The following is a 115,343-nucleotide window of genomic DNA, read 5'->3' on the forward strand; positions in this document are numbered from 1 at the left end:
GTGGCTCTATGAGAAGCCTCACAAGAGTAAGTATGTGAATCAGGCTGAGCTCAACTATATCGAGCAGGATAATGATATTGCCGAGGTGCAGAATAAGCATGAGGCAAAAGAGGAGAAGACAATCTCGTTCTGGAAGTGTTTCACCTTCAAGCAGACATGGTCATTTATCGTTGGTAAGCTGATGACAGATGGTGTGTGGTGGTTCTTCCTGTTCTGGGCTCCCGCCTATTTCTCTGACCAGTATGGCTATACCTCAGACTCATTGATGGGTATCCTGCTTATCCTGACACTTTACGCTATCGTGACGGTGGTATCTATCGGTGGTGGTTATCTGCCTACCTATTTCGTTGAGAAGCGTGGTATGAATCCTTATCTGGGCCGTATGCGTGCCATGTTGATTTTCGCCTGCTTCCCCGTGTTGGGACTGCTTGCACAGCCTCTCGGTGCTTATAGCGCCTGGTGGCCTGCTATCCTGATTGGTATCCTTGGCGCTGGTCACCAGGCTTGGTCGGCCAACCTCTTCTCTACCATCGGTGATATGTTCCCCAAGTCAACTATCGGTACTATCACAGGTATCGGTTCAATGGCTGGTGGTCTTGGCTCTTTCGCTATCAATAAGGGTTCTGGTGAATTCTTCGACTGGGCTTCAAGTCAGGGTAGTGCGTTCACCGTGATGGGCTTTGAGGGCAAACCTGCTGCCTATATGGTGGTGTTCAGCATCTGTGCTGTGGCTTACCTCATCGGCTGGTTCATCATGAAGAGCCTTGTACCTAAGTACAAGCCTATCGTAGTTGAGGATTAAGAATCGATTCATATAAAAAATTAGGGCGCTTCAATTAGAAGTGCCCTAATTTTATGGAGGGAGGAAGGAATCCCTGACGGATAAGGGCGTCAACGAGTCCTCTCGACATCGCTTCATTATCTTTGCGGGTATAACGGATGTCAGTAAAGATCTGTGCGAGTGTTTCTTTGTGGTTTATCTCCACGAAATGCTGGTTTTCAGGCAAAGCCTCCTTCGCAGCATAGTATCTGTCAATATCCATAGCCAGATAATCGTTGTAGGTCTCCTGGTGAATGAAACTCTCTAGTGGCAGACGGTCGGAGAGGGGAGGCTCTTCGGCTGGCCAGCCAACAGTGATGGTGGCTACTGGCATGACGAGTTGGGGAAGACGCAGAACGTCGATAATCTGTTGCGGCTGATAGACGGTGGTGCCCAGGTAGCAATAGCCCAGTCCCTCTTCATCAAAGAGGTTGCAGAGTGTCTGCGTGTAGAGCAGTGCATCAGTGGCAGCATTGATAAACGACAGGAAGTTGTCGTAGCCAGGATTGGCATTACGACAGCGTGCCCAGGTGGAAGTGCGGTTGAAATCAGCACAAATGGTGAGTACGACAGGTGCCTCGGTCACCATAGGCTGGTTGAAATGGGCTGGCGCCAACTTCGCCTTCATCTCGTTGGAGCGGGTGATGACTACACTGTAGAGCTGCAGGTTGCCCATGGTCTGTGTGCGTGCAGCCTCATTCATTAATCGGTTCAGCAGTTCCTCGCTGACCTCTTTCTCGCTGTATTTGCGGATACTGCGTCGTGTGAGTAAGTTTTTCATATCGATATCTTTTATTTATGATTCCCAGCAATCAAGTTCTTTTTCCAGTTCAGGTAGTAATTCCCTGTGGAATACAGGCTCTTTAATACCCTGGCGCTTCTGGTTGCGATAGTCGTCGAGCAGGCGGAAGGCATAGCGTCCCAGGAGCACGATGGCTATGAGGTTGCAGGCCGTGAGGAAGGCCATGAAGAAGTCAACGATATTCCATACCAGTTCAAAACTGGCCAAAGCACCGAATATGACCATCACGCCTGCAGAGAAAATACGGTATGTTGTCATCACTTTCGTGTTAGGGGTGATGAAACGGATATTGGCCTCACCGTAATAGTAGTTGCCAATGATACTTGAAAAGGCAAACAGGAAGATGGCAATGGCTACAAAGACGGGACCGGCGCTTCCCACCTCTGATTGTAGGGCCGACTGGGTGAGCGCTATGCCGTTAAGTTCTGGTACATGATATAGTCCGCTGATCAGGATGATAAATGCCGTGCATGAGCATACCAATAGTGTATCCGTGAAGACGCCCAATGCCTGGATGAGGCCTTGTTTGACGGGATGTGATACCGTTGCGGTAGCAGCCACGTTGGGAGCACTGCCCTCACCAGCCTCGTTGGAGAAAAGACCGCGCTTGACTCCATTCATGATGGTTGCGCCAATACCACCGCCAGCAATCTGTTCAATGCCAAAGGCATCAAGTACGATAACCTTGAAGACGTGGGGAATCAGGTTGATATTCATGGCGATGACAACAATCGCCAATACCACATAGCCAATAGCCATCACGGGTACCAGTACCGCACTGACATGTGCAATACGCTGGATACCGCCAAAGACAATGAATAGGCCGAGTCCAGCTAGTATGACTCCTACCCATGCTGGCGTCCAGCCGAAAGCTTCTTGCATGGCGCCGCAGATGGTGTTGGCCTGTATGGAGTTGTTGGATAGTCCGAACTGCAGTGTGATGAGTATGGCAAACAGCACAGCCATCCATCGCTGGTGCAGGCCCCGCTGGATATAGTATGCCGGTCCGCCAATGAACGAGTCTTTGTGTTTCTGCTTGAACAGCTGGGCCAAGGTTGATTCTACGAAGGCGGTGGCAGAACCTACCAAGGCAATAATCCACATCCAGAAGACGGCGCCTGGTCCTCCAATGGCGATGGCTGTAGCTACGCCTGCCAGGTTGCCAGTGCCTACACGGGTGGCTACAGAAACGGCAAAGGCCTGGAATGAGGAGATATGCTTCCGCTTGCCTGACTCTCCGTCTTTCTTTCCTCGTGTCTGATCCTCGACGGTATCTACTGCCGAGTCTGCCAGCAGGCGTATCATCTCGCCCACCATGCGGAATTGTACAAAGCGCGTGCGCCATGTAAACCATATTCCACATCCTACAAGTGCGAAGATTAATACATAGCCCCATACGGCATCATTTATGGAGGTAATCAGTTCGTTTAGTTCCATCGTTGTCTGTTCCAAGTCTTTTTGGTGCTTAATTTGGATGCAAAAGTACGAAAAAACGGACGCAAAACAAAAATTAGGTTTATTTTTCTTTGTTTTGTGTCCACTAAATAGTAACTTTGCAGCAATAAAAATGTCAAGATATAGATAAAGCAACAAAATGGATACACAGAAAAATACGTCGAGCGACGCAATACTTCAGGCGTTGGTAGCTGCCTATGGTGGCGAGGAACGTCTGGTTAGTGAACTGCTGAAACGTGAACAAGGCTGTAAGAAACCCGTTACGGAGGAACAGATGAAACGCTTGGGAGAGCATTTCCGTGATATACAACCTGTTGGAAATCTGAGTGCTTGCCTGGGCCCTCAGGTTACTGAGGTTCGTCCTATGGCACTGGAATGTGACGTGGTGCGTTTCCAGAACAACAAGGAGAAATGGGTGGCTCTGGTTGGTCTGCTCGACGGATACCCATACGAAATCTTCACAGGATTGCAGGATGATGACGAAGGTATCGTGCTGCCTAAGTCTGTGACTAAGGGTAAGATTGTCAAGCAGACAAATCCTGATGGCACTAAACGTTATGACTTCCAGTTTGAGAATACACGTGGCTATAAGATTACGGTAGAGGGTTTGTCGGAGAAATTCAATCCTGAATACTGGAATTATGCCAAACTGATCAGTGGCGTGCTGCGTTACAGGATGCCTATAGAGCATGTGATTAAGCTGGTTGGCTCGCTGCAGTTGCAGTCAGAGAGTATCAATACCTGGAAAAACGGCGTGGAGCGTGCCTTGAAGAAGTATGCACCGGGCAGTAGCGATGTTGATGATACGCAAGACGAATGAAACTGTCGGCGAGTAGTATATTCCTGAATGATGTACGCCTCTATGCCTATCATGGCGTATTGGAACAGGAGCGTAGGGTGGGAGGCGAGTATTCCGTCTCCTTGCGCGTACATTATAATATATATAAGGCGATGGAGTCTGATGACGTTTCAGACACGTTGAACTATGCCCTGCTGCTTGAACTCGTGAAACGGGAGATGGCTTGTTCTTCAAGCTTATTGGAACATGTGGTGGGCCGTATAGGAAAGGCTGTCTTCAAGGAATTTCCCCTGGCTGAGTCTGTAGACTTGACATTAACGAAACTGAATCCACCCATGGGGGCTGACTCTGCAGGAGCTGGAGTCAGTGTACATTTAATAAATGATAAAACTCTGTAATGATTGTCGGGTTTTTCGCAAAAAAGCCGTAATTTTGCAGTTGATTCTATAAAGTATGAGTAGAAAATTTTATGTTTTTCTATTGTTGATATGCTGTTTCGCCGTGACTTCATTTGCGGCGAAACGTCCATTTACGCTGGTGATTGATGCCGGCCACGGAGGTAAGGATGCAGGTGCTCCTGGAAAATACTCGTATGAGAAGAACATCAACCTGAAGGTGGCATTGGCTTTTGGACGTTATGTGGAGAAGAACTGTCCTGACGTGAAGGTCATCTATACACGTAAGACGGATGTGTTTATCCCTTTGCATGAGCGTGCCGCTATTGCCAACAGGAATAAGGCTGACGTGTTTATCAGTATACATACCAACTCTGTAGCCAGCAAGAAACCTATCTCGGGTCTGGAGACCTATACCATGGGTATGCGTCGCTCAGGCGAGAAACTCAGTGCTGCTATGCGTGAGAATGATGTGATCCTGATTGAGGATAATTATCAGCAGCATTATTCCGGTTTCGATCCCCGTTCACCTGAAAGCTATATCATGTTTGAGGTGCTCAACGATAAGAACATGCTGGAGAGTGTTGAACTGGCAAAGGGAATCCAGAAGAATGTCTGCCGCACGGCTAATCGTCCCAATAAGGGCGTGAAGCAGGATGCCTTCCTTGTGTTACGTGAGACATCAATGCCTGCCTGCCTGATAGAATTGGGTTATATTACGACACCATCGGAAGAGGCTTATCTGAATGCTCCAAGTAATCAGGAGGCCATGGGACGCGGTATCTATCAGGCTTTCGTGGAATACAAGGCCAGGGCTACCCATCAGCCTATGCCGGTAAAGGTGGAGGAGCCTGAAGTTCCTGAACAAAGCGTGAAGGAAGAAGCACCCGTCAAGCAGGAGGTCCAGGAAGCACCTGTTGTGCCAGCAGAAACACCGGAGGTTGCTGTGAAACAGGATGCACCAGCCAAGCAGGAGGCTCCAGTCAAACAGGAACAGCCTGTACAAAAAAAGACGTCTGTAAAGCCGGCACAGCCTGCAAAAGCTGATACCGTCAAGACGGTAGCCGTTGCTGCGCCTGTCTTCAAGGTTCAGTTCCTGGCAAGCAATACCAGGATTAAGGCGGGAGATGCCCGTTTCAAGGGATTGGATGGCGTAGACAGTTACCAGGAGGGTGGACTCTGGAAATATACTGTGGGCTCTACGGAGAGTTATGCGGAAGTCAGACAGCTCCGTGCACAAGTGGTAAAGGTGTTCCCTCAGGCATTTATAGTGGCTTTCAAGAATGGTGAGAAGATGGATACCCAGAAGGCCATCAGAGAGTCACAACAAAAGAAGTAAGAAATCTAATAAAATATTCGGCTATGAAATTTTTGACAAATGAGGTAAAAATAGCATTGGCTGCTATCGTAGGTATTGTCATTCTGTTTGCTGGCATGCAGTTTTTGAAGGGACTCAATATATTCTCTTCTGCAGATAAGTATTATGTACGTTTCACTGATATCAGTGGCTTGTCGGCCTCAAGTCCTGTTTATGCCAACGGATATAAGGTGGGCGTCGTAGAGAAAGTTCTGTACGACTATTCTCAGCCTAACAATATCGTTGCCGTGATGGGACTTGATAAGAATCTGATGTTGCCGAAAGGTACCAGAGCTGAGATATCAAGCGATCTGCTTGGAAATGTGAAATTGGAACTGAAGTTCGGCCCCAATCCTATTGACTTGGTGCAAAAAGGTGATACCATTGATGGTGGTATGGCCAGTGGATTGATGGATAAGGCTGCAGATATGATACCTCAGGTAGAAGTCATGTTGCCCAAGTTGGATTCTATTCTAGCCGCACTGAATACTTTGTTGCATGATTCTGCAATCACGCGTTCTGTCCATAACGTGGATCAGATTACGACAAATCTTGGTTCTACTACCAATGAACTGAACCAGTTGTCTTCACAGTTGAACCATCAGATGCCCCAGATGCTGGCAAAGGTGGATGGTGTGCTTACAAATACAGAGGGCGTGACCCGTCAGTTGAATGAGATGGATTTTGGAGCCACGATGCAGAAGGTAGACCGTGCTGTGGGTAACCTGGAGCAGACCACGGCTAAGTTGAACAGTAATGAAGGTACACTTGGATTGCTGATGCGTGATCCGGGTCTCTATAACAACATGAATGCTACGATGCGTAGTGCTGATTCATTGCTGATGGATATGAGACTGCATCCAAAACGCTATGTACACTTCTCTATTTTTGGCAGAAAAGACAGGTAAATTTAATTTTGTCTAAATAGTAAAATGGGCGGAAACGCCCATTTGCTATTTTGTAACTAGTTGAAAAATAGGTACTTTATATCCCACAAGGCCTTTTCTTGACGAAAAAGCGTGAAACACTATAATTACCCTAAATATAGCTAGTTACGTTATTTGTACACACATTATCTGTTTTTTAACTATTTGCAGGTTTCGATTTTTTTTGCGAACTTTGCACTCGCAAGTCATAATCTTGCCATTAAGGAATAGCGAATTTAATAGTAAACAACTAAAAAATAATAACGCCTAGATGCAAAATAGTCATAAGGCGCTTTGGGACAACTGCCTGCATCTCATCAGCCAGAACGTCACGAAGCAGATCTTTAAAACGTGGTTCGAGCCAATCGTCTTCGAGTCTTACGACGAGGAAGAGAAGACCGTATTGGTGCAGGTTCCAAGTCCGTATATCTACGAATACTTGGAGCAGTACTACGTGCGTCTGATGGCGTGGGCACTTCAGAATAGTTTCAAGGCTAATGTGCGTCTGAAGTACCGTTTGGTTACCGACAAGGAGAATAAGAAGAATCAGGAGTGGGAGAGTGATGCACCCAGTGATATCGAGGCACCCCGTCCAACAACACGTGGCAATAAGTCGCCTACGGTTCTTGATGCAGCCGTGCCCCAGAACTTGAATCCTCAGCTGGATCCCAAGAAGACGTTTGATAATTATATTGAGGGAAACTCCAATAAACTGCCACGCACGGTAGGTCTGTCTATCGCAGAGCATCCGGGTAAGTCGACCTTCAACCCATTCTTTATCTATGGTCCTTCCGGTTGCGGTAAGACCCATCTGATCAATGCCATTGGTGTGCAGTGCAAGCGTATGTATCCGCAGAAGCGTGTGCTTTATGTCTCTGCCCGTCTGTTCCAGGTACAGTTCACGGACTCTGTGCGTCAGAATACCACGAATGATTTCATTAACTTCTATCAGACCATTGACGTGCTGATTGTTGATGATATTCAGGAATGGGTTAATTCTCCCAAGACTTTGGATACCTTCTTCCACATCTTCGATCATCTGTTCCGCCTTGGCAAGCAGATTATTCTGGCAAGTGACCGTCCCCCTGTGGACTTGGTTGGCGTGAAGGACCGTCTGCTCACCCGCTTCTCTTGTGGTCTGATTGCAGAGCTTGAGAAACCTAACGTGCAGCTTTGTGTGGATATACTGAATTCAAAGTGCCGTCGTGATGGCTTGAAGATTCCTGTGGATGTGATCCAGTTTGTTGCCCAGACAGCCAACGGTTCTGTACGTGACCTGGAGGGTGTGCTCAATTCCCTGATGGCCTACAGTATTGTCTATAACTCTAATATTGACATGCACCTGGCTGAGCGCGTTATCAAGCGTGCCGTGAAGGTGGACAATCATCCCCTTACCATTGATGATATTCTGGAGAAAGTCTGTCAGCACTTTGGCGTCTCTCAGCAGCATGTGCTCAGTAAGAGTCGGAAGCGCGATTACGTACAGGTGCGTCAGGTATCAATGTATCTGGCTCAGAAATACACGAAGATGCCAGCATCACGTATCGGTCAGCTGATTGGTGGCCGTGATCACTCTACAGTGATTCACAGTTGCTCAGCTATCGAGCAGCGCATGAAGTTGGACAAGGCTTTCGTGGAAGAGTTGAATAGTATTGAACATTCTTTTAAACTGAAATCATAAAAATAGAAAAGGTTGGTTAAACGAAACCAGCCTTTTTTCGTCATACATATAAATGATGCGCACAATGACTAAATTACTACTCTCTATTCTGTTGCTCTCATTGACGGTTGTTAAGTCGTATGCAGGTGGCATTGATGATATCCGTCAGGCATTGGAACAGTCGTCGGCTTCACAGGTACAGGAAAAGGTATTTGTTCATACGGATAACCAGTGCTATTTCGTTGGTGACACACTGTGGTATAAGGCTTATGTCGTGAGGGCAGATAATCTGCAGCCCACCGATATGAGCCGTATTTTGTATGTGGAACTGTTGTCGCCAGACGGATTAGTCGTGGAGCGCCAGAATATTATCATCAACTCCCAGGGCTATACCTGCGGACAGTTCACGTTGCGCGACTCGCTCTATTCCGGCTATTATGAGTTGCGTGCCTATACCCGTTGGATGCTGAACTTCAACGTGCGTCATCACCGTTATCGCAGGGATGAGACATGGTCGTTCTATAATAAGCAGATGGCTGCCGACTATTTCCGTGTGTGGGATGGCCTCTATTCGCGTGTGTTCCCCATTTACAGTAAGCCGGAGGAGGCTGGCGACTACGACGTGCGCAGTATGTACCAGCGTCCGAAGACCCGTATCCCTAAGCAGAAGAAGGAAGACCTGATTGTGACATTCTACCCAGAGGGCGGCCATCTGATACAGGGCGTGGAAAACCGTGTGGCTTTCGAAGCCGTCAATCAGCATGGAGAGGCAGCCAATATCACGGGTACACTTAGTGCCGATGGTATGCCGGATATGGAAATCAAGACGGAGTATATGGGACGTGGCTCCTTTACGGTGACACCGTCGGATAAGCGTATCAAGGCCCGTTTTACTTTCCATGATAAAGAGTATAGCTTCAGTCTGCCAAAGGCTGAAAAGGAGGGCGTTGCCATACAACTGGAGGATAATCAGGTCACGATTCATATGCGCCAGCTGCTTCCTGAGTGTGAGTATGGCCTTTCTGTGCTGTGCAGGGGAAAGCTGAAGTATTTTACAGGTATCACAGGGTTTACTAGTACGACTAGTTCAACTAGTTTAACTAGTACAACCAGAATCACTCTTCCCATCGATTCCTTGTCTACTGGTGTGAATGACCTGACCATCTTTGACAGCAACGGTCAGATTCTGGCAGACCGCCTGTTCTTTGTTAATCGTCATGAGAATGATGGAAATATCGTCACAGCAGAGATCGATCCCACCCATACCTATCAGCCTTACGAGAAGGTTGACATCCCTGTGCAGTTGGCTTCAACGACAGAACCAACGGTATTCTCTCTTTCCATCTTTGATACCAATACGGATGAGCCAACCTATAATGATGGCAATATCATGACCGACCTGCTCCTTTCCAGTGAGCTGAAAGGTTTTATAGCTTACCCTGCCCATTATTTCGAGAGCGATGATGCTCTGCACCGCCGCCATCTGGACCTGCTGATGATGGTACAAGGCTGGCGTAAGTACAACTGGGCGGAACTGAGTGATACGGCTCGTCAGATGCGCTATCAGCCGGAAAAAGGCATGACGATAGAAGGTTATGTCTATAAGATGCTAAGCTTGAATGAAGTTGAACCCGACGAAATACTCAACTGGCAGGATGGCGTAGGTGTGCTGGGACGTAAGGCTGCAGAAGAACAAGACCCCGTTGATCCTTTTGGGGATAATACTGATAGTGAAGATGAACTGTTGTCATCTACGGATGAGATTCCTGACATGGAAGATACTTGGACATCGGCCTCGACTTTTGAATATGGTTCTATTGGTAATGCCAATGATCATCTGGGCGTCAATCATGGCAATCTGCGGCATGAGGTGCTGATAGAGGCTGAACTTTCTGTTGGTGGTGTCTTTGTTGGCGGTGTGCAGAAGACAGAGGGCGGTCATTTCCTTTTTGATGTGCCCCCATTCTATGGTAGCGCTTATCTGAATATGAAGGCCTATAAGGAGAATGACTCTATCAAGAAGAGTATGATGGCCAGGAAGGATTCGAAGGTCTTGGACGAGGATGCCTTCCCTGATTTCTATGTGAAGCGTGAGTTGTTCTTCCCCATGTACACTCATGACTATACCTATTACGAGAAACATCAGCCTGAATATACTGACGAGATGCTGATTGACACCGTGTCGGAATTCTCTATGGAGAATGATGTGCATCAGTTGCAGAATATTAATGTGAAAGGTCGTCGCCGTGGCCGCAGGGCTATTGACTGGAAAAAGCCTGCCTTTGTGATGGATGCCTATGACCTATATAATGAGATTACCGACAGAGGACTCTCGTTCGGTAAGCTTGATATGCGCCAGTTCCCCGTCCAGGTATGTAAGTATCTGTATGGAAATATGAACCGCTATGTGAAGTTCAATGTTGATGGACGTATTGACGGTTCAACTTATTATCGTAACTATTCCCCTGTTACGAATGGCGCTTCAGATGCAGAGAAGGCCGGTATCTTCCGTGCTAATCGCACCTCACAGTCGCTCTACAAGAAGCTGAAGTTGAAGCGCCTGCAGAATATCCGTGTGTTCTCTGACTATGAACCCCGTACAGAAGACTCCACAATGGTAGTCAGCAGCCTGTTGGCTGACGCTACGGTGGAGATGGAAACAATTCCCAATGATGGCGTGCAACCATCGTTCCGTGACCGTCATATCGTATTCCGGGGCTTCAATATGGCTGAGGATTTCTATCAGCCCGACTATAGCAACCGTTCGCTTGATGAGAAGCCAGCAGACTATCGTCGCACCCTCTACTGGAATCCCAATGCCGTGACTGATGAACAGGGACGTTTCACTGCCACATTCTATAATAACGGTAAGGAGACCCGCATACGAATGACCGCCGCCGGGGTTACCAGCGACGGTCGGTTGATGCATTCGAAATAAGTCTGTTCGAATTAAAACGTTTACGGTTTAACGAAAATCTTTTTAGCCCTATTGCCTTGGCGGATAATGTTGATGCCTGGCTTTAGGGCTTTTTGCTGTCGTCCCTGCAGGTCGTAATACAAATCGTTGGATACAGGCTCGTTGTTCACCATCTTTATACCAGTGGTATTTACCGAGTGAATCGTAATCGTATCGGCTACGCTGCCACCGCCCAGTTGCGTTAAGCCTATGGCAATCTCATAGTCGCCAGCCTGGTCTGCGACACCCTTCAGCGTGTATATCTTGCTGTTGGAGTCAAAAGAGCGCGTCATGCCATCGGGCAGAAGGTATGATTTCTTGGTACCATCAGGCAGGGTGCTGGTCTTCAGCGTCACCGACTTGACGTAGCGGGTCTTGATGTTAAATTCAAATTCCTCACCCATGTTGACGGTAAACTCTTTCTCCAGGAACAGTGGCTGCATGGCATCAGGCAGGTAGTAGCCCAGGTGAGGCGGCTGGTTGTAAGCCGTATTCTGCCAGCAGATACCCATACGATAGGTATGGTCATGCATGAGGGTAGGCATGCGATAGTTGCTGGTAGTGACAGTGCTGTAGATGTTCAGCGTGGCATTGTCGGTGGTACTCCAGAGGATAACCTCCTCACGCCAGTCGCCGAAGATATCTGCCGACAGGCACGGTGTCGCCTTTGTGCCGTTGCATGATGACGGACTGCCGATATTGCCAATCGGTGTGGAACCGACGCCCAGTGTAGAACCACCATATTTCGAGATGGTGGTACCGTCAAGCAGTTCGTCCTGCAAGTCGCCATCCCAGTAGATACGGAAGTTCATTGACGGCTTGCTGGTGCCCACCTGTGTTCCTGTGATGGCATTAAATGGGTTCTGGATGCGTGCACTGCTGTCAAATCCGCCATAAGCCGACCAGAATTCCTGTCCTCTCTTATCTGCTACGATGTCAGCAGCGCAGCCGCGTCCATTATCCTGTCCGCTCTGTCCGCCCTTCCATATAATCTCTCCGGTAGCAGCATCGTGCATATCCCAGGCATACGTACCTTTCTCCTCATGTACATCAAACAGTTCCAAACCTGGACGGTCCGGGTCGAGGTCGGCCAGATGGATAGCATCGCCGTGACCGAAGCCTACCGCATAGAGCATCTTTCCGTCGTCATCACATGCTGCCGAACCCCAGATAATCTCATCCTTTCCGTCGCCGTCGACATCAGCAACCGACATGTTGTGGTTGCCGTTGGCGTACATTGTGTAGCGTCCCAGTCCGGAGAAACACGTCTTTCCAGTATACGTCTTTGTGGTGCCACTGGCATCCATCACCTTGTACTGCGTCTTTGTGTCGCTCATGTGGAGCCAGCGTGTCTTCAGCTGAGTACCATCGAAATCCACTGCCCAGACATAGGCGTAGGTATAGTAGCCACGGCAGAAGATGCCGGAAGGATTGCTGTCGGGTCCGTCGAGATAGGCTGTGGCGGCGAGGTAGCGTTCGCCGCGGTTGCCATAGCTGGCCTTATCAGTCTTGCCCGAACGGTCATCCCAGTTGAACGAGCCCGTGGCCTCGCTCAGTTCGGCTTTCGCATTGCGGGTAGGGTAGTAGGCAATGGTGTGGATGGCTTCTCCTGTAAGGCCGTTGAACACGGTCAGATATTCCTGTCCGCCGTCAATGCGGCCATCGCTGTTGCGCCAGTCTTTTGTGTTTGATGCCGCCTTTATCTTCTCGTCGGTAGCCGCCTGATTCACGTAAAGCCCTTTACCGTCTTTTGATCCGGGTGCCGTCTTGCACATCAGCTCCGCCTTGCCGTCGCCGTCGTAGTCATATACCTGGAACTGCGTGTAGTGGGCACCGGCTCGGATATTTACCCCCAAGTCAATGCGCCACAGTTTGGTACCGTCAAGTTTGTAGCAGTCGATATAGACATTATCCGTCTTGCCGCCCTGGGAGTTATCTTTAGAGTTACTTGGGTCCCATTTCACGAATATCTCATATTGTCCGTCGCCATCGACATCACCCACCGAACAGTCGTTGGGCGAGTAAGTACCGCCTAAGGCTCCTGTGGCGGGACGGTCTAACGTCAGTGGCAAGTAATTCTTCGCCCATGGCTTCACGATACCAGACGTATCTATCGCCTCGCCGTTCACTTTCGTCACCACCTGATATTCAGAACTGGCGTTGCCACCCGTTGTCTCATAGCAAGTAGCATAGACATCCTTGGCGATAGCTGTGCCGTTGCGCAGGATGTCGAAACGCGTATCATCCTCATTATCTGTACCCAGCATACGCCACGAGATAAAATGTTTTGTGCTAGTCGATGGGATGACCGTGAGACCGCGATCCAATTTCTCCATCTGGCTCGCAGGCGTGTGTTGTGCCTGGATGCTAAGTGCCGTCAAAGACAATAGGGTCAATGTTTGTAGTTTGATTCTTTTCATATTTATCGTTAGTTTTTAATGTAGTATTCCTGTCTCATATATTTGCAAAGGTACACCTTTTATAATAAAGTTGAGATTGCAGAATGTTAAATCTTTTAAAATTTGAACTGTTTTATAAAAAGCTAATGGAAATTTATGTACCTTTGCAACGCTTCTGTGGTGTACGCACACTGTGGATTCTACCAAACTACGGATATATATCTAACTAAACATAAGTACTAATGAGAAAAATTTCTACGCTTGCCTTTATGGCATTTTTCTGCTGCATGAGCGCTATGGCTCAGGTAGTGCTGGGCGACATTAAGTTTAGTGTCAAGGATGGTGCTAAGCTGAATCCCACAACAGGTAAGATTACTGTGACATTCCCTGAGGTTACAGGTGTTGAGGATCCCACAGCTACGAACTTCGTGCTGGCTGGTGCTTTCAATGACGTTGATTTCGATGAAGTTGAAGGTTCTTTCGCTTCTGGTGTAACATTCGACCTTGGTGAATTTGAGTTGGAGCCAGGCACAGAATATACCCTGAAGATCACTTCAGTGAAGGTTGATGGTGCAGAACTCGCTGCTGAGGGTGGTTATAAACTGAACTTCAAGACTCGTGGTGCTGAGCGTAAGATGTCATGGACGTTTACGATTGATGCAGAGTCTGCTGCTCAGATTGTTACTGAAGGTTCTGCCAATGTTGCAGGTGCAGAGAATGAAGATGCCACCAAGTATATGGACATTCAGAAGAATGGTGCCACCACTCACCGTTTCTATGTGCCCGCTCGCAATTATGAGGAGATCCTGTTGCCTGACGGAACGGCTCTGCCTATGACTGAAGATTTGATGTTCAAGTTTGGTAACAAGGCATTCTATGTGGGTGACACAGAGGGCTCATACAAAGACCTTATTGCTTTCAATGGTAAGAACCAGTATATGATTATCCCCGATTGTAAGGCTGGTGATGTTATTACATTTAACGCAAACCGTGCTACGAAGGGTAGCGCCGATAAGCCAACAAATATTCAGGCTATGGATGGTGCTGCTATTGCTCCTGACGGTTTGGAATCTTCCAATGGCATTAAGGACTCCATCTGGTTGGGCTCATCTTATGCTAACTATAAGTTTGAGGTGCTGACAGATGGAGATGTTAAATTCTTCTTCAACAACTGTCTGATGAAGTCTATCACCATTGAAGAGGGTGTTGAGAAGAAGCCTTGCAAGTACAAGGTTGTGGCTGGTTACACAGAAGATGAAAAAACGACAATCCTGAAGGAACTCGTTGCTGAGACTGAGGGTATCACCAGTTCTACTGTAAAGGCTTACTATTCTTACTGGCTCGCTGACGAACAGGGCAACGTTTATACCTATGGTACAAAGGGTAATCCTTTCGAGGCTTCTTTCGACCTGAAGGGTGACACCACTTTCGTTATCAACTATAAGAAGACCGCTTTCGAGGGTTGTGTATTCCTTTCTGAGGGTGAGGATCTTCCCAATGCAGCTCTCTGCACAAGTAGCAATGCCGCTATCCGTTCTTCTATGGGTAAGGCAGCTTATTTTACAGAGGATTTGAAACTCGTGACCCTGCAGCCTGGTACTTACAAGGTACGCGCTATCACTGCTGACTATACCAGCAAGTCTGGTGGTTATGACTGCGTACTGACCAAGGGCGAGGGTGAAGAGAATGAGATTCACCTCGTTGCTACTGCTGATAACTGGAACGATATTGAGTCTGACCTCCTGACCATTACCGAGGCTACAGACATCACTCTGAAGGCCAGTGGTAATGAGAACCAGGGTATCGACGTTATCATGATCTACGCTTCTACTGATGCTCCTGAGGATCCCGATGGTATCAACGAGGTGAAGGACGCTAAGAAGGTTGTGGCCCGCAAGGTGGCTAAGGATGGTCGCATCCTGATCCAGACTGCAGCTGGTACCTTCAACGCTGTTGGTGTACAGGTAAAGTAATTCAAATATAACAATACGGCCACGAATTTCGTTGGAAGAATACCCCGCGAAATTCGTGGCTTTTTATTAAAACTTATGACCAAACTACTACTATCATTATCTGTTTTTCTTTTTTCGTTGGGTGCTATGGCAGCCGATGGTGATGTGACGATGACAGTCAGCGGCATGACAACCAAGATGTCTGACGGCACTTGGAGTATTACCATTAACAGCAACGGACGTGTCAGTTCCCTGCAGCGCAAGGGAACGGAGTTCCTGTCGAGCAATGGCATCTATTTCGACTATACCACATCCGAAGGCAACAAAGGTCTCAGTCCCTCGAAGGTGACTGTTATCAAGAATACTGCTGAACATTGTGAGGTGCTCTATAGCGCTACCTCCGGCAACACCATTTTTGAACAGGGATTTATCATGCGTAAAGGTGTGCCCGGCCTTTATTCGTATGTCATTGCTACGGGTACTGCAACTTCTGCTAACGAGCCAATCAAGGAGGCACGTGTCTGTGCCCGCCTGAGCGACAATATGCTCAATGGCTACGTGGACTGGCGCATGAACGGACGTATCCCCTCGAATAGCGAGATGGCTACAGCCGAAAAGGAAGAGAATACGATTCAGGATGCTACCTATTATCTGAGCGATGGTAGTGTCTATACAAAATATAACTGGGCTAACTATATTGAGCGCGATACCCTGCACGGCCTGCGTGACAATACCTACTATGGCCTCTATAATATCCCCGTGAGCTACGAATGGATTAATGGCGGATGCGAGCGTCAGGAACTCACCGTCCATGCCACCAGTAAGTCACCCATCACCATCCAGATGTTGCAGGGTGAGCACTTCGGTGGACAGGCAATGGTGCTGAACGAGGGCGAGCAGAAACTCTATGGCCCGTTCCTTATCTGCACGACCTACAGTAAGAATCCTGTGACCAGTGCCCGCAACCAGTGGGCAAAGGAGGTTGAGACCTGGCCCTACCAGTGGTTTGAGAACGACCTCTATCCCCGTGAGCGCGGCACGGTGCGTGGTCATCTGAATGTTACCACGGGCCAGCGCAACGACAGCGTGCGTATTATCCTGGCTCAGGAGAAGGGAAAAGATCCCCTGACAATGATGCACGGCTATCAGTTCTGGACACTGACCGACGAGCATGGCGACTTTGAACTGAAGCATGTACGTCCTGGTGACTATAACCTCTTTGCCTATGCAAAGGCTGGCGAGGTGACCGATATGCTGGAGCAGGATGATATCACCGTCAGCGCAGGCGACAATGACCTGGGCACTATCTCGTGGACACCCAAGAAATATAGTGAGATGCTGTGGATGATTGGTCAGAACGACCGTCGTAGCAGTGAGTTCTGTCTCAGTGATGCTCCTCGTCAGTATGGCCTTTGGGAACAGGTGCCTCAGACGCTGACCTATACCATAGGCGAGAGCAAGGAGAATACCGATTGGTATTATGCCCAGACCAAAGACGGCACATGGACGGTGAAGTTCAATGTGGAAGAGCGTCCCTCCGGGCGTGCTTACCTCACGGCTTCTATCGCAGGATGTGCCAGCGAGAAAGCTACCGTTGCCGTGAAACTCAATGGCACGGTGAAGGCCACTTGGAAGCCTGGCTATAAGGATGCCTCAGTCTATCGCAGTGCCGTGAACAGCGGCCGCCATTATCTCTATACCGTTGACTTCCCCTGCACCGATCTGAAGGTTGGTACTAACCTCATCACCTTCCAGACCAGCAATACTGGTGGCAAGAATGGTATCCTCTATGACTGCATCAAACTGGAGGCTGGCAGTCTTGTTACCTCTGGCGTGGAAGCCATCCGTGAGTCTGTGGCTGGCAGCAGCACCCCCTTTAAGCATATCGTCAACGGGCGTCTTGTGATAGAGCAGGCAGGTCACCGTTATTCACTGACAGGAACAATACTTCAATAGTAAGATGAGACACAGACTACTGATACTCCTTTTTCTTGGTGTATGCCTTTCTTCGATGGCCTCCAATGTGGTGTGGTTCGACGGACAGAATCCTGTCAGTTACCAACTGGCAGGCAGGGTGGACCCTGTTGTGAAGCAAGCCCTACGGATGTTTTGTGATGATATGCAACTGGTGACAGGCATGAAACCTGTTGCGTCTCGTGAGGCCGCCATCCGTATCATTCAGGGCAAGGGCAGTGATGATGGCTTCCGCCTGAGTGTGCAGAAAGGTCAACTCGTTGTCGAGGGACATAATGCCCGTGGCACGGCCTATGGGCTGTTGGAGCTATCGCGTATGGCTGGTGTCTCTCCTTGGGTGTGGTGGGGTGATGTGCGTCCCTATTCCCGATCTACTCCAATCTCTGTGGCCGACACCTTCTGTATAGAGCATACACCTTCTGTGGCTTATCGAGGCATCTTCATTAATGATGAGGACTGGAGCCTGCGTCAGTGGTCCAAGGATAAGATGGGACCGCAGACCTATCGTCGGCTCTTTGAACTGATGTTGCGTCTGCGTGCCAATACCCTTTGGCCTGCTATGCACGAGGGTACGCCAGGCTTCTTTACCGTACCTGGTAATCGTGAGATGGCAGACTCGTTTGGTATTGTTGTAGGTTCTTCCCATTGCGAACCTTTGCTCAGAAACAATGTGGCAGAGTGGAACCGTGATACCCGTGGACCGTATAACTATATCACCAATCGCCAGCAGGTACAACGGTATTGGATAGAACGCCTGAAGGAGGTGAAAGGTTCAGAGAAACTCTTCACCATTGGCATGCGTGGCATCCACGATGGGGCGATGGAAGGTGTGAAGACCAAACAGGAACAGCTTGCAGCACTTCAACAGGTGATAGACGATCAGCGCCAACTTATCCGGCAATACTACAGTAAGAATGTGGAGCAGGTGCCTCAGGTCTTTATTCCTTATAAGGAGGTGCTCGAGATTATGGAGAGCGGACTGCGTGTGCCCGATGATGTCACGCTGATGTGGTGCGACGATAACTATGGTTACTTGACACGCCTGCCCGATGCAGAGCAGCAGAAGCGCAGGGGTGGGGGAGGCGTCTATTATCATCTCTCTTATTGGGGACGTCCCCATGATTACTTGTGGCTGACTACCACCCAGCCCGGACTTATCTATCACGAGATGCGTACGGCCTATGACCATAACTGCCGCAAGCTTTGGATTGCCAATGTGCACGACCCGAAGGTGGCGGCGTATGATTTGGAGCTGTTTCTGGATTTGGCATGGGATATTAATAGCGCTCCACTCGAGCAGCATTTGCAGCGTTGGCTTTGTACGCAGTTTGGAGCACAGATTGGTAATGCTGTCTTTCCTGCCATGAAGGAATACTATCATCTCAATGCTATCCGTAAACCTGAGTTTATGGGCTGGACCCAGGTGGAACTCGATAAGAAGAAGTATCCAGGAGGAAAGTCGGTACCTGGTTATACGGAGTTTTCCTTGCAGGAAGGCTATGAGCGCATGGAAGCCTTTGCCCGTATTGAGGCTATCGTTGATACCTGGCGCCCGTTGGTGGATGTGGGACGTCAGGATGCCTACTTCGCCCATGTGCTCTATCCCGTTCATGCTGCTGCGGCAATGACCCGGAAGATGTTGGCTGATGAGCCCGCCAGTTTGCAAGCTTACGAGGAAATACAACAGTTGACAGAGCGCTATAATGCGATGAATGGTGGGAAGTGGCGTGGCCTGATGTCGGCAGCCCCTCGCGACCTGCCCGTTTTTGGAAAAGTTCATACCAAGTTCCCGCAGCATCCTTCCATAGGACGCCTGATAGCCCGCAATGCCTGCGACTACCAGACAGCCTCAAATGGCGTGTCTGTAGTCTCCATGCTGGGACACTCGATGAATGCCGTAGCTCTACCAAAAGATGCTGCACTTATGTACGATTTCGATAGCCCATCCGAGGGCGAGGCCGTTCTCTATACCGCGATGATACCTACCCAGCCCAGCAATCGTGGCGACCTGCGTTATCAGGTGACGATTGATGACCAGGAGCCTGTCGTCATCTCGCTGAAGACGCCTTATCGCTCGGAGCGCTGGAAACAGAGTGTCTTGCGGGGACAGTCGTTGAATAAGACACCTGTTCATCTGACCAAGGGTCCGCATACGTTGAAGATAAAAGCCCTCGATGAGCACATCATCGTTGACCAGTGGATGATAGACTTCTGTCCCAATCGACAGTTTTATGTAATTCCTGTAAATAAATAATGAATAAGATATGAAACGTTTACTGATTAGTTCTTTATTTGTCATTTGTCAACTGTCATTAGGCTTTGCCCAGCCCAGTACCATCGTGCAGCACCCTTGGCAGGGTAAGCGTGTGGCTTATTTTGGTGATTCTATTACCGACCCCAATAATAAGGCGTCGAAGAAGAAATTCTGGGGCTTGCTCTCTGACTGGCTCGGTATCGAGGCCTACGTCTATGGCGTGAGTGGACGCCAGTGGAACGATATCCCCCGTCAGACGGATAAGCTGCTCCGTGAACATGGGCAGGATGTGGATGCCATCATTGTCTTCATGGGTACCAACGACTATAATAATGGTGTGCCAGTTGGTAAGTGGTGGGACGAGCACGAGGCACAGGTAGAGTACGGACACGGACAGCCTAAGAAGATGGTGACACGCCGTCAGCGCACCCCGTCAATGGATCCCAATACCTATTGCGGACGTATCAATATCGCTATGGACTCCCTGAAGCGTACCTTCCCCACGAAGCAGATAGTGCTCTTGACGCCTATCCATCGTGCCGACTTCCATGCCAACGAGAAAAACTGGCAGTGCGACGAGTCGTATACCAACCAGTGTGGCGAGTATCTGGATGTCTATGTTGAGGCTGTGAAGCAGGCAGGCAATATCTGGGCAGTCCCCGTTATTGACTGGAATGCCCTGGGTGGACTCTTCCCCTTGATGGACCAGTACGCTTCCTATTTCAACAATGCAGACACTGATCGCCTGCATCCCAATGATAAAGGGCACGAGCGCTTGGCCCGTACCCTCTATTACCAGTTGCTTGCCCTGCCTTGCGTATTCTGATAGTCCCAGACTACGCCTGATTGTCGAGCAAATAGACCTTAGAACTCTTACAGCCCTCGCTTCTGATTCCGGAGCGAGGGTTTTCTTATCCCACGTCGTGGAAATAAGAATAATGTTGCAGATAAAACCTTTCTCTTAACGTGTTAGTTCAAAAAGTATAGGTAAAAGGCAAATTTTAGGTAGCGCTTTTCTTGCTTTAAGTCAATAAATGCACTATCTTTGCACCCAACAACTACGTCTATGAAACAACTACTGATACAACTATTCTTTCTTTTGTGCTGTGGCGCAGTTTCTGCCACAGGCGTTTACAACGTGCGTGATTTTGGTGCTAAAGGTGACGGACAGACACTGGATTCACCTGCGATTAATGCAGCCATCGAGGCTGCTGTTCGCGATGGAGGAGGGCAGGTGTTACTGCCTGCGGGCACATATCTTTGTGGTAGTATTCATCTGAAGTCCAATATCGACCTGCATCTTTCGGCTGGCTGCACCATCTTGGCAGCACCTGCAAAGATGAATGCCTACGACGCATCAGAGCCGTTCGATTTCCCAGAGTATCAGGATGGCGGACATACCTATTTCCATAATTCGCTGATCTGGGCTGAAGGCGAGAAAAACGTCAGCATCACTGGTCACGGCATGATTGACGGTAAGGGACTCACGCACAAGGATACAGAGAATAGCGGTAATATCCAGGGTGGCTCTATCGGCACAGGCGACAAAGCTATCGCTCTGAAACTATGTCGCCAGGTGACAATTCGCGACATCACCATCTATCGTGGAGGTCACTTTGGCATTATCATGACAGGATGCGACCTCTCAACCATTGATAATGTAACTATCGACACGAATCGCGACGGCTTCGATATCGACTGTTGTAAATATATGACCATTACTAACTGCCGCATCAACACACCGCGTGACGATGCACTGGTGCTCAAGTCCTCGTATGCCCTGAAGAAACCTGTGCTCTGTGAGCATATCGCTATCAGCAACTGTAATATCACAGGCTATAAATGTGGCACGTTGCTTGACGGCACCTATATCCCTGAACCTGTCAACTGGGTGTGCGGACGCTTTAAGTTGGGCACGGAGAGCAATGGCGGCTATCGCAATATCTCACTTACCAACTGCACCTTTATGTATAGTAGCGGACTGGCTTTCGAGGAGGTGGATCAGGGCAGGATGGAGAATATCGTGGTGTCGAACATCACGATGAGTCACGTACATCATTATCCTATTTATATTACTACGGGCTGTCGTAATCGTGGTCCCAAGGAGGTGACGACACCTTCTACGGCTCGCGATATCCAGATATCCAATGTCATAGCCGATGACTGCGACTCGCTTTGCAGCATCATCGTTACAGGTATGCCTGGCGTACCTGTGAAGAATGTGTGGTTGTCAAACATCCGTCTTTACTTTAAAGGCGGTGGTACAAAGGACTTGGCAGATAAGAACTATCGTGAACAAGGCACGAACTATCCTGAGCCGAAATTCGCTGGATGGACGCCTGCCTATGGACTCTATGCCCGTCATGTAGATGGGTTGTATATGAATGATGTGACTTTCCGCTATGAACGTCCTGACTATCGGCCTGCCGTGCTGCTTGATGACGTGAAGAATGACGTGATACGACATCTGGATGCGCCGACGGAAGAGGGCGTTGAACAGGTGATAAGAAAGTAAACTGAGAAAACAAACAAATCAAAAATAGAAAGATATGAAGAAGGTGTTATTGGGACTTTTTATGGCTGTGGTAGCTGTGAATGCTCATGCACAGCGCATTGCCGATAATCTGTCACGTGGCCTTGTGGCTATTCCTCAGGGTGACAAGACAGGCCAGGATGATCGCTATGGCGTGTCTGGAACTGGTATTTTCGTCAGTTGGCGTATCCTGCCTACTGAATACTACGACACGAAATATAATCTGTATCGTGGCACAGAGAAGATTGCCAGCAACCTGACGGTATCAAACTATCAGGACAATAGTGGTACGAAGACATCCGTCTATAAGGTGGTGCCTGTGATTAGGGGAACGGAACGTACTGACCTGGCTGCTTCATGCACGCCTTGGGATCACCAGTATTGGGAAATTCCTGTGGCGGCGGTGACTAATCGTAATGGCGATGATGTGACTTCTGGCTATACGCTGAACGACTGTTCGGTGGCCGATGTCGATGGCGACGGACAGATGGAGTTCGTGGTGAAGCGTCGTAACGACTCTGGTAATCTGCGTGAGTCAACCAACAAGACCGACTTCAACCGTCATGAGTGCTATAAGATGGACGGCACGTTGCTCTGGTCCATAGATATGGGACCCAACCTGATGGCAGGACCTGATGAGCAGTTTGACCTGATTCTCTATGACTGGGATCAGGACGGCAAGGCCGAGGCCCTGATGCGTGGTGCCGATAATATGATTATCCATACGGCTACGAAGGGTGATATCCAGATTGGCAACATGAACTATTATGCGCCACGTGATGAATATACCAAGGCTGGTGCAGAATACCTATTATATATGGATGGTGCTACGGGTGTGCCCTATGCTTGGGATGGTAATGCCAACTGGACGCCTGAGGCCTATCCACTACCTCGTTTTGAGAGTGGCGAGAGCGACTATGCTGCGGTTTGGGGTGCTAACGATACAGGCCACCGTGCAACCAAGCATTACTTTGGTGCACCTTATCTGGATGGTCGTAATGCCAGTATCTTCTTGGGACGTGGCTGTTATACGCGCCATAAGTTCTGTGCCCTTGATGTGAACAAGGAGACCCACGAGTTGACGCAGCGTTGGCGCTGGAATTGCTACGACGGCAATTCTCCTTGGTTTGGTAATGGTTTCCATAACTTCGCCATTGCTGATGTGGATATGGATGGACGCGATGAGATAGTATTCGGCTCCATGATGATCGACGATACGGGCTATGGACTCTCTACCACGGGCTTTGGTCATGGTGATGCTCAGCATTGCGGTGATTTGGATCCCTATCGTTGGGGATTGGAACAGTTTGTCTGTTTGGAGGGTTCTACGGTGCCAGGCATTGCCTATACCGATGCCACTACGTCAACCTTGCGCTATACCACAGGTGGCGGCAGTGACAATGGTCGTTGTATGGCAGGCAATTTCTATCATAATATTCCTGGTGCTATAGGTGTCTCTGGTGGGGCTGGCATCAGTCTCGTAGCTGATAAGGCTTCTAATCACACAGGCTTCTCTGATGATCACGTCAATATGCGTGTCTATTGGGATGGCGATTTGCTCGACGAGTTCATGGATTCACCAGGTACAGAGAAATCACCATGTGTCTATAAGGCACCTGGTCAGAATGAGGTAGGGACAAACCGCAGTTATGCCAACAGCCGTTGTTGGATGGGACAGGGTAACCTGAACAACTCTTCAAAGAACAATCCCTGTTTCTTGGGCGATATCCTTGGTGACTGGCGTGAGGAGATTGTTACCCGCACCAGCGATAAACTGATCATTCAGACTACGAGTTATCCTTCCCCTTGGGGTATCACCACTTTGTGGGCCGACCATGAATATCGTAATGCCATGGCGTGGCAGTCGGTAGGCTATAACCAGCCGCCTCACCCCAGTTTCTTCCTTGGTGAGATGGAGGGTATCACCAAAGAGCCTCCTGCTGTAGTGATGGAAGGACGTACGGAGGTATCGGGAACCATCCAGACTACGGATGATCATCTGCTGATTTCGGGTTATGAGAACAAGTCTATCGCTGTAGCCGATGGTGCTTCACCTTATATATTAACGGTGAATGCACCCGCTTGGGTGAAGGGTAGTGGCGCACAGCAGGCTGTGGCAAGTACCCCTAAGCAACCTGCCCAGACTGTTGAGACCTATACCACAACGCTTACTGGTGGTGCCTTTAGTGGTGCTACGCGTATTATTAAACAAGGTGAAGGCATTCTCGTGTTGCCTAATGTCACAGAGAAGCATACTGGCGAGACGAATGTATGGCAGGGAACATTAATGTTTGATGGTAAGATGGAGTCAAGTCCTGTGTGGCTGAATCGTCATACCACGCTGATTAGTAATGGCGGACAGTTTATGGGAGGCTTGAAGGCTGACTATAACGCTACCATTTATCCTGGCGGAAAGGATAATGTGGGGGCTATTACTGCCTCTACGTTGGAACTGGGCTTTGGTTCACGCATCGTCATTGACGGTAGCAACGGACAGCTGGATAAAATCAATGCCAATACGCTGACCGTCGAAGCCAAAACGGATGACGTCTGGAAAGAGTTCGGTCCACGCTATAAGACGCCTGTGATTCAGCTTAACTATGCAGGCACACTGGAAGCTGGCACTTACGAGTTGGGTTCTATCGGTAGTGTTAATGGTGATGTGTCTGATCTGCTCATTGAGGGCGTAGACAATAGTCTCAAGGCTTCTCTGGCTTATCAGGATGGTAAACTGCTGCTTGTTGTTGAGGGCATGCGAGAGGCTGGACAGGTAACATGGAATGGAATCAGTGATAACAGCATCTGGCAACAGGCTGTCAGCGAGAACTTCCTTTATGACGGACGGGCCAGTTATATGGCTTCAGGTGATGATGTGGTGTTCGATGATAACGCAGCTTCTACCAATGTCGTTATCAGTGGTGCCGTCAGTCCTAAGTCGGTGACTTTCAACAACGAGACAAAGCACTATACGCTTTCTGGTGATAGTATCGTAGGAATGGGATCCATCATCAAGAATGGTAATGGGAATGTCATTTTCAATAACTGGAATCATATCGGCTCTACAGTTGTCAATGGTGGTAAGCTGACGGTGGCTATGCTGGCTAATAATGCTGGTCAGGATTGGGGTTCACTGGGTAGTGCATCTTCACCAATCACACTGAATGATGGTACCACGTTGGTAACCAATGGTACAATCATCACAGACCAGACGCTGAATGTCAGTGGTGAAACAACGATAGAGGTGCCCAATGGCAAGAGTGTTATCTTCAACAAGGCCATCAAGGGCAGTGGTGCAATAGTCAATAAGACTGGTGCTGGTTCGCTGGAGTTGGGTACGGTGACGAATACCTTTGCCAAATTGGTTGTCAAGGCAGGAACTGTAACCAGCAATTACAATTCGTCATACACTGAGACACTGCCAAAAACTGTAGAGTTCCAGGGTGGCACAATATGGGGTGCAAACAACGAGAGTACCAATGTCAACAACTCCACAAATTTTGTCGTACCACAAGGTAAGACGGGTTCTTTCTACAGCGGATTCCGTTCTACCTATACCGGCACACTCACAGGTGCTGGTACGTTCAATGTCTATACAGGTGGCGTGCGAGCCTACTTCAATGGTAACTGGAGTGCTTTCGAGGGTACTATTAATATAGGTAAGAACAACCGTCAGAACAAGAAAAGCTATGATCCAGAGTTTCTGTTGGGTAATACCAACGGTATGCCAAAGGCTGTGGTTAATGTGAATGCCAATGCTCGCCTGCAGAATCAGGGCAAGAGCATCCGCGTGAAGAAGTTTGGTGGTACGGGTGCCTTGGTTGGTACGGGCACATGGATTGTGGACTGTGATGAGAACTTTACACTGACTACTGAGGTGGGTATCACCTCGGAACGTACTGATGACTATGGCAATACGATAGCTGTGAGCGCATCGCCTCTGACTAAACGTGGTACGGGTAAGATGACGATGACGGAAGGTAAGATGAATGGTGTGCTCACTATTGAGAATGGTACGGTGGCAGCTTATAAGTATAAGCCAGCCTCGTTGCTGAATGGTTCAAACAACACCATCGTGAAAGGCAGTGGACGTCTTGCTGGACAGATGCTGCTCAACAACCTGAGTGTGCAGAGTGGGGGAGAAGTGATTCCTTGCGCTTCGGCAGTCAATGAAACCTCACCTGGTACTATTACTTGTAATAATACCATTACTGTTAACGATGGTGCCGTAGTCAACTTCCTGGTGAATGCGTCGAAAAACTCTACGCTTACCACGAAGAACCTCACCATAAACGGAACAATTAAGGTGACATTTACTGCCAGTCGTGAACTGAATGTGGGTGATGAATTAAAGCTATGGACAGTCAGTGGCACGTTCAGTGGTACGCCTAAGTTCGAATTGCCAGAAACCTATACATGGGATACCAGTCGTATCAGCGAAGGCATCATCAGCGTAACGGCAATTAGTACAGGCATTCGTTCCTCTTTTATCGATGCTGATTCAAAGAATGTTTACGACCTGCAGGGGCGCAAGATAAATGGTCAGCAAACTAAGGCAGGAATCTACATTCGTGGTGGTAAAAAGGTCATTATTAGGTAGTAGAGTACAAAAAGTATAGGAAAAAGTCAAATTTTAGGTAGTGGTTTTCTTGCGGTAAGTCAAGAAAAGCACTATCTTTGCAGCCGAAAACTACGAATATTATTCATATTTTAAATATCAACTAAAAACAAAACTTATGAAAAAACGTTTACTTTTGGCCTTTATGGCAATGAGTGCAGCCGTTTCAGGTTACGCACTTGAGCAGGGTGAGTTCGTCTATACCCCTCAAGGACGTTTCCAGATTACGGGTGCTAATGTGAATGCCAACAACGCATTCCAGGATTTGTCCGGTTGGACTGTAGTTTCAGCTTCTAATGAGAAGACTTTGACCGACAACTTCAATATTAATGCCAATGGCTATGCAGAGGGTATTAATTCTGTGGCAAGTCTCGATGCAACTGCAGGTGAAGGTATGTACTTCAAGTTTGAACCTTCTGACGCTGGTGCAACTTATGTTGTTAGCTATAAGATGAAGGGAGCTGTAGCCGTTTCTATTCGTAAAATTACTACCGAGGTTTCTACAAACTTGGTTAAGGTAGAGGGAAACAGTGACAATACCTTTGGTGGTACCAATGATGTACTTGTAGCCAATACTGCAGAGGAATTGACTGAGGATTGGCAGACTTTCAACTATGCTATCGTGGGTGATGGTACTCCTCGTACCTATTTTATTTCATTCACTGGCATGGCTACCAATATTGAGATTGCCGACGTTCAGATTGCTCCTGCTATGCAGTTTGCTGACCTGCGTAAGCGTGATGCTATGCTCGAAAAACTGAATGCTTATAAGAATTGCTACAACTGGGATTCAGCTCTCCTTGCCGATCTGGGTTATGATGAGGCTATCGCAAATCTTCAGGCTGTAGGTGATGAGACTGGTCAGGCTGAGCTCGATGAGTTGCTGAGCACCTCTCAGGAAATCGTTTCTGATTTTGTCAAGGCCAATATGGATGACTATCTGGCAGGTAATACCGCCAACTATTTTGGTATCAAGGAATCTTCTGGTAACCTGCAGAAACAGAATAATATTGGTGATTGGACTGTCTTCCCCGGAGGCCGTGGCTTCTGGAGCAATGGTGCTTATCCTGATATGGGTCACTACCAGCAGAGCAGTAAGTGGTGTGGCGGTAGCCCCGATAATCCTATGGGTGTTTCTCTGCAAAAGTCTCTGTCTGCTGGTTCTTATGTATTTGCTATTGAAGGCAATGCTGCTACTCGTGAGCCAAAGAAGCAGTGCTGGACACTTGATGAGGGTACAAAAACTGCATACGGTGTGGCTTATATCGTAAAGGTTAATGGTGAAGAAGTAGATACAATTGCGTCTGTGGTGAAAGACTTGCAGCCTATTGAGTATACACCGTTCTTCGTGACAGCAAAGATTACTGAGGATGCTACATACGAATTTGGTTTCAAGGCTTATTGTAAGGAGACTCACAAGAATCTGACAAACGGTTCTGTGGTATATGTAAAGGATGCCTCTATTTGGGGTAAAAACGAGAATATCTACAATCAGGCACAGTTAGGTTATGAGGCTGATGTACGTGAGCAGATTACTACTGGTCGTGATGCTCTGACAAAAGCTGCTGAATATTTGGCAAATGCTGATTATTTCTGGGGTAAGGCTGACCTTCAGGATAGTGTAACTGTAACAGAGCCAAAGATTGCTGCTTTTGAGGCAATGAGCCAGGATGATATTATTGCGACATATGACGCAGATACATATGTAAAAGAAAATCGTACGAAGACTGCCGAGGAAGGCCTGTTGGTTTTCCGCGTTTACGACGAGGCTGTGAAAGGAATTCTTGCAGCAAACAAGAAGTTCTTGGCTATCAACGATACTCTGAACTCTTTGCAGACATCAATCGATGCTGCTGAGGCTGTGCTCGCTCTGCGTCTCTATGACGTAGCTACCGGTAAGGATGCTTTGAGAACTGCTATTGACAATGTGAAGGCTTTGCAGACTCAGATGAAGGCTGCTCAGTACAGCGAGGAGAATGCTGCTGCTATCAAGGCTGCTAATGAGGAGCTGGCTGCTGCCGTTGAACTCTTCAAGACCACTATTCCTGCAAGTGCTATCGCTACTGTTGTTGACATAGACTTCGAGCAGGCTGCTGTTCTGAATGAGGAGACTCAGAACTATAGCATTTCTGGTGCTGCTGGCGCAATGGAATTCACTCACTTCTCAACTGTTGCTCCCGAAGGTGAGGACGCTCCTTACCAGCAGGGTCACTGGGATAACGGTGAGCAAAAGTGGAAGGGCTATCTCCGCATTGGTAATGGTGATGGTACTGTAGCCTTCAACCCTGTTGCTGAGGGTAAGGAGGATATGGGTACAAGCATCCTGAAGGTTTCTTGTGACTTCTATATTCAGGGTCTTAGCGGCAGATCTGTAGGTTTCTTCTTGAAGAATGAGGCTGACTCAACGTTGGCTGCTCTCTATCGTAATTATTACCAACCCTCAGACACTGAGAATACCTTTGGTGCTGATATGAGCAAAGTATGGGCTAAGTCTGGTGGTTCTTACAACGATGCATCTCCTGCTGATGCTGAGGAGCCTACAACTACAGTTATTGAGAAGACCAACTTCGAGGTTATCATGGACTATGGCACACAGACCATGTACTGCAACATCAGCAGTCCTAACGGTTCTACAACTTCTGCACCTGTAGCATTCACAGGTATTCCTGCTAAGTTTGTGCTGTCATGCAACTATGACAACAAGTTCGCTACCCGTCGTTGCTGGTTCGACAACCTGAAGATTCAGCGTGTCCAGGCTGGTGAGGCTACTGGTATCTCAGAGGTAAACGCCGCTGCTAAGGTGAAGGCTCCTACTAAGGTGCTGAAGAACGGTCGCATCATCATCAATGGCAAGTATGCTATCAATGGTATGCTGGTGAAGTAAAAAACTTCCCCTAACATAATTCTCACGGGAATGCTTTGACGGGCATTCCCGTTTTTCTTTTTATTATTCCTTTAGGAATAGTTCCTCCTTGGCTCTGTTTTTTGCGTCTAAAACTTTGAAAAATGCTTAATTCGCAAATTTGAAAGTTAAATTGTTGTAAGTTTCAATTATTTTTTGTTATTTTGCAAACTGGTTATTGTGCCTTGATGGCACTTGAAACCTATGGCGATGTTAATACTAACAGACAAATCAACAAAATCACTATAACAAACAAACTTATTTATGAAAAAACTCTTTTTATACGCATCCCTTATGTGCTTAGGCCTAGGGTCCTGCTCAAAGGACTTCTTGGTACCTGAGGGAGAATTGCCATCATGGCTTGGCGAGAGTATCTACAAAGAGCTTCAGCAGCCCAAGGAACTGCAGGGTACGTTTAAGACGTATTGCAAACTGATTGATGATCTGGGTTATGCCGATGTGCTGAGTAGAACGGGTAGTAAGACTATCTTCCCTGCCAATGATGAGGCTTTCGCCAAATTCTTTGAAGGCGGTAACAACAAGTTTGGTGTCAGCAGCTACGAAGAGCTGACACATGCTCAAAAAGCTGAGTTGCTTTTCTCTACTATGCTCGACAATGCCATTCTGGTGGGTACACTTTCAAACAGCCAGAACAGCGCAGGCAATATGTTGCAGGGCCAGCTGGTGAAGCACGGCACCAACATGCGTCTGACTTATGCTGTGGCACCTTTCAAGGCCGAGCAGATGCCTGCAAACAACAAGTATTTTTCTCGTTTCCAGACGGCCGACCGCAATTCTATGCTTGCTGTATTCGACAATACCGTGGCTCCTATGGTGCACCTCACGGGCGAGTATATGCTGAACAACAATATGACCATCGCAGGCAACGAGAGCGACTTCGAGGTGCTTACTGGTCATGCGTATAACGAGGGTGATGCTTATATCTTCAACCACAAGGTGATCAAGGGCGACGTAGTCTGCCAAAACGGTTATATCCATCAGCTCGACGAGGTACTGGTGAATCCTGGTAACATGGCAGAGGTACTGCGTGCCGGCGATGATACGAAGTACATCTCTCGTATGCTGGACTACTACAGCTTCCCCGATGCCGACATGACGCTGACGGAGCAGTACAACAGCGAATCAAACGCAGCCACACAGGACACCGTGTTTGCTATCCGCTATCTGAGTAAGAACTCTCAGCGTGCCAAGTTGGCCCAGCCCGTACGTGGTATGACGGTAGCCGACAACCAGTTGCTCAACTTCGACCCAGGTTGGAACAACTATAACCCCACGCTGAAAGGCGGCAGCAGCGACGATAATGCAGAGATTGCTGCCTTCCTGGCTCCTGACGACAAGGCTGTAGAGGAGTATTTCCTGAAGGAGGCTGCTTATATTCTGAAAAACTTGGGTGTGCCTTCACTCGAGATTTCGGCAGCCAACCTAAATGCGCACCTCGATGCTGTTTACAATAACGACCCTTCAATCTTTGCCAGCGTGCTGAACAATGTGATGAAGCCTTATCTCACAAAGACCGTGCCCAGCACGTTCTCTACTGTTCAGAACGATGCCTTCGAGTTTCTCGATGTGACAAAGGATGATATCAACAAGAAGAGCAACGGCAACTACGACGTGACGATTGCCAACAATGGTGTCATCTACAAGATGGGTAAGCTCTTCGGACCAAAGTTGTATAACTCTGTGCTCGGTCCTGCTTCTGTATATAAGGATATGCGCACGATGGGCGAGATGCTTAACGACCACCAGACTACTGCTGGTACACCTTCTAAACTGGGTGCCGATATGTACTACTATCTGCTCTCAATGAAGGCCCGCTATGGCCTGTTTGTTCCTACAGATAATGAGACACGGTTCATTGTTATTGACCCCACCTCTGTGAAGGACGACGACGGACTGAAGGGCTTGCGCTTCCGCTTCGACCCCCAGGCCGACGGTTCTTTCCACGTGCTGGTGAAGAAATATATCTATCAGAGCGGTCCCTACAACGAACTCAGTTCGTATGTTGAGACTGCCGGTGCACAGGATATCAATATCGAGAGTGGTATCTTCAACAGTCAGATTAAGGACATGCTGGACTACTGCACCATTGTGCTTGCCGACTCTACAGAGACTGGTAAGGGTAAGGCGCAGTATGGCCTCTATGGTAATAAGTATTATAAGACCAAGCATGGCGGTGCTGTCATCGTCAGCGGCAATAAGGTGGCAGGCGGTTTGCAGCAGAAGGATGCTTCACAGTGGTCAACCATCACTGAGACCTTTGATGCCAATAGTGCTGATGCCAAGATTGAGAACGGTACTGTTTATCGTCTGAACTATCCGCTCCAGCCTACTATCACCAGCGTGATGCAGACCCTGTCGCGTTCCGAGTTCTACGACGAGGATGCCGACTATGACGCGGCTGCTCCTGAATACGACCACTTCCTGAACTTCTGTCTGCAGTTCAATAACGAAGACCTCTACACCTTCGCAGGTATCGTTAGCGACAGCGATAAGGATGCACAGAAAAAGACGAAGATGAAGGCTTACCGCGTCATCGATGACAACGATAATTGGGGTATGCTCAGTGCCTACAACTACACCGTTTATGCACCTACCTACGAGGCTATGGTGAAGGCACAGAAGGATATGGGTCTGCCCAAGTGGAAGGATGTGCTGGCTATCGTCAACGACTGGGAGAGCGTGAAAGACCAGTATGGCTTCGCTTCTCAGGAAGCTGCTGCTGCCTACGTGAAGGCTCAGTTGGATAAGATGTCACGCTTCGTGCGTTATCACACTCAGAATAGCTCGCTCTTTGCTGATCGCTATTTCAAGAATTACGATCCCAATACAGGACTCACCACGCCTGAGCCTTCGTTCTCTACCTTCTGCTCAAACGCTCTCGGTATCGCTCAGACACTGACCGTGACGGGTGGTAATGACAAACTCAACGTGAAGGATGCCTCTGGCAAGGTGGTGACTGTGAATGCCTCTTCAAACCTGGCTAACCTCATAGCACGTGATATCACGACAGTAGAGAAGACTAATGCTACGTATGGTAAGTACAAGGCTATCGAGACCTCTTCTTTTGTCACCGTTCACGGCATTGGTACACCTCTGTGCTATAACAGCAACGGGAAGTATTAATAATTGAAAATTGATAATTGAAAATTGATAATTATGTCAAAGTCAAAATTCCTATTGACAATCCTGTTTACCTTCATCGCTCAGGTGATGATGGCACAGAGTAGAGTCATATCAGGTACTGTGGAAGATGCCATGGGTCCTATTATGATGGCCAATGTGGTGGAACGCGACGGTAACAACCGTATCATCAGTGCCACGCAGACTGATATGATGGGTAATTTCTCAATGGAGATTAAGAACCCGAAGAATAAGCTCGTCGTTTCCTATGTAGGTAGTAAGACGAAGATTCTCCCTATTGGTAACCAGAAGACCTTCAAGATTAAGTTGGAGGACGATAAGACCGTGCTCGGCGAGGTAAAGGTGGTAGGACGCCGTACCAATGCTGGTGGTCTGAATATCGATAAGCGCGAAGTCTCTGTATCACAGCAGACCATGAATATGGCTGAGGTGGAAGGTATGGCCTTTACCTCTGCCGATGAGGCCCTGCAGGGTGAGATCGCCGGTCTGGATATCGTTACCAACTCTGGTAACCTGGGTGCCGGTACTTCTATGCGTCTGCGTGGTGTCTCTACGCTGAGTGGTAGTGCAGAACCTCTGATTGTTGTCGATGACAAGATCTTTGAGTACGATGCTGCTGACTTCGACCCTGAGAATATGGACGAGGAGAAGTTCTCTTCTATGTTGGCTGTCAGCGTGGACGATATTGCCAGCATCACCGTGTTGAAGGATGCTGCTGCTACGGCTATCTGGGGTTCTCAGGGTGCTAATGGTGTTATCCAGATTACCACCAAGCGTGGTGCTCGCGGTAAACCCAAAGTGACACTGGGCTATAAGTTCACTGGCACTTGGATGCCTGCCGGCTACGACCTGCTGAATGGTGACAACTACACCATGATGCTGAAGGAGGAGTTCTATAACCCCACCCAGAGTTCATCGGCTACTTCTACTATCAACGAAATCAACTACGTGCCTGCTGAGTCTTGGGCCGAGGCAAACAACTGGAACAAGAACACCGACTGGGTGAGCGCTATCAAGCAGTTTGGTGAGCAGCACGAGGCTAACTTCAATATCTCTGGTGGTGGTCAGAAAGCTACTTTCCGTATCTCTGCCAGCTACAACCATCAGACGGGTACTGTTATCAAGCAGAAGATGGACCGTCTGACCACCCGTCTGGTGTTGGACTACAACGTGTCTGACCGTATCCGCTTCTCTACCAACTTTGCGTTGACCTATACAGACAACCTGAAGAACTATACTTATGGTAGCAGTAAGAGCAGTGGCTCGCACAACAACCTGCTGGCTATGGCTCTGGCTATGGCTCCTAACGCCAGCATCTATCGCTACGACCGTTATAACAACAACACGGGCGAGTATTTCCTGATGAACCCCACCGTGACAGGTATGACACCTGACGATGGTAACTACACTTCTACACAGTTGGCCGATGTCGTGGCTATCGGTAACCCTGTGGCTTATGCTAACAGCTCTTGGCAGAAGGAACAGACCTATAGCATTGTGCCCGACTTCAACCTGAAGTACGAACTGCTTGGAACAGGCACCGGACAGCACCGTCTGACATTCGATGGTCGCGTGTACTTTGATATCTATGCCTATTCTAAGCCAACCTATATGCCTGGTAGCCTGTCAAACGGCAGTTATACGGATACCAACTATAACTACCTGACCAATACAGAGACTAACCAGTTCAAGATGGGTTCTCGTGTCACCCTGACCTATACGCCTGCATTCAAGAACGAGGATTTCTACCTGACGATGTTTGCACGCTATGAGGCTGGTACACAGAAGAATACCTATCAGTATATTGCGCAGAGCTCTATTCCCAACGGTATGGAGTCTGCTACGATTGATGCACGTCTGAACGACATGAACAACCAGCCCAGCGCTACGAAGTCGGCATGGCAGGACTTTGTCTATAATGCCCACTTCTCTTACAAGTCACGCTATAGCGTAGGCTTCTCACTGCGTGGTGATGGCAACTCTAAGTTCGGTCCAAAGAACCCCTGGTTCTATTCTCCTTCTGTCTCGCTGCGTTACAACCTCAGCGAGGAACCATTCTTCACTCCTCTGAAGAAATATGTGTCTATGTTTGGTATCCGCGGCTCATGGGGTATCACGGGTAGCTCAAGTGTCTCTGTGGACAACTACTTCAACCAGTACACCTCTCGTGCCGGACGCTATGGCACCAGCTACTTCACCACCATGAGTGGCATGAAGCTCGATGACCTGCGTCCTCAGAAGAAGATTGGTACAAACATTGGTCTTAACATCGGTTTCCTGGATGATAAGTTCGAGGTGGACCTGAACTTCTACAAGGAGAAGACCAAGGACCTGATTATGAAGGGTATACCCATTCCTACATCAGCAGCATGGAACACCTCTACAACGCTCTCTTACGGTAACGTGGGTGAGATGGAGAACAGAGGTTGGGAAATGTCTGTTTCTGCCAATAAGATTATCACGTACAAGAAGTTCTCGCTCTCTGCCAGCTTCAACATGGCTCAGAACATCAACAAGTTGCTGGAGATGGATCAGCGCGTGCTGGATAACCTGAACTCTCAGCCCAGCTACAGTAAGCGTGGTTCTGCTTCAATCCTGAACCGTGTTGTGGTGGGCGATCCTCTCTGTTCTATCTATGGATTCAACAGCAAGGGTGTGTTCCAGTATTCTTACGACTACCTGCAGAACTATAACACCAAGCAGCAGCAGTTGCAGACTCAGGCCGCAGCGCGTGGCGAGTCTTACGACTGGAACTACGAGGCATGGATCAACCAGCAGTTGGCTGAAGGCAAGACCTTCCCTGTAGCTACCGACGAAAACGGTAAGGTTATCATGACCAATACTGGTGTGCCCAAGCGTCTTACCTATTATTATGGTGATACGGAATATGAGTTCAAGGGTGGTGATGCCATCTATGAGGATGTGAACCACGATGGTAATATCAACGAACTTGATATCAAGTATCTGGGTAACTCACTGCCTAAGATGCAGGGTGGTTTCAGCCTGACACTGCAGTATGGCAACTGGAAACTTGTGTCACGTTTCAACTACCGTTGGGGCAACAAGATTATCAACACCGCACGTATGGGACTGGAGAGCATGTATGGCACTCAGAACCAGTGCTCTTCTGTGACCTACCGTTGGCGTAAGGATGGTGACGTGACACCTATCCCACGTGCCCTCTATGGTACAGGTTACAACTACCAGGTGAGCTCACGCTTCGTAGAGAGCGGTTCGTTCCTGCGTCTGAACAATTTGCAGTTGTCTTACAGCGTGCCTAAGAGTGCTATCAAGAAATTTGGTTTGAATAATCTCTCGGCCTACGTGACTATGAACAACCTCTTCTGCTGGACAAAGTATAGTGGTATTGATCCGGAAATTGGTGCCGGTACCTATTCACCAGCATCTGACGGTGCTACTACACCAAGGTCTAAGTCTATCACTGCCAGCTTGAACTTTGGTTTCTAAGAGTATTGAACATTGAAAACTGAGAAATGAAAATTATGAAAAAGATATTTTCTGTTATGCTGGCAAGTGTTGCGATGGTCTCTTGTGTTGACACAGTTATCCTGCCCGACAATAAGACTGTCGATGATGACTTCTGGCAGAAGAAGAGCGAGGTGGATGCCGTGGTGTCAACTGCCTATGCACAGTTGCGCGACGAGACTGCTATACGCAATATGATTGTTTGGGGCGACTTCCGCTCTGACGAATTGAATATGACAACCGGACTGCCTACTGGTGCTGCCTATCGTACAGCCCTGCAGCAGATTTATTCTCTCAATATCGAGACTGAGAATGCATTTACCTCTTGGTATCCTTTCTACTCGGCAATTAACTATTGTAACTTGGTGTTGGAAAAGGCTGAGAACGTGATTGCCGTTGACCCTGACTATACTCGTGGTGACTATGAGGCCAACAAGGCCCAGGCATTGGCGTTGAGAGCTTTCTGTTACTTCTATCTGACAAAGGTGTTCCACGATATCCCCGTGACACCGGGTGCTTATATGAACAGCAGTGCCGACCTCAATGCTCCTCAGGCTACGCCCGACTCTGTGCTCACAATGTGTATCCGCGATTTGGAAGAGGCTTCAAAGAATGCTATTCCTGGTAATACCTATGGCGACTGGCGCGATAAGGGCTACCTGAATAAGGATGGTATCAATGCTGTGCTGGCTGATATCTACCTGTGGCGTGCTTCTGTGAACCGCGATGCTGCCGACTATCAGAAGTGTGTGGACTATTGCGATGCCATTATCAAGGCTAAGAAGCAGGCTTACGAGGAGAGTGGACAGCGTCGTCGCTGGGGCGAGGATGATGTAGAGAAGGACTATTACCTGTCTGATTATGATGACATGTATAGCGACCTCTTCGGTCAGAATGGTCAGAATGCTGACGAGAGCATCTTTGAACTGCAGTTCCGCAATTCAAATGCTACCAACAAGGGACTGGACCAGATGTATTACCGTTACAACAATGCCAGCAGCAACAGCTATGGCTACCTGAAGGCAGCACCCCTCTACGGTACGGTGAAGTCCGACGGTTCTGGCATTTGGTTCAATAGTGTGGACCAGCGTCTCTACGAGTATCTTTACGATGCCACCAGCTCAAGTGTTGAGCAGTTTGGCGTACGTAAGTTCGTTGCTACCGTCTCTGCCGGTGTGAACAATGCTGCCGACAGTCATCGCGAGACACGTGCCAACGTGATGCAGAACTGGATTCTGTATCGTCTTACAGACGTGATGCTGATGAAGGCCGAGGCCCTTGTTCAGCTCTATGAGTTTGAGAAGCAGGCAGCACTGGCTGACAGCCGAGCAGCCGATGAGACATACAATCAGGCTGCCTTCGATATCTGTAAGTTTGTGAACGACCGTGCGCTGTCGGATGCCAACAAGTCGTCATACGCTATGAAGTATAGCACTTATAAGGATAAGATGGAGTCGTTGGTACTGGCTGAGCGTGCACGTGAACTGTGCTTTGAGGGTAAGCGTTGGTTCGACCTGATGCGTTATAACTATCGTCACATGACAACCAAGGCTGATCTGACAAAGAAACTGTCTGACAAGGACTATGCGGTGGTGCCAAATAGTTCGGAATTCTTTGAACTGGCCCTGCGCAAGTATGCTGTTCCTTCTGCTATGAAGGCAAAGATGCGTGATGAGCGCTATCTCTATATGCCTATCAATCAGGACGAGGTAGAGTTGAACAAAAACCTCCAGCAGAACCCTGTCTACAAATCAGCTGCGAAATATTAGACCCACCCCCTGCCCCTCCCTGAATGGAGGGGAGTAGGCAGACGTGTAAAATGAAAACAAATAATTAAAGATTATGAAACAAATAATTATAAATAAAACAAAGGAGTTGCTTCGTTTTGTGGTCTATATACTCCTCCCTCTCACAGGGGGAGGCTGGGTGGGGGTCTCCTCTTGTACTGAGGAACCCGATGGCTCAAACCTCTTCTCTACAGACGATAAGACTATTGCAGAGTTGCTGCGCGACAGAAGCGATCTGACTGCTTTCTACCGTATCCTTGAGAAGGGTGGCTTCGACAAGTATATGGCAACCTATGGTGAGTACACCTGTTTTGCTCCGTTGAATGATGGTGTGAATGTTTATCTCGACAGTCTGTATAATGACGAGTCGTACCTCATTTCAAAGGCAAAGGTTAAACATAATGGTATTAAGGAGGATGGCAACTGGGATAACCTGGATGTGATGTCAAAGGTAGATCTGATGTCCGACTCGCTTTGTGAGGACATTGCACGCTTCCACCTCTCTGGTGAAGAGCATCTGCAGGTTGACCTCGACGGTACTACGACGACATGGACCACGATGAAGACCGGTCGTAGCATCCGTGTGGGTGTGTTCTTGGACAACGAGTATAACAATACCCATTTCCCTGATTTCGTGGGACTCACCAGTCTGAACGATATCTCAGCTATCATTGACGGTGATATAGAGGCCATCAATGGTGTGCTTCATGTATGCTCGAATGTGATTCCTCGTTCAGACCGTACAACAGACGACCAGTTGCGTGTAGAGGGTGAGAAGGACCTGAGCATCTTCTATGCTGCTCTTGAGGCTACTGGTTATACGGATACACTGCTGATTGAGAAGAAGTATAATGCCGACGGCACGGTGAAGACCTATGACCTGGGTACCAACCATAATGACCGTGACGGCAACCCACTTTATTATCCTAAGGAGTGTATGATTAAATGGACCGTTTTTGCTGAGACCGACGACGTGTTCCGTGCTGCAGGTATCAATAACTTTGACGACCTGAAGGCAAAGTGCGTGGAGTGGTATGGCAACTGTGGTGCTTGGTATGACTATATCAACGAGAAGAATATCACCATCAGCACGGGCGACGACTATACGAACCCCTTCAACGTGGTGAATATGTTTGTGGCTTACCACATCTTGCGTGCAGGTATGCCTATCGACCGTATTGTCTATGAGAAGAACAAGCAGACGGATGGCTCATGGAACTTCTGCTTCGGCTATGAACCTCAGGAGTATTTTGAGACAATGTTGCCCAATACCTTGTTGAAGGTGTGGGAGACGAATCCTAAGAGCACCAAGAACCTGTGGCTGAACCGCTATTTGTCAAACAATACGCTGACAAAGAAACTGGGACTCTGTGCCCTGGGCGATGGTGACGAAGACCACCAGCTCATCTTCAAGGGCGTGCCCGTGGATCGTGATAACAGCGTGGAGACACTGAATGGTTATATCCACCGTATCAAGGGTATCCTGAAGTACGACCAGAATGCCAAGGACGGCCTCCACGAGCGTCTGCGCCTGGATTCTTCTACCTTCCTCTATGAGTTGATCAATAATGGTCTGCGTGGTGCAACAGCTGCCGAGGTTAGCTCAATGAATGGTGGTGGTGATGGTAACCGTGTGGCTTTCCATAACACCTATTTCGATAATATCGTATGCTATAACCCCGGCACACTGCTCCGTTTCAACGTGATGGGTGCTTGGCGTGCACACAACTCAGACCAGTTCCAGGGATGGGATGTGTATGACTTCGCCATCAAACTGCCTCACGTGCCGACAGGTGACTACGAGTTGCGTATCATCTATCCCCCAATGGCTCGTGGTGGTCTGATGCAGTTCTACCTGGGTAACTCACCCAAGCAGTCGGACATGGTGGCTGTAGGTATTCCTTTCGATGCTTGTGCTAATCCTTACGAGGATGCTACCATCGGTTATGAGGATCTGATTAACCGCGCCGACGACGAGACTTCTGACTGTGGCGTAGAGAGCGACCAGCGTATGCATGTACGTGGCTATATGCGTGCTCCGGCATCTTTCTCTCGTGGTACATACAATTCTGTTACCGATCCTCTGAGTTATTCGCCAGACGATATCTATTCTGCAGCTAGTCAGATTATCGGTTCTACCAGCTGTCGTTCAGAGACTGGTTATGGTACGATGATGCTGCGCCGCATTATCACTGCCCAGCGTTTTGAGCAGGGTAAGGACTACTGGTTGCGCATCAAGAACCTGGTGAACGATACCAACCTGGGTTGGTCGTTCGACTTCGTGGAACTGGTACCTCTGGATATCGTGAACAGTCAGTCTATGTCTGAGGACTGGTATTAAAGACCCACCCCCGACCCCTCCCTGCAGGGAGGGGAGTGGTTAGACATTAAATTGAAAATTAAAAATATAATAATATGAAACATCTAATATGTAATAAAACAAAGGAGTTACTTCGTTTTATGGTCTATATACTCCTCCCCCTCACAGGGGGAGGCTGGGTGGGGGTCTCTTGCTCCGACTATGATGACTACAATACGGTGCCTGGTGTGTTTGGTGGTGACCAGACTGGAGCCAACAACACGTTGTGGGAGAATATCTCCAACGATCAGCAGCTGACCCGTTTTGCTGATCTTGCCCGTAAATGCAGTTTCTCGGAGGTTCTCAACAGTCCTCGTTTCTACACCGTATGGGCACCCGTTAATGATGCTATCAGCGATGCAGAGTATAACCGACTCATGGCCAGCGACAGTGCTACCGTGCTGAAGCAGTTTATGCAGCAGCATATCACGGAGTATAACTATCCTGTTTCTGCTGCGCTCGACAGCACCACTATTGTGTCGCTCAACATGAAGCACCATCCCTTCACTCAGACCTCATTCGACGGCTACAGCTATAACGCTGTCAATATCGCCTCGAATAATGGTGTGATGCACAAACTCAACGGTATGTCTGAGTTCCATAATAACCTCTATGAGAATATTGACAACCTGCAGGGATGCGACTCCATCAAGAAGTATATCCAGAAATATGACGAGTACTACCTCGATGTCAATGCCTCTGTCATTGGTCCGTTGCGCGATGGTAAGCAGACCTATCTGGACTCTGTGATGAAGAAGCGCAATAATGTGATTCGTACCATTATGAAAGCCGACCTGGAAGATGAGGATAGCACATTCTGCATGCTGATTCCCAACGACAAGGCATGGAACGCTGCTTACTCAGCCATCAATCCCTGCTACAACTATATTGCCAAGTTGGACTACATGGATCTTTCAAAGAAGAGCACCGTTGCCTCTTCTATCAAGGCTACCGATGCCAAGGCCGACAAACCATCAGAGGCTACAAGTGCACTGCAGGACTCGCTGACCTGCCGCAATATTGTAGACAACCTGGTGTTCTCTGCCAGCTATCCTCAGAACGGTCCGCTGTTTGGTCAGGGCACACTGACAAGCAAGGACACGGTGGTTACTACGAACGGACGTTATTTGCGTCATGCCGATAGGGTGCTGGACCACACGCTTGCCATCAATGAGATGAGTAATGGTATCACACGTACTATCGACTCGCTGACTTTCGACTCATGGAACAGCTATAATCCGGTGATTAGAACTATGCGTCCTGACGCAACGATGAAGGTGAACAAGTTGACCACGCACAATATCCCTCTGGATAGTCTGGCAGGTCGCGACAGTCTCTTCTCGAAGGTGCCTGCGATGTTCCATCAGTGGCTCTTCCCCAAAACTTCTCGTTTCTTCTCATACGTGGCTGTGGATAGTGCCAATGTCGAGGGTACTACAGGTAAGCCAGAGTTCAACTTCGCCCTCGAAGGCGTTCGCTCTGCTACCTATCATATCTATGTTGTTACCGTTCCTGCTCAGGTGGAGGAACCTGCGGCTGATGTGAAGCCTTACTACCTGCGCTTCTACCTCAGTTGGACGGATGCTGCCAACAAGCAGCAGCTCACTGTATTGCCTCAGGGAGCCGCTAAGGATCTGGAGATGACCACAGACAATGGTACGGATACTAAGAAACTGACTTGCATCGGCGACCCCGGTCGTGTGAATGTCTTCGACCTGGGTGAGTTCACCTTCCCTGTGTGCTACTACGGCCTGGATGCTTATCCCAGTCTGATGATGATGCACACCAAGAGCTATACCTCTTCTGCTAACCGTAAGAAGTACGACCAGCAGATGCGTGTGGCAGGTGTTTATCTCGTACCAAAGGAGTATAACGATTACTGGACTAACGCTTCTAATGAATAATGACAACGATGAAAAGTATGATATATAACTACATACAGCGTCAGAGTCTCAGACTCTCACTCTGTGCCATTGCTTTGACAGCATGTTCGGTGGCTTATGCTCAGGACGACGTCGATGCCGAGGAGGAATCCACGGGTTTCAAAGCTCCTAAGCGCACACAGGTTGTTGACAATAACCCCACCTGCAATGTGCAAGGTATTGTGTTTGACGACGCCACCAAACTGCCCTTGGCAGGTGTACGTATCCAGGCACTTAACGACAAGCGTTATGTAGCCATGACCGATGATGATGGTAGGTTTTTTATCAAGGTGCCAACCTTCACTACTGCCCTCTTCGTGCAGACACCTACCTACCTCTCTCAGCAGGTAAGCATCAAACCTGGTGACGAGCAGCAGCGCGTGAGCATCTACCTGTTGAGTGATGCCTTTGCCACGATGTATGCCGATGGTACTACCATCACCGCTCAGAACAGTTTTGTCTCTAACGGCAACGGCCTGTCTATCGACGAAGAGATGACAGCAAAATTGGGTGGCGACATCCGTATGAACATGCATTCGGGCAACTTGGAACAGGGAGCCGCCATGTTTATTCGTGGTATCGGTTCGCTCAACGGCAATGCCCAGCCCCTCGTGATCCTTGATGGCGTAGAGCTCGACATGCAGCAGAGCCGCAGTTCACTGCATCTGGGCGACGTGTTCAATATGCTGTCGACCATCTCGCCAGAGGATATCGACAAGGTGACGGTACTCAAGAATGCCACTGCCCTCTACGGTGCCCGTGGTGCCAATGGTGTCATCATCATCGATACCAAGCGCGGTCACTCTATGGCCACTCGTATCGATGCCAAACTGGGAGTAGGGTGGACCTTTACCCCAAGTTATCCTAAGATGATGAATGCCGCACAGTACCGTAACTATGCTGTGGAGCAGTTGGGTACTATCGCTGAGGTGCAGAACCGTATTGGTTCTTCAACGAACCCCTTGCAGTTCAATTTCCTCAACGATGCTAAGGACGGCTACTATTATAATACCTATCATAATGATACTGATTGGAGCAAGTATGTCTATCGCACTGCATTGACCCACAACTACAGTATCAATGTGCAGGGTGGTGATGATGTCGGTATGTACAACCTCTCTGTGGCTTACATCCAGACGATGAAGAATATCAAGTCAACCAGTTTTGACCGTATCAACGTACGTTTCAATACTGACATCCGTCTGCTGTGGAACCTCACCACGAAGTTCGACATGTCGTTCTCACGTACAAACACGAACCTCTTCGACGACGGTATCGCTGAAGACCTGAACTCAGGCGTGATCACCTCGCCTGCCTTCCTGTCGCTGATTAAGAGTCCGCTGCTCAATCCCTATCAGTACAACAAGAATATCAATGCCTTCACCTCGCTGCTGGCCGATGCCGATGATTTGTACAGCACTCTGAAGGAAGGCAACTATTCACAGGCCAACCCCTTGGCACTGATGAGAAATGGTAACGGTGAGCGTAAGAACCGCAACGAGAACACGTTCTTCAACGTGGCTATCGCTCCTACCTATGAGATTAACAGTGACTGGTCAGTGACCTCTCATTTCAGCTATTATCTGAATCGCAACTCACAGGCCTACTACCGTCCCAACATCGGTATGCCTTCGTTTGCCATTAAGAACCTGGGTACTGTTTATTCTAAGACCGCCTCAATCTTCTCTAAGGAGATTAATGTGCTGAGTAATACGCATGTGGACTGGAAAAAGAAAATCGGTGCTCACACCATCGCTGCAACGGGTGGTTTCCGCTACACCTATTTCTCTTACGACAACAGCGACCTGTCAACACAGTACTCTACCAAGGGTGAGGATGATAAGAACCCCAAACTGGCTACAGGTAATGATGTCTATGATACTGTAGCTGGTGTTGATGATGTGTGGAAGAACATGCAGTGGTATGCTTCTGGCGACTATAACTACATGAACAAATACTTCGCTACTGTTTCTCTGCTTGCTGAGGCTAACAGCCGTTTTGGCTCTAATGCCAACGGCGGTGTGAAACTGGCTGGCGTGAAATGGGCCATCTTCCCCAGCGTGCAGTTGGGATGGGTGCTCTCTAACGAGGATTGGTTCCCCAAGAATGCTGGTATCAACTACCTGCGCTTGAATGCGGGCTTCGATATGAGTGGTAATGACGACATCAGCAACTATGCTGCACGCACTTCGTTCAATGCTGTTCGCTACAACTATCAGGAGATTGGTACACAGCTCACCAATGTAGGTAATGAGGAGATTAAGTGGGAGACAACGTCTAAGTTCAATATCGGTCTGCAGGCCAACTTCCTGCACAACCGTCTGGGCTTTAATGCCAACTACTTCATCCACAACACCAAGGACCTGCTGACACTGAAGAGTTTTGAGAATCCTATCGGTGGTATCAATAACTACTGGACCAACGATGGCGAACTGCGCAACACTGGTTTCGAGGTTGGTATCAATGGTAAACCCATCTCACTGAAGGACTGGCACCTGGAGATCGGTGCTACCGTGGGCCACTACAAGAATGAGGTGAAGGCACTGGCCAATGGCAACTACACCTCTTCTATCTATGGCACCGACAATATTCTGACCTCTGTAGGCAACCCCGTGGGCGTGTTCTATGGTTACAAGACCAAGGGCGTGTTCTCTACTACTGCCGATGCACAGGCAGCAGCCCTCTATCTGGTTGACGAGACTGGTGCTCAGCAGTATTTCCAGGCTGGTGACGTGATTTTCGATGACCTGAACGATGACCACCAGATTGACGAGCGCGACAAGACCATCATCGGCGATCCCAATCCCGATATCTACGGAAATATCTTCCTTAACCTCAACTGGAAGCGTTTCACGCTGGGCATGACCTTCAACTACAGTCTGGGTAATGATGTGTACAACTATCAGCGCTCTATCCTGAATAGTGGTTCTACGCTCTACAACCAGCAGGTGGCCGAGATTGCCCACTGGCGTTACGAGGGTCAGCAGACCTCTCTGCCTCGTCTGAACTATGGCGACCCCATGGGCAACAACCGCTTCTCTGACCGTTGGATTGAGGATGGCTCTTATCTGCGTATGAAGAGTGTGATGCTGACCTATCAGGTGCCTATGCCCGATTCATGGCAGTCATGGCTCCAGGGTATCTCTGTATGGGCCGAGGGACGTAACCTCTTCACTTTGACGAAGTATACGGGTAGCGATCCTGAGTTTGCCGCTGGCAACAACCAGCTCTACCAAGGCATCGACTGCGGCACCATCGCCCAGGGACGCATCTTCTCTATGGGTGTGAAGATTAACTTATAATGGACAATTGATAATTGAAAATTGATAATTATGATTACCAAAGCAAAATATTTCATCGGCGGCATCTGCATGATTTGTGGCTTGGCCTCTTGCTCAGATATGCTTGAGTCAGACAGCTCACGCCAGTTGTTCGACCCTGCCCTCGACCAGAAGACAGACTCTGTATTCTATGCCTATGGCATCATGCAGGCCATGCAGGAACTGGCCGATCAGTATTACTATCAGAACGAGATGCGTGGTGATTTGGTGAGCCCCACTTCCAAGGCTACCACTCACCTGCGCAACCTGGCATCGTTTACGGCCGATGCCACGAATAAGTACGACAGTGTGTACCTTTATTATAAGGTAATCAACAACTGTAACTATTATCTGGCTCATCGTGATACCACATTGGCCACAGGTGCCCGTAATGTGGTGTGCAACGAGTATGCCGCTGTGGCATCTTTCCGCGCTTGGACCTACCTGCAACTGACTCGTCAGTATGGTCAGGTGCCTTATGTCACCGACCCTGTCACCACCATCGGTCAGATCAATGCTAATACGCAGATGACCGACTATCGCACTATCCTGACAGAAGAAGCTAAGATGATGGAGACCTTGAAAGCCCGCTATACCGACGAACAGTTGGCTGTGCCTACCTTCAACCAGAATTCACGTTCTGCAGGTATGCTCAACTGGGGCGGAGGCGAGAAATTCTTCTCTCCAAAGAAGTGCTTCGTGCCCTTCAACGTGGTGCTGGGAGATATCTACCTGGAACTGGGTGAGTACGAGAAAGCAGCCACCTGCTACTATCAGTACCTGCGCTACGAGGGACAGTTGAATACTTCCAATATCTCTGTAAACTACAACAACTATATGTCTCCCTCCTATAGTCGCTATAGTCCAATATTCAAGAACTTCACTGAGTGGCCAGCCGACTTTAACGACGGAAAGAATTCATCCATATTTAATAATACGCCTATTTGGGAAAACTCGTTTACACATGCGGCCTCACCTGGCGATGTTATCTCTTACATCCCCATGGCCGTGAACTACACCATGGGTAAGACGACTGATATCCCTGCCTCTTACGGTTATAATTACTATGGTACCGAGAGAACATCTACGGTAGATGTGAACGATCCTATGGAGAGTATCTTTGATTGTCCCAAGACCGAGGATATCCAGATTGTGCCCTCACAGGCCTACTGCGATTCAGCCCGTCGTGCCCAGTATTATTACTATACTGAGCAGGTAAAGGTGACGCCTTTCAACTGGATTGTGAAGAATGTGGCTGTGGGTGATGCCCGTGCCCAGAGCATCTGTCAGGGTGTTGGTGCCGACTCCACCTTCGTCTATACCTACAAGCCCTCTACGGCTTATGTCTATCTGTATCGTAACGCCACGGTGTGGCTCCACCTGGCCGAGGCTATCAACCGCATGGGCTATCCTGATGCTGCCTTCGCCGTGCTGAAGAACGGTCTGCACACCGAACTGCCCAACTATCGTTATCTGGAGGTTTATCTGAAGGATGCTGAGGGCAACGACTCTCTGGATGGCGACGGCAATAAGGTGCTCGATATGACCCAGTCGCACTTGGATGACAAGTATTACCTGACGCCTGAGTCTTACGAACTGCTGACCACGAAGTTGCCTTTCCTGGCTCAGGAAAACTCTGAGATTTTCAGAAACGGTGCGCAGAAATCGTTCGTGGGTATCCACATGCATGGCGCCGGTGCTGTGGAAGATCTCTATTCTACTTATCGCTATAGTAATGTCCTCGCTGCTAAGTTGGCTGATATCAACAGTAAGTTCAGTCTCGGTCTGACTACTTATACCAAGGACGACTATATCAATGCGATGGAAGACCTGCTCTGCGATGAGTATGCCATGGAGTTTGCTTTTGAGGGCACTCGCTTCTCTGACTTGCGACGTCTGGCACTCCACAAGAACCAGTCGGGCATCTATGGCGGTAACTTCGGTGACAAGTGGCTCAGCACTAAACTGCAGAACAATGCCCCTGGTATCACCACGCAGAACTGTTACCTGCCGTATAAATAAGATTCATATTTATAAAAGAATATTTGGTTTACAAGGTGTAACAGTGGTTACAAACAAAGGCTCCTGAAGTGATTCGGGGGCCTTTTTTTTGTGGTTCTACTTTTTTTTCGTACCTTTGCGACAGAAAAACTTAAAACGTAGACTAAGATGCGAAAGATTGTTTCTTTTGGATTGTTGCTGCTGGCACTGACCCTCCAGGCACAGACAGCACGGAAAATCACAGTAAATATCACCCCCGACGGCAAGGCCAATATGGTGGGCTATCTGCCAGAGACACCTTCAGGACGCGCTATCGTAGACTGTCCTGGTGGCGGCTATAGCCACCTGGCTACCCAGCACGAGGGGCACGACTGGGCTGAGTATTTCAACCGTCAGGGCATCGCCTTCTTCGTGCTCACCTACCGCATGCCCAATGGCGACCGCTCTATCCCTATGGGCGACGCCCAGCAGGCTATCCGCACCGTGAGGGACTCTGCCCAGGTGTGGGGCATCAATCCTGAGGATGTGGGTATCATGGGCTTCTCGGCTGGTGGTCATCTGGCCTCTACCGTGTCTACGCATAGCGAGTACGACTGTCGTCCAAATTTCTCTATCCTCTTCTATCCTGTCATCTCGATGAACGAGCGCGAGAGTCATAAGGGCTCGTGTGTGAACTTCCTGGGCAAGGACGGACAGAAGGACGAGCGACTGGTACGCCTGTTCTCCAACCAGAATGCGGTGGTACGCCATCTGACGCCTCCTGCCATTATTCTCACGGCCAACGACGACGGTGTGGTGCCGCCTGTGACCAATGGCGTGGCCTATTATTCGGCTATGCGCCGCATGGGCAACGACTGTACGCTGCATGTCTATCCCAGTGGGGGCCACGGCTTCGGCTTCCGTTCTACCTGGCCTTTCCACGACCAGATGCTGAATGACCTCACCGCCTGGCTCAACTGCCACAAGGCGCCTCGTCGTGATGCTGTGCGCGTGGCTTGTATCGGCAACAGTATCACCGATGGCCACGGCATCGATATGAGTGATGCAAAGGCATGGCCCGGACAGTTGCAGAAGCTGTTGGGCAGCGGCTATGTGGTGAAGAACTACGGACGCAGTGCCCGCACGCTCCTGAAGAAGGGCGACCAGCCTATCTGGAACGAACAGGCATGGCGCGATGCCGTGGCGTTCAAGGCTGATGTGGTGATTATCAAACTGGGTACCAACGACTCGAAACCAGAGAACTGGCAGCATGGCAATGAGTTCGAGAGTGATCTTCGCTCAATGATTGACCAGCTTAATCCTAAGGTGCCCGTGCTCAACAAGAAGGGCAAGCCCACGAAGAAGATGCAGCGCTCTGCCAAGCCGCGCATCATCCTCTGCACGCCAATCCCTGCCTACAAACCTTCATGGAATATCAGCGATTCTGTCATCGTCAATCAGATCATTCCTATCATCAACAAGGTGGCACAGGACGAGCATCTGGAGGTGATTGACCTGCACTCCATCTTTAATAATGCCGATGGTAAGGCCATGCAGGCCGACGGCATCCATCCCACCGAGGCTGGCGATGCGCAGATTGCGAAGACTGTTTTTGGAATCTTAAAAAACTAACGTCTTAACTCCTTCGCTCGGCGCTTGCGACGCTTTTACAAAGGTCGCAGACCGACTAAAAGAACTCCTTTTAACTCCTTTAACTCCAAAATAAGAAATAAAATGAAGAAACAGAACACATTGATGTTGGTAAGAAAGGCGGTAATGGGTGTTTTACCTTTTTACCTTTTTACTTTCTTACCTTTAACTGCTTCGGCTCGTGAGGATGCCATCTCCTCGCCCGACGGGAAACTGGTGGTAACGGTGAGTGACGACGGCCCCTGTGCTACTTATGCCGTCAAGTACGACGGCCGACAGGTGTTGCTGCCCTCGCCACTGGGATTCAAGGCCGACTTCGGTGACTTCACCCAGAAGCTCCGAATCACTACGTCCAGGATGGGCGGTGCTGACCGTCTCTATCAGATGCATCAGGCCAAGCGTTCGTGGATGCACTACGTGGCTGCCCAGTTGTTTGTCAGTTTCAAGAATGCTGCCGGTCAGAAGATCACGGTGGAGTTCTCTGTGAGCAACAACGACGTGGCTTTCCGCTATCATATCCCTCGTCAGAAGGATGACAATCCCAAGAGTGCCGTGATTCAGCATGAGTCCACGGGCTTCGTCCTGCCCGATGGCACCACCACGTTCCTCACGCCTCAGAGCAAGGCGATGGTGGGATGGGAGCGTACCAAACCCAGTTACGAGGAGGAATACAAGGCCGACATGCCCATGACGGCCCGTTCGCAGTATGGCGAGGGCTATACGTTCCCCTGCCTGTTTAAGTTGCCTGCCACGAAGTCGCAGGCCACAGAGCCGGGTGGCTGGGTGCTCATCTCTGAGACGGGCGTCAGCAGTCAGTATTGCGGCTCTCACCTCTCTGATTATCCTTACACCATTGCTTTCCCCATGGCTGGCGAGAACAATGGCATCGGCACCACCACGGCGGGTATCGCCCTGCCTGGCAAGACGCCCTGGCGTACTATCACCGTGGGCAACACGCTGGCGCCTATCGTCGAGACTACCATCGCCTATGATGTGGTAGCACCCCGCTACTCCTTCGGCACCATGGAGAATCTGGAGGAGTTCCAGGAGAGTGCCGCCTGTGCCGCCTGTGCCCCTGGCGATACCAAAAGCGATTCTGTCGCAAAAACATCAGCCCTCAGCCCTCAGCCCTCATCCCTCATCCCTCAGCCCTCATACGGCCGCTACACCTGGTCATGGCTGATCTGGCAGGACAACTCCATCAACTACGACGATCAGGTGAAGTTCATCGACCTGGCTTCTGAGATGGGCTATGAGTTCTGCCTGGTGGACAACTGGTGGGACCAGAACATCGGTCGTGAGCGCATGGCTGAACTGTCTAAGTATGCGCAGTCAAAGGGTGTGTCGCTGATGCTGTGGTATAACTCCAACGGCTTCGAGAACGATGCGCCGCAGACGCCACGCGACTGTCTGAACACCAGCATGGCACGTGAGCGCGAGATGGCCTGGCTCCAGAGCATCGGCGTGAAGGGTATCAAGGTCGATTTCTTCGGTGGCGACAAGCAGGAGACGATGAAGCTCTACGAGGATATCCTCTTCGATGCCAACCGCTACGGCATCCAGTGTATCTTCCATGGCTGCACCCTGCCTCGTGGCTGGGAGCGCATGTATCCCAACTTCGTGGCCTCTGAGGCTGTGCTGGCCAGCGAGAATGTGTATTTCAACGAGGGTGCTGCCGTGCGTCAGCCCTTCGACCTCACCATGCATCCTTTCTGCCGTAATGCGGTGGCCACGATGGACTGGGGTGGTGTCATCATGAATAAGTATATGTCGAAGGACAATAAGACGCGCCATACGCGTAAGACCACCGATGCCTTCGAGATTGCCTCGGCCTTCACCAACCAGACGGCCATCCAGTGCATCGCCATGCAGCCCAATAACCTGCAGGAACTGCCTCAGGCCGAACTGGATTTCCTCAAGGCTATCCCCACCACGTGGGACGAGACCCGCTATGTTGATGGCTATCCTGGCAAATATGTCGTGCTGGCCCGCCGTCATGGCGACCAGTGGTATGTGGCTGGTCTGAATGCCCTGAAGGAGCCCCTCACGCTGACCCTCGACCTCGACGACTTCGATGTCACCCGTCAGTTCTGTGACCAGGTCGACAAGAAGGGCGCCGTCACCGGCATCGCCATCAGTCCCCTGAAACTGAAGAAGGGCAAGGCAAAGGTCACCATGCAGCCCAACGGCGGTTTTGTGGCCTACTAACCCGGTTCTTTCCGACAAAACAATAACGGCTCCCGAAGCATTCCGCTTCAGGAGCCGATTTTTTAATGTTTCATGTTTCATGTCTCAGAGCGAAACGGCGTTTCTCTTGCAGCGAGCCGGCGTTTTGCTGTCAGCGATACGGCGTGTTGCTCATTTTTGACAATGCGAAGGTACTACATTTCCATTGCGGTCTACGAATACATATCCAAGATTATTTTGTCTATTTTTGTCTTGCGCGGTCATTTGGTCATTTGGTCATTTGGTCATTTGTCAAAATCGAAAACTGACTGTCAAAATCCGCCACTATAATATAAATATTTATATTTATATATAGTGAGCAATGACCGCGTTCCCGAAATTGATTTTGACCAAATGACCTTGACCAAATGACCACAGTGGCTTATTCCAAGTCGTACCAAGTGTCTTCCGTTTCAGACTCGCCCTGGGCATGTCCCGAAAGCGTGTCTGGACCACTTGCGGTCAGGATTTGGCTCTGATGCTGAAGCTGCACCACACACATTGTGGGCTTTTCGTATGCTTTTTTTCTCATTGCAGTGTTCTCCTTTTATTTGATTACCATCTTCTTTCCGTTATTGATATAGATGCCCTTGGCCGATGGCTTGCCGCTGAGTGGGGTGCCGTCGAGGGTGTACCAGTTGCCTAGGGTGACTTCGCCCGTCTGGGTGTCGAGGGTGCCGATGGCTGTCTGCTGGCCGTCGCTGCCTATGAGTCGCACGTTGAGGGTCTTTGGCAGTTCGGTGGCTGTCGCGTCGCTGGCGGCGGCATGTCGGCGGGCGGCGTTGGCGATGCCGTTCTGATACTCTAAGTAGCAGCGCAGGGGCTTCACCCTGACGTAGGCGCCCACCTTGACGAACTGGCCCTGGCTGATGCCGGCATCTGCTACGGCCTGTGCCGAGAAGCCGTAGATGCCCGTGGGCTCGGTGGTCCACTTCACTTCCTCATAAGTACCCTTATAGGTCCAGTCGCCCACGGTCGTCGTGCCGGCGGTGTAGCTGCTGGCGATGGTGGGGCTGCCGTCGAAAGGTTCGAAGGTGACGCTGCCCGTCTGCTTGGGCATGAAGAGCAGGGGCGTGCCTGCGTCCGAAAGGTATGAATTCGTTTCCTCCATCGTCACCGTCCAGGGGCTGGTGGTCTTGTCCACTCCCTCGAAGGTGTAGAACGTGCCGTAGTTCGTGTATGTCGCCGGATTTATCTTGAACGGCAGACAGATGGTGGAGGGCACGCCGCTGGTGAACGAGCGGGCGAAGCGTACGGGCACCGTCTCGCCCTGATGGCGGCTCGTGAGGTCGGCCATGCCGTCGCGCTCGTTGATAAAGTATCGTCGGTTCATTTGCACCTCCGAGCCGTCGGTGGTCCAGCAAATGTACTCGTGGGCTTCGTCGCTGATGAAGTTGGCCAGCGTGGCCTTGCCGTTGGCACCACTGGTGATGGCGTAATCGTTGGCACCGCCTACCCCGATGCGACTGTCACTGTCGAGTGCGCCGGTGAGGGTGATGACGCTACTACTAGCTAAGAACACGTTGCAGGCTGACGAATTTAGCGTGTTGCCCGTGACGGTCACTTTGCCCGCCAGGTTCAGCGTACCGTAATTTTCGATGCCGCCGTGGGTATTGTCCGTCACGCTGACGTCCGTCAGGGTGAGCGTGCCCGTGCCATGATTATAGATGGCGAGGCCGCCAAGGCCGCTGATGGCGACGTTCGTCAGGGTGAGCGTGCCACAGTTGTAGATGCCATCCAGGTTGCCTGCGATGTGGCCGGTGCTGCCAGTGCTGCGGATGGTCAGCGCGGAGGTTTGGGTTCGCACCTCGATGACGGAATTATTGTCGCCCGTGCCGGTGGCGTTGTTGTGCGTCAGTGTGTGGCCGTTGAGGTCGATGGTGGCCGTCTTGCCGGCGCCCACGACGAGCATCTCGTCGCCGCTCTTGCTGCTGACGTCGTTGGTCAGCTCGATGGTACCGCCAGCGGTGAGTACTGCCTGTATGTCGGCCCAGTCCGTCTGGACTGTCGTGTTAGGCACCAGTTTTTGGCTGTTGATGTTGTTGACGCTCTCGCTGGTCCAGCGGGCCTTGGTGGTGGTGCCGTCGAGCAGGAAGTTCGAGGCCAGTGTCACCGTGCCCTTGCAGCAGGCGGTGCCGCTCACGCCCGGGCGCAGCATGATGTAGTCCGTGGCGTTGCGCCAGCCCAGGGTGATGGTGGCCGTGGCCGTTTTGGCTAGATAGCCGTAGCCGATGGCATGACCGCCATAGGAACCGCCGCTGACATCGACCTGTCCGCCGAGAATATTGATGGTACCGCCCTGGTAGCCATTTGCGCCGCCGATGCCCGCGCCCATGTGGTTGCCGCTGGTGGTGATGCGTCCGCCGTAGATGCTCACGGTGCCGCAGTTGTATTTGCCGCTGGCCCAGTCGCCGCCTATGCAGGCGTCACCGGTATGGTTGTTCACACCCGTCACGGTGAGTGCGCCCGTGCCGCCGCTCTGCGCCAGGATGGTGAGCGCGGCATTGTCGTTGGCTGTCACCGAGATGCCCTTCTGCGCCGTCAGCGTCTTGCCGTCGGTCAGGATGAGCGTCACGCTGTTCTTCACGGTGATGCGGCTGCTCTGCGTCAGGTCGGCATCCACTACCCACGTCGGGCAGACGTTGCCGTCGAGCGTGGTGTGGCCAGCCTCTAAGGCGATGTACTGCGTGAATCCGCTCACCGTCTGCCCTTCGGTATTGATGTAACTGATGGCGCTGACAGTCTCCCACTCAGCGGTCAGCGTCAGGTTGGCGGTGACGGTGGCGGTGAAGTCGTAGGCTGTCGAGCCACTCTTCCACCCGGTGAAGCGGTAGCCCGTGCGCAGCGGATCGTCGGGTCGCGTGGCGGTGAAACCCTCGGGCAGCGTCTGTGTGGCCACGGTCGTCGCACCCTCGCCGGTGTCGAAGGTCACAGTGTAGGTCTGTGCGGTGTAGGGTGTCAGTCGCTTGCCGCCCAGCGAACCGATGTTCTCGGCGGTGACGATGGTGGGCGTGCCGCTGTTGTCGTATTGGAACGGATGCTTGAAGGTGAAAGTGCCGTTGTAGCCGTCAGCCACGATGAAGTCGTTAGCAAAGTCGGTCCAGTCGAGGTTGACGTTACCCTTAATGTAGCCCGAGCGTTTGCTCTCCCCATTGTTGTTCACTGTAATCTGACCGCCGTTGATGTTCACGTTGTATGTGTGACTATCGTCGCACATGCCACCGCCGATAGCAGCAACATCAGGTCCTGTACTTGTGGAGGTAGCCGTCACGACGCAGCCGTTCAGCGTGATGGTACTGGTGCCTGTGTCCTGAGTGGCGTTAGCGCCATAGCATCCGCCACCGATGGCTGCGCCCAGGAAAGCTGCCGTGGCGTTGACGGTGCAGCCGCTGATGGTAATGTTGCCGGCTGAGTGGTTATTGTCGCCACCGATGCTGGCATTGTAACCGCTGGCGGTAGTGGTCAACATGCCCGTGCCGCAGATGGTCAGGCTGTTGCCCTCGTTCACACCGATGCCGCCCGTCACGGTCAGGCTACTGCCCGCGTCGAATATCAGCGTCACGTCGCCGTTGATGGTGACACGACTGTTGATGGTCACATTGCCTGCCACCTTGTATGTAGTGTTGGTCATCGTAGTGGTTTCGGAAGTGACGTGCAAGTCGTCGCCCACGGTGAAGTTGAACGTTTGCGAGCCGCTGTAGGGGCTGGTGCCCGTGATGATCAGCGTGTAGTCGCCCTTTTCCTGTACGGTGGCGGGACAGATGGTTTCGGTGTAGTGCGTGCCTTTGGTCAGAGCTGTGCCGTCTGCTGCCGTCACGGTGTAGTCGACGGCGATTTCGCTGCCCGTGTAGAGGTAAAAGCCGCTGATGCCGCTGACGGTGGCGGTCTTGAGGTTCTTGACATCTATGATGGGTACGACGCTGTTGCCTCTTACCTCCCAGATCGAGCCGAGGGCTGCGGCCAGCTCGGTATCGGTCATTGTGCCTACAGCCGTGCCCTGCACGTCGCCGTATGCCGTCTTGTAATAGCAATGATTGAGCGTTGACGAGCCGTTGCGGTTGAAGGTGGCGCTGCCGCTATAGGTGCTCAGCGTCATCGTGCCCGCCATCAGGCAGTTGTTGAACGTCAGCGAGCCGTTGCGCCAGCCCACGAAGCCGCCGCAGTAGGTAGCTGCAGCGTCGGTGATGCTGCCGTCGAACAGGCAATTGGTAAACGTGACGCTGCCACTGGCTACGCCGATGAAACCTCCGTGGGTGGCATCCTTGTTGTCTTCTTTACTGCGGTCACTGCTGATGGCCACGCTGCTGCGGCAGGCCGTGATGTTCACCGTGCCTTCACTGCTGCCAATGAGACCTGTGGCATATTTCTGGTTGCCGCCATTGACGGTACCCGCTGTGTGGAGGAACTTGATGGTTGCACCATAGACATAGCGGAAGGGAGCTGTGAACTCGCTGCCGTCGGTAGTCAGGTTGAGCGTCAGCGTCTTGCCATTACCGAGGAACGTGCCGCAGAACTTATGGTCGCTTGTGCCCACCATCGTAGTGACGGCACTGGCGCTGTTGTCCCATGTGTCGCTGAGCTTCACATAGACGTTGCTGCCCCAATAGGTAGCAGCGTTGCTCTCGTTAGCAAATGTTGCCCAGTCGCCGGCTGTGTTCAGCACATACGGGTCGTTGGGTGTGCCGTGGCCTGTAATCTCTGCCCACGCCCCAACGGTGGTGAACAAAGCCAAGAGCAGCGTCATCGTTGCCCTCGTCAGAATGAATTTGGTTCTTCTTTTCATATATAAAAAATTTTTAATGATTAGACATCTTGATTAATTTCGGGCGCGAAGGTACATATAATATGCGGAAGAAGGTGTTAGAAAAACACGTTTGGTGTTAAAAAAACATGATTCAGGTGTAAGAAAAGTGCGTTTTTCTTACATTCTTTGCCCTGAATGGCGGCTATTTGATAAAAGATGACTACCTTTGCAGCATGATAACGATAGAAGAAATGCAGTTTGGCGGATTGCTGACCATGGTGATGCTGACGCTGATGCTGGTATTGTGCGTACCCCGACGTGCTAAACATCATGCGGGGTTCGGTTGCGGACGATGGCTCATGGCTGCGGGCACATTGCTGGTGGCCGTGCAGTTTGCGCTGCAGCACATCGGCGGCTTCCGGCACATGGGGGTCAGTCAGGCTGTGCTGTGGAACCTGCTGTTCTTCTTGCCCGCCGGCGTACTCATCAATATTGCCGTGCTCTACATACAGCGGCGCGGCAACGTCAGCCGTAGAGGATGGCTGTGGGGTGGGGCTGCTTGTGGATTGAACACCCTGATTCTCGTCACCACACTGCTGGTTGATGGCATCCCAATGGCCGAAGAGTCAGCACCGCTGAGACGGGCTGAATATGCCAGTGCCGTGCTCTTCCTGGTGATACAATGCTATTATCTTCAGATGCATCTGAAGGAATACCGCCGACTGCAACAGGCCGTAGATGAATTCTATGACCATGAACGGCGCGACCTGCTGGGATGGATGGCGCGCAGCGTCATCCTGCTGGGCATGATGGCCCTCATGGTGCCCCTCGCCATCTTCTTCCAAGGTGTGCCGCTGAAAGTATTCTCCATGTTTTTCTTCTTCGTCATTGCCTACTGCGTTATCAGTTTCTACCGCTACGGCATCAGCGAGGACATGGTGCGCGTAGAGGAAAGTGAGGATGCCGACGGTGAAGAGGTGACGACCAACTGCGAGAAGAAAAAAGAAGATGCCGACACGCTGGATGATGACGTGAAACTGCATGTCGAGGAGGCTATGAAGCAGTGGAAGAAAAGCGGAGCCTATCGCGAGCACAACCTGACGCTGAGCAGCGTGGCGCACCAGATGAATATCCCGCAAAAGCAGCTGAGACTGTGGCTGCGCCAGTCGGCATACGGCAAACTGGCAACACTGGTCACCACACTGCGCATCGAAGAGGCCAAGAGCATGCTCGCCGGTCATCCCGAATGGACCATTGACTACGTGGCCGACCATTGCGGCTTCAACAGCCGCGAATATTTCCACCAGGTGTTCTTGGAAAAAACCGGCACCACACCCGCAAAATATCAGGCTGGTGCTGGAGACTAACTTTTTATAAATATTTTTCCCGTTCTACCACAAATAGAGCGGGATTTTTTTGTACCTTTGCAATTCGTATGAATGACAAGGACTTTAGAAAGCCGACGGAGCATAGCATGAAGCGGCGCAGCCATTCTCATGATTATAGTCACAGCGGCTTATATCATATCACGATTAGTGCAGCGAAGGACCTGCATCAACCGTTGGGACATATGGCTGGCAGGCTGGATAAACCGGACGGTGACAGTGAAGCACCGCATGTGGAGCTATCGCCCCTTGGACGTATGGTAGAGCATGAGCTGACAGAGAGCATCCAGCGTTATTACCCGATGCTCAAAGTGCTGGATTATATCGTGATGCCTGAACATATCCATTTCCTGTTGGTGGCCTACAGGGACGTGGTATCAAGAAATGGCAAACCCACGCATCTGGGGCAGGTCATTGCGGGCTTCAAATACGGATGCAACAAGCGCTACTGGGCCATGACGGGAAGGGGGCTGCCAGCGGGCGATGACCAGGCAGCCGAACCGCCTGGCACACTGTGCGGGAAGCCTGGCACACTGTGCGGGAAGCCTGGCACGGGTAGAGTGCCTAGCGGTTGGGCCGCTAAGCCAGGGGCCGCCAAGCTGGAGGCGCCGTCCCTTTTTGATGGCGGCTATTGCGACGTGATGCCTGTTGACGAGGCGCAGCTGGAGACGCAGCGCGCCTATATCCGCAATAACCCGCGCAACCGGCTGCTGCGCATGTCTAACCGCCAGTGGCTGCTGCCTCAGCGCATGTGCGTAGAGACGCACCTGTCGCTGCGCGCCCTGAAGGGCTATCTGCAGCGTGAGTGCCTGCCTTCACAGATTACGGAGGAGATATGGCAGCGCCTCTCGGCAAGGCTGCTGGTGAAGGACGGGATGGTATATTGCGACCGCTACGGCAGTGGCGAACTGCTCCAGAAACGCCTGCTGCCCGTAGTGTGTCACCGTAAGGATGCGGCTTTGCACGATACACAGCTGCTGCGCTGCATGGATGTTGCCGATGAGGGGGATGTACTGGTGTCGGCGCGTATCGCCAAGCGCGAGCAGATTATGATGGCGGCGGTGCAGAAGCGGGCATACCCCGTGGTCTTGATTGCCGATAATGGTTTTCCTGAGATTTTCCATCCGTCGGAGGAGAAGCAGACGCTCTGTGCCTCAGGCCGGCTCCTGCTGCTGACGCCCTGGAAGTACCATTACAGGAAGGCCGATGAGGGCATCACCGTGGCGGAATGTAAGACGATGAATTGCATCACTCAGGCTGTATGCCGACTGAGGGATGACTGGTGGAAATAAGGCTTTTTTCTTAAAAGATATTAAAATTAGCGATGGTGTCCTGCGTTTTGGGACGACCTCGCTTTATATTTGCACCCCGAAAAGCGAGGCGTGCTGCTGTGCCAAGCTGAAACAATAATTAAAATCGAAAAAAACTTGAGAAAACACATGGAGATTTATGTAATGTCGCCTGAAGAGGTGAAAGATTGGTTGAAAAGGATGAATATAGCGTTTGAGGTGTGCGATACGCCCATACCCATTATGGGTAATAAGGTGAACTGCGGCGTGACGCTGGGTGTCGGCGACGAGATGATTGAGGGCTACTATTACTTGCCTAAATCGGCCGTAGGACTGTATCCGCTGATAGAGGTGACTGCTCAGGGAGACTCGATGATTGATGCTGGCATTGAGGAAGGCGACCTGCTGAGGTTGGAGCTTGGCGCCCTGCCCAGCGACGGAGATATCGTGCTGGCCGAGATTGACGGGGAGTCGACTGTGAAGGTGTTCTTCACCGATGCCGAGAAGCGCCACTGGCTCTGTCCGATGAATCCGCGCTATAGGCCTATTCAGCTGAAGGAGACGATGAATGTGAGGATTACGGGCGTGGTTCGAACGGTAGTGAAATCCGTGGTGCGTAAGTCGTATGGCGAGTGTATGGCGGTGCTGAACCGTGCCAATGCGCAGCGTCAGAAGGAGACCGATGTGATGCAGCGTCTGTGTGAGGCGGTGAAAGAAGGCTGCCACCTGTTCTGGGCGTCGTCGGCATGGGCGGTGGCCTATGGTGTGGTACGTGATGTGTGTGGTTTTGAGGACAGCATGACGGGTTTTGAGCGAAAGGTGCGTGGACTCTCGCTGCCTGCGTCGTTTAAGTATACCTGTACGCCCAGCACCGTACAGCGCACCATGAGCAATCACTCCTATATGCGCTTGCATATTGACAAATGGCGTGAGATGGGGGCCTCGCCGCGTGAGGTAGTTCTGATGGAATTTCTCAGGAACTTTCTGGAATAGTTTCTGACATGCAGAAAGTCTAGCCCATTATCTTTCTGTTTTCTGCACATACTTTCTGCTTTTGTTTCTGAATGCGTTTCAAGAGATTGGAACGCATTTTTTTTGTGCATAATTTTGCATCGTCGAACAACGACAAGGCGATCTTTGACATGTTGATACACAGTAATGGGTTTTAAAGACAGAGTAATGGGTTTTTAAAGACACAGTAACATAATAACAAATTTATAATAACAGATTTTTAATAACAAATTAATTATGGAAACAAAGATTTTGAAAGTGGTACGCCAGGGCGAGGCCTTTAGCGTACAGTCAAGTAAACAGGAGTCGGGCGTTATCCAGAAGTGCAACATCGTGCTGAAGGAGCTGGGCTCAAAGTTTGAAAATGAATATGTGTGCGCCATGCTGGGAAATCTGGCGGCGTGCAGGTTCTACGAGGGTGACATCGTCATCGCCACCCTTCGATTCTCTACACATGAATATCAGGGACAAGTCTTTCAAGAAATATTGGCTACTGATATCGTGAAAATCAATTGATCTGGAAAACAAGAATTTGAGTTGAAGTGAGGAGGATATCCCCGGGTAAATGCGCAAAGATTCCAACCTTCTTCTCGCTTAAAACAACTCAAACAATGAAAACAAACATTATTAATCATACAGTACAAACAATTACGTCGCTCGAAATTGCTGAGCTGACAGGTAAACAACACAAAGATGTACTCAAGGCTATCCGAAACATGGAGCCTTCATGGGAAAAAGTATGTGGGCGCAATTTTGCGCTGACATCCCGAACCATCGTTCAGCCTAACGGTGGAACTCGTGAAGTACCTTGCTACTCGCTCACCAAGACCGAGTGCCTCTACATCGCCACGAAGTTCAACGACGAGGCTCGCGCCAAGCTGGTGCTGCGCTGGGAGGAACTGGAGAAGGCTGACGTAAGACGTCGGATGGCTGATGCGAGATGTCTGCCGGAACCGCAGCAGATTCTTGCCCTGGCCGACGGCATCATCGGGGAGGGGCTCCGTATGCTGAACGAGCCCGCCGAGGACACGCTGACGGCGACGCAGGTGGCGAAGACATTCAACATGACCACGCTCGATTTCAACGCCGTGCTGCGCGACATGGGCATCCAGTACCGACGTCACGGTCGCTGGAACCTGAGCGATGATCTGCAGGGCCGCGGCTACACCGCCGAGCGCACCCACGTAAGCTATAGCCTGAAGGGCGAAAAGAAGGTGAAGGTGTATATGACGTGGACCATGAATGGGCTCAAATACCTGAACGCCAAACTGGGATACCCGAACTTCTAAGACAGAAATTACCAGAAATAAATATTTAAGAAACGAATTGCCAGAAATATTTTTTTTAAGAAACGAATTGCCAGAAATATTTTTTTAAAGAAACGAATTGCCATAATGCGCATAATTTGGTCATAATTAATATTATGGATTAAATTACGATAATTACGGCAATTTGTTTCCAATAATAATATGAGCGTACACATGATTTATTATAAGGATGGGGCGAAGAGGATGCGCCCCGTCCTCACGAGAGAGGAGTATCTGAGTCTGAGGAATGGCGGGGAGCAACGGCAGTTGGTGGAGCGTATCCGGGCTGGTGAGGAGGGCCTGAAATCGAAGCTGGTGCAGATGAACTACTCGTGCCTGCCGAATGAGGACGGTTCGCTGAAGGGCTCAAAGACGATGAGCACCACGGTGGGCATGGATATCGACCACCTGACCAAGGAGGAGATGCCCACGGTGCGTGAGCGTATCTTGCAGCAGAAGGAGAAACTGGGGCTGCTGATGCTGGAGGAGAGTGCCCGCGGCGGTGGCTATCACCTGGTGTTCCGTCGCCGTCCGGAACTCTCGCAGGAGGAGAACCTGAAGTGGGCTAGTGAGCTGCTGGGGGTAAAATATGACGATGGTGCCAAGGACATCACGAGGGTGTTTTTCACGACAACGGGGAGCGCCGAGGATCTCCTATTTCTGGATGATGAGATATTCAGACTCACCAGACTCACCCCCAGCCCCTCTCTGCTTAGAGAGGGGAGTGGTCAGACTCTTTTCCCCTCTTCTTATCACGGCATCCCCTTCACGGATATCATCCGGAAGTACTGGGAGCTGAACAACCACGGGTTTGAACCGACCATTGGCGACCGCGACACGCTGACCTATCAGTTGGCCTGCGACCTGAGGCATATCTGTGGCAAGAATGCTGACTGGCTGGATCAGGTGATTCCCTGCTACAACGGCTTCCCCGTAGAGGAGAAACGGGCGAAGATTAAGAGTGCACTGAGTTCGGAGTACAACGGATTTCCGCAGAGGCTGCGCAACACACTGAATGCCTTAACCTCTCCCGACCTCCCCAAAGGGGAGGAGGGCCTAGCGGATGAGGATGACAATGATGATGCGGTAGCAAATTCTTCACTTTTCACTCTTCCCTCTTCCCTTAAGCGAATGCCGATGGGCATCCGCGACTCCATCGATGCCGTCGGTCCTCAGCTCTCCATGCCTGTTATCACCGCCATCTGCCCCTGTATCGGTACGCTGGCCACGGGCGTGCAGCTGGATGTGCACGGGCAGAAGCGAGGGCTGAACCTGATTGCCTATATCGCCGGCGACTTTGCCAGCGGCAAGGGTGGCATCGACCCCGTGGTGGAGGCGTGGATGAGTGAGGTGCAGGCGCTCGACAAGATGTACCAGGTGCAGGAGGATGAGTGGCGTGCCAAGAAGCGGGCGGCGAAGAATAAGAAGGAGCAGCCCGAGGAACCGAAACTGCCCGTGCGCTGTCTGACGCTGAACAATACGGTGGCCAACCTGGCCGAGCGTCTGGCCAACACGGAGGGCAAGCACGCCTTCTCGTTTACACCCGAGGCCGATACCGTGGCGCAGAAATGGAAATCCACGATGAGCGACTTCTCCGTGATGCTGCGCCAGAGCTACGACGGTACGAAGTACGAGCGTGAGGCAAGGAGTGCTGACGCGGTGAACGTGCATATCGACAAACTGCTGTGGAACGTGTGTATGTGCGGCACGCCCGATGCGCTGTATCGCGTGGTGAACAACTACACCGACGGTTTCCAGAGCCGTATCGCCGTGGCCCGCACGCCCGATAACACCTTCGCACCGCTGCAGGACAAGCCGCCTGTGCTGACCGACCGCCAGCGCGACCGCATCCAGCAGATAGCCCATCTGTTGCCACTGATGTACGGCGAGGTGGTGCTGCCCAAGCTGGAGGCCAAGGGCCGTGAATGGGTGGAGCGCATCCGACTGGAGACGATGAAGAACGACGACCGCACCCGTGCCCGTCAGCGCTTCCGCGTCTGCGTCACAGCCCAGCGAATGACCTGCTGTCTGATGCTCTGCAAGGTGTGCGAAAGCCTTATTCAGAAGCACGGGCTGACCGGAGCAGAGGCACAGTTGAAGCAGCAGCCGGGACTATGGAAGGAGATGCTGCTGAAGGCGCAGACGCCCACGATGCTGGAGGTCTACGACGTGATAGCCGACTCGCTGTTGGAGAACGCGCTCTACTTCTTCCGCGACCGCATAGAGAACGCCTTCCAGAGTCGCGACTATGCTGGCAATATGAACGGTGAGCGCACCAAGCGCGGCAAGAACGACTCCATCTTTGAGCGACTGGACATCCAGTTCTCTTTCGAGCAGGCTATGCAGCAATCGGTGGCGGTAAAGGGTGCCAACGTGAACCATAACACCGTGCGGCAGATGCTGAAGAATTGGCGCAAACAAAAGCTCGTGGCACTGGAAGAGGATGGGAATTATCGTAAGTTGTAAAGTGGTCATTTGGTCAAGGTCATTTGGTCAAAATCGATTTTATGAATATTGAAATTTAGAATTATGAATTTAGAATTAAACAATTCGCAGGAATGCTTTGTGTTGCTCTGGCGCAGGCTGGAGCGCACGAGGCGCCTCCTCGGAGGTCAGTGTAAGCGGTATTGCATCCGCAATATATTAAAGGCATGGTTCGGCTATGAAGCCACCGACGATTTTATCTGGGAGGTGTGTCACATGGCTGTGGTCGATGACGAGCCTCAGGAAGGCTGGAACGAGCTGCCGATACCGAGTCTTTATCCGCGCAAGCACCGTGAACTGTTGCGTGCTATCGTGGCTGTAAAAACGGGCGTCAGCTATCGGAAAGTCAATCTGAAAGCGCTCGATAAGGCTTATAGTGAAGCCTTTCCAAATAGTACACCAATAAACGTAAATAAAAAAGGTAAAAAGGTAAAAAAGTAAAAATGATTAGTCGAGGAATTAGAAATAATAATCCGCTGAATATCAGACGTTCAAAGGATAAGTGGCAGGGCATGAAGGCCTTGCAGACAGACCCTCAGTTCTGTCAGTTTGAAACAATGCCGTATGGCTGGCGTGCAGCTTTTAAGATGTTGACGCGTACATACTACCATGATTACAGATTGTATACCATCAGGGCGATAATCAACCGGTGGGCGCCGCCAAATGAGAACAACACGAAGCGGTACATTGAGAATGTATGCAGGCTGACGGGCATCGGAGCCGATGAGCCCCTGGGTATCCCCAGCGATAAGCCCGCCCGCTGGATTATGCTGGGTGCTGCCATGGGCATTCAGGAGTGCGGTCTGGAAGGCTTCGACTGGTTCGCCATGCTCAGGGGATGGTCTATGGCGAGAGAATAAAGAGGCGTTTTGCAGCAATAATTCCTAAATCATGCTCGAAAAAAGAAAATTTTTAGTATCTTTGCACCCAATTATGGCCGTAGCAAACCTGATAACCAAGAATAGCGACGAGCATCAGTTCTCGTTTGAGGTGCTGCCCCCTCTGAAGGGGACGGGCACGGATAAGCTTTTTGCCGATATCGAAAAGCTTTGTAAGCTGAATCCTGCATTCATCAATATTACGACGCATCACAGCGAGTATGTGTACAAGGAACTGAGCGACGGGCGCTTTGAGCGTCAGCGCATGCGTCTGCGCCCTGGCACCATTGCCGTGGCAGCAGCCATTCAGCAGCGTTTCCAGGTTCCAGTACAGCCCCACGTGATTTGTAGTGGCGCGACGATAGAGGATATTGAGTATGAACTGCTGGACTTGCAGTTTCTGGGTATCACCGACCTGTTGCTGCTGCGTGGCGACAAGGCGAAGGAGGACCGTGTGTTCACGCCTACGCCGGGCGGTCATGCCCACACCACCGACCTGATCCGTCAGGTGCAGCGCTTCAACGAGGGATTCTTTGCCAATGGTGAGGCGATCAAGAACCCTGGGGCGAAGTTTGACATCGGTGTGGCCTGCTATCCCGAGAAGCACGAGGAGGCGCCCAACCTGGAGATGGATATGCAGTATCTGAAGGAGAAGCAGGACCTGGGTGCGCAGTATGCCGTGACGCAGTTGTTCTACGACAACGAGAAATACTTTGCCTTTGTGGACAAGGCGCGCCAGATGGGTATCACCATCCCCATTATTCCTGGTATCAAGCCGCTGGCAAAGCTGACACAGCTCAGTGTGGTGCCGCGCACCTTCCATTGCGACATTCCAGAGGCACTGGCTCGCGAGATCGTGAAATGCAAGACGGATGCCGACGCGCGCAAGTTGGGCGTGGAATGGACCGTGAAGCAGTGTCAGGAGCTATATGCCCATGGCGTCAACGATATCCATTTCTATACAGTGGGTGCCGTGGATAGCGTGGTGGAGATTGTGAAGGAGTTAAGGAGTTAAAGGAGTTAAGGAGATAAAGGAGTTAAAGGAGTTAAGACGATAGACTGGTGAAATTTAGTGAGGTTATAGGACAGGATGAGGTGAAGCAGCGCCTGGTGCAGATGGTCGAGGAAGGGCGTCTGCCGCATGCCATCATGCTTTGCGGACCTGAGGGTACGGGAAAGCTGGCACTGGCGGTGGCTTTTGCTTCGTATCTGCTGGGCGAGGATAATGCGATGGTGCAGAAACTGGAGCATCCCGACCTGCATTTCACATTTCCTACCATCAAGTTGCCCTCGATGAGTGCCGACCATAAGCCCGTGAGTGATGATTTCATCCACGAGTGGCACGACCTGCTGATGAAGGGCCCGTATTTCAAGGTTGAGGAATGGCTCAAGGCGATGAGGGCGGAAAACCAGCAGGCTATCATTACGGCCGGCGAGAGCGACGAGCTGGTGAGGAAGCTGAGTCTGAAGTCCAGTCAGGGCGGCTACAAGGTGAGCATCATCTGGTTGCCCGAGCGTATGAACATAGAATGTGCGAACAAGCTGCTGAAGCTCATAGAGGAACCGCCCTCGCAGACGGTGTTCCTGATGGTGTGTGAAGAGCCCGACAAGCTGTTGGAGACCATCCGCAGCAGGGTGCAGCGCATCGACGTGAAGAAACTGCCAGCTGAGACCATCCGACAGGCGCTGATAGAGCGCAGGGGTATTGACGAGAACGCGGCACAGCGCGTCAGCCGACTGGCCAACGGCTCGTGGCTGAAGGCGATGGAGGCGCTGAGCGTGGGCACGGATAATCAGGCTTTCTTCGACCTCTTCGTGATGCTGATGCGACTGGCCTACCAGCGTAAGGTACGCGAGTTGCGCAAATGGAGCGAGACGCTGGGCAACCTGGGCCGTGAGAAGCAGAAAGCCTTCATGCTGTACGTGCTGCGCATGCTTCGCGAGAACTTCATGTACAACTTCCGTCAGGAGGAACTGGTATACATGACGCAGGAAGAGGAGGACTTTGCCAGGAACTTTGCCCGTTTCATCAATGAGGCGAACATCCTGCCGCTCTACGACCTGACCAACGTGGCCATACGTGACATCGGCCAGAATGCCAACGGCAAGATAGTCTTCTTTGACTACGCCCTGAAAATGATTGTATTGTTGATTCAAAAATAAGATACATGGAAGAGAAACAAAGAACATACGAGATACGAACCGGTTGTGACCGTGGACTCTGCAGAGCTGCCGTGGGCCGACAGGACCGTCAGTTGAATACATACGACTGGCTGGCCGACGTGCCTGGCAACCTGGAGACGACCGACCTGGTGGAGGTGCAGTTCAAGCACACCCGCAAGGGCTACTACCACAATGTGAACAACCTGCCCCTGAAGAAGGGTGACATCGTGGCCGTGGAGGCCAGTCCGGGTCATGATATCGGCGTGGTGACGCTGACAGGCCGACTGGTGACGCTGCAGATCAAGAAGGCCAACCTGAAGAGTGCCGACGATATCAAGCGCATCTACCGACTGGCACGCCAGGTGGATATGGACAAGTATCACGAGGCGAAGGCACGCGAGCACGAGACGATGATCCAGAGCCGTGAGATTGCCAAGAAGCTGGGACTGGACATGAAGATTGGCGACGTGGAGTATCAGGGCGACGGTCAGAAGGCTATCTTCTACTATATCGCCGACGAGCGCGTGGACTTCCGCCAGTTGATCAAGGACCTGGCTGCTGCCTTCCACGTACGCATCGAGATGAAGCAGATCGGAGCGCGCCAGGAGGCTGGCCGCATCGGCGGAACGGGTCCCTGCGGACGTGAGTTGTGCTGCGCCACATGGATGAAGAACTTCGTCTCTGTGAGCACGGGTGCCGCCCGCTATCAGGATATCTCGCTGAACCCGCAGAAGCTGGCTGGTATGTGTGCCAAACTGAAATGCTGCCTGAACTACGAGGTGGATGACTACATGGAGGCTGGCAAGGTGCTGCCTAACCGTGAGGTGGTGCTGCAGACGCTCGACTCGGACTACTACTATTTCAAGGCTGATATCCTGGCAGGACTGGTGACGTACTCTACGGACAAGCGCATCGCCGCTAACCTGGAGACCATCACGGCACAGCGCGCCAAGGAGATTATCGAGATGAACAAGCGCGGACAGAAGCCTGCCGACCTGCAGCCCGATGAGGAGAAAATCAAGAAGCAGCAGGAGAATGCGCCTGTGGACCTGCTCGCTGGCGACGATATACACCGCTTCGACAAGGCCAAGAAGAAAAAGAAGAAAAAGAAGCCTCAGAGACCTAAGGGGGAACAGCCCAACGGCGGACAACCCAATGGTGGACAACCAAGAGGCGAACAGCACAGAGGCGAACACCAGAGAAATGAGAAACCTGCTCAGGAATAGTTTGCTGATACTGATGGCGGCCCAACTGGTACTGACCGGTTGCAGCCGCCAAACGGTTTACAGTCACTACGAGAACATCGGCACAGAGGGATGGGAACGTAGGGACAGTGTGGCGTATGTGGTGCCTGTGCGCAAGGGTGGCACGTTTGAAGAGGAGGTGGGGATTCGTTCTACGCGAATCTATCCCTATATGAACATCGCCCTGATCGTGTCGCAGGAGGCACAGCCGTCGGGCGCGCATCGTCAGGATACGGTCTATATGAACCTGACGGACGAGAAGGGACACGGCGAGGGCGAGGGCGTCAGTTACAGGCAGTTGACGGCGCCTGTATCGCGCATACAACTGCAGGATGGCGACACGCTGCGTGTGAGCATCCGTCATTATATGCACAGGGAAAACCTGCCCGGCATCAAGGATGTGGGGTTCAGTATGACAAGGGCCGACGAGGGGTAATCAGTTGATTACCTGTTGGCCGCGTTGCGCCCTGCATCGATACGCAGGAAGATAAAGAGCAGGAGGGTGAAGCCCCACAGCGACGAACCGCCATAGGAGAAGAAGGGCAGGGGGATGCCTATCACGGGGGTGAGACCTAATACCATACCTACATTGATGAAGACATGGAACAGGAAGATGGACAGGACGCAATAGCCATAGACGCGCCCGAAGGTGGTGGGCTGGCGTTCGGCCAGGTGGATCAGGCGTAGTATCAGGGTGAGGAACAGCAGCAGTACGCCGGCAGCGCCTACGAATCCTTCTTCCTCGCCAACGGTACAGAAGATGAAGTCGGTATCCTGTTCGGGCACGTACTTCAGCTTGGTCTGTGTGCCATTGAGGAAACCCTTGCCTTCCAGTCCGCCGGAGCCGATGGCAATCTCACTCTGGTGCACGTTGTAACCGGCACCTTTCAGGTCTTCTTCCAGTCCGAGGAGCACATTGATACGGGTGCGCTGGTGCTGCTCAAGGACATGATTGAGTGCGTAGTCGGCAAAATTGAAGAATAACAGTGAACCGGCTGAGAAGGCCAGTATCCATAAATAATTATGTACGCGCGTGCGAAGGCCGTGCCACAACAGGTAGCCCATCAGGAAAAGGGTGAGCGGGAGTTGCACCCAGAACAGGTTGAACGGCACCACAAAGAAGGAGAACAGGGTGCTCACCAGGGTGACGCCGATACAGATGCTGAGGCACAGGATGGTCTTGTCCCATCGCTGGCAGTACACGCCTATCATCACGGCAGAGAAGAGCTGTATCATCAGGAACACCACGTAATAGCCAATGGAGGTGGGGGTGTGCCACAGGGTGGGTTCGGCATAGCGGATGCCAATGACGAAATAGAGGACCATGGCCACGCCCGTGAAGAGGATACTGCCCGACATGCCTTCCCTGTAGAACATCAGGAAGAAGGCGAGATAGACCAGGGCGGAACCCGTCTCGCGCTGCATCACGATAAACAGCATGGGCGTCAGGATGATGGCAAGCGTCTTGATGAAGTCGCGCGGCCTGGTGATGTCGTAGCCGTAGGTGCCCATGAACTTGGCCAGGGCGAGGGCTGTGGCAAACTTGGCAAACTCAGCCGGTTGCAGGCGCAGCGGACCGAGCACGAGCCACGATCGGGAGCCCTTGATGCTATGGGGGTTGAAGATGGTGGCAAAGAGCAGTAGGAGCAGGATGGCGAAGATGACGTAGGCAAAGGTGTCGTAGAGGCGGTCGTCGAGCAGGAGCAGGACGGTGCCTAGCACGATAGAGGTGCCGATCCACACAATCTGCATGCCGGAACGGGCAGAGAGTGAGAGCAGTTCTGTGTCGCTGCCATAGTCGTAGCTGGCACCGCAGACACTGAGCCATCCCAGTGACAAGAGGGCCACGTAGATGACAATCGTCCACCAGTCAACGGAACGTATGACGCTGTATTTTCTATCTGTCGGCTGTACCATAGTTAATTCGTTTATCCTGTATTTCCTGAGCTTTGGCCTTTGAAGCCTCTGAGAGTTCGCCGTGGAGGTACTTCTCCATGATCAGTCCGCCGATGGGCACACCATAGGTGGCACCCCATCCGCCGTTCTCCACATACACGGCAACGGCAATCTTGGGGTCGTCCATGGGCGCGAAACCCATGAAGACGGAGTGGTCGTGACCACGGTTCTGGGCGGTACCGGTCTTACCGCAGGCCATGAAGTCGTATTTCGCCAGTTCATGGCAGGTACCTCCCAGTGCAGCAGAGCGCATGCCTTGCACCACGGCTTCGTAGGCCTGTCTGCTGGCCATCGTATAGCGACGGTTGGTATAGAGCGTATCCAGTTTGTTGTCCTCAATCTTCTTGACCACATGGGGTGTGATGAAATAGCCGCGGTTGGCAATCGTCGCACCAAGGTTGGCTATCTGCAGGGGCGTGGCGTTGACCTCACCCTGTCCGATGGAGATGGAGATGACGGTGAGACCGTTCCACGAACCTTTATAGGCCTTGTCGTAGAACATGGCGTTGGGGATGAGGCCGCGACGCTCGCCTGGCAGGTCGATGCCAAGTCGGTAGCCGAAGCCCATAGACACCATGTAGTCGCGCCATTTGTCCATCGCTACCTGTACGGTGGGGTATTTCTGGCGGTTACCCATCATGTGGTAGAGTCCCCAGCAGAAATAGCCGTTGCACGAGGTGGACAAGGCCGGAACGAGGGGTAGGGGGGAACCGTGGCCGTGACAACCTACGCGCAGACCTTTATACACAAAGCCATGATAGCAGGGATAGGCTGTATGTGGGGTGATGATGCCTTCCGACAAGAAGGTCAGGGCCTGGGTGGTCTTGAAGGTGGAGCCAGGGGGATACTGTCCCATAATGGAACGGTTGAGCAGGGGCTTCCAGGAATTCCTGCTCAGTTCGATGTGACTCTTGGAACGCTGGCGTCCTACCATCATACGGGGATCATAGGTGGGGGAACTGACCATGCAGAGCACTTCACCCGTCTTGGGCTCGATGGCTACAATAGAGCCGATCTTGCCTTCCAGCAATCGTTCGCCCAGGGCCTGGAGGTCTATGTCGATACCCAGGGTCAGGTTCTTGCCCGGCACAGGGGGACGGTCCAGTTCGCCGTCCTTATAGCTGCCCTGGATACGTCCGTGGGCATCGCGCAACAGAATCTGCACGCCTTTCTCGCCGCGCAGGTATTTCTCGTAATAGCGCTCCACACCCAGTTTGCCGATATAGTCGCCCGACTGGTAGTAGTCGTCTTCCTCAATATCTGACGGTGACACCTCTGCCACGTCGCCCAGCACATGGGCAGCATAGGGATATTCGTACTGGCGGATGCTGCGCTTCTGGACATAGAAGCCAGGGAAGCGGTACATCTTCTCCTGCAGCACACTGAAGTCGTGGTCGGAGAGCTGACTCCTGAACATCTGTTCGGTGAAGCGTGAATAGCCGGGGTTCTTCGAACGGTCCTTGATGGCCTCCATGCGTTCGTCGAACTCTTCACGGGTGATACCCAGGGCCTCACAGAACTCAAGGGTGTCAAGGTGGTTCCTGGCCTCATTCATCACCACCATGATATCATACGAGGGCTGGTTGTAGACCAGCAACTTGCCGTTGCGGTCCTTGATGACGCCTCGCGAGGGGTAGGCTATCTTCTTCAGAAAGGCATTGGAGTCGGCGTTCTTCTTGTAGTCGTCGCTCATCAGCTGAAGGGTAAACAGACGGATGATATAGACGATGACAATGAAGGTTGCCACGCCAGCTATCACAAACCGTCTATACTCCAGTCCGTAATTCTTCACGTCTGCTTACTTACTTTTTCTGAAACACTCGAGTGTGAAAATGAAAATAACGGTGAGGATGGTACTGCCTGCCACACATTGCAGCCAGTAGAGCCAGTCGAAGAAACTGAACGACTCAAGGGCAAAGAATACGATGCAGAACAGCAGGGTGAGGATGCTGGAGAAATGGGCAAACTTACCTACGCTCATCGTTTCTGCGGATACCTTCAGGTGGTCGTCGGCATCACGCGGCAGAAACAGTTCCAGCAACATGGGTTGCAAGGCGCCTATCAGCGTCATGGATGCTGAGGCTACGCCAGGGGTGTTGGAAAAGGTGTCGATGATGAGGCCGAGGGTGAAACACCACAGCAGGATAGCCCAACGGGGATAATTGCGGGGAAACATGATGGCGAAATAGACATACAGCAAGGGAGTGGCACAGTTGAACACATGGATGCGGTTGAGCACCATGACCTGTACCAGGCAGAATACTACCATCATGACTATACGCTGTATCATGTCCGTCATCATACTTCTGAAATGCTAGTTTTTTCTATTGTCTACTCTTCATGGAATCCACGGCGGCCTCGTGCAGCTGCATGCGCTCGGCAAAGCCTTGTTCGGTAATGACGCATACGTCGCGCAGGCAGGAGAAATCGGTCGACAGATTCAGCTTCAGACGATAGGACAGTCCGTCGTCGGAGTCCTTGATATCCACAATCTTACCTACAGAGATGCCTGCGGGGAAGATGTTGGAATAGCCACTGGTCTCAATCCAGTCGCCCTTCTTGAACTGTGCATGGCGGGGGATATCCTCCACATAGGCCACCACAGGACTGCCGCCGTCCCACGTCAGGTAACCGAAATAGCCACGGTTGCGGATGGTCACACTGATATGTGAGAGGTGATTTAATACGGGGATGACTACGGAATAGTGCTCACTGGTGAGGTAAACCACACCAACAAGGCCGTTGCCGCAAGCCACGCCCATATCTGTCTTCACACCATCGGCACTGCCTTTGTCAATGGTGATGAGGTTGTCTTTCTTATGAATGGAATTGTTCACCACCTTGGCGGGTATCAGTGAATACTTGCTGAGGTGTGCCGTCTCGTGCTTCTGGAACCAGGAAGAGTCGGCTGTAGCCTTTGCCAGACTCCTGCGCAACTGCAGCACTTCTTCCTCCAGGAAGAGGTTGCGCTGGGTCAGTTGCTCACTGCTCTTGGAGAGGGAGAAGAAATGCTCGATGCCCGACTGCCATTCGTAGACCTTGCCGACCACTGCGTTGGCTGACGAAGTCCATGCGCTACCCTGATAACTGTTGTATTTAAACAGCATCACACCACTGACCACTTCCAGTAAAAGGAAGATAAGCCAGTGGTAGTATTTGCTAAGGAATGCCAGTAGGTTGTGCATCCTATCTCATCAAGAATGAGAAACGGTCAACGTTCTTCAGTGCGATACCGGCACCCTTTGCTACTGAATGCAAAGGATCCTCGGGCACGTGGAACTCAATGTTAATCTTGTCCTCCAGACGCTTGTCCAGACCACGCAGCAGGGCACCGCCACCGCTGAGGTAGATACCGTTCTTCACGATATCGGCATACAGCTCAGGGGGTGTGTTCTCCAGGGCAGAGAGCACGGCGTTCTCAATCTTGGCAATCGTCTTGTCAAGACAGTGGGCTATCTCCTGATAGCACACGGGAACCTCCATAGGAAGGGCGGTGATACGGTTAGGACCGTGGACAATATAGTCCTCAGGACCTTCATCGCCCAGGTCGGTCAGCGCAGAACCTACGTTAATCTTGATACGCTCGGCCATACGCTCAGATACCTTCACGTTGTGCTGGCGTGACATATACTCCTGGATGTCGGCTGTCAGGTCGTCGCCTGCAGTACGAATGGAATTGTTGGATACGATACCGCCAAGGGAGATGACGGCAATCTCGGTAGAACCACCACCGATATCCACAATCATATTACCCTCGGGGGCCTCTACGTCGATGCCGATACCGATGGCTGCTGCCATAGGCTCGAAAATCAGATAGACGTCACGTCCGTCGGCATGCTCAGCAGAGTCGCGCACAGCACGCAGCTCCACTTCAGTAGAACCGCTGGGCACGCCAATCACCATACGCAGGGAGGGTGAGAAGAAATGATGACCTGTGTGCACCATCTTGATCAGGCCGCGCATCATCTGCTCGCAGGCAGAGAAGTCGGCAATCACACCGTCGCGAAGGGGACGGATGGTGCGGATATTGTCATGTGTCTTTTCATACATCATCTTGGCCATCTGTCCTACGGCAATCATCTTGTCCGTACGGCGGTCGAGTGCCACCACAGATGGTTCATCTACCACGATCTTGTCATCACTGATTATAATCGTGTTGGCCGTGCCAAGGTCCATGGCCAGTTCTTGTCTAAAACTAAAAAATCCCATTCTGAAAATTTAAGATTACGAAATGTGTCTCTTCTTATTTGTTGGCTGTAAACCAACCGTGAATGGCTGTGTCGTAGTGACTGCTCACGCCGAATGCACGGGCTGCAAACATCTTGCGGTCCTCGATGTCAGTCTGAGCGCCTTTCTTGTTCAGGATATCGAGCAATACACTGTATTCAGCCTTAGAGGGTACGATGACGACGTCCTTGAAGTTCTTGGCTCCGGCACGGATCAGTGAGATACCGCCAATATCAATCTTCTCAATGATGTCGGCCTCGCTGGCACCGCTTGCTACGGTCTGCTCAAAAGGATACAGGTCAACGATAACAAGGTCGATCTCAGGAATCTCGTACTTCGCCATCTGCTCACGGTCGCCCTCATTGTCGCGGCGTCCCAGGATACCTCCGAATACCTTTGGGTGCAGGGTCTTTACACGGCCGCCCAGGATAGAGGGGTAAGTGGTCACGTCTTCCACCTTCTGACAGGGATAGCCCTGCTCCTCGATAAACTTCTGGGTACCACCAGTAGACAAGAACTTAACGCCTTCAGCGTTCAACTTCTTCAATAACTCATCCAATCCATCTTTGTGGAATACGGAAATCAATGCAGTCTTAATCTTTTTAACTTCAGCCATACCTATTTCTATATAACGTTATATGTTTTGGGCTGCAAAGGTACAAAAGTTTTGTGAATTAATGGTGATGAAAAGCCAATTATTTTTTGATATATCGCAAAATGCTATCTCATATCAAAAGATGAATGCAAATAATTCTTAAAACGTTTTGCTGTTATACCATTTTATAGTACCTTTGCAGAATTATTTTACGAATTTGCCTTCATAGGCTCTTATTTAAATGAGAAAAAGCAGGAATCTGGAGAAACGTCGGCACGGGCTGCAGATGGTGACCTTGTGTATCAGTACCACGATGGTGCTGACACTTTTGGGTTTGGTCATGCTTTCTGTACTGACAGCTCACAACTTACAGAAGAACTTACGGGAGAACGTGGAGATCAGCGTCATCCTTGGTGATACGATAGCCAAGGAGGATGGTGTTGCCTTGGGAAAGATAATTCAAAAGAAGCCCTATGCGCATCAGGTGACTTTCATCAGCAGTGAGGAGGCCCTGAAGATGGCTAAGGAAGAGATGGGTATCGATCCTACGGAGTTTACGGGCAGCAATCCTTTCTCACCTGAACTCACGGTGACCATGGAGGCCGAGTATGCCAATACGGACTCGCTGTCTGTGATTGTGAAGAGACTGCTGAAGGACAGACGCGTGGTGGATGTGGCCTATACCAAGGATGAGATTGACGGTATGAACCGTATCCTGGAACCTGTCAGTATTGCATTGCTGGGATTGTCGGTACTACTTATATTTATATGTTATACGCTGATAAGCAACTCTATCCAGTTGAGCATCTACTCTCGCCGTTTCCTGATTCACACCATGAAACTGGTGGGAGCGTCTTGGGGATTCATACGCAGACCTTTCTTGAAACAGGCTGTTGTGGTGGGTGTTATCTCGGCTTTGCTGACCTGTTCGCTCCTGGGAGGTATCATCTATATGCTGATGCCTTTCATGCCTCATGTGGAGGAGATTATGACGTGGCGTGAACTGGCAATCACTGCTGCTGCAGTCTTTGTGTTCGGCTTCGTCATCACCGTATTCTGCACGCTGTTGTCTGTGAATAAGTTCCTGCGCATGACGGCTGGAGAACTGTATAAGATTTAGAGTTAAGAGTTAAGAATTATATATATAAATGGATAAGAAAGATTTTGCATTCGGACGAATGAATTTCATCCTGTTGGCCATTAGCATGGTTATCGTTGTCATCGGATTCATCCTGATGGCTGGTGACGGTTCTACTGATCAGGCATATAACCCCGATATTTTCAGCGCACGCCGTATCAAGGTGGCTCCGCTGGTGTGTCTGTTTGGTTTCGTTTCAATGATTTATGCCGTGGTGCACAAAAGTAAGTAATCGGATATGGATTGGTTGCAAGCATTGATTCTGGGTATCATCCAGGGTTTGACAGAATATCTGCCTGTGAGCAGCAGTGGCCATCTGGAGATTGGCAATGCGCTGCTGGGTGTTGAGATTGAAGAGAACCTGACGTTTGACGTGATGCTTCACGTAGCTACCGTACTGTCTACACTGGTGGTATTGTGGAGTGAGATCGACTGGATTATGCGTGGTCTCTTCAAATTCCAGATGAACGCAGAGACGAAGTATGTGCTGAATATCGTGGTATCTATGATTCCTGTAGGTATTGTGGGCGTCTTGTTCAAGGACCAGATTGAGGAGTTGTTCACTGGTAATCTGTTGCTGGTGGGCTGTTGTCTGCTGGTGACGGCAGCGCTACTCACGTTCACATATTTCGCAAAACCTCGTCAGAAGGATCATCTCTCATGGCTTGATGCCCTGATTATCGGTATCGCACAGGCCATCGCCGTACTGCCTGGTGTGTCGCGTTCAGGCAGCACCATCGCTACAGGTCTGCTGCTCGGTAATAAGAAGGAAAAGCTGGCGCAGTTCTCTTTCCTGATGGTGATTCCGCCTATCCTGGGTCAGGCCCTGCTCTCTGTGATGAAGTTTGCAAAGGGCGAGGAGGCTTTTGGCGGTGTTGGCGCATTGCCCATGGCTATCGGCTTTGTGGCAGCATTCCTCAGTGGTTGCCTGGCTTGTAAGTGGATGATTAATATCGTGAAGAAAGGTAAGTTGGTTTACTTCGGCATCTACTGTGCCATCGTAGGCTTGGTTGCTATCACCTATAGTCTGGTTGGCTAATGGATTTCCACGGAGGCGAATTTATCTATATCAATAAGCCCTATCGGATGTCGTCATTCGGCGCGCTGGCTTATGTTCGTACCCGCCTGTCGAGGGCGTTGCATGTGAAGCGACTGAAGACTGGCCATGCCGGTACGCTCGACCCGTTGGCTACAGGTGTGCTGATTCTCTGTACGGGAAAGGCCACGAAGCGTATTGAGTCGCTGCAACTGGCTTCCAAGGAGTATACGGCAACGCTGCAACTGGGAGCTACGACGCCAAGCTACGACCGTGAGCATACGGTGAACATGACCTACTCCACGCGCCATATCACTCGCGAACTGATAGAAAGTGTGCTGCCACAGTTTGTTGGCGATATCCAGCAGGTGCCTCCTATCTATTCGGCTGTGATGGTCGACGGACATCGTGCCTACACACTGGCACGTCAGGGCAGTGAGGCGGAACTGAAGGCAAAGACGATTCATATCGATGAGATAGAACTGACTGATTTCAACCCTGAGACGATGCAGATGAGCATCCGTGTGGCTTGTGGAAAGGGTACCTATATCCGCTCCCTGGCCCGTGATATCGGCGAGGCACTGGGAAGTGGTGCCTTCCTGACAGCTCTCTGTCGTACTCGTCTGGGCGATGTGCGCATAGAGGACTGTCTGACACTGGATGAATTCCCTGCATGGCTGGAAGACAAAATACCATCTTTAAAGACACAGTAACATATTAACAAATAAAAAGTTATTGTATAATATATGAAACTATCACAATTCAAATTCAAACTACCTGAGGAGTTGGTGGCTCTTTACCCGCCTCACCGTGCTTTTGAGAATGAGGACGGTACTGTTGATCGCGTGTACAACCGCGACCAGTGTAAACTGATGGTGGTGCACCGTAAGAGCGGGAAGATTGAAATCTTCAAGAAGGATGCTGATGGCAACGATACTGAGGAGTTCATGACATTCCGCAACCTGCTTGATTACTTCGATGAAGGAGACACTTTTATATTTAATGATACAAAGGTTTTCCCTGCTCGTCTCTATGGTACTAAGGAGAAGACTGATGCTCAGATTGAGGTATTCCTGCTGCGCGAGCTCAATGAGGAGCTGCGTCTGTGGGACGTGCTGGTAGAGCCCGCACGCAAGATCCGTATCGGCAATAAGCTGTTCTTCGACGGCGAGGGTCCCATGGTGGCTGAGGTCATTGATAATACAACCAGTCGTGGACGTACGCTGCGTTTCCTCTATGACTGTCCTCACGATGAGTTCAAGCGCGAACTGTTCTCCCTGGGTGAGGCTCCTCTGCCTCGCTATATCGTAGACCGTCGTAAGGCTGAACCAGATGATATGGAACAGTTCCAGACGATCTTCGCAAAGAACGAGGGTGCTGTGACGGCACCTGCCACAGGTCTTCATTTCAGTCGTGAGCTGATGAAGATGATGGAGATTCGCGGATATCAGTTTGCCTACCTCACCGTTCACTGCAGTCTTGGTTCGTTTGATCCTATTGAGGTGGAAGACCTGACCAAGCATAAGATGAACTCCGAACAGGTTGAGATTTCTCCAGAGACCTGCGAGATTGTGAATCGTGCTAAGACGGAGGGTCATCATATCTGTGCCGTTGGTGTCAGCACGATGCGTGCTACGGAGTCGTCTGTAGGTACGGATGGCATGCTGAAGGAGTTTAGCGGATGGACGAATAAGTTTATCTTCCCTCCATATGACTTTGGTCTGGCTGACTCTGTGATTACCAACTTCTATCATCCTGAGTCTACAATGATGATGGCTACTGCCGCTTTCGCTGGCTATGAGCTGACCATTGAGGCCTACAAGATTGCCATCAAGAACGGCTTTAAGTTCGGTTGCTATGGCGATGCCATGTTGGTAGTGGACGATTGATTATAATTGAGAATTGATAATTGAGAATTTGCATCAGGTGTATCTGGGACTTGGTTCCAATTTGGGAAACAAGGAGGAAAACCTGCGCAAAGCCATTTCGATGATAAATGAGCAGATTGGCACCGTGGTGCGCCAGTCTGCTTTTTTCTATTCCGAACCATGGGGGTATGAGTCAGATAACCAGTTCGTCAATGCTGTGATTCTTGTGGAGACATCCCTTTCACCCTATGATGTCCTGACTGCCAATCAGCGTATCGAACATCTGTTGGGCAAGACGCAGGCACATGCCACGGAGCGCCACTCAGACCTCAGCCTTCAGTCTTCAGACCTCAGACCTCCCATCTACCACGATCGTCCCATTGACATCGATATCCTGCTCTATGACGATCTCCATATGGATGAGCCAGGGTTGAAAATCCCTCATCCATTGATGGAGGAACGGGATTTTGTGATGATTCCGCTCAACGAGATAAGAAAATAAAAAAATGCCCCGCCAATCTGATGACTGGCGGGGCTTGTTTTTCTCCTTGTGAGGTGGGATTACTTACGCAGACCCAGAGCCTTCACAATAGCACGATAACGATTGATATCGTTGACGTAGAGGTACTTCAGGAGCTTACGACGACGACCTACCATCTTGGTCAGTGAACGAGCGGTAACAAAATCCTTGTGATTCTGCTTCAGGTGCTCAGTCAGGTGCTTGATACGATAGGTGAACAGTGCAATCTGGCTCTCAGCGCTACCAGTATCGGTATTGCCCTTGCCAAACTCGTTGAAGATCTCTTCTTTCTTTGCGTGATCGAGATACATAATTGTAATTTGATGATTAATAAGTTGTTGCCATAACATTCTTCCCACGCTCAGCGCCTTAATCACAACGAATCGCGTCGTCGAATGCATCGGATTTTCCGAAAAGCGGGTGCAAAGGTACGGAATTTATTTGGAACTTACAAATATTTTGCGTACTTTTGCATCAATTATGTCAACAATCATCTATCCTTCGCCCATTTTCGGGCCTGTTCATAGTCGTCGACTCGGCATCTCGCTGGGTATCAATCTCTTGCCTGCCGATGGCAAAGTGTGCTCGTTTGACTGCATCTATTGTGAATGTGGTTTCAACGCTGATCATCGTCCCACCAAACCAATGCCTCGTCGTCAGGAGGTGGCCGAGGCACTCGAGGCTAAACTGAAGGATATGCTGGCCAACGGACCTGCGCCAGATGTGCTGACTTTCGCAGGCAATGGTGAACCAACGGTCAATCCTGAGTTTCCTGAGATTATCGATGATACGCTGCGTCTGCGCGACAAGTATTTCCCCAATGCCAAGGTCTCTGTGCTCAGTAACTCGACGATGATTCACCGTCAGGCTGTCCATGATGCCCTGATGCGTGTGGACAATAACATCCTGAAACTGGATACCGTCGACCCTATATATATTAATAAGGTGGACCGTCCTTGTGGCCACTATGATGTCAACCAGGTGATAGAGGACCTGAAGCGCTTCAATGGTCATGTGATTATCCAGACCATGTTTATGAAGGGCGACCATAGTGACAATACGGGTGAGGCGTATGTAGGTCCCTGGCTGGAGGCCGTCAGGCAGATAGCACCCAGTCAGGTGATGATCTATACAATAGACCGCGAGACGCCCGACCGTCTGCTTCAGAAAGCTACTCATGAGGAGCTGGATGCCATTCGCGACCGTGTGATAGCCATGGGTATTCCCTGTACTGCCAGTTACTAACGCTCAAAACAGGGTATCGTGCACAGATTCATCGCCATCATTTTCGCCTGTCTCTCTCTCTTGTCACTGGGATGCGGGAATCATCAGCAGCAGGACGATATTCTGGTGCCTGGTGATACATTGGCGATTAGTCTGAGTGAATACTTTGATGGGCATGGTACGCCCAACGAACAGATGTTGGGCCATTATATCCTGGCGCGGACCTATGCCGAGATGGGGGAGGTGAGTCAGGCTCTTGATGAGTTCCAGAAGGCTGAGGCTTGTGCTGATACGACGGCAACGGACTGCGACCGTCATCTGCTTGCAAGGGTACACAGTCAGGCCCTTCTGCTCCAGGAAGAGAAAACAGAGTCGGCAGGTGGTCTCATCTGGATTGTAGGCGGACTGGTCTTTCTGGTACTCCTGGGTGTCGCTGGTTTCCTGTTGAAGCAGAAGAAGAAACCCCAGCAACAGAATTCGCAGGAGAACGGAATACAGGAGAACAGAATCTACGAGTCGGATGTCTACCTTCGTTTCAGGGACTTGAGCAAACATCCCCTGCAAAGTATTTCGAGGGACGACTGGAACGCGCTTGAAATGGCGGTCGACGAGTACCTGCCTGATTTCAGGAAGAAGGTTGACCCCAACCACAACATGAAAGATACCGATTATCGTATCTGCATGCTCATCCGTCTGCGTTTCGCCCTCTCTGAGGTTGCCGCCTTCATGGATATCACGCCCCAGAACCTGTATTCGCGACGCAAGCAATTGCTGAAGAGCGTGTTTAATATCGTGGGAAAACCGGATGAGTTTGACGCCCTGATACAAGAATAGGTTTTCCAGACAGACAGAAAAAACCTCCAGTCCTGTGATGCCAGGGCTGGAGGCTTTTTATTGATTGCTTGTCAGCGGTTACTTCTTGATTTTGTAGATGCGGAACGACATGGCTGGCAACTCATCGTTGAGTACTGCCTGCTTCTTGTCGGCTGTGCAACCGATGCTGCCCGTCTTTGGCGTAATCTTCTCTGGCTGATCCAGCGTGTTCTCGTCGTCCATCGAACCACTCCAGCTCAGTGTCAGGGTCTCGGCGGTGCGACTGCCCTTGATACCCTGCAGGTTCAATGTGACAGGCTGAGCCTGCTTAGAGGTGTTCACAACCTTGACGATAATCTCGCCTGTGGTCTTGTCGAAGACACTTGATGCAAACAGACCGTCCTGTCCTTCCTGACCGGCAACGGGCTTCTTGTCCATGGTGAGCGGGAGCACATTGGTACCCTTGTTCATGGCAAACATCTGCTGCACATAGTAGCTGACGGACTTGAAAGAGCGCAGGTTGTCGTACCAGATAGCATCCGGACGCCACTGCCATCCCTCCACATGTGCGAAGAGGGGAGCGTAGGTAGCCATGTGCACCAGGTCGGCATTACGCTCGATACCAGTCATATGTGCTGCCTCGTAGAGTGAGGTCTCGTAGTGGTTCCATTTCTTGCCGCGTCCATGACAGGCATACTCACCGGCAAACACACGCGGACCCTTGCGGTCGTATGAGTCGTAGCGCAAGCCGTGGCTCAGGAACCATTTCTCGTCACGATAATAGTGCTCGTCGTAAAGGTCCACCTTCAGTTCCTTCATGCGAGGCTGCAACAGGTCGAAGTCCCAGCCCTCACTGTTAGGACCAGTGGTGCCGATGAGCTTCAGGTTGGGATACTTGGCACGCAGGGCGTCGCTGAACTTCTTCAGGCGTTCGGTGAATACAGGACCATAGCCGCCGTGCTTCTCGTCGTAGTCCCACTGCTCGTTGCCCACGCCCAGGAATTTCAGGTTGAAAGGAGCGGGATGTCCCATGTCGGCACGCACCTTACCCCACTTGGTGTTCACGTCGCCATTGGCAAACTCCACCAGGTCGAGTGCATCCTGGATATACTCGTCAAGCTGGTCTACAGGTACGTGTACGCCTGGCTTCGTGGGGTCTGGGTTCTGGAACTGACAGCTCAGGCCGCATGAGATGACGGGCAGGGGCTCACAACCGAAATCCTCACAGAGCTGGAAGAACTCGAAGAAGCCCAGTCCGTAGCTCTGGTAGTAGTTGGGGAAGTAGCGTCCTGTAAAGGTGTAGTGCCAGCGGTTCTCGTTCAGGGGACGGTTCTCTACAGGTCCCACGGTGTTCTTCCACTGATAGCGTGTCTCCAGGTCTGTACCTTCCACGATACAGCCGCCAGGGAAGCGGAACACACCAGGATGCATGTCGTTCAGTGCCTGTGCCAGGTCCTGACGCATGCCGTTCTCACGACCTTTCCAGGTCTTGACGGGGAACAGTGACACGTGTTCTACGTCGGTCGTTGCCTTACTGTCGCCCCACACACGCAGATGTGCCTTGGCAAAGGTACGCTTGGGCTTGATGACAGCCGTGTATTTCTTCCATTCCTTGCCACTGACGTCCACGCTGGCGTTGCCCAGTTTCTGGTCGTCGCCCATCGTGGCGTTGTCCACCAGGTCGATCCACAGTTTGGCACTGCCGCCATCGGGCACGCGGGCCCATACAGAGAAGCGGTACTCCTCGCCACCTTTCACGCCGATGCCGAAGAAACCCTGGTTCTCAATCATCGTGTGCTTGTCCCTGTGGCTTGCAGGAGCCATACGTACATAGTGGGGGTTGCGCTCAAAGGGACCATCGTCCTTCAGCGATACGTTTCCTGAGATGTCCCAGCCGGCAAAGTTGTTGGGAAACTCAAACGAGCGGTTCATAATCAGTTCCGCATAGAGACCGCCGTCAGCAGCATAGTTGATATCCTCAAAGAAGATACCATACATGGTTGACTGTACTGGTGCTCCCAGTTTTTTTGCATTCACGTCCATCACGTGCTGAGCCTCGCCAGCGAGTGATGCTGATAAGGCGAATGCGAGAGATAAGAGTTTCAGATTCATGTTGTTAGTTATAATATAATTGGTGATTGTCAATTCTTATCGTGCAAAATTAGTTAAAAGTTATGAAAGATGCAAATAATGTCAGGGAAAATGATTACTTTTGTAACAAATTAACTAACTAAACATGTTTGGGTATGAAGAAAATCCTAGTAGCAGAAGACAATGACAGTAACTTCATCTTGATGACCTACATCCTGAAGCGTGACTACGAATTCCAGCGTGCCGTCAACGGACGCGAGGCTGTAGACATGGCGCTGGCTGGTGGTTTCGACATGGTGTTGATGGATATCAAGATGCCCGTAATGGACGGACTGGAGGCTACCAAGTTGATTAAGGAGAAGATGCCAGACCTGCCTGTGGTGGCTCTGACGGCCAATGCTTTCGACAGCGACCGTATGCTGGCGCTTGAGGTAGGCTGTGATGAGTTCCTGACCAAGCCCATCAGTAGTGCCAAGTGCCTGGAGACCATTGCAAAGTTTATTGGCAAATAAATAAAAATCCATATAAATAGGGATTGCATGGATGCAAAGATCGCCGTACCTTTGCATCTAGTTTTTTTATGGTATATTTTTTAAGGATGAAAAAGATTGTTATAACAAGCCTCTGTCTGTTGTCGGCCACCATGGTGGTTGCTGATAATGTGAAGGAGGCTTCTTTTGAGAGTGTCAACGATACCAGTCGTGTGATCGACCTCGACGAGGTGGTTGTAGTGGCCCAGCCCAAGGAGGGCCTGTTCCTTCGTCAGCAGCCCATGAGCAGCAGTGCCTTCGGCATGCAGGACATGCAGACGCTCCAGGTGAAGAGCCTGGGCCAGTTGTCCGACTATGTCCCTTCGTTCGTCATGCCCCAGTATGGCAGTCGCCTGACCTCCTCTATGTATATAAGAGGTATCGGCTCACGTCTGAACAACTCGGCCGTAGGTATCTATTACGACCATATCCCCCTGATGTCGAAGTCGTCCTTCAACACCCATTTCTACCAGCTCGACCGAGTTGACGTGCTGCGTGGTCCTCAGGGCACCCTCTATGGTGGCAATAGCGAGGGCGGCATCGTACGTATCTATTCCAAGAACCCCATGAACTATCAGGGCACGGACGTGAACCTGGGTCTGGGTATGGGCCTCGGACAGGGCCGCAAGGCCGAGGTGGCCCACTATCACCGTCCCTGCGATAAGTTCGCCTTTATGGTGGCAGGCTTCTATAATAGTGAGGACGGTTTCTTCCACAACACCAATCTGAACGAGAGCAACGACAAGATTGATGAGGCTGGAGCCAAGGTGCGCCTGATGTGGAAACCCAGTTCAAGACTCACTTTCGACCTGACCAGCGACTATCAGTTCACCATCCAGAACGGTTTTCCCTATGGTGCCTACGATGCTGACAAGGACGAGACGGCCGACCCCTCTACCACTTTCATGAATACCTATCGTCGTCAGATGGTGAATACAGGACTGACCGTTTCCTACGACCTCAACGGCTATCTGCTGACGTCAACAACCAGTCACCAGTACCTCTGGGACCGCATGAAGATGGACCAGGACTATGTGCCAACGGACTATCTGAGCCTGCAGCAGACACAGAAGATGAATGCCGTGACCGAGGAGATCGTGTTCCGTTCAAAGAACGCCAGTCGCTGGCAGCACGCCACGGGTGTCTTCGGCAGTTACCAGTGGCTCCATATCGATGCCCCTGTAGGCTTTGGCCAGGGCATGACCGACATGCTCAACGCCATGATGCAGCGCGTACTGCCCGCTACGCATCAGATGACCTTCGATAATTTCCGCGTGCCTGGCGATTTCCGTACCCCTCAGATGAATGCAGCCGTGTTCCATGAGTCCAACCTGCATCTCTCTGACCGTCTGATGGCTACCCTGGGCCTGCGCTTTGAGCATCATCAGATCAAGAACGATTACCTGACCAGCGCCCTGGCTGATATCACCATGACCATGACGATTCCCGGTCGTCCGGCACCTATGGTGATGAATATCCCATACGAGTCAACGTTCGAGTCGTCCCTGAAGAAGACCTCCAACCAGCTCCTGCCTAAGTTCGGCCTGACCTGCCGCCTCTGCGAGGATGGTTCCAATGTCTATGCCGTGGTGAGCAAGGGCTATCTGGCAGGTGGCTATAACTTCCAGGGCTTCAGCGATATCTTCCAGATGGAGATGCGCTCGCTGGGTGCCAACTTCCCCCGCGACGGCAAGGTGCAGCATACGGCCGACGACCAGGCTCAGAAGGACCAGCAGATCAGCTATGATGCAGAGACCACCTGGAACTACGAGGCTGGCGCTCACCTGAATCTCTTTGACCATAAGGTGAAGGCCGACGTGGCACTCTTCTATACCCAGATCCGCAACCAGCAAATCTCACGTATGAGTGCCGACTATGGCTTCGGTCGTATCATCGACAATGCCGGCAAGAGCTATAGCTGCGGTGTGGAGACGGCCCTTCGCGGACAGGCTTTCGACAACCACCTGATGTGGGGTGCCACCTACAGCTTCACCCATGCCAAGTTCAAGGAGTATGACGACTATGACAATGCGCACAACCTCATCAGCTACAAGGACATGTACGTGCCTTTCATCCCTCTGCATCAGTTCAGCGTGAACGGCGACTACCGTTTCGATGTAGAGGATGATATCCTGAGCAGCATCACCCTGGGCTTCAATGTCAAGGGACAGGGTAAGACCTACTGGGAGGCCAATAATGACATGTACCAGAAGTTCTATGCCACACTGGGCGCCCACCTGATGTTCCGTCTGAACCAGGTAGAGGTGGATTTCTGGGGCCGCAACCTGACCAACACAAACTATCATACATTCCTCGTGAACAGCCAGATGACCAATCAGAGCTTTGCCCATCAGGGCAATCCCCTGCATGCTGGCGTAGATTTGCGTATGCATTTCTAAAGAAGGTTCACGTTTCCTTTCCGACACGCTCCTTGATGCATCCCGCATTGAGGGGCGTTTTTCATTTTGTGCTATAAAAAGTTCTTTTTGTCTTATTCGTTTTGGCAGATTTTTATTACCTTTGTGCCCACAAAATTTCATAAACCTAAAGCTTGAGATAGAATGAAACATAACAAAGTGGCCCTGGGCCTGATTTTCTGCCTGTTCTTTTTATGGGCAATCAGCAGTAACCTGCTTCCTACGATGATTCGTCAGTTGATGAAGACATGCGAACTCAACACCTTTGAGGCCTCGTTTACCGAGAGTGCCTACTGGCTGGCCTATTTTGTTTGTCCTATCCCTATCGCCATGTTCATGCGCCGGTATAGCTACAGGGTGGGTATCATCACGGGTCTGCTCATCGCCGCCATGGGTGGTCTGCTGTTCTTCCCTGCAGCCATGGTAAAGAGCTACGGCGTCTATCTGTGCATCTTCTTTATCATTGCCACGGGTATGTGTTTCCTCGAGACGGCAGCCAATCCCTATGTCACCGTGCTGGGTGATGCCCATACGGCACCCCGCAGACTGAATCTGGCGCAGTCGTTCAACGGACTGGGCGCTTTCATCTCGGCCATGTTCCTCAGCAAACTGGTGCTCAGTGGCAACGACTTTACGCGCGACACCCTGCCTGCCGATTATCTGGGCGGATGGGACGCCTATATCCAGACGGAGACCGACTCCATGAAACTGCCTTACCTCCTGCTGGCATCGGCCCTGATTCTCGTGGCCCTGATCCTGGTGTGGGTGAAGTTGCCCAAGGTTGGCGATGAAGAACAGGAAGCCAAGGGCAAGCTCATCGATTTCTCTGCCCTGAGGAAACCGCATCTGTGCTGGGGCGTCATAGCCCAGTTCTTCTATAATGGCGGTCAGACGGCGGTCAACAGTCTTTTCCTGGTCTATTGCTGTACGTATGCCGGCATCGACGAGGATACAGCCACCACCTTCTTTGGCCTCTATATGCTGGCCTTCCTCGTAGGCCGATGGATAGGCACCCTGCTGATGGGACGCTTCAAGCCCGAGCATATGCTGACCGTCTATGCCCTGGCCAATGTGGTGCTCTGCGTGGTCATCATGGTGTTTGGCGGCTATGTGGGTCTCTATGCGATGCTGGCCGTGTCCTTCTTTATGTCCATCATCTATCCTACGCAGTTCTCCCTGGCCATCGACGGACTGGGCGAGCAGACCAAGTCGGGTTCTGCCTTCCTGGTGATGGCTATCGTGGGCAATGCCTGCGTACCTCAGTTCACGGCATTTATCATGCACCATAACGCACAGGTCTACCAGATAGCCTACATCGTGCCCCTTGTCTGCTTCGTGGCATGTGCCGTCTATGGAATGATGTATCGGAAACTAAATCCAACAGAATAATATAGAATGAAGATTTTTTCAGTAACAATGCTCTTGGGCTGTTGCGCGATGACGATGACGGCTCAGGAAACTTACCGGATTCCCGTCAGCGAAGTGCACGAACAGATGCAGACGGGACAGTTTGAACCTACGTGGCAGTCGCTCGAGCAGCACCAGACAGCAGAGTGGTTCCGTGATGCGAAGTTCGGCATCTGGGCCCATTGGGGTGCCCAGTGTGTAGAGGGTAGCGGCGACTGGATGGCCCGCGGTCTCTATTTGGAGGGCGGCGACCAGTACAAATACCACCGTGAGCATTATGGCCACCCCTCTGAGTTTGGCTATAAGGATGTGCTCCCCCTATTCAAGGCCGAGCGCTGGAATCCAGACAGTCTCGTGGCGCGCTATAAGCGCTGTGGCGCCCAGTATTTCTTTGTGCTGGGCAATCATCACGACAATTACGACCTGTGGGATTCCAAATATCAGCCCTGGAACTCTAAGAATATCGGTCCTAAGCGTGATATCCTGGACGAATGGGCCAAGGCTGCCAAGAAGCAGGGACTACCCTTGGGTATCTCGTTCCATGCCGACCATGCGTGGACCTGGTTCGAGCCCTCAAGGCGCTATGACCTTGAAGGCGACAAGGCGGGTGTGTGGTACGACGGTAACCTGACAAAGGCCGACGGCAAGGGCAAATGGTGGGAAGGACTGGACCCCCAGATGCTCTATCAGCAGCAACACCCCATGAGTCAAGGCTCGTGGGACAACCGACGTGTCCACTCCCAATGGGATTGGAGCCACGGTGCCTGTCCGCCGTCACAGGAGTTTGTCACCAACTTCTATGACCGTACCCTCGATGCCATCAACCGCTATCAGCCTGACCTCATCTATTTCGATGTCACCGTGCTGCCGTTCTATCCCCTGAGCGACTGTGGCCTGAAGATTGCAGCCCACCTCTATAACAAGAATCCGCGCGGCGTGGTCTTTGGCAAGATTCTAAACGAGGACCAAAAGAAAGCGCTGACGTGGGATGTGGAGCGTGGCGCTCCCAATCAGATGATTGAGCAGCCTTGGCAGACGTGCAACTGTATTGGCGACTGGCATTACAACACACGTACCTATCGTCGCGGCTATCGCACAGCGACGAATATTGTAAAGCAACTCGTGGATATCGTATCAAAGAATGGTAACCTGCTGCTGAATATCCCCCTGCGTGGCGATGGCACCTATGATGAGAAGGCGGCTGCCTTCCTGGATGAGTTGGAACCCTGGATGACGCAGAACGGCGAGAGCATCTTCGGTACCCGTCCGTGGGTGAAGTTTGGTGAGGGTCCTGTGGCCGAGAAGGACATCAAGATCAGCGACCAGGGCTTCAACGAGGCGCAGTATAACGGGATGGACTATCGCGACATTCGCTTCAACCAGACACGGAAATATCTTTACGTCACAGCGATGGGCTGGCCTGAGGATGGCAAACTGCTTATCAAGTCGCTGGCTAAGAAGGGACCCCATTTCAAGAAGCCCATCAGCAGTGTCTATCTGCTGGGCTATGGTAAGCTGAAGGCGCGCCAGACGGCTGCAGGCCTTGAGGTACAACTACCCAAGCCTTGCAACAAGATTGCGCCGGTGTTGAGGATTAACAAGTAAAACTGTAAAAGAGTGACTCAGGCTTGCCTGTAGTCACTCTTTCTCTTTGGATTCATGGGAAACCATCCCCTCTCTACGCGCTTCTTCTGCTCAAAGAGTTCGCCGATAGCCCAGAGGGACGAGGCGCCGAAGACGCCAAGGAATGACGACAGATAGACGTTGTCCGTGAACAGGGCGCCTGCACAGCAGCATATGCCTACTATCAGGTAGAGAACCCAGGGACGGGTGCCCCAGTAGTATTCTGTCTTGATCACGATGGGATGCCAGATGCCGATGGTGAGGAATGTCATCACGGCGATGGTTATGCCTGTAAAATACATAAAATTGCTAACTTTGTAAATTTCTTGCAAAGTTAGCAATTTTATTTCATTTACGTGTTATCTTTCTCCGTTTTTATGCGTTGAAGACGCTGATTTGCCTTATTTCTTCGGCACGCGTTTCGTCAGTCCGATGGCCCCCGCCGGACAAACTAGTCGGCAGAGGTGGCAACCCACGCATTTCGCACCGTTGAGTCGTGGCTGGCGCGTCTCGTGGTCAAACGTGATAGCCTGGTGTCCGCCGTCGTTGCATGATATCTCGCAGCGCCCGCAGCCTACGCACAGGTCCTTGTTGAACTTCGGATAGATGATGGTGTCGCGGTTCAGGGTGTCGGGCTTCATAAACAGTGGCAGCGACTCGCCCACCAGGGCGTCGAGTGATGTCAGGCCCCGCTTGGCCAGATAGCGCTGCATGCCCAGCGTCAGGTCGTCGATGATGCGGTAGCCATACTGCATCACGGCCGTACATACCTGCACGTTGTGGCAGCCCAACTGGATAAACTCCAGGGCGTCTCTCCATGTCTCGATGCCGCCAATGCCGCTCAACTGTGTCTTCCTGGGCATCTGGGCCAGTTCCAGAATATGGCGCAGGGCGATGGGACGCACGGCACGTCCTGAGTAGCCCGATATGGTGCGCTGTCCTGCCACCTCGGCATCCACGTCCATCGTCACCGACTTGATGGTGTTGATAGCCGATATGGCATCGGCACCCGCCTCGATGCACGCCATCGCCGGTTCCTCGATATGGGTGATGTTGGGCGTCATCTTCGGAATCACGGGTATCTTCACACTCCGCTTCACGCAGGCCGTATACGTGTTCACCAGTTCGGCACTCTGACCTACGTCGCTGCCCATGCCCTTGTGCTTCATCTGCGGACACGAGAAGTTCAGTTCCACGGCATCGCATCCGGTCTCCTCGGCCATCCTGGCCAGGGTCTGCCACTGCTGCTCCGTCTGTCCCATGATGCTGGCCACCACCACCTTTGTGGGGAAGTCGTGCTTCAGTCGGCGCAGGATGTCGAAGTCCATCTCCACGGGGTTCTCGCTCAACTGCTCCATATTGCGGAAGCCGTAGAAATCGCCGTGGGTGGCGTTGGTGTGCATCGCGTCAAACCGTGGCGACACCTCTTTGATCTCCTGCATGCAGATGGTCTTGTAGAACACGCCTGCCCATCCGGCCCTGAAGGCACTGGCCACCATCTCGTAGTTGGTGCATACGGCCGATGAGGCCAGGAAAAACGGGTTCTCGCACTTGATGCCACAGAAGCTGATGGCGAGCGACGGATAGTGGCTGTTGTCCACGTCGTCAGGATTGATGGCCCTGATTATCTCCTTGATGCGGATAGGCCAGTTGTAGTGGATACAGGCCTCCTCGGCACGTTCCAGGTCTTCGTCGCTGCAATCCTTTACCCAGAGCAGGGCCGGCTTGTGGTTATCAAAACGTATGGCGCGGATGGCACGTGCGGGGTCGCCAGTCTTACAGGCCTTGGTGCAGGGCGCATCCTGGCACAGCAGACAGCGGTTGGCTTCTTCATAGATATTCACTTTTCTGTTGGTTGGTAGTTTCATAGGCTTAAAATCTGATTTAGTTGTACATGCTGCAAAGATATGAAATTGGTTTTGTTTTTCCAAATATTTTACAGAAAATCTTCTCTTTAAGTTAATTAATTTTAAATTCTATCACTTTATGACCTTTCAGCGATAAAATATAATGAGTTTTTTTCTATCTTTGAAGTCCCTTTTCTATAACACCATGATATGAATAACGAAAAAACATACAGACTGGATTGGGACGAGGACGCCAGGGAATTTGTTCGTCGTATCATCAATGCGCAGGACGACTGTGAGCCGTTGCGTATTGTGGAACAACTGGTGGGTATCGTGGTGGACGAGCTGAAGGACCGTCCGTATGATGCCAGCGCTTTTGTCACCGCCCAGCGCATGAAGGTGACGCTCCGCCATCAGGGACGCCCCATCGATGAGCGTATGGTGCGTGTCATGGGCAATCATACCGACCGTGTGGACTATCGTTCTGAGGGTGACGACTGGATTCTCACCATCCGGCGCGATATCCCGCCCCTCATTGCCACGCGCAGATAGCCGCTTTTTTCCCCCTTGATATATCCGTGAGAAATCACGGATTTTTTTTGTCTGGAAATACGTTAATAACTACAAATAAAATCCTAACAAGTATTTAATTATTTGGAGGTTATTACAAAATGTAGTTATATTTGCAGCGTCCTAAAACAATACGCATATGAAGAAGTTGACAGACAAGGAACTGCAAATCATGGAGGTGCTGTGGGAAAACGGCTCGCTTTCTACGCGTGATATCATTCAGCACCTGCCCGATACTACGTCGCATTTCAATACCATTGCCACCTATATCCGCCGGTTGGAGCAGCATGGTATGATCAAGCATCAGGAGCTGAGTCCCCGGTTCTATACCTATCAGGCTGCCGTCTCGCGCGAACAGTATGTCTCTTATATCAACAAGGAGAGCATCACGCGCTTCTTTGACGGGTCCTATATGGATTTCATCTCTCGTCTGGTGAAGCATCACGAGGTGAGCGTCGACGAGCTTAAGGAACTGATCCGGATGGTGGAAGAGGAGTGATGTGAGATGTGTGATGTATGATGTAAGAAGTAAGATGTAAGAAGTTATGGGCGCATTTGTAGTATATATTCTGGAGTGGTCGGCATGTTTGTTGCTGTTTTTGCTGCTGTACAAGATGTGTTTCAGTGGCACCACGTTCCATCGTTTCAACCGCATATACCTGTTGGCCACCACGCTGCTCTCTGCCATCCTGCCCCTGGTGCATATCGCCCCGTCGCAGCAGGTGGAGCCGGTGGCCGAGTCGTGCAGAACCTCTGCGTGGGTGGATGAGTCGCCGCTGACCAGCATCAGTTTCGAGTCGGCACTCGAGGTCACCACCGATGGTCTCACGGCCACGGAGAAAGGAGCCCTGGTACTCCTCGCGGTCTATCTGCTCTATGTGCTGACGCAGGTCGTAGGGTGGGGCAAGGCCTATGCCAGGATGCTGTGGTTCCTGCGCGGCAAGCGTCGCCACCGTCTGGGCCGCTGGATATGGCTGGTAGAGCACGATGGCGAGTACGGACCGTTCAGCTGGATGCACTTTATCGTCATCTCCTCCCATGAAGAGGGATTCGGACGCCGTGCCAGCATCCGCCACGAGCTGTCGCACATCCTGCTGCTCCATCACCTCGACCTTCTCTTTACGATGATATGTGTCATCATCAACCCCGTATGCTGGCTGGTGATGAAAGAGATAAAGATAGTACATGAATATGAAGCCGACGATGAAGTGATCAATCATTACAGGATTCAGAGCCGTGACTATCAGCGATTATTAATCCTGCGGACAGTGGGAGCGGAGGCCTACGCACTCGCCAGTTCGTTTAATCTTAACATTAAAAAACGAATTATTATGATGAAGAAAAAACAATCTAACTGGTGGCGCATGACCTGGATTGCCGTGACGCTCCCTCTGATAGGTGTCTCACTGATGGCTTTCTCAAAACCCAAGGAGGCTTTACAGGAAGCAGTAGACCATAGTGTCAAGGTCATTGAACAGCCCATCGTCGAGGCCATCACCTCTGATGCAGAGGAGACTGAAATCGTCGAGGACCCTGCTCCAGTGAAGGAAGTGAAAGCCGTGAAGGCAGTAGAGGCCGTAAAGGCTGGCGATAAGGTCACCGGCACTGTGAAAGACGAAAAAGGTGCGCTGACAGGAGCTAATGTCGTGGAGATTGATGGCTACGGCCGCATCGTGGGTGTTACCATCAGCGATGCCCACGGCAACTTTACGCTGAAGGTAAAGGACCCCGAGAACAAAATCCGTGTCTCGTTCGTGGGACTGAAGACAAAGACCATTGACATTACCAGCAACAAACTGGAAATAACGATGGAACCCAACACGGTGATCACCCCCATACAGGTGACGGGTGTTAAAGGCAATGTCGACAGTAACGACCCACGCTATAAGGACAATGACATGACTAGTGGTGATGACAACACGTTCAGCTTGGTAGAACAGGCGCCATCGTTCCCTGGCGGACAAGGTGAGATCATGAAGTATCTGAGCACCCACCTGCGTTACCCCGTCGTAGCTCGCGAGATGCAGGTAGAGGCAGAGGTCACTGTGAAGTTTGTTATCGATAAGACCGGTTTTGTGCGCTCACCAAAGGCTGCAGAGGTTAAGGTTTCTTCTCCCATCGCCAAGATGACGGACGTGAGCACCCCTTCCCGTACAGTGAGTGTTGATTTTGCCGAGAATGCAAAAGAAGGTGATGAAGAAGCTGCGGAAAAGGCCAAAGCTTTTTATGATACCGTTGAGGCCCTGAAGGAGGAAGCCGTTTACGTGGTGCGCAACATGCCCCGCTGGGAACCAGGCAGACAGAATGGCAAACGTGTTGAGACTACCTATACTCTGCCTATCACTTTCAAACTGAATTGATACCCCATTCAATATTTTTTCTTATAATTTGTCCCAGAAATTTGCAGGTTTCTGGGACAAATTGTACCTTTGTAGTCGAATAATGCGTCAATACATAGTATTTAACCTAAATGAAAAGAACGAAACAATACCTTGCTGCTCTTATAGCTATCCTGACCTATTACTGCGTCCATGAAGGCGCCCATCTCTTCTATGCCCTTTGGCATGGAGCGCTCAAACAGATTCATATGATGCCCCTGGGCGTGCAGGTGGACATCTATCGCGACCGCCTCACGGATATCCAGTTCGCCCATTTCTGCATGTCGGGTGCTATCGCCACCATCTTTGCCGCCTGGGTACTGACCATCCACAGCACCGTGCTCGTCAAGTGGTTTGGCATCAAGTTGGGCAATTACTCACCGTTTCTCCTCACCTGCAGTCTGTATACCACCATCGCCCTGCTGCTCTGTGATCCCCTCTACCTGTCGGTGCTCCAGCTCTTTATGGGCGACTACGACATGCAAGGCATCCAGATGATGCTGCCCCGATACGTGGTCAGCATCGGCTTCGCTATGCTCGGCATCATGCACCTCATCATCATCGTCCGACTGCTCTGGCCCCGATACAAGGAGGCTTTTGAGGGCTAACCCATGCTTTCCATATACAAACAACGGCTCCCGAAGCACTTACGCCTCAGGAGCCGTATTTTTTTTACTTTCTTTTTGGTTTTAGACTTGGAAATTTTCAATTATATGATTACCTTTGCAGGCAAATTCATACCATAGACGGAAATTTAAAACAATAATCAAATGAATCTAGTAGAGAAAGAGGGCATTACAGATGCCAGGAAACTGGGTATGCCTAAGTATGTGATCCTGGGTGTTCAACACTTGTTTGCCATGTTTGGTGCCACCGTGCTGGTGCCCGTATTGACCGGTCTTTCCGTGTCGTCAACGCTGCTGTTTGCTGGTATCGGCACACTGGTGTTCCATCTTGTCAGCAAGTTGCAAGTGCCTGCCTTCCTGGGGTCTTCGTTTGCCTTTCTGGGCGGCTATATGTCGGTGAAGGCGTTGGGCGTGGAGCAGGGAATGACAGAGACGCTGGCCCTGGACTATGCCTGCATCGGCGTGTTCTTTGCCGGACTGTGTTATTTCGTGATGGCCGGTCTCATCAAGTCGTTTGGCGTTGAGAAGATAATGCGCTTCTTCCCGCCTCTAGTCACGGGACCTATGATTATCGCCATCGGACTGGTGCTATCGGGCAGCGCCATCCAGAACTGTACCACCAACTGGCCGCTGGCTATCGTGGCGTTGGCTACGGTGATTATAGCCAGTGTGTGTGGCAAGGGTATCATCAAGATTATCCCCATTCTGCTGGGTGTGGTGGTGAGCTATCTGACAGCCATAGCGATGGGTGAGGTGGATTTCTCGTCGCTGAGCGAGGCTGCATGGATTGGACTGCCATTCAGCAGAGAGCAGACCGCACTGGCCGTGTTTGACAATCTGGACACCACTTTCTTGATCTCTACGATTATCGCCATCATGCCTATCGCCATTGCCACCATCATGGAGCATATTGGCGATATGTGTGCCATCTCTTCTACCGTGGGCAAGGACTTTCTGAAGCAACCGGGATTGCATCGCACCCTGATGGGCGACGGACTGGCCACAGCCATAGCATCGCTCTTTGGTGCTCCTGCCAATACTACGTATGGTGAGAACACGGGGGTGCTGAACCTCACGAAGGTGTTCGACCCTGCCGTGATTCGTTTGGCTGCCTGCTTCGCCATCCTGCTGTCGTTCTGTCCTAAGTTTTCCTGCTTGATAGGATTGATGCCTGCTGCTACGATAGGTGGCGTGAGTCTGATTCTCTATGGTATGATATCGGCTGTGGGTGTGCGCAACTTGGTGGAAGACAGCGTGGACTTCAACTCATCACGCAACGTGTTTGTGGCAGCCCTGATTCTGGTGATTGCTATCGGCGTAAAATATGGAGCCGATGACAACGTGAACATTGGTCCCATCCATTTCTCAGGTCTAGCTCTTTCTGCTATTGTCGGTGTGACGCTGAATGCTGTTTTGCCAGGCAAATTGGGCATGAAGGTTAAGAGTGTTCATGGTAAGGAGAAAAAAGAACATCAATAATGACTTTTCTTGCAGAATAAATCACGCCTGTCACAGACATGTGGCAGGCGTGATTTATATTGCTTATTGAGCTTGACTTTATAAGTTCCACTTCACAGCGAGGGTGGGGTTGACAAAGAACGTTTTGTCGTTGTAGTAGTTAACGATGAAGTTATTGCTGATTTCAACCTCCGTACCCACAGAGAGGTGTTTGTTCACATTGTACCACAACTGTGGTTCGGTGAGCAGCACCAACATGCCGTGACCTTGCTCGCTGGGAGCGTAGTTGGTGCCCTTCTCGCCACGCCACAGGTCGAGGAAACCAGAGAATGTCAGTTTGTTGTTAAGGAAGTTCAGTCCCCACACACCTGTCAGCTGGAAGCTGGCATACGAGTGTGTGCCCTCATAGCTCTTGAGAAACTGCTTGTAGAGGGCCTGCACAGACCAAGTCTTTGAGTAGTCGGCATTGTGGCCATTGTAGGCAATACCTGCCAGACCAGCCTGCTGGTAACTGCCATTGCCGATGGCGGGTGCGTGCCACAGACCGCCATCGTACTCTACGTGGGCTGCGAAGGGCGACGCCTTGCCCAGGTTTATCTCGCGCGAGATCTCGGTATAGATGCTGCGTGTGGTCTCGTTGGTGAGGTCCACATCAAAGAAATAGTACCATGAACCCCAGTCGTCGGCCTTGAACTGTTCCAGGGTGACGGTGACCTTCTGACGGTCGCCCTCCTCATTGCTGTAGAGGTTGCGTCCGAAGTCGTAGTGCAACTGAATGTTTTGTGCGTTGGCGCTTAGGGCTGCTACAGCCATCAGCGCAATTGAAAAAATCTTTTTCATTGTTTATTATTTTTGTTTGAAATTTTTTTTGGAGTTAAAGGAGTTAAGGAGTTAAAGGAGTTAAAGACAATAGTTTATGTGCAGTGAAGGAAAAGACTGACGTCTTAACTCCTTAACTTCTTTAACTCCTTAACTCCTAAATTCTTAATTTATAAGAACGCATAGCGGCAGATGAAGAGTACGGCCAGCAGAATGGTGCCCCAGTTGATATTGTTGCGCGCGTCTTTGTCCTTCATCTTGAACGACAGCAGGTGAATCAGCACATAACTGATGACACCCATGAGAATACCGTCAGAGATACTGTAGGTCAGCGGCATCAGCACGATGCACACAAAACAGGGGATAGCCGTCACATAGTCAGAGAAATCGACCTTGCGGATGTCGTACATCATCATCACACCTACCAGTACCAGGGCCGATGCTGTGGCCTGACCAGGAATGGCAAGGAACAGTGGGGCGAAGAGCAGGGCAACGGCAAAGCAGAGGGCCGTGACGAGGCTGGTGAGTCCAGAACGGCCACCGGCGTTGACACCCGATGCACTCTCCACATAGGTAGTCACGGTAGAGGTGCCCAGCATAGCACCCACGGTAGTACCTACGGCGTCGGCCATGAAAGCCTTGTTGAGGTTCTTCACATTACCGTCGTCATCAACCATGCCGGCACGGTTGGACACACCGATAAGGGTGCCGATGGTGTCGAACATATCGATGAACAGGAAGGTGAGCACCACGATAATCATATCGACGGTGAAGATATTGTGCCACTCGAACTGCCAGAGGATGGGTTCGATAGAGGGTGGGGTAGACATGATACCATTGTACTGGGTGACGCCCAGGGGGATACCCACGATGGTGGTCACCAGGATGCCGATGAGCAGAGAACCCGTGACATTTTTGACCAGCATGGCGGCAGTAATCAAGATGCCGAAGATGCCCAGCAGAACGGCGGGGTCGTGGAGGTTGCCCATGGTGACAAACGTGGCATCAGAAGATCCCACGATGCCTGCACTCTTCAGACCTACGAAGGCGATGAAGAGACCGATGCCCGGACTGATGGCGCGTCGCAAAATCAGTGGGATGGCATTGACAATGTAGTTGCGCAGACCCGTGATGGTGAGCAGGATGAAGATGAGACCCTCGATGAATACGGCTGTCAGCGCAAACTGCCAGCTGTAGCCCATGGTCAGTACCACGGTGAAGGCGAAGAAGGCATTCAGACCCATGCCTGGAGCCAGTGCGAAGGGCAACTTGGCGTAGAGGGCCATCACGATGGTGCCCACAACGGCAGAGATACAGGTAGTGGTAAACACGGCACCTTTGTCCATGCCGGTAGCAGAGAGGATGTCTGGATTCACGGCCAGGATATAGGCCATTGTCAGAAACGTGGTGATACCACCTATCACTTCCTTGCGGATAGTCATCGTCGTGGCATCAAATCCAAGAAAAGTTAGTAAATTTTTCATCTTGTTTTTTAATGTATAAGATTCGTTGGGCGCAAAATTACAAAATATCATTCAATTATCACCTACAATTCGTCACATTTTCATGCAGTTTATCCCAGATATTTTGCAGAATCTGTAATAAAACCTACTTTTGCAGTGTCAAATCGATAACGATGTAAGAAAAAAAAGAAGATGAAAAGAATGTTTTTAGGAGCAGCCCTGATGATGCTGCTTGGCGCTACGGAGATGATGGCGCAGGTCAGCCAAACCGCTACACAGACCATTCGCGGACATGTATGCGACGTGGCCTCTGGCGAACCAATGATAGGTGTGACGATAACGGTGGAAAACGGAAGCACCCTGGCTACCGTATCTGATACAGACGGAAACTTTGCCATTAATAATGTACCCGTGGGCCGACATGCCGTTCGTGCCACTTTCATAGGCTATGAACCCGTGTTGCTGAAGGAACAGCTGGTATCGTCGGGTAAGGAACTGGTACTCACGCTGAGAATGTGCGAGAATGTCGCCGAACTGGGCGAGGTGGTGGTAAAGCCTCGCGTTAACAAACAGTTGCCGCTGAATGACATGGCGCAGGTAGGCGCTCGCATGTTCAGCGTTGAGGAGGCCAGTCGCTATGCAGGCGGTATGGCCGATCCTGCCCGCACGGCCTCGATGTTTGCCGGCGTGGCCACAGGCGGTGCCACCAATGGCATCTCTATTCATGGTAACTCGCCCCAGATGCTGCAATGGCGCATTGAGGGGGTAGAGGTGCCTAATCCCAACCACTTTGCCGAGATAACCGAGGCTGGCGGCGGTGTGTTTACCTCGCTCAACGGTACGGTACTGGCCAACAGCGACTTCCTCACGGGGGCCATGCCTGCCGAGTATGGCAATGCCCTTTCAGGTGCTTTCGACATGAAGATGCGCGTGGGTAATAATACGAAGTACGAGCACGCCATCCAGGTGGGCACGCTGGGCATTGATTTCGCCTCCGAGGGTCCGTTGGCAAAGGGCTCGAAGGCGTCGTATCTGGTGAACTACCGCTACAGTTTCCTGGAGATAGCCAAGAAACTGCATGCCATCAATATGGAGAAGGAGACGCTGGACTATCAGGACCTGAGTTTCAAGTTGAACATGCCTACCAGGAGTGCCGGCACCTTCGCCCTGTGGTTCACGGGACTGATAGACCGCTATGAGAACGAGGTGCCCGACGTGTCGGAATGGGAGACGCTGTGGGACATGAACGACTCGTGGTCGCGCCAGAAGAACTGTGCCGTGGGGCTCACGCACAACTATCGGTTCCGCACAGGCGGCACGCTCCACTCCAGCGTGGCTTTTACGGGCTCTTATCGCAAACTGGGTGTCAACGACTACACCACGGAGATGAACATGACGCCTGAGATGGCTGGTCGCAACTCGCAGTGGAACGTGATTATCAGCACCCAGCACCAACACAAATTCTCTTCACGATACACCATGCAGAATGGTTTTGAACATCAGCACCTGGATTTCAGCACCTGGATGGACTATATCCACGAGACGGGCGGTCCGCTCTATCGTGTGTATGATTCTGATGGCAATACGGGCCTGACGCGTCTTTACACCAACCACAAGGTGGCACTCAGCAGCCGGTTGTCAACGGTGGCAGGCGTCAACGTGATGTGGTTCAACCTGAACGACCAGTGGCTGGTGGAGCCTCGCGTCAGCATGCAGTACAAGATATCGCCATCGAGCACCTTCTCAGTGGCTTATGCGATGAACAGCCGCAAGGAAACAACGGATACGTATTTCGTACTGATGGATGGTAAGAATCCCAACAAGAACCTCGGTCTGACTCGCTCGCATCATATCTCGGCCTCGTTTGCACAGCGCCTGGGCGAGAACATCATTCTGAAGATTGAGCCCTACTGGCAGTGGCTGTTTGATGTACCCGTAGAGGATGGCACAACTTATTCTATCCTGAATCATCGCAACTTCTTCCAGGACCGTGCCTTGGTCAACGAGGGTGCCGGGCGCAACTATGGTATCGACTTCACGCTGGAGCGCTATCTGAAGGACGGATTCTATGGCATGGTGACGGCCACGCTGTTTAAGGCGGAGTATCGCGACGCGCAGGGCCTGTGGCACCACTCGCGCCATGATCGCCGCTATATCACCAATATCCTTGGTGGTAAGGAGTGGATGATCGGCAAGGCCAAGAAAAACGTCTTCGGCATCAACGGCCGACTGACCATGATGGGTGGCGACCGCTATACGCCCATCCCTGACGGCATCACCTTCGAGGATGTGATGAAGCGTCCAGACAAGTCTGTTCCCATTGACGAGGGCATGGATCCCTACACCAAGCAGAAGGGCATGAACGTGGGCTATGCTTTCTCTGTGAAATACACCATCAACAAGCAGCACACGGCGCATCACATCATCTTGGAATACCTGCAGATGAAGACCTTCCAGGGACAGACCTTCGACCTGAAGACCCACGAGATTGTCGACAAGTTCACCTCGCTGACCTTCCCCAACATCGCCTACCGTGTGGAGTTCTAGGTCGAGGAAAAATGGCGAATATTCCAAGTTATTCGTCACAAAAATGTGCAGATTATCCCAATTGCTTGGTGAAATCGGTAATAAACACTACTTTTGCAGCATCAAAACAAATAAATGCAATGAAAGAAAAAGTATTTTTACTATTCCTGTTGGGCTTGATGCTGACAGGATGTTGTGTGAAACCAGAGAAGCTGGGTGATATCGACTCAGCGTATGCAACGGTCAACGATAGCGTTCGCGTACATTATAAGACTTATGGCGATGGCGACAAGACCATCTGTTTCGTTCATGGCTTCGGCTGCGACCTCAATACTTGGGAGAAGCAGTTCGAGGGACTGAGCGATGACAGTCATCTGCGCCTGTTGTTCATTGACCTGCCTGGCTATGGCGAGAGCAGTAAGCCACATGTGGAGTACACGCTCGAATTCTTTGCCAAGGCCATCAATGCGGTGCTGGACAAGGAAAATGTGGGGGATGTTGTCCTTGTGGGACATAGTCTTGGTACGCCCGTCTGCCGTCAGGTACTGAAGGGTGGCCGACAGGGCAGTCTTGTTGATATCGATGGCGTCTATTGCTTCTACGACGGTACGGAAACGCCTGAATATGTGGAAGCCGTGAAGCAGTTTGGCCATGCTTTCGACGGACCTGAATGTAGTGAGGTTATCACAGGATTCGTCACTTCGCTGGCTGGTCCTGAGACGCCTCAGGGCATCACCGACTATGCCATGAGCGTGATGCCTAAGACGCCGCAGTATGTGGCATCGAGCACCATGCGCAACCTGGTGGAGCGCCAGTGGTGGTCACAAAAGCCTATCCAGGTGAAGACGATGGTCGTCTGCACGCAGAACAGCGGTCTCGATCCTGACAATCGTCAGAAGATGGAACGGCTGTATCCCCATCTCGACTACACCGAACTGACCACATGCGGTCATTTTATCCACATGGAGCAGGCTGAGATGTTCAACGGGAAACTGAAATCATTTATTAAAGAGTAAAGACATAAATGAAACAGGAAATCAATCCCAAGGATACTAACAGGGCCATCGCCTTCGAGCTGTGGACAAAGTCGCCTATGCCGATGGTGACGTTCACCAAGACCTTCGATGTGACGCGGCTACGTAAGGTGAGTAGGAAACGTAGCATGAAGTTCAATATGCTGCTGTGCTGGTGCATCGGCAAGGCTGCATCACAGATTGAGGAGTTCTATATGTTGCCTAAGGATGGGAAACTATATAAATATGACCGCATGGCCATCAACGTGATAGCAGATAACGTCAAGGGCGGACTCAGCTTCTGCGACGTGGCCGTCAACGACGATCTGGAACAGTTTAATGCCAACTACATGCATCTTACGGAGACCATCAGCCGGACCTGTCAGGACATCCTCGACGATGAAGCCGTTATCGTGGGCACGTCGGCCGTCACAGGCACGGAGTTCGACAGCATCGTCAACCAGTACAGCGGAATCTTCAACAATCCCTTCCTGGCTTGGGGCCGCTATCGCAAAGGCTGGCTGAAGACCACGCTCCCCATCTCCTTCCAGTTTCACCATGCCCAGATGGACGGCAAGCACGCCGCCCGGTTCCTGGAAGAACTGCAACGAATCATTAATTCGATATGACCATGACGAGCGAGAGACTGAGACAGACGTTTTCCGAGGGCGGAGCGCAGGAGATATACCAAGATGTAAAGGCTACTGGTGATTTCCTGGGCTTTGCTCAGCGATATGCGTTCGATTCGGACTATCGCGTGACGAGGAGTGCCCTGTGGGGACTGATCAAAGCCACGAACGAAGAACTGTCGGCATTGCAGGTCATTCAAAATGAACTGATAGACCAGGCTATGCATACGGAGAACTCTTCCGTGAGGCGACTGACGCTGAACATCATCGAGCGATTGAAGATGGACGAAGACAATCTAAGGACAGACTTCCTCGACTTCTGTTTCGAACACATGGTCAGCATCGAGGAATTCCCTGGCATCCAGACGCTCTGCATGAAACTCGCCTTTCGCATGTGCAGCTTCTATCCGGAACTGATGGACGAACTGAAGCGTACCCTCGAAGCGTTGGAGATTGACTATTACAAGCCCGCCGTAAAATGTCTGCACAAGAGGATTCTCAGCGGTAAGTTCCGATAGTATTTACCATCCGTCACAAATCCGTGCAGTTTATCCCAGATCTTTGGTTATTTCGTCATATATCTATACTTTTGCAGCATCGAAACGTATAAAACGATAATAATATGAAACAGAAATTTTGCCAGAGCTGCGGAATGCCGCTCACGGAAGATGTCCTCGGTACGAATGCCGATGGAAGTAAGAATGAAGATTACTGCATGTACTGCTACAAGGATGGCCAGTTCCTGCAGGATTGTTCGATGGAAGAGATGATTGAGCATTGTGCTCAGTTTGTGAATGCTGTTAATGAGGGGTTGGAAAAACCTATTACTAAAGAGGAGTACATCGGCATGATGAAAACGTATTTCCCTCAGCTGAAGCGTTGGCGCCAAACGCTGGATGTGAATAACGATGAAACGATGAATGCTAATCCCGCTTTAGCCGGTGTTAAAGAACTCATTGCAAAGATGGCCGACAAACTGCCCATCGCTTATATCTCGTCAGTAGACCAAGAAGGTTTTCCTTGGACCAAGGCCATGCTGAAACCACGTAAACGCGAGGGCATCAAAACCTTCTACTTCACCACCAACACATTCTCAATACGTGTGGCTCAATACAAGGCCAACCCCAAGGCAAGCATTTATTTCTGTGATGCCAAAGGCTTTAAAGGCATGATGCTCAGAGGTACGATGGAGGTGCTGACGGATGCTAAGAGCAAGGAGATGATCTGGCGCGATGGCGACACAGAGTATTATCCTGGCGGCGTCACCGACCCTAACTACTGCGTCTTGAAGTTCACCGCCACCGATGGTCGTTTCTACAGCGATTTCTATCCACGTAGTTTCGTAATTGAGTAATAGATTATGAGATTAGAATTAGCAACACAAAACGACTTCGAGACCATCATCGCTTTCTATGATGATGTAACGGAGCGTACGCCAGAGATGGGCACTTACGCTCGCTGGCAAAAAGGCAAGCACCCAACGGAAGAAGGCATCAGTGCCTATATCAACGAGGGTAGCATGTACATTTACCGTGAGCAAGGTGTCATCGTCGGCGCGATGGCAGTGACGATGTATCAGGGTGAGGATTATCACGCCATCGACTGGTCGCGGCAAGTAGCCGATGAAGAGGTGGCTGTGATTCATATCCTTGCCGTAAGCCCCGACGCACAGGGCAAAGGTATTGGTTCGGAGATGATTCGCGAGGCTATCCGTATGGCAAAGAGTAAAGGCATGCAGGCCATCCGTCTCGATGCCCTCGCCTCAAACACACCCGCCCACAAAATCTACGAGCGTCTCGGCTTTGAGTATCGTGGCAAGCAGCACCTCTACGCTGAGAACACCGGCTGGACAGACTTCTATTTCTTTGAACTTAAACAATGATAAAGATTAGTTCGTTTAACGAATAAATATACGAAATATGCAAGATTTTGTGACACCCCCGAAGCACGTTAACTTCCCCCACTCCTGCTGAAACAATACCGACAGCGTGACTAAAATGATTGGGATTACAGTGATATGATGACACTTCGACCATTCAATATCAACGATGCTCCGACCATTCTGAGTTGGTGCAAAGATCAGCATGCCTTCCGGCTTTGGAGTGCTGACAGGTATAAAGAATTCCCAGCTCAGCCTGAGGAGATGATAGAGCAGTATAAGGGAGAAAATATGTATCCGCTCACTGCTATTGTGGGGGAGGAAATCATTGGGCATATCCTATTGAGATTTCCCTCAGAGGATAAAAGCGTTATTCGTTTTGGCTTTGTTATTGTGGACGATTCGAAACGTGGCAAAGGCTATGGCAAACAGATGCTGCAGTTGGCCATCCTGAAGGCGAAACAAGATTTTGGTGCTCAGAAGATTACCTTAGGGGTGTTCGACAATAACCCGTCGGCCATTCATTGTTACGAGTCGGTAGGATTCGTTATGACAGGAACAGATGTTTATCAGATAGATGGTGAAGAATGGAGTGGAAAAGAAATGGAATTGGTAATAAAAAACAAGTTGTAAAATGATGAAAGAAATATTGTACATATTGCTGGATAATTATGCCGAGCACGAGATAGGTTTTCTGCCAGGTGCAGTGAGCACCGATGCCATAGGCTTTCGCAAGGAACCTAAGTATATTAACAAGATGGTAGCCCCAACGATGGAGCCTGTAAAATCGCAAGGCGGCATGCGAACCCTGCCCGACTATTCGTTCGAAACCATGCCTGCCGATTATGCTGCCTTGGTACTGATAGGTGGTTTCGGTTGGATGAATCCCGAAGCTGAGCGCGTGTTGCCCATTGTTAAGGATGCGCTGAGCAAAGGTGTTGTTGTGGGGGCTATCTGTAATGCCGCTTCGTGGATGGCCAAACAGGGATTGCTGAACAACATCAAACATACAGGAAATGGTATCAACCAACTGAAATTGTGGGGTGGCAACAACTATACCAACGAGGCCGGTTATGTGAACGAGCAGGCTGTAACAGATGGTCGTATCGTTACAGCCAATGGTTCGGGATATCTTGAGTTTACACGCGAGTTGCTGAAACTGCTTGAGAACGATACGCCAGAAATGATTAATGGCTGGTACACGTTTATGAGCGACGGACTGGTAAAGTTGTACTCGCCACGTCCTCGATTCAAATTCAACACCATTGGCCTTTTTACCAGTAATAATAAGGCTACTGTTGATTTCTATACAAAAGCTTTTGGTTTCACCACCGACTGGGATGGCATTCAGCCAAACGTGGAGATGATGCTGGGCGACATGCGTATCATCCTCTATCCTCGTAGTGATTTCGAGCAGATGGTGTCTTACAAATTCCAATATCCTATGGGGCTCAACGGCACTGTTGAATTAGCATTCGATGTTCCTTCGTATGCCGATGTTGACAAGGAATATCAGCATGCACTCCGCCATGGAGCGATATCTGTTCTTCCTCCCACCACAGAGCCTTGGGGCCAGCGCACATGCTATGTGGCCGACCTTGATGGAAACCTGATAGAGATTGGCTCGTTTACAATCGAGCAGAATAATCATTGATTAGAGATAATGAAGTCTATCCGTATTTTTGCGATGGCGCTTGCAACAATGGGTGTCATCCATATCGTAGCTACTTTTACTCCATTAATTAATGGTGGTTTGGAGTTGCTAAGTCCGGCCAAGCAGCAGGCTATGATTTATATGAGCCTAATGTGTGGCATGCTACTAATAGTGTGCGGCTTGCTTATAGCAATGCTACATAAGAAAGTAAAAGAACATCCGTTTCTACGTAGGCCATATATGTTGATATATGGTGCACTGAGCGTTGATGGCATAGCGGCTGTCGCTTTCATGCCTCATAACCCGTTTGCGTGGCTGGTGTTTATACTTATTTGTTGTTTGGCTATTTCCCAAAAAGCATGGGAAGAGAAAACGATAATATCAAATGAATAGAATTACAATGGAAACAAATCGTATCATATTGCGCCCTTGGCGCGAATCGGATGCGGAGACACTGTATAAATGGGCTTCTGATCCTGATGTGGGGCCTCGTGCAGGATGGCCACCTCATCAGAATGTGGAGGAGAGTCTGGAGATTATTCGCACTGTATTTAATGACGTGCTGCACACATGGGCTATCGTTCTAAAAGAGACTGACGAGCCTATTGGCGCTATGGGGTACGGCCCGTCGTGCGAGTGCGATCTGCCGGCCCGCGAGGGTGAACCGCTCATTGGTTATTGGGTGGCCAAGCCCTATTGGAATAAAGGCATCTGTACAGAGGCGCTGCGCCTGATGTTAGACCACATCCGAGAATCGACAGACATCAAATCGCTCATTAGCGGCCACTTCGTAGATAATCCAGCTTCTGGTAGAGTAATGGAAAAGTGTGGTTTCGTTCCCACAGGCGAAACCTGCATTGATGCGAACCAGTATCAGGGCGCGAATCGGCCTATCAGAGTTTTGAGATTGGAACTGTTCAAGTGTTAAATCCGTGTTAAAATATTCATTTCTCTTGACTCGTCCCTAAGGGCATAGCTTAATTTTGCAGTCGCTTAGCAAATACATCGCGCGATTATGAATTTTAAAAAGAAATTAAAAATCGGAGAGTTCTCACAGTTGATGCAGGTAACAGTTAAAACTCTGCGTCATTATGAACTGAAGGGACTACTTGTGCCTGACGAGGTGGACGAGTGGACGGGCTATCGCTATTACAGCATCGACCAGATGCAACGGCTAAAAACTATACGCGACCTGCAACGTCTCGGTTTCTCGCTGGATGAGATTAAGGACCTGTGCGATTCATATTCTCACACTCCTACCATCCGCCAGCTTACTGAGAAGATAAAGGAAACAGAGGCTGAGCTGAAACTGCTGATTGCCCGTCGTAATCAACTGCTCGACTGGAAGAACGCTCGCAAAGAAATGAAGACAATGGAAAAGATTAGTATTCAATCTCTGCCCGAAATCATCGTGGCAAGTCATCGTGAAGTAATTCCTAATTACGCCGCTATCGGCCCTATGTGTGTCGAGAAGATTGGACCCGAAATGCAGCGTTTGGGTTGTAAGTGTCCACCGCCAGGTTACTGCTTCACCGTGGAGCATAACAAGGAGTACACACCGACGGACATCGATATCGAGTATTGCGAACAGGTGGAGGAGATGGGCCAAGACAGCGCCATCATCAAGTTTAAACGTTTGCCTGCTGTACCCAAGGCCCTCTGCATGAAGCACGTTGGTCCTTACGAACGCTTCTATGAGTCGTTTACCGAAGCCTTCCGCTACATAGAGGAGCAAGGGTACAAAGTAGTTGGCCAGCATCGCACCTGTTATATTGATGGTGCCTGGAATCAGGAAGACCCGGAGAAATGGCTATCGGTGATTCAGATTCCGATAGAGTAGAAATCATTTTTGCCGCCCCATTTGTTATGGGGCGGCAATTCAGATGAGTTATGGCTTAGGTTATGCTAACTTAATACGTCAAATCAAGAAGTTTCGACATTGAGTAATCGTAATTTTATAATTGAAAACAAAAAAGAATAATAAGATGAATAATAAAGCACTTGTCGTTATCGACATTCAGAATGATATCACCAAACACTATCGTGACATTATCGATAACATCAATGCCGCTATTGAATGGGCTGTGGCTGAGGGTATGCAGGTTGTGTATATCAAGCATAATAACATCACGGCTGCTACGCGAACGTTCAAGCCAGGTAGCAAGGGCGAAGAACTGGTTCCTGAGATGAAGGTCGTGTCAGACAATATCTTCGTAAAGACGAAAAGCAACGCCCTTACAAGCGAGGCGTTTTCTGCTTTCATCGCTGCGAACGGCATCAATGAGTTCTACGTAGCTGGCGCGGATGCTACAGGCTGCGTGAAATCGACGTGTTTCAATATGACCAAGGCAGGCTTCACGGTGCATGTCCTCTCAGACTGCGTCACCAGTTATGACCTGAAAAAGCTCCCAGAGATGCTCGCCTATTACGAAAGCAAAGGCTGCGAGGTGAAGAAACTTGTAGAATACAAATGAATATCCTAATCATTAACGGAAGTCCTCGTAAGAAGGGACTGATATCGCAGATGCTCGGCATCATGCGCGAGGAAGCGGAAAAACGAGACGATACGGTGGAGATGGTCTATACCAACGACCTGACCGTGAAGCCCTGTATCGGCTGTATGGCCTGTCGAACGAAGGAGAAATGCGTACTCGCTGAGGACGATTCGCAGCGGGTACTGCAGATGATGCAGCAGGCCGATGCCATCATCATGGGTGCGCCCTGCTACTGGGGCAACATCCCAGGACAGATGAAGCTGATGTTCGACCGTCAGGTCTATGGCATGATGCGCGACACCCCACGCTTTCCAGAGCCGCTGATGAAAGGCAAGAAGTGTATCCTCATCAGCACCTGCACCACGCCTTGGCCTTGGAACATCCTGTTCAAGCAGTCGCGCGGCGCCATCCGCGCCATGCGTGAAATCGCCCACTATGCGGGATTTAAGATTGTAAGCACTATCGAGCGCGGCGGCACAGCAATGCATCCTGAACTCACAGACAAAGACAAACAAAAATGCCGCAAGGCAATTGAAAGACTTAGTTAAAATGAAAGTATTAGTCATTGAAACATAGGGGACATTAAATTGGAATATAATTATGGTAAGAGTTAATAGTATGTTTAATGTAAAGGATGAGGCTGATGCCCAGCTGGTAAAGCAGATGGCACGGCAACTTATTGAGCAATCGCGTTTAGAAGAGGGCAACCTCTCTTACGACCTTTTCCAGGGTAGTGCTCCAACATGCCTGTTGTTTTGCGAGACTTGGCTTGATAATGATGCCTTTAAGGCTCATGTCGCCAGCCAGCACTACACCACCATTATGCCAAGAATCAAGCAGCTCATCGTTGGCAATAAAGATCTTAAGATATTTGAGTATGAATAATTCAAAAATAGACACAATAGAAATACAAAGCAAGGTACTTGGGAAAGCGATGGCAATGATGGTCTATGTGCCTGCTGACTTTACGGAGGGGTTGCCTACGCTTTATTTTATGCACGGGCGTAGTGGCGACGAGTCTATTATTCATGCTTTGGATATACAAACCGTTGCAGACAGAATGATTGCAGACGGCAGGATGAAACCAATGCTAATTGTCTGCCCAAGGATGGAAGATGCGCTAGGATTAGGTGCTTTCGAAGATTATTTCTTTAACGAGGTGATGCCAATTGTAGAGAAACGATACAAAACGAGTGTACGTTGCATTGGAGGGGTTTCGGCTGGAGGCTTCATTGCCTTGAACTACGCTTTCCGCCATCCTTATTTATTTGAGCGAGTAGGCGGTCACATGCCTGCCATCGAAGACGTATTGGATGATGACGACCTGCATTATTTCGGAACCAGTGAGCAATGGAAAGCAAATAATCCGCTTTTCCTGGTTCAGAAGTGTACTTTGCCTTCAACTATGGAGATTTATCTTGACGCAGGAAGTGAGGACGAAGGTGGATTTTATCGAGGATGTGCGCAACTGGCAGAAAGATTGGCAGCCCGTGGCGCTCAGGTTCAGAATCATTTAAACGAAGGACATCATACCATTGATTATATCAAAGCCCATTTGGAGGAATATCTTATGTTTTATGCTAAATAAAAGTAGATTATGAGTAATGCTGGAACAATAAAAGACAATAAACACTATATGAATGAAATGATTGCATGCTATAGAGAAGAAGCCATCGAATGTGTAAAAGATCATGTTCTCCAGATACATAAGCAAATATATGCCAAGTATAATGGGGATTTTGACAGGATCTATACGGAAGGGTACAACAGCAAGTCCTATACGGGTAGGGTGATTGAGCCAGGAAAGATTTATGAACTGAGTTATCTGGAATGTACGTGCCCTAAAGTAAAATGTGGGCTGAGAAACCATCCGCAGCAATGTGAGTGCTCACGACAGAGCATCCTATATATCTTGTCGCAACTTGAACCAGATAGCCATTTCGAGGTTCGGATTGAGAATACGATTCTCAAGGGAAGCGACCGTTGTACTTTCAGAATAACAAAGCTTTGAACGAGGCGTTCGAGTTAGGACAATGGAAACTGGTTACATGGTTACAGCTGTAACCATGTAACCAGTTTTGTTGTTTTGACTATTATGCGTTATTGTAAGCAGCTAAATATCAGTATAATATGACATTTTTGTAGTTGTTCTTTTTACCTCTGCGGTTACATGGTTACAGTTGTAACCGTAACCGCTTTTGCTGTCGGATATTAGGCCTCGCAGGGGAAACATTATGGTTCGCAGGGAGAAAGCCTAAGGGTAACAGGGAGAAAAACGGCACCTTTCTATCGTTGGCCTATACCCAAATGATTGTGTGCCTATACGCAAACTACCGTTCGTCTATACTCAAATTGAAACGCATTTCAAAACGATGAACAATGTATACTCGCTTCATTACGCCATTAGTTATCTCAATATCCGTCCATTCGTCACAAATTCGTGCTGTTTATCCCAAATGTTTGGTAATCCCCGTAACAATATGTAATTTTGCAGCGTCAAACAGAAAAATGTTTTGAATATGAATATACTGATTCTCTCAGGAAGCCCCCGGAAGGGCGGCAATACGGATTTGCTGGTTGAGGCATTCGTCAAAGGTGCCTCGCAGAAGCACCATGTAGAGGTTGTCTCTGTTCACGATTACAAGGTCAATCCCTGCATGGGGTGCAACGCCTGTTTCAAGAGCAAAGATAATACTTGTGTGCAGAAGGACGATATGCAGACTATCTACGATAAGATGGCTCATGCCGATATGCTCGTGATAGCATCGCCTGTGTATTTCTACGGACTGAGTGCACAGCTGAAGGCCGTCATCGACCGCTGTCATAATCCCATCAGGGATACGTTCCCCATCAAGAAGATGGCGCTGCTGCTTGTTGGTGCCGCCACGCTTCCCGAACTCTTTGACAGCATCCTCGCGCAATACCAGCTCTGCCTGAACTTCTTCAAGCTGGAGGATGCCGGTCGCGTGTTGGTTCGTGGCGCTAAGGATAAAGGCGACATTAAAAATACCGATGCCTTGAACGAGGCATTTGAATTAGGAAAATCATTACAATAAGATGAAAAAGGTAAGAAAGTTGGTTTTTAGGATAGCAGCTGCGGCGGTGACCGTGGCACCACTTCCCTGCATGGGCCAGGAAGAGCCCGATATAGCGCGAGAGAAGACGCTGCAGGAAGTGACCGTTACCTCACGTTCGGCGCAGAAACGCGTGGACGAGGTACAGATTGGCGTGGAGAAAGTGGAGATAGCCACGCTGGCCAAGGTGCCCCAGCTCTTTGGCGAAAAAGATATCATCAAAAGTCTGCAACTGTTGCCCGGCGTGAAGAGCGAGAGCGAAGGCTCGGGCGGTTATCAGGTACGCGGCGGTACGGCTGCCCAGAACCTGATACTCCTTGATGGTGCCACGGTCTATAATGCCGGTCATCTGATGGGCCTCTTCTCTACGTTCAACGATGACGCCCTGATGAGTGGCGCATTATATAAAGGTATGGTGCCGGCACAGTTTGGCGGCGGCTCTTCATCCGTCTTCGACATCAGCACGCGCTCGGGCGACATGCACGACTATCATTTTGGCGGCACCATCGGTCTTTTGTCGGCAAAGGTGATGGCCGAGGGCCCCATGCAGGATGGCAAGTCGTCATTCCTCGTCTCTGGCCGACGCTCGTATCTGGACCTGTTTCTGAAGGCTACAGACAAGTACAAGAACAACACACTGCATTTCTATGATGCCAACGTGCGCCTGAATTTCCACCTGACGCAGAAAGATGTGCTGGCACTCTCGTTCTTCCACGGTTTCGACAATATGGGACTGGAGGATATGATGTACATGAAATGGGGTAATACGGCCGCTGCGGCCAACTGGCTGCATACGTTCTGCGACCAGCATTATGCCAATACCCGCCTGATATACAGCGACTTCAGCAGTAATATCGGTATGAACGTGATGAGCATGGACTATACGTCGAAGGGCTTTATCCGTCATGCCACGCTGAACCATCAGCAGACGTGGATGCCCAGCGACCGCCATCACGTGAACTACGGACTGGAGGCTACCTACCTGCAGGTGAAGTCGGCCGAATGGGATATGGTGCTGCTCCACGAGTGCGAGAAGCGTAATGCCCTGACGGGAGCCCTGTGGATTGGCGACGACTGGAAAATCAGTCCAGCCCTGCAGTTGCAGGCGGGTGCCCGTCTGCACCTCTTCTCGGCCCTGGGTGGCGCGCCTTACTATCAGATTGATGCCGACGGCAACATCACCGAAACCACCAACCCTGGCAGCACGCATATCGTGAAGACCTATGCCGACATAGAGCCGCGCCTCAGCGCCAAGATCAGTCTTAATGACCAGCATAACCTGAAGATAGGCTACAGTCGCACGTCGCAGGATGTGCATGCCCTGAACAACGGGTCGATGTCGATGCCGTTCAGTCGCTACCTCATGTCGAGTAATATCGTGAAGCCCGAGCAGGCCGACCAGGTGTCGTTGGGTTGGACGGGTGTGACCAGGGATGGCGCTTACGACTTCTCGGCCGAGACCTATTATAAGACCATACGCAATGTCTATGACTATCGCGACGGCAAGATGTTTTATTCGGAGATAGAGGTGGAGCGACTCATCCTGGGCGGTAAGGGACGCGCCTACGGACTGGAGCTCTGTGCCCATAAGAACAATGGTCCTTTGACGGGATGGATATCCTACACGCTGGCGTGGTCGGAAAACAAGATTGAGGGTATCAACGGCGGACGCTGGTACACGGCGTCCAACGACCGTCGCCACGACCTCTCCATCGTGGGTATGTACCAGCTGTCGCCTGCGTGGGACCTGGCTGCTACCTGGCATTACAACACGGGTCAGGCCCTGAGCGCCCCGTCGGCTAAGTATGATATGGATGGCTCTACGTTCTTCTCCTATAGCGAGCGCAACGGCTATCGCGCGCCTGCCTGCCACCGCCTGGACCTCAGCGCCAGCTACACCCGTAAGCACGGTAAGGCGACCCATATCTGGTCGTTTGGCATTTATAATGCCTACAACCGCTATAACCCATACGTTATCCGCTTTTCTAACGACGACAGGAAAGCTTCTGGCACCAAGGTAGAGCAGACGTCGCTCTTTGGCATCGTCCCCTCTGTGTCGTTCACCCTAAAATATTAAGAGATGAAACAGCTTATATACATGATTATATGTGTTGCAGTCCTGACGGCCTGCACCAAGGAGATTGACTTTGAATTCCGTGATGAGGCGCCTGTGGTGGTGATTGAGGGTAAGGTGACCAACGAGGGCCGTACGGTCGTTATCAGTCGCACCCGCGCCGTGACTGACTCTGTTCATGCGCATTGTCTGCCTGGTGCTGATGTCGTGATGACTGATGGCGTCACGTCGACGCCACTGACCTACGACGCTGCGGCCGACTGCTACTATTCGCCTGTCGCTGGCGAGGTAGGGAAGACCTATCAGATGCAGGTTGATTTCGAGGGACAGCACTACGAGGCTTCGGCCACGATGCCTGCCGCCGCCCCTGTCACATCGTCAGAGTTCTCGTGGGTCACGATGATGGGGCAGCGTATGCTCTGCTTCGAATTGTGGGGCGTGGACCCGGAACCCGACGTGCGTAATTATTTCTGGATCAGGATGCATCGTATCTCGCACCATCCGCATCTGGAGAACACACGCCAGACGGCTCCCTACAGTTGGGACCTGATGGACGACCGCGGCTGTCCGCCGGGCCAGATTTTCCTGGACTGGATGCTCGTCAGCGAAAAGGATATGGATGATGACAAGGAGGAGAACTGGAAGCGTATCCTCTACGATGGCGACAGCGTGTGCGTGACGTTGATGACCGTAGATCCCAAGGTGTACGACTATCTGTATCAGTTGGGCAGGGGACAGCATCACGGCGCCAATCCGCGCAGCAATATCACGGGTGGCTGTATGGGCTACTTTGCCGCTGGTTCCATCACCCGTTCGGATACCATCGTGTTCAACCGCGCCGCCGTCAGCGAATGAAAAAAAATGCAAAAAAATCGACAGGAATGATGCTGTCACTCATTTTTTTCGTATTTTTGTACTCCGAAACAAAAACTATAATCGCTTTTTATGAATAAGGTAGTATTGATAACAGGTGCGACAAGCGGAATAGGACTCGCCTGTGCAAAGAAGTTCGCTGCAAATGGTGACAGACTGATTCTGACGGGAAGAAACGAACACCGTCTGAATGAAATCCGAAAGGCTTTGACGGAAAGCGCCTGCGGCAATATAAATGAGGAAACGGATGCAAAGCATACGGAAGTGCTGACGCTTGCTTTCGACGTGAGAGACCGCGAGAAGGCTGCTAAGTATATCCAGGAA

General features: G+C 50.7%; 86 protein-coding genes and 3 pseudogenes (2 of these 89 cut by a window edge). 73 read left to right on the forward strand and 16 right to left on the reverse strand.

Annotated features, from left to right (window positions below; all coding sequences use genetic code 11):
• Nucleotides 1–802: the 3' portion of an MFS transporter gene (locus L6466_RS02930; RefSeq protein WP_091854748.1), read on the forward strand. The gene continues 650 nt to the left of window position 1, outside the view; only the last 802 of its 1,452 coding nucleotides appear in the window; its start codon lies beyond the left edge, outside the window; the stop codon is at nt 800–802.
• Nucleotides 803–836: 34 nt separating this feature from the next.
• Here L6466_RS02930 and L6466_RS02935 read toward each other — a convergent pair whose 3' ends face one another.
• Both L6466_RS02935 and L6466_RS02940 read right to left on the reverse strand, forming a co-directional pair.
• Entirely contained in the window at nt 837–1,601 is a 765-nt protein-coding gene (locus L6466_RS02935) for a nitroreductase family protein (protein ID WP_237802142.1), read from the reverse strand.
• A 15-nt stretch (nt 1,602–1,616) separates the two neighbouring features.
• A complete protein-coding gene (locus tag L6466_RS02940; RefSeq protein ID WP_237802141.1) occupies nt 1,617–3,059 on the reverse strand; it encodes an alanine/glycine:cation symporter family protein in 1,443 nt (480 codons plus the stop codon).
• A 349-nt stretch (nt 3,060–3,408) separates the two neighbouring features.
• Between L6466_RS02940 and L6466_RS02945 the strand changes: the two are divergent.
• The 6 genes and pseudogenes from L6466_RS02945 to L6466_RS02970 all read left to right on the forward strand — a co-directional run.
• Nucleotides 3,409–3,855 (forward strand): annotated as a pseudogene (locus tag L6466_RS02945) (adenosylcobalamin-dependent ribonucleoside-diphosphate reductase); the annotation flags it as partial.
• A 38-nt stretch (nt 3,856–3,893) separates the two neighbouring features.
• Complete coding sequence (gene folB / locus L6466_RS02950; protein WP_237802140.1) at nt 3,894–4,274, forward strand: dihydroneopterin aldolase; 381 nt, start codon at nt 3,894–3,896, stop codon at nt 4,272–4,274.
• A gap of 55 nt (nt 4,275–4,329) precedes the next feature.
• Nucleotides 4,330–5,610: an N-acetylmuramoyl-L-alanine amidase family protein gene (locus L6466_RS02955; protein ID WP_237802139.1), complete on the forward strand. Its 1,281-nt coding sequence runs from the start codon at nt 4,330–4,332 to the stop codon at nt 5,608–5,610.
• A 23-nt stretch (nt 5,611–5,633) separates the two neighbouring features.
• Nucleotides 5,634–6,536: an MlaD family protein gene (locus L6466_RS02960; protein ID WP_237802138.1), complete on the forward strand. Its 903-nt coding sequence runs from the start codon at nt 5,634–5,636 to the stop codon at nt 6,534–6,536.
• A 289-nt stretch (nt 6,537–6,825) separates the two neighbouring features.
• Nucleotides 6,826–8,235 (forward strand): chromosomal replication initiator protein DnaA, encoded by a 1,410-nt coding sequence (gene dnaA / locus L6466_RS02965; RefSeq protein ID WP_237802137.1) that lies wholly within the window; start codon nt 6,826–6,828, stop codon nt 8,233–8,235.
• 64 nt (nt 8,236–8,299) lie between these two features.
• Complete coding sequence (locus L6466_RS02970; RefSeq protein ID WP_237802136.1) at nt 8,300–11,152, forward strand: hypothetical protein; 2,853 nt, start codon at nt 8,300–8,302, stop codon at nt 11,150–11,152.
• 20 nt (nt 11,153–11,172) lie between these two features.
• On the opposite strand, the gene L6466_RS02975 is transcribed toward L6466_RS02970, so the two are convergent.
• Nucleotides 11,173–13,590: a rhamnogalacturonan lyase gene (locus L6466_RS02975; protein WP_237802135.1), complete on the reverse strand. Its 2,418-nt coding sequence runs from the start codon at nt 13,588–13,590 to the stop codon at nt 11,173–11,175.
• Between the two features lie 221 nt (nt 13,591–13,811).
• On the opposite strand from L6466_RS02975, the gene L6466_RS02980 reads away from it, so the two are divergent.
• From L6466_RS02980 to L6466_RS03055, 16 genes are all read left to right on the forward strand, one after another.
• Complete coding sequence (locus L6466_RS02980) at nt 13,812–15,542, forward strand: Ig-like domain-containing domain (protein ID WP_237802134.1); 1,731 nt, start codon at nt 13,812–13,814, stop codon at nt 15,540–15,542.
• Nucleotides 15,543–15,617: 75 nt separating this feature from the next.
• Complete coding sequence (locus L6466_RS02985) at nt 15,618–17,477, forward strand: polysaccharide lyase family protein (protein WP_237802133.1); 1,860 nt, start codon at nt 15,618–15,620, stop codon at nt 17,475–17,477.
• 4 nt (nt 17,478–17,481) lie between these two features.
• Entirely contained in the window at nt 17,482–19,749 is a 2,268-nt protein-coding gene (locus L6466_RS02990) for a glycosyl hydrolase 115 family protein (RefSeq protein ID WP_237802132.1), read from the forward strand.
• A gap of 10 nt (nt 19,750–19,759) precedes the next feature.
• The gene (locus tag L6466_RS02995; RefSeq protein WP_237793395.1) at nt 19,760–20,575 is read left to right on the forward strand and encodes an SGNH/GDSL hydrolase family protein; all 816 of its coding nucleotides are present in this window, start codon (nt 19,760–19,762) and stop codon (nt 20,573–20,575) included.
• Between the two features lie 240 nt (nt 20,576–20,815).
• Nucleotides 20,816–22,264, forward strand: a complete 1,449-nt coding sequence (locus tag L6466_RS03000) for a rhamnogalacturonidase (RefSeq protein WP_237802131.1) — start codon at nt 20,816–20,818, stop codon at nt 22,262–22,264.
• A 34-nt stretch (nt 22,265–22,298) separates the two neighbouring features.
• Nucleotides 22,299–26,879 carry a rhamnogalacturonan lyase family protein gene (locus L6466_RS03005; RefSeq protein WP_237802130.1) on the forward strand — a complete coding sequence of 1,527 codons (4,581 nt, stop codon included), beginning with the start codon at nt 22,299–22,301 and terminating at the stop codon, nt 26,877–26,879.
• Between the two features lie 136 nt (nt 26,880–27,015).
• Entirely contained in the window at nt 27,016–29,781 is a 2,766-nt protein-coding gene (locus L6466_RS03010; protein ID WP_237802129.1) for a hypothetical protein, read from the forward strand.
• A 282-nt stretch (nt 29,782–30,063) separates the two neighbouring features.
• Nucleotides 30,064–32,943, forward strand: a complete 2,880-nt coding sequence (locus tag L6466_RS03015; RefSeq protein ID WP_237813069.1) for a fasciclin domain-containing protein — start codon at nt 30,064–30,066, stop codon at nt 32,941–32,943.
• Between the two features lie 33 nt (nt 32,944–32,976).
• Nucleotides 32,977–36,429: a SusC/RagA family TonB-linked outer membrane protein gene (locus L6466_RS03020; RefSeq protein WP_237793390.1), complete on the forward strand. Its 3,453-nt coding sequence runs from the start codon at nt 32,977–32,979 to the stop codon at nt 36,427–36,429.
• Nucleotides 36,430–36,464: 35 nt separating this feature from the next.
• Complete coding sequence (locus L6466_RS03025) at nt 36,465–38,216, forward strand: RagB/SusD family nutrient uptake outer membrane protein (RefSeq protein ID WP_237802127.1); 1,752 nt, start codon at nt 36,465–36,467, stop codon at nt 38,214–38,216.
• A 73-nt stretch (nt 38,217–38,289) separates the two neighbouring features.
• A complete protein-coding gene (locus tag L6466_RS03030; protein WP_237802126.1) occupies nt 38,290–40,575 on the forward strand; it encodes a fasciclin domain-containing protein in 2,286 nt (761 codons plus the stop codon).
• A gap of 74 nt (nt 40,576–40,649) precedes the next feature.
• On the forward strand, nt 40,650–42,497 hold the full coding sequence (locus L6466_RS03035) for a fasciclin domain-containing protein (RefSeq protein WP_237802125.1): 1,848 nt from the start codon (nt 40,650–40,652) through the stop codon (nt 42,495–42,497).
• An 8-nt stretch (nt 42,498–42,505) separates the two neighbouring features.
• Entirely contained in the window at nt 42,506–45,817 is a 3,312-nt protein-coding gene (locus tag L6466_RS03040; protein WP_237802124.1) for a SusC/RagA family TonB-linked outer membrane protein, read from the forward strand.
• Between the two features lie 30 nt (nt 45,818–45,847).
• Nucleotides 45,848–47,857 carry a RagB/SusD family nutrient uptake outer membrane protein gene (locus tag L6466_RS03045; RefSeq protein ID WP_091818498.1) on the forward strand — a complete coding sequence of 670 codons (2,010 nt, stop codon included), beginning with the start codon at nt 45,848–45,850 and terminating at the stop codon, nt 47,855–47,857.
• Between the two features lie 147 nt (nt 47,858–48,004).
• Nucleotides 48,005–49,447, forward strand: coding sequence for an acetylxylan esterase AxeA1 (gene axeA1, locus L6466_RS03050; RefSeq protein ID WP_237813070.1), 1,443 nt, complete (start codon nt 48,005–48,007; stop codon nt 49,445–49,447).
• Between the two features lie 102 nt (nt 49,448–49,549).
• The gene (locus L6466_RS03055; RefSeq protein ID WP_237802122.1) at nt 49,550–51,673 is read left to right on the forward strand and encodes a glycoside hydrolase family 97 protein; all 2,124 of its coding nucleotides are present in this window, start codon (nt 49,550–49,552) and stop codon (nt 51,671–51,673) included.
• 565 nt (nt 51,674–52,238) lie between these two features.
• Here the strand turns inward: L6466_RS03055 and L6466_RS03060 are convergent.
• Nucleotides 52,239–56,474, reverse strand: coding sequence for a beta strand repeat-containing protein (locus L6466_RS03060; RefSeq protein WP_237813071.1), 4,236 nt, complete (start codon nt 56,472–56,474; stop codon nt 52,239–52,241).
• Nucleotides 56,475–56,668: 194 nt separating this feature from the next.
• Between L6466_RS03060 and L6466_RS03065 the strand changes: the two genes are divergently transcribed.
• From L6466_RS03065 to L6466_RS03120, 12 genes are all read left to right on the forward strand, one after another.
• Entirely contained in the window at nt 56,669–57,802 is a 1,134-nt protein-coding gene (locus L6466_RS03065; RefSeq protein ID WP_237802120.1) for a helix-turn-helix transcriptional regulator, read from the forward strand.
• A gap of 68 nt (nt 57,803–57,870) precedes the next feature.
• Nucleotides 57,871–59,112, forward strand: coding sequence for a hypothetical protein (locus L6466_RS03070; protein WP_237802119.1), 1,242 nt, complete (start codon nt 57,871–57,873; stop codon nt 59,110–59,112).
• A 147-nt stretch (nt 59,113–59,259) separates the two neighbouring features.
• The gene (locus L6466_RS03075; RefSeq protein ID WP_237802118.1) at nt 59,260–60,102 is read left to right on the forward strand and encodes a LexA family protein; all 843 of its coding nucleotides are present in this window, start codon (nt 59,260–59,262) and stop codon (nt 60,100–60,102) included.
• Nucleotides 60,103–60,357: 255 nt separating this feature from the next.
• Nucleotides 60,358–60,636 (forward strand): hypothetical protein, encoded by a 279-nt coding sequence (locus L6466_RS03080; protein WP_237802117.1) that lies wholly within the window; start codon nt 60,358–60,360, stop codon nt 60,634–60,636.
• 95 nt (nt 60,637–60,731) lie between these two features.
• Entirely contained in the window at nt 60,732–61,409 is a 678-nt protein-coding gene (locus tag L6466_RS03085; RefSeq protein ID WP_237802116.1) for a Rha family transcriptional regulator, read from the forward strand.
• A 339-nt stretch (nt 61,410–61,748) separates the two neighbouring features.
• On the forward strand, nt 61,749–63,893 hold the full coding sequence (locus L6466_RS03090) for a DUF3987 domain-containing protein (protein ID WP_431356517.1): 2,145 nt from the start codon (nt 61,749–61,751) through the stop codon (nt 63,891–63,893).
• 63 nt (nt 63,894–63,956) lie between these two features.
• A complete protein-coding gene (locus L6466_RS03095; protein WP_237802114.1) occupies nt 63,957–64,352 on the forward strand; it encodes a hypothetical protein in 396 nt (131 codons plus the stop codon).
• Nucleotides 64,353–64,354: 2 nt separating this feature from the next.
• Nucleotides 64,355–64,771 carry a hypothetical protein gene (locus L6466_RS03100; RefSeq protein WP_237802113.1) on the forward strand — a complete coding sequence of 139 codons (417 nt, stop codon included), beginning with the start codon at nt 64,355–64,357 and terminating at the stop codon, nt 64,769–64,771.
• A 73-nt stretch (nt 64,772–64,844) separates the two neighbouring features.
• On the forward strand, nt 64,845–65,804 hold the full coding sequence (metF, locus tag L6466_RS03105) for a methylenetetrahydrofolate reductase [NAD(P)H] (RefSeq protein ID WP_237802112.1): 960 nt from the start codon (nt 64,845–64,847) through the stop codon (nt 65,802–65,804).
• A gap of 47 nt (nt 65,805–65,851) precedes the next feature.
• A complete protein-coding gene (locus L6466_RS03110; RefSeq protein WP_237802111.1) occupies nt 65,852–66,952 on the forward strand; it encodes a DNA polymerase III subunit in 1,101 nt (366 codons plus the stop codon).
• A gap of 5 nt (nt 66,953–66,957) precedes the next feature.
• Nucleotides 66,958–68,178, forward strand: coding sequence for a PSP1 domain-containing protein (locus L6466_RS03115; RefSeq protein ID WP_237802110.1), 1,221 nt, complete (start codon nt 66,958–66,960; stop codon nt 68,176–68,178).
• On the forward strand, nt 68,156–68,632 hold the full coding sequence (locus L6466_RS03120; protein ID WP_237802109.1) for a gliding motility lipoprotein GldH: 477 nt from the start codon (nt 68,156–68,158) through the stop codon (nt 68,630–68,632). Before L6466_RS03115 ends, L6466_RS03120 begins: the two co-directional genes overlap by 23 nt.
• Before the next feature lie 8 nt (nt 68,633–68,640).
• Here the strand turns inward: L6466_RS03120 and rodA are convergent, their stop codons facing one another.
• Genes rodA through L6466_RS03150 form a run of 6 tightly spaced genes read right to left on the reverse strand, consistent with a single transcriptional unit; the run spans nt 68,641 to nt 74,995 of the window.
• Nucleotides 68,641–70,113 (reverse strand): rod shape-determining protein RodA, encoded by a 1,473-nt coding sequence (gene rodA, locus L6466_RS03125; protein WP_237802108.1) that lies wholly within the window; start codon nt 70,111–70,113, stop codon nt 68,641–68,643.
• On the reverse strand, nt 70,094–71,944 hold the full coding sequence (gene mrdA, locus L6466_RS03130) for a penicillin-binding protein 2 (RefSeq protein WP_237802107.1): 1,851 nt from the start codon (nt 71,942–71,944) through the stop codon (nt 70,094–70,096). Before mrdA ends, rodA begins: the two co-directional genes overlap by 20 nt.
• Nucleotides 71,945–71,950: 6 nt before the next feature.
• Nucleotides 71,951–72,454 carry a rod shape-determining protein MreD gene (gene mreD, locus L6466_RS03135; protein ID WP_237802106.1) on the reverse strand — a complete coding sequence of 168 codons (504 nt, stop codon included), beginning with the start codon at nt 72,452–72,454 and terminating at the stop codon, nt 71,951–71,953.
• A gap of 22 nt (nt 72,455–72,476) precedes the next feature.
• Nucleotides 72,477–73,337 carry a rod shape-determining protein MreC gene (mreC, locus tag L6466_RS03140; RefSeq protein ID WP_091818903.1) on the reverse strand — a complete coding sequence of 287 codons (861 nt, stop codon included), beginning with the start codon at nt 73,335–73,337 and terminating at the stop codon, nt 72,477–72,479.
• Nucleotide 73,338: 1 nt separating this feature from the next.
• Complete coding sequence (locus L6466_RS03145) at nt 73,339–74,361, reverse strand: rod shape-determining protein (RefSeq protein ID WP_091818902.1); 1,023 nt, start codon at nt 74,359–74,361, stop codon at nt 73,339–73,341.
• Between the two features lie 34 nt (nt 74,362–74,395).
• Nucleotides 74,396–74,995: an IMP cyclohydrolase gene (locus L6466_RS03150; RefSeq protein WP_091818901.1), complete on the reverse strand. Its 600-nt coding sequence runs from the start codon at nt 74,993–74,995 to the stop codon at nt 74,396–74,398.
• Nucleotides 74,996–75,215: 220 nt separating this feature from the next.
• Here L6466_RS03150 and L6466_RS03155 point away from each other — a divergent pair, with 220 nt between their 5' ends.
• From L6466_RS03155 to folK, 6 genes are read left to right on the forward strand one after another with little or no spacing between them, the layout of a single operon-like run.
• Nucleotides 75,216–76,094 carry a cell division protein FtsX gene (locus L6466_RS03155; protein WP_091818900.1) on the forward strand — a complete coding sequence of 293 codons (879 nt, stop codon included), beginning with the start codon at nt 75,216–75,218 and terminating at the stop codon, nt 76,092–76,094.
• A 28-nt stretch (nt 76,095–76,122) separates the two neighbouring features.
• Nucleotides 76,123–76,344 carry a DUF3098 domain-containing protein gene (locus L6466_RS03160; protein WP_091818899.1) on the forward strand — a complete coding sequence of 74 codons (222 nt, stop codon included), beginning with the start codon at nt 76,123–76,125 and terminating at the stop codon, nt 76,342–76,344.
• A 6-nt stretch (nt 76,345–76,350) separates the two neighbouring features.
• Entirely contained in the window at nt 76,351–77,151 is an 801-nt protein-coding gene (locus L6466_RS03165; RefSeq protein ID WP_091853780.1) for an undecaprenyl-diphosphate phosphatase, read from the forward strand.
• Complete coding sequence (gene truB / locus L6466_RS03170; RefSeq protein WP_091818897.1) at nt 77,151–77,861, forward strand: tRNA pseudouridine(55) synthase TruB; 711 nt, start codon at nt 77,151–77,153, stop codon at nt 77,859–77,861. The genes L6466_RS03165 and truB overlap by 1 nt, the downstream gene beginning before the upstream one ends.
• A gap of 33 nt (nt 77,862–77,894) precedes the next feature.
• Entirely contained in the window at nt 77,895–79,037 is a 1,143-nt protein-coding gene (queA, locus tag L6466_RS03175) for a tRNA preQ1(34) S-adenosylmethionine ribosyltransferase-isomerase QueA (RefSeq protein ID WP_091818896.1), read from the forward strand.
• Between the two features lie 13 nt (nt 79,038–79,050).
• A complete protein-coding gene (folK, locus tag L6466_RS03180) occupies nt 79,051–79,518 on the forward strand; it encodes a 2-amino-4-hydroxy-6-hydroxymethyldihydropteridine diphosphokinase (protein ID WP_237802105.1) in 468 nt (155 codons plus the stop codon).
• Nucleotides 79,519–79,577: 59 nt separating this feature from the next.
• Here the strand turns inward: folK and rpsO are convergent, their stop codons facing one another.
• Nucleotides 79,578–79,847 carry a 30S ribosomal protein S15 gene (gene rpsO, locus L6466_RS03185; RefSeq protein WP_091818894.1) on the reverse strand — a complete coding sequence of 90 codons (270 nt, stop codon included), beginning with the start codon at nt 79,845–79,847 and terminating at the stop codon, nt 79,578–79,580.
• A gap of 169 nt (nt 79,848–80,016) precedes the next feature.
• Here rpsO and L6466_RS03190 point away from each other — a divergent pair, with 169 nt between their 5' ends.
• Nucleotides 80,017–80,781, forward strand: coding sequence for a radical SAM protein (locus L6466_RS03190; RefSeq protein ID WP_091818893.1), 765 nt, complete (start codon nt 80,017–80,019; stop codon nt 80,779–80,781).
• 18 nt (nt 80,782–80,799) lie between these two features.
• Nucleotides 80,800–81,594 carry a hypothetical protein gene (locus L6466_RS03195; RefSeq protein ID WP_237802104.1) on the forward strand — a complete coding sequence of 265 codons (795 nt, stop codon included), beginning with the start codon at nt 80,800–80,802 and terminating at the stop codon, nt 81,592–81,594.
• A 78-nt stretch (nt 81,595–81,672) separates the two neighbouring features.
• On the opposite strand, the gene L6466_RS03200 is transcribed toward L6466_RS03195, so the two are convergent.
• Entirely contained in the window at nt 81,673–83,685 is a 2,013-nt protein-coding gene (locus L6466_RS03200; protein WP_091818917.1) for an alpha-L-arabinofuranosidase C-terminal domain-containing protein, read from the reverse strand.
• 134 nt (nt 83,686–83,819) lie between these two features.
• Between L6466_RS03200 and L6466_RS03205 the strand changes: the two genes are divergently transcribed.
• From L6466_RS03205 to L6466_RS03220, 4 genes are all read left to right on the forward strand, one after another.
• Nucleotides 83,820–84,176 carry a response regulator gene (locus tag L6466_RS03205; protein WP_091818891.1) on the forward strand — a complete coding sequence of 119 codons (357 nt, stop codon included), beginning with the start codon at nt 83,820–83,822 and terminating at the stop codon, nt 84,174–84,176.
• An 86-nt stretch (nt 84,177–84,262) separates the two neighbouring features.
• Nucleotides 84,263–86,593 (forward strand): TonB-dependent receptor, encoded by a 2,331-nt coding sequence (locus L6466_RS03210; RefSeq protein ID WP_237802103.1) that lies wholly within the window; start codon nt 84,263–84,265, stop codon nt 86,591–86,593.
• A gap of 162 nt (nt 86,594–86,755) precedes the next feature.
• Nucleotides 86,756–88,000, forward strand: coding sequence for an L-fucose:H+ symporter permease (fucP, locus tag L6466_RS03215; RefSeq protein WP_091818889.1), 1,245 nt, complete (start codon nt 86,756–86,758; stop codon nt 87,998–88,000).
• A gap of 6 nt (nt 88,001–88,006) precedes the next feature.
• Nucleotides 88,007–89,623, forward strand: coding sequence for an alpha-L-fucosidase (locus L6466_RS03220; protein WP_237802102.1), 1,617 nt, complete (start codon nt 88,007–88,009; stop codon nt 89,621–89,623).
• Nucleotides 89,624–89,640: 17 nt separating this feature from the next.
• Here L6466_RS03220 and L6466_RS03225 read toward each other — a convergent pair whose 3' ends face one another.
• Nucleotides 89,641–89,943, reverse strand: coding sequence for a DUF4491 family protein (locus L6466_RS03225; protein ID WP_091853788.1), 303 nt, complete (start codon nt 89,941–89,943; stop codon nt 89,641–89,643).
• A gap of 99 nt (nt 89,944–90,042) precedes the next feature.
• Nucleotides 90,043–91,509, reverse strand: a complete 1,467-nt coding sequence (preA, locus tag L6466_RS03230) for an NAD-dependent dihydropyrimidine dehydrogenase subunit PreA (protein ID WP_237802101.1) — start codon at nt 91,507–91,509, stop codon at nt 90,043–90,045.
• 189 nt (nt 91,510–91,698) lie between these two features.
• On the opposite strand from preA, the gene L6466_RS03235 reads away from it, so the two are divergent.
• From L6466_RS03235 to L6466_RS03255, 5 genes are all read left to right on the forward strand, one after another.
• Nucleotides 91,699–92,040 carry a hypothetical protein gene (locus L6466_RS03235; protein WP_091818885.1) on the forward strand — a complete coding sequence of 114 codons (342 nt, stop codon included), beginning with the start codon at nt 91,699–91,701 and terminating at the stop codon, nt 92,038–92,040.
• A gap of 157 nt (nt 92,041–92,197) precedes the next feature.
• Nucleotides 92,198–92,557, forward strand: a complete 360-nt coding sequence (locus tag L6466_RS03240; RefSeq protein ID WP_091818884.1) for a BlaI/MecI/CopY family transcriptional regulator — start codon at nt 92,198–92,200, stop codon at nt 92,555–92,557.
• A 46-nt stretch (nt 92,558–92,603) separates the two neighbouring features.
• On the forward strand, nt 92,604–94,418 hold the full coding sequence (locus L6466_RS03245) for an energy transducer TonB (RefSeq protein WP_237802100.1): 1,815 nt from the start codon (nt 92,604–92,606) through the stop codon (nt 94,416–94,418).
• A 110-nt stretch (nt 94,419–94,528) separates the two neighbouring features.
• Entirely contained in the window at nt 94,529–95,044 is a 516-nt protein-coding gene (locus tag L6466_RS03250) for a hypothetical protein (protein ID WP_237802099.1), read from the forward strand.
• A gap of 162 nt (nt 95,045–95,206) precedes the next feature.
• Complete coding sequence (locus tag L6466_RS03255) at nt 95,207–96,541, forward strand: uracil-xanthine permease family protein (RefSeq protein ID WP_237802098.1); 1,335 nt, start codon at nt 95,207–95,209, stop codon at nt 96,539–96,541.
• Between the two features lie 78 nt (nt 96,542–96,619).
• Here L6466_RS03255 and L6466_RS03260 read toward each other — a convergent pair whose 3' ends face one another.
• Nucleotides 96,620–97,360: a DUF5020 family protein gene (locus L6466_RS03260; RefSeq protein ID WP_237802097.1), complete on the reverse strand. Its 741-nt coding sequence runs from the start codon at nt 97,358–97,360 to the stop codon at nt 96,620–96,622.
• Between the two features lie 149 nt (nt 97,361–97,509).
• Nucleotides 97,510–98,823, reverse strand: a complete 1,314-nt coding sequence (locus tag L6466_RS03265; protein ID WP_237802096.1) for an NCS2 family permease — start codon at nt 98,821–98,823, stop codon at nt 97,510–97,512.
• A 171-nt stretch (nt 98,824–98,994) separates the two neighbouring features.
• Between L6466_RS03265 and L6466_RS03270 the strand changes: the two genes are divergently transcribed.
• The 21 genes and pseudogenes from L6466_RS03270 to L6466_RS03370 all read left to right on the forward strand — a co-directional run.
• Nucleotides 98,995–101,349, forward strand: coding sequence for a TonB-dependent receptor (locus tag L6466_RS03270; RefSeq protein WP_237802095.1), 2,355 nt, complete (start codon nt 98,995–98,997; stop codon nt 101,347–101,349).
• Nucleotides 101,350–101,468: 119 nt separating this feature from the next.
• Nucleotides 101,469–102,344, forward strand: a complete 876-nt coding sequence (locus tag L6466_RS03275) for an alpha/beta fold hydrolase (protein ID WP_237802094.1) — start codon at nt 101,469–101,471, stop codon at nt 102,342–102,344.
• 8 nt (nt 102,345–102,352) lie between these two features.
• A complete protein-coding gene (locus tag L6466_RS03280; protein WP_237802093.1) occupies nt 102,353–102,970 on the forward strand; it encodes a CatA-like O-acetyltransferase, family 2 in 618 nt (205 codons plus the stop codon).
• 2 nt (nt 102,971–102,972) lie between these two features.
• The gene (locus tag L6466_RS03285; protein WP_237802092.1) at nt 102,973–103,488 is read left to right on the forward strand and encodes a hypothetical protein; all 516 of its coding nucleotides are present in this window, start codon (nt 102,973–102,975) and stop codon (nt 103,486–103,488) included.
• 134 nt (nt 103,489–103,622) lie between these two features.
• A pseudogene (locus L6466_RS03290) lies at nt 103,623–103,796 on the forward strand (zinc ribbon domain-containing protein); the annotation flags it as partial.
• Between the two features lie 90 nt (nt 103,797–103,886).
• A complete protein-coding gene (locus L6466_RS03295) occupies nt 103,887–104,324 on the forward strand; it encodes a pyridoxamine 5'-phosphate oxidase family protein (protein WP_237803566.1) in 438 nt (145 codons plus the stop codon).
• Between the two features lie 6 nt (nt 104,325–104,330).
• Nucleotides 104,331–104,852: a GNAT family N-acetyltransferase gene (locus tag L6466_RS03300; RefSeq protein WP_237802091.1), complete on the forward strand. Its 522-nt coding sequence runs from the start codon at nt 104,331–104,333 to the stop codon at nt 104,850–104,852.
• Between the two features lie 135 nt (nt 104,853–104,987).
• Complete coding sequence (locus tag L6466_RS03305) at nt 104,988–105,482, forward strand: GNAT family N-acetyltransferase (RefSeq protein WP_237802090.1); 495 nt, start codon at nt 104,988–104,990, stop codon at nt 105,480–105,482.
• Nucleotide 105,483: 1 nt separating this feature from the next.
• Nucleotides 105,484–106,095 (forward strand): annotated as a pseudogene (locus L6466_RS03310) (DJ-1/PfpI family protein); the annotation flags it as partial.
• Nucleotides 106,078–106,503, forward strand: coding sequence for a VOC family protein (locus L6466_RS03315; protein ID WP_237803565.1), 426 nt, complete (start codon nt 106,078–106,080; stop codon nt 106,501–106,503). The pseudogene L6466_RS03310 and the gene L6466_RS03315, both read left to right, overlap by 18 nt.
• A 9-nt stretch (nt 106,504–106,512) precedes the next feature.
• Complete coding sequence (locus L6466_RS03320) at nt 106,513–106,896, forward strand: hypothetical protein (protein WP_237802089.1); 384 nt, start codon at nt 106,513–106,515, stop codon at nt 106,894–106,896.
• Nucleotides 106,889–107,431, forward strand: a complete 543-nt coding sequence (locus L6466_RS03325) for a GNAT family N-acetyltransferase (RefSeq protein ID WP_237802088.1) — start codon at nt 106,889–106,891, stop codon at nt 107,429–107,431. The genes L6466_RS03320 and L6466_RS03325 overlap by 8 nt, the downstream gene beginning before the upstream one ends.
• 87 nt (nt 107,432–107,518) lie before the next feature.
• Nucleotides 107,519–108,343, forward strand: coding sequence for a MerR family transcriptional regulator (locus L6466_RS03330; RefSeq protein ID WP_091818873.1), 825 nt, complete (start codon nt 107,519–107,521; stop codon nt 108,341–108,343).
• Nucleotides 108,344–108,488: 145 nt separating this feature from the next.
• Nucleotides 108,489–108,977, forward strand: coding sequence for a cysteine hydrolase family protein (locus L6466_RS03335; RefSeq protein ID WP_237802087.1), 489 nt, complete (start codon nt 108,489–108,491; stop codon nt 108,975–108,977).
• Nucleotides 108,974–109,546, forward strand: a complete 573-nt coding sequence (locus L6466_RS03340) for a flavodoxin family protein (protein ID WP_237802086.1) — start codon at nt 108,974–108,976, stop codon at nt 109,544–109,546. The genes L6466_RS03335 and L6466_RS03340 overlap by 4 nt, the downstream gene beginning before the upstream one ends.
• 52 nt (nt 109,547–109,598) lie before the next feature.
• Nucleotides 109,599–109,883, forward strand: a complete 285-nt coding sequence (locus L6466_RS03345; protein WP_255779797.1) for a putative quinol monooxygenase — start codon at nt 109,599–109,601, stop codon at nt 109,881–109,883.
• Nucleotides 109,876–110,586: an alpha/beta hydrolase gene (locus L6466_RS03350; RefSeq protein ID WP_237802084.1), complete on the forward strand. Its 711-nt coding sequence runs from the start codon at nt 109,876–109,878 to the stop codon at nt 110,584–110,586. The genes L6466_RS03345 and L6466_RS03350 overlap by 8 nt, the downstream gene beginning before the upstream one ends.
• Before the next feature lie 931 nt (nt 110,587–111,517).
• Complete coding sequence (locus L6466_RS03355) at nt 111,518–112,054, forward strand: flavodoxin family protein (protein WP_237802083.1); 537 nt, start codon at nt 111,518–111,520, stop codon at nt 112,052–112,054.
• Nucleotide 112,055: 1 nt separating this feature from the next.
• Nucleotides 112,056–114,149: a TonB-dependent receptor plug domain-containing protein gene (locus L6466_RS03360; RefSeq protein WP_237802082.1), complete on the forward strand. Its 2,094-nt coding sequence runs from the start codon at nt 112,056–112,058 to the stop codon at nt 114,147–114,149.
• A gap of 3 nt (nt 114,150–114,152) precedes the next feature.
• Nucleotides 114,153–115,001 (forward strand): DUF4249 family protein, encoded by an 849-nt coding sequence (locus L6466_RS03365; RefSeq protein WP_237802081.1) that lies wholly within the window; start codon nt 114,153–114,155, stop codon nt 114,999–115,001.
• Between the two features lie 90 nt (nt 115,002–115,091).
• Nucleotides 115,092–115,343: the 5' portion of an SDR family NAD(P)-dependent oxidoreductase gene (locus L6466_RS03370; protein ID WP_091853815.1), read on the forward strand. It continues 540 nt past the right edge of the window; 252 of the gene's 792 nt are visible here — the first part of the coding sequence; the start codon lies at nt 115,092–115,094; its stop codon lies beyond the right edge, outside the window.

Origin of the sequence: Prevotella communis, from assembly GCF_022024175.1 — a bacterium.
GTDB classification, from domain to species: Bacteria; Bacteroidota; Bacteroidia; order Bacteroidales; family Bacteroidaceae; genus Prevotella; species Prevotella communis.

Coding starts and splice junctions, on each gene's coding strand:
- L6466_RS02980 (WP_237802134.1), top strand. CDS start 13,812: ATGAGAAAAATTTCTACGCTTGCCTTTATGGCATTTTTCTGCTGCATG.
- L6466_RS03205 (WP_091818891.1), top strand. CDS start 83,820: ATGAAGAAAATCCTAGTAGCAGAAGACAATGACAGTAACTTCATCTTG.
- L6466_RS02975 (WP_237802135.1), bottom strand. CDS start 13,590: ATGAAAAGAATCAAACTACAAACATTGACCCTATTGTCTTTGACGGCA.
- L6466_RS03270 (WP_237802095.1), top strand. CDS start 98,995: ATGAAAAGAATGTTTTTAGGAGCAGCCCTGATGATGCTGCTTGGCGCT.
- axeA1 (WP_237813070.1), top strand. CDS start 48,005: ATGCGAAAGATTGTTTCTTTTGGATTGTTGCTGCTGGCACTGACCCTC.
- L6466_RS02990 (WP_237802132.1), top strand. CDS start 17,482: ATGAGACACAGACTACTGATACTCCTTTTTCTTGGTGTATGCCTTTCT.
- L6466_RS03265 (WP_237802096.1), bottom strand. CDS start 98,823: ATGAAAAATTTACTAACTTTTCTTGGATTTGATGCCACGACGATGACT.
- L6466_RS02970 (WP_237802136.1), top strand. CDS start 8,300: ATGACTAAATTACTACTCTCTATTCTGTTGCTCTCATTGACGGTTGTT.
- L6466_RS03165 (WP_091853780.1), top strand. CDS start 76,351: ATGGATTGGTTGCAAGCATTGATTCTGGGTATCATCCAGGGTTTGACA.
- L6466_RS03285 (WP_237802092.1), top strand. CDS start 102,973: ATGACGAGCGAGAGACTGAGACAGACGTTTTCCGAGGGCGGAGCGCAG.
- L6466_RS03190 (WP_091818893.1), top strand. CDS start 80,017: ATGTCAACAATCATCTATCCTTCGCCCATTTTCGGGCCTGTTCATAGT.
- L6466_RS03080 (WP_237802117.1), top strand. CDS start 60,358: ATGGAAACAAAGATTTTGAAAGTGGTACGCCAGGGCGAGGCCTTTAGC.
- L6466_RS03005 (WP_237802130.1), top strand. CDS start 22,299: ATGAAGAAGGTGTTATTGGGACTTTTTATGGCTGTGGTAGCTGTGAAT.
- L6466_RS03020 (WP_237793390.1), top strand. CDS start 32,977: ATGTCAAAGTCAAAATTCCTATTGACAATCCTGTTTACCTTCATCGCT.
- L6466_RS03085 (WP_237802116.1), top strand. CDS start 60,732: ATGAAAACAAACATTATTAATCATACAGTACAAACAATTACGTCGCTC.
- L6466_RS03360 (WP_237802082.1), top strand. CDS start 112,056: ATGAAAAAGGTAAGAAAGTTGGTTTTTAGGATAGCAGCTGCGGCGGTG.
- L6466_RS03095 (WP_237802114.1), top strand. CDS start 63,957: ATGAATTTAGAATTAAACAATTCGCAGGAATGCTTTGTGTTGCTCTGG.
- L6466_RS03160 (WP_091818899.1), top strand. CDS start 76,123: ATGGATAAGAAAGATTTTGCATTCGGACGAATGAATTTCATCCTGTTG.
- L6466_RS03210 (WP_237802103.1), top strand. CDS start 84,263: ATGAAAAAGATTGTTATAACAAGCCTCTGTCTGTTGTCGGCCACCATG.
- L6466_RS03115 (WP_237802110.1), top strand. CDS start 66,958: ATGGAAGAGAAACAAAGAACATACGAGATACGAACCGGTTGTGACCGT.
- L6466_RS02955 (WP_237802139.1), top strand. CDS start 4,330: ATGAGTAGAAAATTTTATGTTTTTCTATTGTTGATATGCTGTTTCGCC.
- L6466_RS03070 (WP_237802119.1), top strand. CDS start 57,871: ATGAATGACAAGGACTTTAGAAAGCCGACGGAGCATAGCATGAAGCGG.
- L6466_RS03055 (WP_237802122.1), top strand. CDS start 49,550: ATGAAGAAACAGAACACATTGATGTTGGTAAGAAAGGCGGTAATGGGT.
- folB (WP_237802140.1), top strand. CDS start 3,894: ATGAAACTGTCGGCGAGTAGTATATTCCTGAATGATGTACGCCTCTAT.
- L6466_RS03340 (WP_237802086.1), top strand. CDS start 108,974: ATGAATATCCTAATCATTAACGGAAGTCCTCGTAAGAAGGGACTGATA.
- L6466_RS03100 (WP_237802113.1), top strand. CDS start 64,355: ATGATTAGTCGAGGAATTAGAAATAATAATCCGCTGAATATCAGACGT.
- L6466_RS03260 (WP_237802097.1), bottom strand. CDS start 97,360: ATGAAAAAGATTTTTTCAATTGCGCTGATGGCTGTAGCAGCCCTAAGC.
- L6466_RS03015 (WP_237813069.1), top strand. CDS start 30,064: ATGAAAAAACTCTTTTTATACGCATCCCTTATGTGCTTAGGCCTAGGG.
- L6466_RS03030 (WP_237802126.1), top strand. CDS start 38,290: ATGAAACAAATAATTATAAATAAAACAAAGGAGTTGCTTCGTTTTGTG.
- rpsO (WP_091818894.1), bottom strand. CDS start 79,847: ATGTATCTCGATCACGCAAAGAAAGAAGAGATCTTCAACGAGTTTGGC.
- L6466_RS03345 (WP_255779797.1), top strand. CDS start 109,599: ATGGTAAGAGTTAATAGTATGTTTAATGTAAAGGATGAGGCTGATGCC.
- L6466_RS02985 (WP_237802133.1), top strand. CDS start 15,618: ATGACCAAACTACTACTATCATTATCTGTTTTTCTTTTTTCGTTGGGT.
- rodA (WP_237802108.1), bottom strand. CDS start 70,113: ATGGTACAGCCGACAGATAGAAAATACAGCGTCATACGTTCCGTTGAC.
- L6466_RS03225 (WP_091853788.1), bottom strand. CDS start 89,943: ATGTATTTTACAGGCATAACCATCGCCGTGATGACATTCCTCACCATC.
- L6466_RS03235 (WP_091818885.1), top strand. CDS start 91,699: ATGAATAACGAAAAAACATACAGACTGGATTGGGACGAGGACGCCAGG.
- truB (WP_091818897.1), top strand. CDS start 77,151: ATGGATTTCCACGGAGGCGAATTTATCTATATCAATAAGCCCTATCGG.
- L6466_RS03025 (WP_237802127.1), top strand. CDS start 36,465: ATGAAAAAGATATTTTCTGTTATGCTGGCAAGTGTTGCGATGGTCTCT.
- L6466_RS03300 (WP_237802091.1), top strand. CDS start 104,331: ATGAGATTAGAATTAGCAACACAAAACGACTTCGAGACCATCATCGCT.
- L6466_RS03275 (WP_237802094.1), top strand. CDS start 101,469: ATGAAAGAAAAAGTATTTTTACTATTCCTGTTGGGCTTGATGCTGACA.
- L6466_RS03150 (WP_091818901.1), bottom strand. CDS start 74,995: ATGGCTGAAGTTAAAAAGATTAAGACTGCATTGATTTCCGTATTCCAC.
- L6466_RS03240 (WP_091818884.1), top strand. CDS start 92,198: ATGAAGAAGTTGACAGACAAGGAACTGCAAATCATGGAGGTGCTGTGG.
- L6466_RS03060 (WP_237813071.1), bottom strand. CDS start 56,474: ATGAAAAGAAGAACCAAATTCATTCTGACGAGGGCAACGATGACGCTG.
- L6466_RS03000 (WP_237802131.1), top strand. CDS start 20,816: ATGAAACAACTACTGATACAACTATTCTTTCTTTTGTGCTGTGGCGCA.
- L6466_RS02940 (WP_237802141.1), bottom strand. CDS start 3,059: ATGGAACTAAACGAACTGATTACCTCCATAAATGATGCCGTATGGGGC.
- L6466_RS03280 (WP_237802093.1), top strand. CDS start 102,353: ATGAAACAGGAAATCAATCCCAAGGATACTAACAGGGCCATCGCCTTC.
- preA (WP_237802101.1), bottom strand. CDS start 91,509: ATGAAACTACCAACCAACAGAAAAGTGAATATCTATGAAGAAGCCAAC.
- L6466_RS03295 (WP_237803566.1), top strand. CDS start 103,887: ATGAATGCTAATCCCGCTTTAGCCGGTGTTAAAGAACTCATTGCAAAG.
- L6466_RS03250 (WP_237802099.1), top strand. CDS start 94,529: ATGAAAAGAACGAAACAATACCTTGCTGCTCTTATAGCTATCCTGACC.
- L6466_RS02995 (WP_237793395.1), top strand. CDS start 19,760: ATGAAACGTTTACTGATTAGTTCTTTATTTGTCATTTGTCAACTGTCA.
- L6466_RS03155 (WP_091818900.1), top strand. CDS start 75,216: ATGAGAAAAAGCAGGAATCTGGAGAAACGTCGGCACGGGCTGCAGATG.
- L6466_RS03320 (WP_237802089.1), top strand. CDS start 106,513: ATGAAGTCTATCCGTATTTTTGCGATGGCGCTTGCAACAATGGGTGTC.
- L6466_RS03145 (WP_091818902.1), bottom strand. CDS start 74,361: ATGGGATTTTTTAGTTTTAGACAAGAACTGGCCATGGACCTTGGCACG.
- L6466_RS03365 (WP_237802081.1), top strand. CDS start 114,153: ATGAAACAGCTTATATACATGATTATATGTGTTGCAGTCCTGACGGCC.
- L6466_RS03255 (WP_237802098.1), top strand. CDS start 95,207: ATGAATCTAGTAGAGAAAGAGGGCATTACAGATGCCAGGAAACTGGGT.
- queA (WP_091818896.1), top strand. CDS start 77,895: ATGAAACTATCACAATTCAAATTCAAACTACCTGAGGAGTTGGTGGCT.
- L6466_RS03035 (WP_237802125.1), top strand. CDS start 40,650: ATGAAACATCTAATATGTAATAAAACAAAGGAGTTACTTCGTTTTATG.
- L6466_RS03245 (WP_237802100.1), top strand. CDS start 92,604: ATGGGCGCATTTGTAGTATATATTCTGGAGTGGTCGGCATGTTTGTTG.
- mreD (WP_237802106.1), bottom strand. CDS start 72,454: ATGATGACGGACATGATACAGCGTATAGTCATGATGGTAGTATTCTGC.
- mreC (WP_091818903.1), bottom strand. CDS start 73,337: ATGCACAACCTACTGGCATTCCTTAGCAAATACTACCACTGGCTTATC.
- L6466_RS03335 (WP_237802087.1), top strand. CDS start 108,489: ATGAATAATAAAGCACTTGTCGTTATCGACATTCAGAATGATATCACC.
- L6466_RS03040 (WP_237802124.1), top strand. CDS start 42,506: ATGAAAAGTATGATATATAACTACATACAGCGTCAGAGTCTCAGACTC.
- L6466_RS03065 (WP_237802120.1), top strand. CDS start 56,669: ATGATAACGATAGAAGAAATGCAGTTTGGCGGATTGCTGACCATGGTG.
- dnaA (WP_237802137.1), top strand. CDS start 6,826: ATGCAAAATAGTCATAAGGCGCTTTGGGACAACTGCCTGCATCTCATC.
- L6466_RS03075 (WP_237802118.1), top strand. CDS start 59,260: ATGGAGATTTATGTAATGTCGCCTGAAGAGGTGAAAGATTGGTTGAAA.
- L6466_RS03355 (WP_237802083.1), top strand. CDS start 111,518: ATGAATATACTGATTCTCTCAGGAAGCCCCCGGAAGGGCGGCAATACG.
- L6466_RS03010 (WP_237802129.1), top strand. CDS start 27,016: ATGAAAAAACGTTTACTTTTGGCCTTTATGGCAATGAGTGCAGCCGTT.
- L6466_RS03305 (WP_237802090.1), top strand. CDS start 104,988: ATGATGACACTTCGACCATTCAATATCAACGATGCTCCGACCATTCTG.
- L6466_RS03325 (WP_237802088.1), top strand. CDS start 106,889: ATGAATAGAATTACAATGGAAACAAATCGTATCATATTGCGCCCTTGG.
- L6466_RS02935 (WP_237802142.1), bottom strand. CDS start 1,601: ATGAAAAACTTACTCACACGACGCAGTATCCGCAAATACAGCGAGAAA.
- L6466_RS03220 (WP_237802102.1), top strand. CDS start 88,007: ATGAAGATTTTTTCAGTAACAATGCTCTTGGGCTGTTGCGCGATGACG.
- L6466_RS03090 (WP_431356517.1), top strand. CDS start 61,749: ATGAACTACTCGTGCCTGCCGAATGAGGACGGTTCGCTGAAGGGCTCA.
- L6466_RS02960 (WP_237802138.1), top strand. CDS start 5,634: ATGAAATTTTTGACAAATGAGGTAAAAATAGCATTGGCTGCTATCGTA.
- L6466_RS03330 (WP_091818873.1), top strand. CDS start 107,519: ATGAATTTTAAAAAGAAATTAAAAATCGGAGAGTTCTCACAGTTGATG.
- L6466_RS03350 (WP_237802084.1), top strand. CDS start 109,876: ATGAATAATTCAAAAATAGACACAATAGAAATACAAAGCAAGGTACTT.
- metF (WP_237802112.1), top strand. CDS start 64,845: ATGGCCGTAGCAAACCTGATAACCAAGAATAGCGACGAGCATCAGTTC.
- L6466_RS03045 (WP_091818498.1), top strand. CDS start 45,848: ATGATTACCAAAGCAAAATATTTCATCGGCGGCATCTGCATGATTTGT.
- L6466_RS03120 (WP_237802109.1), top strand. CDS start 68,156: ATGAGAAACCTGCTCAGGAATAGTTTGCTGATACTGATGGCGGCCCAA.
- L6466_RS03200 (WP_091818917.1), bottom strand. CDS start 83,685: ATGAATCTGAAACTCTTATCTCTCGCATTCGCCTTATCAGCATCACTC.
- fucP (WP_091818889.1), top strand. CDS start 86,756: ATGAAACATAACAAAGTGGCCCTGGGCCTGATTTTCTGCCTGTTCTTT.